This is a genomic window from Massilia litorea, assembly GCF_015101885.1.
Lineage (GTDB): Bacteria > Pseudomonadota > Gammaproteobacteria > Burkholderiales > Burkholderiaceae_D > Telluria > Telluria litorea.
Genome location: NZ_CP062941.1, coordinates 3921079 through 4034727 on the forward strand (window position 1 = coordinate 3921079; position 113649 = coordinate 4034727).

The following is a 113649-nucleotide window of genomic DNA, read 5'->3' on the forward strand; positions in this document are numbered from 1 at the left end:
CTTTTCAGCAGGTCGCTGTTGGCGAAGATGACCTGCTCGCCGCCCAGGCCGCGCAGGCGCGTCGTCTTCAGGCCGATGTGCTCGACCGAGCCGAGCACGTCGCCGACGATGATGAAGTCGCCGATCTCGAAGGGCTTGTCGAGCATGATCGAGAGCGAGGCGAACAGGTCGCCAAGGATGTTCTGTACCGCCAGCGCCACCGCGATGCCGCCGACACCCAGGCTGGCCACCAGGGCCGTGATGTTGAAGCCGAAGTTATCGAGCACCATCAGGAAGGCGATCACCCACAGCGCCAGGCGTGCCATGAAGCAGACGATCGTGCGCGAGGCCTTGCGCGGCGCGTCGCTCACATACGCGTGGTCGCGCCAGGCCCGCAGCAGGGTGTCGCCCCAGATCGCCAGCTGCAGGATCAGGGCCGCGATCGCGATCCGCGACACCACCAGGCGCTGCCTGTCGGCCAGCTCGAGGACGAGGCTGGCAAGGTAGGCCGCGAGCGTCAGCATGATCAGGAGATAGGTCTTGCGCAGCATCCTGGCGACCAGGTCGTCGGCCAGGGTTTCCGTGCGCTGCGACCGCGCCTGCATCTTGTGCAGTGCGAAGCGGCGCAGGCAGTGCATCGCCAGCGTTGCGCCCAGCAGGACCGCGAACGCGATCGCCCAGCTTTCCAGCGTATTGTTCAGGTAGGTAAAATCCATTGCGACTCCGTGATGGCTTCATTCCTTGCTGCGCTGCGGCAGCGAGACCGCCTAGTGTGCGGCCCACTCGGCCGAAGGCGCGCACAATTGACAATTGGATGCCTGAGGCATACATTGCATTCTTCACAATTATTCACACAATCTCACGCGCACAGCGTCGGCCCACCTGCCTTTGACCTTCTGCCCCCGACCCTCTCCCGATCAATGAGCGCTGCCGTCCAACCCCGCATCCTTCTCGTGGACGACCAGCCAGCCAACCTTGCGGTGCTCGAAGCGCTGCTGGCCGGCCTCGACGCCACCCTGGTGTCCGTCGGGTCAGGGGAAGCCGCGCTGCGCGCGCTGCTGGAGGAGGAGTTCGCGCTCGTGCTGCTCGACGTCCAGATGCCGGCCATGGACGGCCTCCAGACCGCCGAGCTGATGCGCCGCGATCCGCGTTCGCAATCGGTGCCGATCATCTTCATCACGGCCGCCGACCCGGACGGCTTTCCCGATGAACGCGCGTATGCGCTGGGGGACGTCGACCATCTCGCGAAACCAATCAAGGCCCACGTGCTGCGCGCCCGCGTGAACCGCTGCCTGGCACTGCAGCGCCAGGCCGCCGAGCTGGCGCGCCTGCGCAGCGAGGCGCCGGCGCGCGCTTCCGAAGCGGCCGGCGGCCACGCCAGCCGCCTGCGCCTGATCGTCGACAACCTGCACGACTACGCCTTCATCGGTACCGACACCGAACGCCGCATCACCGAGTGGGAGGCCGGAGCGCAGGCCGTCACCGGCTGGAGCGCGGCCGAGGCGATTGGCCAGAGCGCGGACATGCTCTTCCTTCCCGAAGACCGCGCCGCCGGCCAGCCCGACGAAGAAGCGGCGCGCGCCCGCGCGACGGGACGCTCGGAAGACCGGCGCTGGCACCTGCGCCGCGACGGCCGCCGCTTCTTCGCCGACGGCATGATGATCGCCCTGCGCGAAAAGGGGCAGCTGCGCGGCTACGCCAAGATCATGCGCGACGCCACCGCCGAACACGAGGCGGCCGAGCAGCTGGCCGCGAGCGAACGGGCGCTGGGCGAAAGCACCGAGCGCTTTGCACGCCTGCTCGAATCCTCCGGCGAGGGCATCGTCGGGCTCGACGCCGGCGGACGCTGCACCTTCCTGAACGCCGCCGGCGCGGCCTGCCTTGGCTACACCCCCGAGGAACTGGCCGGCCAGGCGGTCGGCAAGCTGCTGCCGGCCCGCGGCGCCGCGCAGTCCGACGGTGACCTGGAAGAGGGCGCGCTGCTCGACGCCTTGAGAAACGGCAGCGTGCTGCGCCTGGACGACACCCACCTGCTGCGCAAGGACGGCTCCATCCTGCCGGTCGCCTGCTCGGTCCATCCGCTGACCACCGGCGCGGGTCCCGGCGGGGCGGTGCTGACCTTCACCGACATCAGCGCGCGCCAGACGGCCGGGCGCGAACGCGAACGCCTGATGGCGCAGCTGCGCGCGGCGGGCGAGCGCATGCGCGACATCTTCTACCAGGCGCCGGCCTTCATGGCCGTCATGCGCGGGCCCGACATGGTGTTCGAGATGGCCAACCAGCGCTTCTCGAACCTGGTGGGGCGGCGTGCGCTGCTCGGCAAGCCTTTCCACGCGGCCCTGCCGGAGCTGGTCGGCCAGGGCCTGTACGAGCTACTGAAAACCGTCTATCGCAGCGGCGAAGCGCACGAGGGCAGCAACGTGCGCCTGCAGCTGCAGACCGAAAGCGGGGAACTCGACACCTATTACGTCGACTTCATCTACATGGCACTGCGCGAGCCGGACGGCAGCGTGTCGGGGGTGCTGATCCACGGGATCGACGTCACCGAACGCACCCGCGCCAACCTGCTGGCGGTCGGCCAGCGCGGCGCCCTCGAACTGGCGGTCTCCGACGCGCCGCTGGACGACGTGCTCGACCTGCTGGCGCGCACCGCCGAGGAATACGCCGGCGGCGCGGCCCTGGCCGGGGTCCAGCTGGCCGATGCGGGCGGCGGCTTGCGCCACGCGGCCGCGCCCGGCCTGCCGGACGACTTGCGCGCCGCCCTCGACAAGCTCGGCATGTCGCCCCTGGGCGGCGCCGGCGGCACCGCGGCCTGGCGCGCCGAGCCGGTCGACTGTCCCGACATCGCCACCGATCCGCTCTGGGAGCGCTGCCGCGGCCCGGCGCTGGCGGCCGGCCTCGCCGCCTGCCGCGCCTTGCCGATCCTGTCGCCGGCGGGCAGCGTACTTGGCGCCTTTACCTGGTACTACCGCGCCGGCGCGGCGCGCACGGCGCGCGACGAAGCGGCGCTGGCACTGCTGGCCAACAGCGCCTCGCTGGTGATCGGCCAGCGCGCCGAAGCGGCGGCGCGCCAGCTCGCCGAGGAACGTTCGCACGCGATCCTGGAAAGCATGACCGACGGCTTCCTGGCCCTCGACAGTTCCTGGCGCATCGGCTACGCGAATGCGGCCGCCGAACGGATCACGGGCCTGGACCGTTCACAGCTGTTCGGCGACGTGTTCTGGGACCTGTTCCCCGACTGGCAAGGCAGCCGCCATGAGCAGGCCTGCCGCCGCTGCGCCGGCGAGCGTGCCGCCACCCGCACCGAGGCCTATCTCGCCGCCTGGGGCGGCTGGTACGAGATCAACTGCTTCCCGACGCCGGACGGCGGCATCGCCCTCTACCTGCGCGACGAAAGCGAGCGGCGCCTGGCCGAGGAGGGCGTGCGCCGCCTGGCGGCCGTGGCCGAACAGTCTTCGGACTTCATCGGCATCTTCGCGCCAAACGGCAGCGGCCTTTACCTCAATCCCGCCGGGCGTGCCATGGCCGGGCTGGGCCTGGATGCCGACATCGGCGGCACGCGCCTGCTCGACCTGTTCTCGAAGGATTGCCGCGCCTTTGTCCGTACCGACGTGCTGCCGGCCCTGCGCGGCGGCGAGCAGAAATGGGAGGGCGAGCTGAAGTTCGCCGCACGCGGGACGGGCGACGCGGTGCCGGTCTATTTCAAGGGCTTCGCGGTGCACGGCGCCGACGGCGCCCACCTCGGCCTGGCGACGATCACGCGCGACATCACGGAACAGAAGCGCGCCGAGGACGAGCTGCGCCGCATCGCGGCCGACCTGTCCGAGGCCGACCACCGCAAGAGCGAATTCCTGGCCACGCTGGCGCATGAGCTGCGCAATCCGCTGGCGCCGATCCGCACCGGCCTCGACCTGCTGCGGATGGCGCCGGCGAATGCCGCCACCGCGGCCGCCACCGCCGTGCGCGTGCACGAGATGATGGACCGCCAGCTCGGCCAGCTGATCCACCTGGTCGACGACCTGCTCGACATCGCCCGCATCACGCGCGGACGCATCGAGCTGAAAAAGGAGCCGATCGACCTGCGCACGGCGGTGTCGATGGCGGTGGAGAGCAGCACCGCTTTGATCCACGCCGGCAATCACGAGTTGCAGGTGACCCTGCCCGAGGAAGCGCTGCCGCTCGACGCCGACCTGACGCGCCTGGTGCAGGTGCTGTCGAACCTGCTCAACAACGCGGCCAAGTACACGCCGGGAGGCGGCCGCATTTCGCTGGCGGCCTGGCGCGAGGGCGCGCAGGCGGTGGTGGCCGTCACCGACAGCGGCATCGGCATCGCGCCCGACGCCATCGGCTCGGTGTTCGAGATGTTTACCCAGGTGCGCAGCAGCCTCGATCGCGCCCAGGGCGGGCTCGGGATCGGGCTGTCGCTGGTGCGCCGCCTGGTCGAGCTGCATGGGGGCCGGGTACACGCCTTCAGCGAAGGGCGCGGGCGCGGCAGCACCTTCACCGTGCGGCTGCCGCTGCGGCGCGGCGCGGGCGAAGCGCGGGACGCCGTCCCCGGCCCGGCGGCCCAGGCGCCGGCGCGCCGCCTGCGCGTGCTGGTGGTCGACGACAACCAGGATGCGGCCGAAAGCCTGGTCGCGCTGATCGAAGCCCTCGGCCACGAAACGCGCATGGCGCATGACGGGCCGGCCGGGCTGGCGGCGGCGCGCGAATTCAAGCCCGACCTGGCCTTCCTCGATATCGGCCTGCCGGGCATGAACGGGCATGAAGTGGCGCGCGCTATCCGTGCGAGCAATGGTGCCGGCGGCGCGCTGCGCGACATGATGCTGGTCGCGCTGACCGGCTGGGGCGCGGCCAGCGACATGACGCTCTCGCACCAGGCCGGCTTCGACCAGCACCTGACCAAGCCGGTCAGCCGCGAGGCGCTGGAGCAGGCGCTCGCCACCGCAACCGACGGGCGAAACTTGAGCAGCACATGAGACGCACATGAGCAAGCACACCGTCTCCTGCGGCACCCTGGTGCTCAACGCGCGCGGCCAGCTGCTGCTCTGCCATGTGACCCATACCGCCGCCTGGGACATCCCGAAGGGCATGCGCGATCCGGGCGAGACCTCGCTCGAGGCGGCGATGCGCGAACTGCAGGAGGAAGCCGGCGCCGTCTTCGACGCCGGGCGCTTCCTCGACCTCGGCGAATTCGACTACCGGCGCGACAAGCGCCTGCACCTGTTCCGGGTCGACGCCGGCGACGAGCTGGGCGACCTGGCGCAGCTCTCCTGCACCAGCTTTTATCCGCACCAGAAGACCGGCAAGCCGACGCCGGAGACGGATGGCTTCATGTGGGCCGACCGCAGCGAGATCAGCCGCCTGTGCTGGCCGAGGATGGGCGCGCTGTTGCTGACCCTGGATTGGTAGCGTCGGCGCCTTGCCATGCGCCCCGGGTATTCGGGCGCCCGTGCGCGCCGCCGATGCTCTTTCGCAGTAACATGAACCCGCCCGGAAAACAGGAGGATCTTCATGCGCACCCAACTCACCGCCGCCCAGGACTACGACGTCGCCGCCATCATGGGCGGGATCTACGGCGACGGCATCATCGCCTGCAAGGGCGCCTTCGAGCGCGCCTGGGTCGAACGGCTCGGGCGCGATATCGCCATGCTGTTCGAGGAAGCCCAGCGCCAGCCCGGCGGCGCGCTCGCACGCGGCCCGAACCGCTATTACGTCGAGGTCCATCCCGAGCGTTTGTCGGGTTTCGCGGACATCATCAGCCATCCCTGGGTGGTGGCGGTCTGCCGCGCCATCCTCGGCCCCGAGTACCGGGTTGTCGAAGCGGGCTTCGACGTGCCCGGTCCCGGCGCGCTGCACCAGCCCTGGCACCGCGATTTCAAGTCTCCCGACGCGACCCTGATCGGGCGCCGCATCAACTCGCTCGCCTTTAACATCACGACGGTCGACGTCACCGAGGACATGGGACCCTTCGAAATCGCGCCCGGTACCCAGTGGGACGACCTGGCCGGCGGCGACCCGATGTTCCCTGCGAAGGAGCTGTGGCCGCGCTACGAGGCACGCGCCCAGCGCAAGCTGCCGAAGATGGGGGATATTTCGGCGCGTTCGGCGCTGACCATCCACCGCGGCACGGCCAACCAGTCGGACCGTTCGCGTCCGGTGTTCGTGCTCGGCGTCGACGCGCCCGACGCGCGCAACGCCGACAAGCACGACCTGCAGCTGACCCACGCCTATTACGAGAGCCTGGCGCCCGAGCTGCGCCGCCACATTACCTGCCGCGTGGTCGAGCGCCTGGAACCGATCGTGCAGGCGCATACGATCGAAGGCCTGCGCATGGGCGTCAAGGTGTAGGCGGCAAGGGCAGAAAGCATCGCGGGCGCCATCGGCGCCCGCTGTTTTTACGATCGGAGGAGGGGGATCAGGGCGTGCCCTTGTTCTCGTCCTCGGCTTCGGTCTGGACGGTGTCGGGCATCGACTCCTCGACGTTCGCCAGGTGGCCGACGCGGCGCGCGTCGTCGCCCTGGATGTCGAGGCTGACCTCTTCGGCCACCTCGAAGCGGCCGTCCTCGGCGCCTTCTTCGCCGGGCAGCAGGTTTTCCGAGCGATTGTGCTCGCCGGTGCCGGGCTGCGGGGATTGCGGGGTTTGCGGCTGGCCGCGCGGATCGGTGGTTGCCGAATTGTTCGCCATGCTGTTCTCCTTATCGGAATGTTCACATGGCTTCATTATGTCAGCGCGTCCTGCGCACGGGCGCACGCTATTTGCGGTCGCGCTCGCGCGGCAGGTTCTTCTCCAGGATCGCCCACAGGATCAGGCCATAGGCCAGCAGGCGGATCAGGTAGTGCAGCGGCGAATCCTCGCCCCCGGCGTCGTGCAATGCCGAGTACAGGCGGTGCAGCCCTTCGATGAAGAAGGAGAGCGCGAAGTACAGGAAAAACCGGTCGCGCGAATCGCGCCAGAAGCGCAGGAAGAAGAGCGCGATCAGGAGCGAACCCATGCAGACGGCGCCGGCAATCACATCGTTCATGGCTTATTCCTTCTCGTAGATCAGGCCGTACAGCAGCAGCAGCGTGGCGACCAGCGCGCTGATGAGGCGCGCGGGCAGGAAGTCGATGCTCGGGAACACGATCTTGTCGAGCAGGAGGAAGAGGTTATTCAGCGTCATCACCGCGAAGCAGGCGCCGCTCCAGAACAGCAGGCGGTAGCGCGTGCGGCGATAGCTGCCGAACAGCAGCCAGGTGCAGGCAAGCGAGGTCAGGATACACAGGATGTAGATCGTTACCGCCACTTACGAGTCCTTTCGCAGTTTGAAGGCGTCGGCGAATTGCTGGGCCTTGCGGTCGAGTGAAGAATGGATGAGCAGGGTGACTTCGACAAGGTGGCGCGCATACAGGTCGGCGAGCGCATCGATGCGTTCGCGCAGCATACTGGAAGAAGGGTGGTATTGATAGCAGCCCTCGTCGGGCGCCGGGCAGGGCGCGATCATGCCGGCCCGGCACAAGTCCTCGAGCAGGGCCTGCGCGGTGCGCTCGCGCACGTAGAGGCGCTGCGCCAGGGTGTCGCCATGCCATTGCTGCGTCGGATTCGCGCGCAGCAGCAGCAGGGCTTCGAGGAAGGGAACGGACGGTATGCTGGTGAGCACGAACCGCCGCAGCTCCTCCGGGAACGGGACCTTTTCCATCGGCGGTGGTTGTTTCCGGTATGGAATGTTATCGAAAGAGCCGCAATTCTAGAGCATTCTGCTCGACAATGCAGCCGCGCTTTTCTATCGTGCGCCGGTATTGACGCCCCGGCGCAAAGGCGGGTCCGAGGCGGGGCAGGGCGGTAGCGCCGCCCGGCGCAATCTGTGTCGGCTACAATGCGCTTTTGTCACACACTTTCGATTCATTCATGTTCCAGAAATTTATTGCCGGCGCCGGCCTGGTGGGGTCGCTGCTGGCCCCCGCGCTGGCCCTGGCATCGGACTGTCCCGACCATTACGCCGGGGGCCGCGCGCCCGAGATCCGCAACCCCAAGCTCGCCGTGGCGACGCGCGAACTGTGCTACGGCGTGTTCGGCGTGATGCATTCGGGGGTCACGCGCACGCCCTTGTGGTCGGCCGAACACTTGCGCGCCGAAAACGTGGAATCGGCCCAGGGCCTGAAACGCGACAACGCCTTCCATCCCGAGGAGCGGCTGCCGCGCGGCCAGCGGGCCGAACTCATGGATTACGCGCGCAGCGGCTACGACCGCGGCCACATGACCCCGAACGGCGACATGCCGGACCGCGACACCCAGCGCGAGAGCTTCACGCTGGCCAACATGGTGCCGCAGGACGGCGACCACAACCGCCATATCTGGGCCCCGATCGAGGGCGCGGTGCGCAAGATGGCGAAGAAGGAAGGGCAGCTGTACGTGATCACCGGCCCCGCCTTCCTCGGCACCAACCTGAAGAAGGTCGGCAACGTGCTGGTGCCGACCCATCTGTACAAGGTGGTCTACAGCCCGCGCCAGCAACGCGCCGCGGCCTACTTTACGGAGAACCGCGCGGGCGCCGACATCCAGGTCATTCCCGTGGCGGAACTCGAACGCATCGTCGGCATCGAATTCCTGCCTTCGCTCACGACCCAGCAAAAGGAACGCATGCTGGCCCTGCCGAAGATCCGCCTGAAAAAGAAGAGCGGTTTCTTCTCCTGACACTGATTCCTCATTTGACGCATTTGAATACCGGAGCCATCCATGACCGCGAAAAAGAAGACCTTTGTGCCGTATGCGAACGAAGCCGATGTCCTGCAGATCGATAACCTGATGATCGAGAACCGGCTTGACCGGATCACGATCTCGGGCGACGTCGACCTGACGGCCGACCAGCAGGGCCTGGCGCACGCGCGCCGCCTGCACGAGATCCTGGGAGCCGTGCTCGCCACACTCGAGGGCCAGACCCTGCCGGAACACCTGCCGCCGCCCGACGTCAAGAACGTCGCCAACCCGTTCAACTAGTCTCCGCAGCAAGCCCTTCCACGGCCTCGTTCGAGGCCGTTCTTACCCTTTCCTTTTCCGGGTTTTCAAGACCCGCCGATCTGGCGTTTCGCCTTTATTTACGCCCTTTCTGCCTATTTGTTCGTTTTTATTTGCTTAACATTTACAGGAGTCAATGGTGCGCGGTGTCCCGGCAGTTTGGGGTACGCTGAATCTGTCTCGCACCAACAACCACACGGAGTCGAATCAATGGCAGGGAACCCCGCAGAACCGTTAGCGCAAGACTCCTTGCGGGTCCCCGTTATCGCGGAAGAGCTTGCCATCGGCACCCGTACGGTGGACACGGGACGCGGTGTCCGCATTCACAAGACCGTGGTCGAACAGCCGGTCACCATCGACGAGCGCCTCGCGCGCGACGAGGTGGAGATCCGGCACGTCCCGGTCGATCGCATCGTCGCCCCGGACGAGGCGCCCGCCAACCGCTACGAGGGCGACACCCTGATCGTGCCCATCCTCGAGGAAGTACTGGTTGTCGAGCGCCGCGTGCGCATCAAGGAAGAGCTTCACATCACCCGGATCCGTCGCGAGGAACACCACCAGGAAGAAGTCGTCCTGAAGGCCGAACAGGTCAGTGTCGAACGTTTCGACGAATCCGGCACCCCGCCACTGAAGTAATCAATACTATCTGGAGGACTCATCATGCAACATACTCTGATCGCCGTTTTCGACAATCACAACGACGCCATGAGCGCCAAGAACGAATTGCTGTCGTCGGGCTTTTCGAGCAGCGACGTGCGCCTGTCGCATGGGGACGAAACGCTGCCCGGGGGGCGATGTCCGCCACCGGCGGATCCGCTCCCGATTCGACCATGAGCACCGCCGACCGGGTCGACGATGAGCCAGGCATCGGCACCAGCATCAAGAACTTCTTCAGCGATATCTTCGGCACCGACGACAGCGTGCACAGCACCAAGTACTCGACCGCCGTCGAGCGCGGCAACCATGTGCTGCGGGTCAATGCGGACAGCGAGCCTGAAGTCGAGCGCGCCGCCGACATCGTCGAGCGCTTCGGCCCGATCGACATCGACGAGCAGTCGGAAAAGTGGGGCATGACCGAAGGTTCGGGCGCGATGATGGGCAGCGCCGGCAGCATGAGCGGCGGCCAGTCGATGTCGCTGCAGTCCGATAACGACCGCCTGCCGCTGAACCAGCAGTCGCTGAACGACCCGAACCCGATGGGCACCACCTATCAGGAGCCGCTCGGTTCGCGCGACGAACTGAGCACGGGCAGCTATGGCTCGGGCTCGGGCAACCTGCAGAACCAGTCGCTGGCCGGCTCCTCGCTGGAAGGCTCGGCCGCATCGGCCGGCAGCCTGCAGGGCTCCCAGACGGGCTCCTCGCTGACGGGTTCGATGCAACGCGACACCGCCATGGCGCGCGACACGAATACGGCCGCCATCCCCGTCGTGCAGGAGCAGCTGAAGATCGGCAAACGTGAAGTCTCGCGCGGCGGCGTGCGCGTCTACTCGCGCGTCGTCGAGACCCCGGTCAACGAAAACGTCCAGCTGCGCGAAGAGCACGTGAACGTCGAGCGCCGCCCGGTCAACGAGCCGATCAGCGGCGCGGACGCCACCGCCTTCAAGGAGCAGTCGATCGAGATGCGCGAGACGGCCGAGGAAGCCGTGGTCGAGAAGTCGGCACGCGTGGTCGAGGAAGTGACGATCAACAAGGAAGTGACGCAGCGCGAACAGCAGATCCGCGACACGGTGCGCCACACCGAGGTCGAGGTCGAGCAGCTCGGGGCCGGCTCGGCACGTTCGAGCATGATGAGCGACGACGACTACTACCGTAACCACTTCACCAGCAACTACGGCACCACCGGCGGTTCGTACGAAGACTACGCGCCGGCCTACAGCTACGGCTCCGAAATGGCGCGCAACCAAAAGTACAGCGGCCGCCAGTGGAACGAAGTCGAGAACGACCTGCGCACCGACTGGTCCACCCGCGCCGGCAACAAGGCCGGTTCGACCTGGGAAAAGATGAAGGATGCGGTGAAATCGGGCTGGGACCGCATGACGACCGACGACGACGACAGCTACTACCGTAACCACTACAACGCGACCTACAGCAGCACCGCGGGTGCGAGCGGTTACGACAGCTACAAGCCGGCCTACAGCTATGGCAGCGAAATGCGCCAGAGCCAGATGTACCGCAACCGTCCATGGGACGAAGTCGAACCGGACCTGCGCAGCGGCTGGGAAGCACGCAACACCGGCAATACCGGCTCGACCTGGGAAAACATGAAGGCCGCCGTTCGCCACGGCTGGGACAAAATGACCAAATGAGAATGACGAAGTAAGCAGTCAGCGTGAATGATGCAAGGGGCGCCCGCGGGCGCCCCTTTTTTCGTTCTTACTCGGCGAAGGCTTGCGCCGCCGGCGTGATCCTGACGTTCTCCGGCCTGATGCCCAGCTTCATCGCACCGATCAGCTTATCCTCCTCGAGCACGGCCTGCGGCTTGGCCGCATCGTAGGTAATGGTCGAGAAGGCGTCGCTCACCAGCGCGTCCTTCAGGCCGGCAGCATCCTTCGTGATGAAGACGACCGAGAGATCGCGCGCCGACAGATGCTTTTTGATGGCCGCGTTCACGTCGGCCACGCTCAGCTTCGCCAGTCCCTCGCGCATCATCCGGGTAAATTCCGGCGTGCCGTACCACTGGGCGTCGAGCGCATAGCCGAGGCGCTGGTCCTGGGTCGCGGTCATGACGAAGACGTTCTTCATCAGGTAGTCGCGCGTGGTCTCGAAGTCTTCCCTGGTCAGGCCCTGGTCGACCAGTTTCCCCAGTTCCGAAAGGGCCAGGCGCAGCGCGAAGTGGGCGTTTTGCGGCGCCACCGGACGGATCCAGACTTCGAACAGCTGCGCCTTGCGGCCCAGGTTCGGATTCGGGAAGAACTGGAACATCCCGCGCGGGAAGGCTTCGATATAGGCGTAGTCCCCGTAGTTCATGCCGCGCAGCTCGCGGATCTGCTGGTACAGGTGCGAGCTCGAGGCGCGGTGTTCGCCGAGCCAGGTCTTGGCCAGCCACAGGGCCGGGAAGTCGGGGTGCGAACGCGTCACGGCCAGGGGCAGGCCGAAGGAAATCGCGGTGGCGCGGGTGTTCTTTTCGATGATCTCGACTTCCAGGCCGTGCGGCTTGCGGCCCTGGGGCAGGCTTGTGGCCGCCAGTCCGGCGCCGGCCGGCAGACGTGCCAGCGCGGTGTTCAGGGAGGCGGTCATGCCCTCGCTGACGTCGCCCGAAATGCCGACGCGTACTGCGCCCTGGGTATACGCCTGCCGGTAAAACGCCTTGACGTCGTCGAGCGTGATCGACTCGATTCCCTTCAGGGTGCCAAGCACCGGATGGGCATATGGCGTGCCGGCATAGACGTTCGCCTGCAGGCGCTCCTTGCCGAATTCTTCCTCGTTGTTGTCCTTCAGGTCGAGGAGCAGGGCGTTCTTTTGCGCGTCCTTCAGGCGGCGGAAGTCTTCTTCGCGAAAGCCCGGTTCCAGCAGCAGCGGCAGGGCGATGGCGAGGTAGTCGTTCCAGTTGTCCTTGTGGATCGAGCCGCTGAAGGTCGTCATCTCCTTGTCGACCTGTTCGGAGAAGCTGCCGGCCAGCGGGAACAACGCTTTCGTGACTTCGTCGATCTTGCGCTCGCGCGAGCCGCCTGACGCGACCATGGCGGCGGTGAGCGTGGCCAGGCCTTCCTTGCCCTGCGGGTCGTGGGCGGAACCGGCGGCGAACAGCAGCTTGAAGCGTACCTGCGGCAGCGCCGATTTCTGTACCAGGACCTCGAACTTCGCCTCGCCCGCGGCGGGCGCCAGCGCGGCCAGCTTCGGCAAGGCCTCGATCCCGCCTGGCAAGGCGTCGTGCGCCAGGGTGGTGACGACCATGCTGTCGTCGACCAGGTATTTGCGCGCCGCGGCCTGCAGGTCGGCCGGGGTCAGGCTGTCGACCACGCGGTAGTAGCGGTTCAGGGTGCCGTAGGAGCGGTTGAAGTGGACGTAGGAGGCCAGGGTGGAGGCGATCTGCTCGGTGTTGTCGAGGGTGCGCACCAGGCCGTATTTCTGCGCCGATTTCGCGTCGGCCAGTTCCTTGGCGCTTACCTGCGTCTCGCGCAGGCGCGCCACGGTGTCCAGGATCGCGTCGCGCACATACAGCGCGTCGGCGGGCTTCTTGACGCGCGCGCCGATCGTGGCCAGGGTCGGGTCGACCCGGTTCGGCGTGAAATCGAACAGTTGGTCGACCTTCTGCTCGTCCTGCACCAGGCGCTTGTACAGCGGCGAGGTGCGTCCGAACGACAGCGAGAGCAGCATGGCCAGCGCCGCATTGTCTTTCGTCGTGTCGGAGAAGGCGGGGGCGCGGAAGGCGACGGTGACCAGCGGCAGGGTCGGCGTCGGCCACGGCACGTGGCGGTACTGGGCGCCGCGCGCGGGCGGTTCGGCCGGGACCGGCGCCGTGTAACTGCCTTTCTTCCAGCCAGACCAGTATTTCTCGACCATGGCGATCGCCTTGTCGGGGTCGACGTCGCCGGCGACGATGATGGTCGTCTTTTCGGGCCGGTACCAGCGGTCGAAGAAGACCTTCGAATACGCGTACTGGTTCGGCATGTCCTCGATGTCCTTCAGGAAGCCCATCGTGGTGTGTTTATAGGTGTGCGTGTTGAAGGCGGCGTCGCGCTGGACTTCGAACAGCTTCTGCATCGGGTTGGCGCTGTTCTTGTTGTACTCGCCCAGCACCGCACGCGACTCGGTCTTGAACGCCTCGATCGGGTAGTCGAGGTGCTGGAAGCGGTCGGCCTCGACCTTCAGGACCGTTTCCAGGTCTTCCTTGGCGAAGGTCGTGTAGTAATTCGTGAGGTCGTCGCTCGTGTACGCGTTCTGGCGGGCGCCGGCGCGGGTGATGATTTCCTGGTATTTCGCGGGCGGGTAGGCCTTGGTGCCGCGGAACATCATGTGTTCGAAGAAGTGCGCGAAGCCCGATTTGCCGGGCTCGACTTCGTTGCGCGAACCGGTCTGGACCGGAATCGTCACCGACACCAGGTTCGGCAGGCCGGTCGGCACGACGATGATCTTCAGCCCGTTGGCGAGGGTTTTCTCGGTCGCCTTGAAGGGCAGGACGTCGCCCGTGGTTTTGGCGGGCGCGGCCGCAGCGGCCAGCGCCGGGCTCGAAGCGAGCGCGGACAGCGCGATCGCCGTCGAAATGAGTTTGGACACACTGTCTCCTTGGAAAAAAATCTAGCGCGAAGCATAAGATATTCCCCAGGGAATGAACAGCGAGATCAGATATGCATGCGAAGGCGCGGACTCAACCGCCCTCGGCCGACGGCAGGCTGATGCGGTTGCGCCCGAGGTGCTTGGCGCGGTACAGGGCGGCATCGGCGATCGCCACCAGCTCGCTCGCGCAATTGTCCGGTCCGGCGATCGCGGTGGCCGCGCCGATCGACACCGTTACCTTGCGCAGGGGCGCGAGGCCGCTCGGCAGCTGAAGCTGTTCGACGCGGCGGCGGATGCGTTCGGCGACGATGGCCGCGCCCTTGAGCGCCTGGTTCGGCAGGATCACGGCGAACTCCTCGCCGCCGTAGCGCGCCACCAGGTCGTTGGCGCGCATTTCGCTGGCGACGGCGGTGGCGATGCGCTTCAGGCATTCGTCGCCGCCGAGGTGGCCGTTGGCGTCGTTATAGGCTTTGAAATTGTCGACGTCGACCATCAGCAGCGAAATCGGCTGGCTCTGGCGCAGGGCGCGCGCCCATTCGGCGGCGAGGGTGTCGTCGAAGCAGCGGCGGTTGGCCAGGCCGGTCAGGCCGTCGCGCGTGGCCAGCTTTTCCAGTGCGAGCAGGGCCATCTTTTCGTCGGTCAGGTCGCGCAGGGTTTCGACGACGGCTTTCAGGCGGCCGTTGTCGTCGAAGATCGGGCTTGCGTCGGCCGCCAGGTAGCGGCGCTTGCCGGCGCGCGGCATGTCGCACCAGGTTTCGACCGACAGCGGCGCGCTGTTGCACGACTGGCTCCCCGGCTGCGTGCCCGCCTGCGGCTTGCCGTGGCGCGGGTAGATGTGGCGGATCTCGTCGAGCCGGTTCTGGATCACCAGGTCGGCCAGGGTAGGGCGCGGCTCGTCGTAGAAACTGCGCCAGTGGTTGTCGGTGCCGACGATCTCGCTGGCGGGCACGCCGGTCAGGCGTTCGCAGGCCCGGTTCCAGATCAGGACCTGGGCCTTGCTGTCGAGTACGAATGCAGGCACTGCCAGCATCTCCATCAACTGGTAGGCGAAGGCCAGGTCGGCGGCCGGGGCGATCGACTCCGTGATCTTGGCCGGCAGGCCGGCATGCCCGTTTGCGGGAGGCATTCCGTCGATGGGCGGGCTGGTGGTGAGCGGGCTGGTCACGCACTGCATTGCTGTACTGGTCATCAGTCGGCCTTTTTCCGTTAAGCAATTATTGATTGCTGACAAGGACCGATTCTGCGACTGCGGCTCCGGGACGCTATTGATGTGGAGCAACCTGCTCCGGATTGACAATTCAACTGAGGGCGAAACCCCGGGTCGAGGGCAGGGTCAGCGCCAGCATTGTTCCGCCGCCGGGTGCGGCGGCGATACGCAGGGCGCCGCCCGAGGCTTCGACCCGTTCGCGCATGCCCGCCAGGCCGCAGGCGCAGCGCCGGCCGCCATGTGGGGCGGCGCGGGCAATGCCGTCACCGTTGTCGTCGATACGCAACGTTACCCCCGTGTCGCCGCGCTGCAAACGTACGTGCACCTCCGTGGCGCTGGCCTGGTCGGCAAGCTCGGCCAGTGCTTCCTGCAAGACCCGGTAGAGCAGGGCGTCCGCGTCGAAGGCCGCGCATTCAGGTTCCATCAGGGTGCCGGGAGCGATCTCGAGCTGGTGGGCGATGCCGTTCAGGCGCGTGAATTCGTTCAGCTGGCGCTCGAGCGCGGCGCGCAAGCCCTCGTTCAGTGCCAGCGGGCGCAGCCCATGGACCAACTCGCGCAGGGAGTGCAGGGCCAGGTCGAGGGTGCCGATCATGGCGCCGGTGCGCGCATGCACCGAGGCCTGGACCCCGAGTGAGGCCGCCTGCAGCAGCGACAGTTCGACCCGCAGGGTCAGCAGGGTCTGGCCGAGTTCGTCGCCGATCTCGCGTGCGATCCGGCCGCGCTCGCTGTCGCGGGCGCTGTCCTGCTGGCGCACCAGCTTCGACAGGACGGTCTGGGTGTCGGCCAGGTTGGTCTCGGCGGCGCGGCGGGCGTCCTGTTCGCGCGCCAGGCGCGTGGCCAGTTCGCGGGCGCGGTCGTCGGCGTCGATCGCACGGCGCAGCAACAGGCAGACCGCGGCGCCGGCACCGAGCAGCCAGACGACCGTCGTCAGGGTCGACAGGCTCGGCGTCGCCACGGGCAGCGTGGCGCCGAAGGCGCAGGCCGCGCCGACGAGGGCGATCGTGATGACGGGGACGCTACCGGCTGTTTTCATGACGCTCCTTCCGACGGGTTATCAGAAATTTCCTCTAGTCAAGTTACCGCTAGTCGTCAAGCGTTGTTTTGTCTGGAGTCAATACCCAAGCCGGATGGCAATTTTGGCAAGCGGCCCTGCAATGAAGCCGAAGCCCGGGCAGGACACTCGGCAAGCGCGCTTTCGGCGCGGTATAATGGAAGGTTGACGAGAGGCTTAACGTGACTTACAGCATTAAAGAGATTTTCTACACCTTGCAGGGAGAAGGGGCGCACGCCGGCCGGCCGGCAGTGTTCTGCCGCTTCTCCGGCTGCAACCTGTGGACCGGGCGCGAAGCCGATCGCGCAACCGCCGTCTGCACCTTCTGCGATACCGATTTCGTCGGCACCGACGGCGAACGCGGCGGCAAGTTCCGCGATGCCGAAGCCCTCGCCGCCGAGATCGACAGCCTGTGGCCCGCGAGCCACGCGCCGAGCAAGTACGTCGTCTTCACCGGCGGCGAGCCGCTGCTGCAGCTCGATGAAGCGCTGATCGCGGCCATGCATGCGCACGGCTTCACGATCGCCATCGAAACCAACGGCACCCTGCCGGTGCCGCCCGGCGTCGACTGGATCTGCGTGAGCCCGAAGATGGGTTCGAAGCTGGTCGTCGAGAAGGGCAACGAGATCAAGGTCGTGATCCCGCAGGCGAACCAGGACCTGGCCGCCTACGAGCATCTCGACTTCGACAATTTCTTCGTGCAGCCGATGGACGGCCTGCTGGCCGCGCAAAATACGCGCCTGGCGATCGAGACCTGCCGCCGCAATCCGAAGTGGAAGCTCAGCCTTCAGACCCATAAACTGCTGCAAATCCCGTAAGAAAAGAACCACCCAGATGCTCACTATTACCCGCAAGCTCGAATTCGATGCCGGACACCGGATTCCCGACCACAAAAGCCAGTGCCGCAACCTGCACGGCCACCGCTATACCCTCGAAATCACCCTGGTGGGCGAGGTGATCCAGGCCGAGGGCAACTCGGACAACGGCATGATCATGGACTTCTCCGACATCAAGGCCCTGGCCAAGGAGCACCTGGTCGACGTCTGGGACCACGCCTTCATCGTCTACGAAAAGGACGACAAGGTGCGCGACTTCCTGGCCAGCCTGCCCGGCCACAAGACGGTCGTGATCGACCGCATCCCGACCGTGGAAAACCTGGCGCAAGTGGCCTTCGGCATCCTGAAGGCGGCCTATACCGACCGCTTCGGCACCGGCCTGCACCTGCATAAACTGGTGCTGCACGAAACGCCGAACTGCTGGGCCGAGATCACCGATGCCTGACAGCGCCGAGCTCGCTGCGACCCTGCCGGCCGGCGCCGTGCATGATGCGGTGCGTGATGCCGCGCTGGATGCCAAATTCATGCGCATCGCCCTGGCGCAGGCCGAGCTGGCGCGCCTCGAGGGCGAGGTGCCGGTCGGCGCCGTCGTCGTCAAGGATGGCGAAGTGGTGGCGGTCGGCTACAACCAGCCGATCGGGCGCCACGACCCGACCGCGCACGCCGAGGTCGTGGCCCTGCGCGCGGCGGCCGAGAAGCTCGGCAACTACCGGCTGCCCGGCTGCGAGCTCTACGTCACCCTGGAACCCTGCGCCATGTGTTCGGGCGCGATGATGCATGCGCGGCTGGCGCGCGTCGTGTATGCGGCAAGCGACCCGAAGACCGGGGTTTGCGGTTCGGTGCTGGACCTGTTCGCGCACGCGGTGCTGAATCACCACACCGAAGTCGCCGGGGGCGTGCTGGCCGGGGAGGCGAGCGCCATGCTCAAAGGCTTCTTTGCCGAACGGCGAGCGGCTGCGCGTCGAACCTGAGGGCTTGACCTGCTGACCTGCGTCCGCGAGGGCGCGCACGCACAGCCACGGGCGCCGCGGCTGCAGTGAAAATGCTATGCTGGTTTCATCCGGCCGCCGTGCGGCGCAACAGACACCAGCTTCCACTTCACCGGCTCCCTTTCACTACCATGCCGACGCTGACCGCCAACGGAATCCGCATCGCCTTCGACACCGCCGGGGACGCCAAGTCCGCGCCGGTGCTGCTGGTGCAGGGCCTCGGCATGCAGCTGACGAGCTGGCCCGAGGAATTCGTCGACGGCCTGGTCGAGCTGGGCTTCTACGTCATCCGTTTCGATCACCGCGACAGCGGGCTGTCGACCAAGTTCGACCGTGCCGGCAAGCCGAACCGTGCCTGGAGCTGGCTGAGGTCGCACCTGAAGCTCCCCGCCAAACCCGCTTACCACCTCGAGGACATGGCCGACGACGCCCTTGGCGTGCTGTCGGCGCTGGGCGTGGCGCGCGCCCACCTGGTGGGCGTGGCCATGGGCGGCATGGTGGCGCAGATCCTCGCCGCGCGCCACCCGCAGCGTGTGCTCAGCCTCGCCTCGATCATGTCGAGCAGCGGCAAGCGCGGCCTGCCGGGCCCGACGCCGGCCGTGCGCCAGGCCCTGTTGCGCCGCCCGGCCAACCCGAACGACGTCGATTCCATCATCGAAGCGGCGATCAGCCTGCAGCAGGCGATCGGCAGCCCGGCCTATCCGACCCCGGAAAAGCAGCTGCGCCGGCGCGCCGCGCGGGCCTTGCGGCGCTGCTATTGTCCGGCCGGCGCGGCGCGCCAGATGGAGGCGGTCGGCGCCGCGCCCGAACGCAGCGAACTGCTGCGTGCCATCCTGGCGCCGACCCTGGTCATCCACGGCGCCGCCGACCCGCTTGTGCCGCTGGCCTGCGGCGAGGACACGGCCGCCCAGATACCGGGGGCGCGCCTCGAAGTCATCCAGGGCATGGGGCATGACCTGCCGGCCCAGCTCAACGAACGGATGCTTGCCTTGATCGACGCCAACGCGCGCGGTAAGATGACACCGGACTCAACACCCCGGCTCTTCGTCAAACAGTGATCACCTCTAACATCGGCGTCGCCATCGTGGCGCCTTCCGGCTGCGTGCCGGACCCGGCCGCGGTCGACCGCGGCATCGCCTACCTGCAGGCGCGCGGCTGCCGCGTGCACAATTACTACGACCATGGCGCCATCCACCAGCGCTTCGGCGGCACCGACGAGGCACGCCTGGCGGCCCTGTATGCGGCGGCCGGGAATCCGGAGGTCGATATCGTGATGACGGTGCGCGGCGGCTACGGCCTGACCCGGCTCATGCCCGCCATCGATTTCGAGCGCCTCGCGGCCAGCGGCAAGCTCTTCGTCGGCTACTCGGACATGACGGCGCTGCACATGGGCCTGTACGCAAAGACGGGCGCACTCAGCTACGCGGGCCCGTTTGCCGTCAGCGATTTCGGCATGCCCGAGCCGGACCCGTTCACACAGGAGCAGTTCTGGTCCTGCCTGGCCGGTCCCACGCACGCGATCCTCGAGACCGCCGCCGGCAACCCGCGCGTGGAGGCCTGCGGCACCATCTGGGGCGGTAACCTGGCGATGCTGGCCTCGCTGATCGGCACCGAATGGTTCCCGCGCATCGACGGCGGCATCCTGTTCGTGGAAGACATCGCCGAGCACCCGTACCGGGTCGAGCGCATGCTGCTGCAATTGCAGCAGGCCGGCGTGCTGGCGCGCCAGCAGGCGCTGGTGCTGGGCGATTTTTCCGGTTACCGGCTGGGCCCGATGGACAACGGTTACGACTTCGAGGCCATGCTGGCTTATATGCGCAAGACGCTGCCGATTCCGGTCATCAACGGCCTGAGCTTCGGCCATGGCCTGCGCCGGGTGACGATTCCGTTCGGCGCCCAGGCGACCCTGGTGTCGGACGAGGCCGGCTTCCGGCTGACGATGAGCAACTACCCGACGCTGCCTCAAGCCCGGTCCTGCGCCTGAGCCGCTGCGGGAGAGCGACCGCGCCTGCGAAGCCTGCGGCAACCCGGCCCGCGCCCGGGGTGGTAAAATAACCGGTTAATCGAACACGCTTCTAAAGGTTTCCACCAGTGCTCTCCACAGCTAACATCACAATGCAATTCGGCGCCAAGCCGCTCTTCGAGAACATCTCCGTCAAGTTCGGCGATGGCAACCGTTACGGCCTGATCGGCGCCAACGGCTGCGGCAAGTCGACCTTCATGAAGATCCTCGGCGGCGACCTCGAACCGTCGGCGGGCAACGTCAGCCTCGACACGGGCGAGCGTCTCGGTAAGTTGCGCCAGGACCAGTTCGCGTACGAGGACGTGCGCGTGCTCGACGTCGTCATGATGGGCCACACCGAGCTGTGGGACGCCATCGCCCAGCGCGACGCCATCTACGCCAATCCGGAAGCGACCGACGACGACTACATGCGCGCGGCCGAACTGGAAGGCAAGGTCGCCGAATACGACGGCTACTCGGCCGAAGCCCGTGCCGGCGAACTGCTGCTGGGCCTGGAAATCGCCAGCGAGCTGCACCAGGGCCCGATGAGCGCCGTGGCGCCGGGCTGGAAGCTGCGCGTGCTGCTGGCCCAGGCCCTGTTCTCGAATCCGGACATCCTGCTGCTCGACGAGCCGACCAACAACCTGGACATCAACACGATCCGCTGGCTGGAAGACGTGCTGAACCAGCGTAACTCGACGATGATCATCATTTCCCACGATCGTCACTTCCTGAACCAGGTCTGCACCCACATCGCCGACATGGACTACGGCACCCTGAAGGTGTATCCGGGTTCGTACGACGACTACATGCTGGCCTCGACCCAGGCGCGCAACCAGCAGCTGGCGAACAATGCCAAGGCCAAGGAAAAGGTCGCGGAACTGCAGGAATTCGTGCGCCGTTTCTCGGCCAACAAGTCCAAGGCGCGCCAGGCCACCTCGCGCGCCAAGATGATCGACAAGATCAAGATCGAAGACTTCAAGCCGTCCTCGCGCGCCTATCCGTTCGTGCGCTTCGAAGGCGAGAAGAAGCTGCACCGCCTGGCCGTCGAGACCGAGGGCCTGACCAAGGCCTACGACCGCACCCTGTTCAGGAATTTCTCGATCATGATCGAGGCGGGCGAGCGGGTTGCCATCATCGGCGCCAACGGTGCCGGTAAAACCACGCTGCTGCGCTGCATCGGCGGCGAAGACATCACCGGCCTGTCCGCCGACCACGGCCGCACCAAGTGGGCCGAGAACGCCAACGTCGGCTACATGCCGCAGGATCCGACCGAGGAATTCGCGACCGACGCGCTGCTGACCGACTGGATGGGCCGCTGGACGAAAGAGGGCGACGACGACCTCGCCGTGCGCTCGATCCTGGGCCGCCTGCTGTTCGGCGGGGACGAAGTCAAGAAATCGGTACGTGTGCTGTCCGGCGGCGAGAAGGGCCGCATGATGTACGGCAAGCTGATGCTGGGCCGTCACAACGTCCTGCTGCTGGACGAGCCGACCAACCACATGGACATGGAATCGATCGAGTCGCTGAACATCGCCCTCGACAAATACGAAGGCACCCTGATCTTCGTCTCGCACGACCGCGAATTCGTCTCCTCGCTCGCCACGCGCGTGCTGGAAGTGAAGGAAAACGAAGTCGTCGACTTCCGCGGCACCTACGAAGAGTACCTGACCAGCCAGGGCATCGACTAAGGTACGTGGCGGCTTGTCATGCGGGCATCTGGCCCGCATGACCCCACGCGTTCAACCGGCGCTGGCTTGGCATGCGCCGGTATCACTGCCGGACAAGAGAGCATATAACGCATGAACATCCTGCCCATCCAGACCTACGAATACGACCACCCGCAAGGCGGCAACGCCTGCACCGCGCAAGCCTGGGCACGCACCCCCGCACCCCTCGCCAGCGAAGAAAAAGCTGAACTGAAAGAGCGCATCCGCCGCCTCCTGAAGGAAAAGGAAGCCGTCCTCGTCGCCCACTACTACGTCGATCCCGACCTGCAGGACCTGGCCGAGGAAACCGGCGGCTGCGTCTCGGATTCGCTCGAGATGGCCCGCTTCGGCCGCGACCATCCGGCGAAGACCCTGGTCGTCGCCGGCGTGCGCTTCATGGGCGAGACCGCGAAAATCCTGAGCCCCGAAAAGACGATCCTGATGCCCGACCTGGAAGCGACCTGTTCGCTCGACCTGGGCTGCCCGGCCGACGAATTCGCCGCTTTCTGCGACCAGCATCCGGACCGCACGGTCGTGGTCTACGCGAATACCAGCGCCGCCGTGAAAGCGCGTGCCGACTGGATGGTGACGTCCTCGATCGGCCTGGACATCGTCAAGCACCTGCACGAGCAGGGCAAGAAGATCCTGTGGGCGCCCGACCGCCACCTCGGTTCCTATATCCAGAAGCAGACCGGCGCCGACATGCTGCTGTGGCAGGGTTCCTGCATCGTGCACGACGAGTTCAAGGGCATCGAACTCGACCTGCTGAAGGCCGAATACCCGGATGCGAAAGTGCTGGTGCACCCCGAGTCGCCCGCCAACGTCGTGGCCCAGGCCGACGTGGTCGGCTCGACCACCCAGCTGATCAACGCCGCGGTGACGCTGCCGGCGACCCAGTTCATCGTCGCCACCGACAACGGCATCCTGCACAAGATGCGCGCCGCCGCGCCGGGCAAGCACTTCATCGAAGCGCCGACCGCCGGCAACAGCGCGACGTGTAAAAGCTGCGCCCATTGCCCGTGGATGGCTATGAACGGCCTGAAGAACCTGGCCGAGGTGCTTGAATCGGGCGCAAATGAAGTCTTTGTCGACCCGGCGATCGGCAAGGAGGCCGTTCGCGCGATCGACCGTATGCTGGACTTCGCCGCCGCCAGGAAAGCGCAGGCGCTGCCGAGCGGAGCGCTGGAACAGAACGCCCAACTCTTCTCGAATGTAGGCCCCGCATGACGACGCTGAAGAACCCCCACGATGCCTTCGACGACAAGCTGCAGGCCTCGTTCGAACAGAACATCCTGGCCGCGCTGCTGGAAGACATCGGGACCGGCGACCTGACCGGCATGCTGGTGCCCGAAGAACCGCGCGCCCAGGCACGGGTTCTGGTGCGCGAAGCGGCCGTTCTCTGCGGCGCACCCTGGTTCGAAGGCGTGATGCTGGCCGTCGACCAGGACATCGAGATCGACTGGAAGTATGCCGAGGGCGACCTGATGGCGAAGGACAGCATCGTCTGCACGATAACCGGCTCGCCCCGTTCGCTGCTGACCGCCGAGCGCGCGGCCCTGAACTTCATGCAGCTGCTGTCGGGCGTGGCGAGCGCCACCCGCAAGTACGTCGACGTGATCGCGGGGACGAATGCCGCCATCCTCGACACCCGCAAGACCTTGCCCGGCCTGCGCCAGGCGCAGAAATACGCGGTGCGCGTCGGCGGCGGCAAGAACCAGCGCATGGCTTTATACGACGGCATCCTGATCAAGGAAAACCACATCGCCGCGGCCGGCGGCGTCACCGCTGCCCTGAACAATGCCGCGGCATTGAACGCCGGCCGGGGTTCCAACGTTCCGGTGCAGATCGAGGTCGAGACCATCGCCCAGCTCGAGGAAGCGCTGGCCGCGGGTGCGAAGTCCGTCCTGCTGGATAACTTCGACCTCGGCATGATGCGCGAAGCGGTGCAGGTGAATGCGGGCCGCGCGCTGCTGGAGGCCTCGGGCGGCATCAACATGGAGACCGTGCGCGCGATCGCGGAGACGGGCGTGGACCGGATTTCGATCGGCAGCCTGACCAAGGATGTGCGGGCGACGGATTATTCTCTGCGGATCGTCGGCTGAGCGGACCACGACAAGCGCACGAAAAAGGGCGGGCTCTTTAAAAGGAGCCCGCCCTTTTTTACACCCCGCTCTCGCTCGCCCTCGCCAGGGCTTCCGCCCGCGGGCTGCGCAATCCGATCGGCTCTCCCACCTGGGCCGCGATGGCATCGACGGCGGCGACGATCTGCTCCGGATGCGCATAATGCACCATGTGCCCCACGCCCGGCTGCAGGTGCAGCTCGCTCGAATGCCCCTCGTCCTGCAGCGCCTCGTGCAGCCGCTCGGACTGGACCGCCGGCTTGACGATCTTGTCCTGGGTGCCCGTGATGATCTGCACCGGCACGCGCAACTGATCGACCCGTTTCGACAGCGACATCGCCGCCGGCACCATCAGCGCCGCCTCCGCTCCGCTGGCGCGCAGCTGCTTCGGCCGCAGCGCCATCCAGGGCGACAGCTGGCGGAAGCGTTCCGGCACCTTCATCGGCGAGAACACGCGCTTGCTGAGCAGCGGCCACAGCATGCGCGAGATCAGGGGCGACACCGTATAGCGCATCAGGTCGCCGATGATCGGAATCGCCGGCTGCGCGACCACCGGCACGTCCAGGCGCAGGGTAGGGTAGAAGTAGCCCGACAGCAGCACCAGGCCGCGCACGAAGTCGGGCACCTGCAGGCCCATGGCGAGCGCGACCATCGTTCCCCAGGAATGGCCGAGCACGATCGCCGAATCGACCCCGATCTCCTGCAGCGCGTGATGCAGCAGGCGCGCCTGGGCATCCGGGGTCCAGACCGTGCTGCGCGGCCGGTCGCTGTAGCCGTAGCCGGGACGGTCGAAGGCGATCACCCGGTAGCGCGCGCTCAATTGCTCCATCAGGCCGCTGTACTCGAAGTCGTTGGCGAAGACGCCGTTCCCGTGCAGCAGCACCAGGGCCGGCCCGCTGCCGCGCTCGAGATAGTGCAGGCGCACGCCGTCGACTTCGACGAACTTGCCGCGCGGCGGGTTCTCGCGTTCGGCCTGGGCGGTCTTGCTGCGCACGACCAGGAAGGCGGCTGCCAGGCCGAGGCCGGCGACGATGGCGCCGGTGGACAGGCCCGAACCGGATGGGCGGGAGATGATGCTGCGGAATGAACTCGTCACTGTGTTTCCCCTTGTGCAAAATGTTGGAGTGGAGTGTCTCCTCCGGTCTGGTTCAACAGGTGTGCGACGCCTGGAAGCAGGTGCTCGGCCTGCTTCTCGATCTTGAGCGTCAGCAGCGGGTCGGCCCGGGTGTAGCCGAGATTCACCGCCGCGATCGGTTTGCCGGCCGCGTGGGCCAGGCGGCAAAAGCGAAAGCCGGAAAACACCACGAGCGAGGACCCGACCACGAGCAGTGCGTCGGCTGCGTCCATCATCGCAACCGCGGCGGCGGTACGGGCGGCAGGGACGTTGTCGCCGAAGAAGACGACGTCCGGCATGAGCGTGCCGCCGCAATGCGGACAGGCGGGCAGGCGAAAGTCAGCCAGCGCCTCCGGTTCCAGCTGTGCATCGCCGTCCGGCAGGGGCGTGGCGACGATGTTCGCGAAGTGCGGGTTGGCGGCCACCAGCTGCTCCTGGACGGAGGCGCGCGAGCTGCGCTCCCCGCAGTCCAGGCAGACGGTGAGGTGGATGTTTCCGTGGAGTTCAATCACGGCGCGGCTGCCGGCCTGGGTATGCAGGCCGTCGACATTCTGGGTCAGCAGCGCGCGCAGGTGGCCGCCCTGTTCGAGAGCGGCCAGCGCCCGGTGACCGGCGTTCGGACGGGCGCCGGCCAGCACCGGCCAGCCGACCATGCTGCGCGCCCAGTAACGCCGCTGCGCGGCCTGCGAGCGGCGGAACTCTGGGCCCTGGGTCGGCAGGTTGCCGCGCCTGACGCCCTCGCGGTCGCGGTAGCCCGGAATGCCGGAGGCGGTCGACATGCCCGCGCCGGTCAGGACCAGCGTGTTCGGATGGCGCGCCAGGAAGTCCGCCAGTTGCGTGGCGTGCTCGTGCTCATGCTCGTCGAATCCTTCTGCCATCGTAATGCTTTCTCCCGTTCTGCTGGGATCGTAGCACCCTTGCAGGTTCAGCCGACACACGATTCCGGGTGTTCATCACAGCGCGATTGCGGGCAGGCGGGCGCCGGCCTACGCTGGCCGCTCCGACATCCTGAAAGGAAAACCCATGCGATACCTGATTCTGGCCATATTGAGCGCGTTTGCGATGATCGTCACCTCAGCAGATGCGGCCGATGCGGCCGTGGCGCCCGCCCACGTCGGGCGCCACACGGCCACGGTGGAAGACGAGCGCGAGATCCGGCAGGTGGTGGCCGAGTTCCAGTCCGCGCTGAAGACGAAGAACACCTACCAGCTGGCCTCGCTGATGCTCCACAGCGACATCGAATTCGCGTCGCCGACGCCGCCCGAGGTACTCCGGAAGCTCCAGGAATCGGTCGATCCGAACGCCGTGCCCGTGCGCGCCGGCGGCTTGCGCGATTTCGCGCGCTTCATCCGCGACAGCAAAGTGCCGGTCGAAGAGCGCTTCTACAACCTGAAAATCACCCAGGACAAGCACATCGCCTGGGTGATGTTCGATTACGAGTTCGTGGAAGACGGCAAGGTCGGGAATTACGGGATCGAGACCTGGCAGATGACGAAGAATATCGAGGGCAAATGGAAGATCGCCAGCGTCTGGTGGAGCACCAACCTGATGCAGTGAGCGCCGCTTACCTTGCCGAGACGGCGATGCCGCCGACGATCAACCCGAAGGCCAGCGCGTGGTACAGGTGCGGCGCCTCGCCCAGAAAAGCGGACGAGAGCAGCGCCGTGAAGAGCGGGGTCAGGTTGATGAAGAAGGAGCCGAGCGTCGGCCCCGCCTTTTGCAGGCCTGCGCCCCAGCAGCGCATCGCCAGGATCGCCGGCCCGATCGCGACGTACAGCAGGGCGGCCGCGAGCGGCCAGCTCCAGGCGATCACGACATCCTTGACAGCCCATTCGGCAGCCGACAGGGCCGCCGACCACAGCACGCCATAGCCGACCTGGGCCAGCAGGAAAGCGGCCCAGTCGGCGCGCAGGCCGGGCACATCGCGCTGCTGCATCAGCATCCAGCTGTAGAAGGACCAGGCGATCGTCGCCAGGATCATGTACAGGTCGCCGGGCACCAGGCGCAGGGCCGCCAGCTGGCCGATGTCGCCGCGGCACAGCACCACCAGCACGCCTGCGATCGAGAGCAGCGCGCCGGCGACCTGCTTCGGCTTCACCGGCGCCTTGTAGAAGAGCTTCCCGACCAGCAGCATCCAGACCGGCATGCCGGAGGCCACCAGGGTCACGTTGATCGGGGTCGAGCTTTGCAGGGCCAGGTATTGCAGCGAGTTGTAGAGGCCGATGCCGAGCAGGCCGAGCATGCTGTAGCGGCGCCAGTTGGACAGCACGCCGCTGCCGGGAGCGAACATCGCGCGCCCGAGCGGCAGCAGCACTACCAGGGCGATGCTCCAGCGCAGCAGGTTGAGCGTCATCGGGGGCACGGCGTCGCGCACCATGCGGCCGACAATGGCGTTGCCGGCCCAAAGCAGGGGCGGCACCGTCAGCAGCAGCGCCGTGGGGAGGGTCAGTTTGCGGTTCAAGGCGGAACGTGAGCTTAGCGCCGCTCGGGCGTCAGGACGCTCGGCAGCGCCTTCGGCAGCGTGTCCGGATAGTCGCGCGAATAATGCAGGCCACGGCTTTCGTGGCGCGAGAGCGCGCTGTTGACGATCAGCGAGGCCACGTCGACCAGGTTGCGCAGCTCCAGCAGGTCGTGCGTGATGCGGAAATTGCGGTAGTACTCGTCGATCTCTTCCTTCAGCAGCTTGATCCGGTGCTGGGCGCGTTCGAGGCGCTTGGTGGTGCGCACGATGCCGACGTAATTCCACATGAAGCGGCGCAGCTCGTCCCAGTTATGGGCGATGACGACTTCCTCGTCGGCGTTGGTGACGCGGCTTTCGTCCCAGGGCGGCAGCACCGGATTCTCGGCCCGCGGCGCGGCTGCGATCTGGCTGGCGCAGGCGCGGCCGACGACCACGCATTCGAGCAGCGAATTGCTGGCCAGGCGGTTCGCGCCGTGCAGGCCGGTGCAGGCCGTTTCGCCGACCGCGTACAGGCCGGGGATGTCGGTGCGCCCGGCCAGGTCGGTGACCACGCCGCCGCAGGTGAAGTGCACCGCCGGCACGACCGGGATCGGTTCTTTGGTGATGTCGATGCCCAGTTCCAGACAGCGCGCGTAGATGGTCGGGAAGTGCTCCTTCAGGAACTCCGGGCTCTGGTGGCTGATGTCGAGGTGGACGTAATCGAGGCCGCGCTTCTTCATCTCGAAGTCGATGGCGCGCGCCACCACGTCGCGCGGGGCCAGTTCGCCGCGTTCGTCGTGGGCCGGCATGAAGCGCGTGCCGGCCGCGACGCCGGCTTCCGGCGGCAGTTTCAACAGGCCGCCTTCGCCGCGGATCGCTTCCGTGATCAGGAAGGATTTGGCATACGGGTGGTACAGGCAGGTCGGGTGGAACTGGATGAATTCCATGTTCGACACGCGGCAGCCGGCGCGCCAGGCCATCGCGATGCCGTCGCCGGTGGCGGTGTCGGGATTGGTCGTGTACAGGTAGACCTTGCCGGCGCCGCCGGTGGCCAGCACCGTGTGCTCGGCCTCGAAGGTCAGGACCTTGCCGCTCTGTTCGTCCTGCACGTAGAGGCCGTGGCAGCGCGGCTGGCCGACCAGGTGGGGTGTGCCGCCGTGTACAGCCTTGCCGCTCAGTTTGTCCGAGGTGATGACGTCGATCGCGCAGTGCTGCTCGAACAGCGAAATGTTCGGATGGGCGCGCACTTTCTGTTCCAGCGTGACCTGTACCGCGTGGCCGGTGGCGTCGGCGGCGTGGATGATGCGGCGCTGGCTGTGGCCGCCCTCGCGGGTCAGGTGGAAGCCCAGCTCCGCCGTCGCGTCGCGCGTAAACGGCACGCCTTGCTCGATCAGCCATTCGATCGCTTCGCGGCCGTGCTCGACGATGTAGCGGGTGGCCCCTTCGTCGCACAGCCCGGCGCCGGCCACCAGGGTGTCGGCGATATGCTGGTCGTGGCTGTCGCCGGAATCGAGGACGGCGGCGATGCCGCCCTGGGCCCAGTTGCTGGCGCCGTCGAGCAGCGCCCGTTTCGAGATGATGGCAACCTTGCGCGTTTGCGCGAGGTGCAGGGCCACCGACAGGCCGGCCAAACCGCTGCCGACAATTGCGACGTCAAATTTCATGGCACGTTTAATGTTTGTACAAGAGCATTACTATAGTCGATTTGCCGTGGATGCGTTCCCCCCGTGCCCGGGGAGGCCACCAGCCTACCAGGAACCCAGCCAGCTGGCGCAGGCAAAGGCGACGGCATCGCGCCAGGCGCTGCGCCGGCTGTCGGCGCCGGCATGCGCGATCTCGACCCGGCGGCTGCGCGGGTACTGGCCCACGAGCGCGCGGGTGGCGTCGCTGCCGGGAGCCTGGGCGCCGCCGCAGACCAGCAGTACGCGCCCGCCGAAGCCGGCCAGGGCCTGGGCGAGCGCCGGCGCCAGCTTCTGCCCGGGCGCTTCGCCTCCGGGCCCGCGCCCGACGGCGCGGCTGGCTGCCTGGCGAAAGGCAGCGGCACGCCGGAACAGGCGGTCGGCGGCCGAGCGCGGCCCGTAGCGCAGGACCGGCGTGTTTTCCGGCGCGCGACCGGTGCCGCCGCCCCGCTGCGGCAGCAAGGGGTCGAGCACAGGGTCGAGCAAGGCCAGGCCGGCGATGCGCGTGTCGCCGGCGGCATACAGCGCGGCGGCAGCAGCCGCGTCGCCCGGCGCCAGGATCACGCATTCCTTCATTTCGGGGACATGGAAGAAGAATTCTTTCATGGCTGCGCCGACGTCCTCGACGCCCTGGCCGATCGCCTGCCCCTCGCTGTCGCCGGCGCCGGCGCGGTCGAAACGCATCACGGCCACGCCGCGCGCCGCCAGCAGGCGCGAGAGCAGGGTGAACTGGCGATGGCTGCCGGCGCGGTACTGGCTGCTGTCGGCCAGGATTAGCATGCCGCGCACCAGCGGCCGTTCGGGGACGTCGACGATGCCGATCAGGGCATTGCCGGCGCAGTGAAAGCGCAGCGCACGCTGTTCGAGTTTCATGCCGGATCTCCTGTAAACACGTCGCAGGTCGCCGCGCGCAGGGACGGGCAATCGAGTTCGCCCGCGCCGCTCCAGAGCGGCGAACCCTCGAGCGGATGGAAATGCAGGGTCGCGCCGGCCGCGCGCCAGCGTTCGCCGAGGCGGGCGGCACTGGCCGCCAGTTTCGAGGGCGCCGGACCGCCGTAGGCGAACCAGTGCACGGGGCAGGGCGGCAGCACCACGTGGGCGGCGTCGCAGGCATCGATGGCTTTGACCAGCGGCACCGCCACTTCGAAGCCGCCGACCTCGATCGCGCCGTGCACGGCGAGCTGCGCGCGCAACGCCGCCGTGCTGCGCGGCGCTCCGGGGGCGGGATCCTGGAGTTGCTCGGACAGGCGCAGGAACTGGTTGATGCAGGCGCGCCCGCTCATGTAGGGCTGCCACAGCAGCACCCGGCATGCCGCCAGGCGCACCGCCGCGTCGAGCGCCAGCAGGCCGCCCAAGCGCAGGCCCCACAGGGTCAGCGGTCCGTTGCCGCGGTCGGCAAGCCAGGCGGCGGCCTGGGCCAGGTCGGCGTGCCAGATCTGCCAGCGCCCCGCATTGAACTCGCCGCAGCTGTCGCCGCAACCGAACAGGTCGATTTGCAGCACCGCGTAGCCGAGTGCGGCAAAGGCGCGCGACTGCAGGGCCGCCATCCGCCGCGTTCGGCTGAGCTCGCCGGCGAAGGGATGGACGTAGAGGATCGAGCCGCGCGGCGCCACGTGGGGATTCGGCGCGTGGTACAGGGAAAAGCGCGTGCCAGGCTCGGCATCGAAGAAAAAGGGCTCCACGCGCGGCGTGGTCAGCAGCGGAGCATTCATGGCCTGTCATCTCCTGCACTCTGGGGCCGGGCGCGCGCAGGGCGTGTCGAGGCCGGTTTAAGGACGTAACGATCATGCATTTATGTCAATTAGACACGCGTGCCGCCGGCCGACCTTGCGCGCACACAGCTGAGGCCAAGCAATTTCCATTGACGAGAATCAATGACCTGTTTGCAGTTTTTCTCAATCATGCATTTTTACGTTGAGCTTGATTGGAGGAAAAAATGGCCCAGCTGGCACATGAACTGGTGGAAGCGGCAGCCGTCTGGACGCCGCACGCCACCGCCTTGCGCCACGGCGCCGAGCGCATCAGCTACGCCGGCCTGGCCGGTGCGATTGCCGCCTTTGCCGGCGCCCTGGGAGCGGCCGGGATCGGCGCCGGCGAACGGGTCGCCGTCTGCCTGCCGGCCTCCACGCCCGCGGTCGCCGCGCTGCTGGGCGCGTCGAGCGCCGGCTGCGCCTTCGTGCCGGTCGACCCGACGCTGGCGCCTGCACAGGTGGCGGCCCTGCTGCGCGATTGCGGCGCGCGCCTGCTGGTCGTCGATCCGACCGGACTGCACGTGCTGGGCGATGCCCTGAAAGCGTGCTCCTCGCTGCGCAGCATCGTCGTCCACGGCGCCAGCATGCCGCGCTCGGCCCCGGTTCCGGTGCTTTCCTGGGACCGCTTCCTGGCCTCCGCCACGCCCTCCAGCTCGCCCGCACCGGCCAGCGCGACGCTGGCGGCCCTGATCTACAACACAACTGAGAACGCAACTGCGGACACAGCGCCGGACAAGGCGTCCCGGATTGCCACGCCGGCGCCGCCGCGCGGCGTCGCGTTCTCGCACCGCAACCTGGTCGCCGGCGCCGAGTCGACCGCGCGCTGCCTCGGGATCAAGCCCGGCGACCGCCTGCTGGCGGCCTTGCCCTTCCATGGCGACTACGGGCTGAACGCCTTGCTGGCCGCGCTCGCCGCCGGCGCTACCGTGGTGCTCGATACGCCGGGCGCCGCGCCGCGCGGTATCCAGCCCGCTGCGTTGCCCGATCCGGCAGCCCTGGCGCGCCTGCTCGAGGGCGGCGAGATCACCGGGCTGGTCGCGCTGCCCGCCACCTGGAATGCCCTGTCCGGACAGACGCTCGGCCGCGCCGCCGACTGCCTGCGCTATGCCGCCTGCGCCGGCGGCGGCCTGGACCCCGACGCGTTGACGACGCTGCGGGCCGGCCTGCCGCGCACCCGCATCCACCTGCTGTACGACATCGGCGAGGCCTGCCGCTCGACCAGCCTGATGCCGGCCCAGCTCGACGAGCGCCCGGGCTCGATCGGGCGCGCCGTCCCGTATTCCGACTGGCTCGTGGTGCGCGCCGACGGCCGCGAGTGCGCGCCCGGCGAGACCGGCGAACTGGTGCGCCGCGGCGCGCTCGTACCATTAGGTTACTGGAACGACCCGTCGGCCAACCGCGAGCAGTTCCGCTTCCTGCCGCCGGCCGCAGGCATGGCGCAACGCGAAACCCGGCGCGAGAGCGGCTACTGGCCGGGCGTCAGCGCGCGCCGCGATCTCGACGGCTACCTGTACCTTGCCGAATCCTTTGCCGATCCACGCCAGAACACCATCACCAGCGGCGGCTACCGCATCAGCGGGCGCGAAGTCGAAAAAATCGTCGTCGGCACCGGGCTTGTGCTCGAGGCGGCGGCGGTCGGGGTCGCCCATCCGGTGCTGGGGCAGGTCATCGCCGTGCTGGCCACGCCGCGGCCCGGCGCGCGGCTCGATTCCTCGATCCTGTTCGGCGCCTGCCGCGCGCGGCTGCCGCTGCACATGCTGCCGGCCATGGTCGACGTCCGGCGCGCACCCCTGCCGCGCGCGCGCGATGGACAGATCGACCGCGCGCTGCTGGCGGGCGAACTGGCGCCGCTGTTCGCGGACGTGGCGTCATGAGCGGGCTGTGCGGGTGGGTGTCGCTCGAACCCCCGGGCCTGCCGATCGAGGACATGGCCGCGCCCTTTACTTCGCATCTTGCCAGTTCGCGGCCACTGCGCAGCGCCGGCCACAGCCTGGGCGCCGTCGCGCTCGCGGCCCGTCACGACGAGGCCAGCCTGTACCACCAGGACGGACTGCTGATCGTGCACTGGGGCGAACGGGTCGAGGTGCTGGCGCAGCTGTGGCGCACGCATGGGGCGAGGGCCTGCGCGGCGCTGTCCGGCCACTTCGCCTTCGCGCTCCTCGACGAGCGCCGCGGCGAAGCCTTGGTAGCCGTGGACCGCTGCGCCACGCGCCCGCTGTTCTACCAGATGGCGGGACGCAGCCTGCTGTTTGCCAGCAGCGGCGAAGCGCTGGCGCGCCACCCCGGCGCGGGCCGCACGGTCGACCCGCAGGCCCTGTTCGACTACCTGTACCTGCACGCGGTACACGGGCCGCGCACGATGTTTGCCGGCCAGCGCCGCCTGGCCCCGGGCGAATGCCTGCACCTGCACGGTGGCCGCGTCGAGCGCATCCGCTACTGGCGCATGCGCTATACCGAACACGCAGTCGAGCCGGCGCCGCAAACGGAACTGCTCGATGCGCTCACCTGCGCCCTGGACTGCGCCTCGGACGCGGGCGCCGCGCTGATGCTCGGCGGCGGCTGTGCCGGCACCCTGCTGGCAACGCTGCTGCAGCGCGGCGCCGGACAGCCGGTACACAGCTACGCCGTCGGCTTCGGCGTCGGCGGCGAGCGGCAACTGGCGGGCGCCCGCATGGCCGCGCGCAGGATCGGCAGCCGCCACCGCGAACGATTGCTGGCCCCGGACGACGTGGCCGACGCCGTGGCCGCGCTGGCCAGGCAGGGCGATGCACCCTGCGGCGAGCCGGGCGCGGTCGCCATGCTGTACGCGGCGCAGATGGCGCGCGAGGATGGCCACGGGCGCCTGCATGGCGGCTTCGGCGCGGCCCAGCTGTTCGGCTGCGGCCGCCACGCCGCGCTGGCGCGCACCAGCCGCTACGAACGCCTGCCGGGCGCACTGCGCCAGCTGGCCATCGAGCCGCTGCTGTTCGGCCTCGGTGCGCAGCTGCCGGGCGCCTTCGAACGGGTACGCGCGCGCATCGAGCAGGCGCTGCAGCCGCCGCTGGTGCGGCTGCGCCGGCGCAATGCCTTGCTCGCCCTGGGCGCGGCGAACGTGTTCGAACCGGCCTTCCTCGAACTGGTGGACCCGGACGCGCCCGCCGCGAGGCAGGAAGAAACCTGGTGGCTGGCCCAGGCCCGCAGCGCGGCCAACCGCGCGGTCGACCTCGAACTGCAGGGCGAGCTGCCGTGCCGTATCCTGCCCGCTTTCTCGGCCGCCTGCGCGGCAGCGGGGATGCAGCCGGTCCTGCCTTACCTCGACGACGCCGTGGTCGCCATGGCGGCCCGCCTGGCGCCGCACCACAAGAGCGGCAAGGGCGCGCGCCGCCTGTTTGTGCGCGCACTGGGCGAGATCGGCGCCGGCCTGCCGGCCGCGCAGCGCGCACCGGTGCTGCCCTTCGGCCGCTGGCTGCAGGGCGACGCCCGCCTGCGCGCGCTTGCCTATGACAGCCTGTCCGGCCTGGCCCGGCGCCGCATCCTGCACCGCGAATTCGTCGACCTGCTGCTCGCACGGCGCCTGCCGGAAGACCCGGCGACGCACGGCGAGACGGTGTGGCGCCTCATGATGCTGGAACAGTGGCTGGCGCGCGGCCGGCGCGACGGCTTCGGCCTGGAGACGGATCGCAGCGCGGCTGCGCTCGTGCAGGCCTGAACGCGGGCGGCTTCACCAGGCGCCGCCCCCGGGCAGACATTGCGCCGTCCCTGACTCAGCTTGCCGCCAGCGCGTCGTACACGGCCAGGTAGCTGCGCGCCATCGCCGGCAGGCTGTGGTGGGCAATCACCTGGGCCCTGGCCCGCGCGCCATGGCGCGCGCCCATCTCGGGGATGCGGCAATAGTCCGCGATCGCTGCCGCCATCACGTCCGGCGACATCGGCGGCACCAGGATGCCGGTCAGGCCGGGCTGGACCAGTTCCTTGTGCACGCCGACCGAGGTGGCAACGACCGGCAGCCCGGTCGCCATCGCCTCCAGCAGCACGTTGCCGCTGCCTTCGGCCAGCGCCGGCAATACCATCAGGTCCATCGCCCGCATCAGCTGGGCGGTGTCGGGCCGCTCGCCCGGCAGCCAGGCGCGGTGGCCCGCCCCGGCGCGGTCGAGCATCGCCTGGCATTCGGCGCGCATCGGCCCGTCGCCGACGATCATCAGGCGCAGCCGCCCGTGCGAGGCATGCGGCGACGAGATCAGGCGCAGGAAGGCTTCGACCAGGGTCGTGTCGTTCTTGGCGTCGTCCATGCGGCCGACGCTGCCGATGACGAAGGCATCGTCGTGCATGAAGCCGTCCGGCCCGACCGCCGCGTGCGGCCCCAGGCGCGGGTGGAACTCCAGGCTGTCGACGCCGTTCGAGATATGCGACACCCGCGAGGGTTCGGCTCCGACCTGTTCGATCAGCCAGCGCTCCTGCTCGGCACTGGCGGCGATGTAATGGCCGACCAGGGGGCGCAGCGCCCGGCGCAGCAGGCTGGGCGCGCGCGCGCGGCCGGGTTCGGCCGGAGCATGTCCGGATTCGCGTCCGAATTCGCGTCCATATTCCCCATGCACCCGCAGGCGCACGCCGGCCAGCGCCGCCGCGAGCTGGCCCTCGAGGCCGCCGAAGTTACGCGTATGCACCAGATCGGGCCGCAGCGCGCGCAGGGCGCGCACCATGCGCAGAAAATGGCCGAGGTCGGCGCCCTCGCGCTTGTGCAGGTCGATGACCTCCACCCCGTGCTCGCGCAGGTCGGCATGGAACATGCCGTGGTCGCGCATGCAGAGCACCGCGTGGCGGTAGCGTTCGCCGGGCATGTGGGCGATCAGGTCGAGCAGGCCGTTGCCGGCTCCGCCGCAGTCGAGCCGGTTGACGACGTGGGCGACGAGGCGCGGCGGCGCAAAGGCCGGGCTCATCGCGGCGACGGGACGGTTACCCATGGCTGACGGCGCCGGCCTGGCGGCGTGCGGGAAGGTGGACGGCGCTCATGGACGTAATGCGGAGCGTCGAAGGTCGGCGCAGGACTCGGTGGGCGGCAACTGGCATGGCCGGGCTGGCCGGGAACGGCGGGGGAGGGACATGGGACGGTCTCCGGAGAAAGCCAGCCGGCGCGCAGCGGCAGGTTTTTCGATTATATGGCCGCGCGCGGCGCGCACCGCGTAACCCTTTTTACCGTTGATACCCGTCAAAGCGCCCATGTGCTGAACCGAAACCCCCGCATGGGGCCGGCAATTCCGTCTGGTGCTTGTGGCAAGTTTCTCATCAGCTTGATCCATATCCAGACAGCAAAGAAGCTGCGGAAATGTGGGGAACCAGCTTACTGATGACCTTGTCTGAATGGCAGTCGTGACGTTTTCGCCAATGCCGGCGGGACGCTTTTTCAGGAGACCAGCATGTTGGTAGAAGAATTGCCCATCGCATCGTTCCAGGCGCCGCCGGCGCAGGGACACGCCGCCGGGCGCGCGGCGCAGGGCGGCCAGGACGCGCCGCGCCCGCAGCCCGAGCCCCAGCTGTTCAACGTCCGCGTCGCCCTGTCCGCAGGCCGCCACGCCGACAGCGGCGACCTGGTGCGCCGCATGTACGCCTGGCGCGGCTATGCCTTCGAAGCGGGCGAGCGCAGCGCCGCCGACAAGGTGACTCTGTATGCGGAAACCGGGGGCGAGCTGGTCGGCACGATGAGCCTGTGGCTGGACAAGGGCAATGCGCTGCCGGCCGACGAGAATTTCCGCGACCGGCTCGACATCCTGCGGCGCCAGGGGAGGCGGCTGTGCGAACCGTCGCGCCTGGCGATCGATGCCGGCATGTCCAAGCGCGTGTTCGCCGCCCTGATCCACATCTCCTGGCTGTATGCGCGCGAGCTGCATGGCTTTACCGACTACGTGATCGAGGTCAATCCACGCCACGTGGCCTTCTACCGGCGCATGCTCGGCTTCGCCGATTTCGGCGGTGAGCGGCCGTGCAGCCGGGTCGGCGCACCGGCGGTGCTGCTGCGCCTGCCGCTCGACCAGATGGGCGCGAGCATCCGCAAATGGGGCGGCAGCGTCCAGCAGCAGGCCGGCGAACGCTCCTTCTATCCGTATTTCTTCCCGGCCTGCGACGAGCCCGCAATCAGTGCCCGGCTCGCCGCGCTGTGCCATGGAGGAGAATGGGCATGAGCCAACTCAAGGATTTGCCGCAGAGCGCCCATCCGGAAGCCGCCCTGGCCGCCATGGCGGCCGCGGTCGGCGCCGCCCATGTCCTGGTCGACGAGGACACGCGCGAACGCTATGCGCGCAGCACGGCGGCGCGGCCGGTGCGTCCGCTGGCCCTGGTGCGTCCGGGCGATGCGGGCGAGGTGGCGCAACTGGTCAGGATCGCCGCCGGCGCCCGCATCGCCGTCTACCCGATCAGCACCGGCAAGAACTGGGGCTATGGCGACGCCTGCGCGGTCGGCGCCGGCCAGGTGATCCTCGACCTGTCGCGCATGAACCGCATCATCCACGTCGACCCGGAACTCGCGTATACGGTGATCGAGCCCGGCGTGACCCAGCGCCAGCTGTCGGACTACCTGCGCCAGCGCGGCTACCGGCTTTGGGCCGACTGCACCGGCGCCGGGCCCGACACCAGCTACATCGGCAATATCATGGAGCGCGGCTTCGGCCACTCTCCCTACGGCAACCGGTTGCAGCACGTGGCCGGGATGCAGGTGGTCCTGCCCGGCGGCGAGTTGCTCGAGACCGGTTTCGGGCATTACGCGCAGTCGCGCACCACCCACCTGTTCCCGTATGGCGTCGGGCCTTTCCTGGACGGCCTGTTCACCCAGTCGAACATGGGCATCGTGACCCGGCTCGGCATCTGGCTGATGCCGCAGGCCGAATGCGTGAACCACTTCCTGTGCAGCGTGCCTGCGCACGCCGATATCGGGCCGGTGGTCGACGCCCTGCGTCCCTTGCGGCTGGACGGGACGCTGCGCAGCATCCTGCACATCGGCAACGACATGCGGGTGTTGTCCGGAGCCGGCGTGTTCCCGCGCGCCCGGGTGAGCGAGGGCGCGCGCCTGCCGCAGGCGCTGCGCAGCGCCATGCGCGAGCAGGGCGGCATCGGGGCCTGGAGCGTGTCCGGCGCACTCTACGGCACCCGGGCCCAGGTGGCGGCGGCCCGCGCGGCCCTGCGCCGGGCCTTGCGCGGCACCGCGGCGCGCCCCGTTTTCATCAGCGAACGCAGCCTGCGTGCCGGCGCCCTGGCCGCGCGCCTGCTCGGGAATACGAATGCGGGGCGGCGCCTGCGCGGCAAGGTGGCGCTGGGCGAATCGCTGTTCGCGATGAACCGCGGCGTGCCCGACGGACGTTTCCTGACCGGTGCCTACTGGCGCCGCCGCGACGGCTTGCCGGCGAGCTTTCCTGCGCAGGCCGATCCGGCGCGCGACGGTTGCGGCCTGCTGTGGGTCTCGCCGGTGCTGCCGCTGCGCGGCGAGGACATGCTGGCGGTCCACGCGCTTGCCGAGGTCAGCTTCGAGCGCTACGGCTTCGACCTGTTCGCCACCTTCAGCATGATCAACGAACGCACGCTGGGCGGCGTCCTGACGATCGCCTACGACAAGCAGGACCCGGACGAGACCGCGCGCGCCCGTGCCTGTCATGACGAGGTCTTCGGGAGCATGTTCGAGGCCGGCTATATCCCCTACCGCGTCGGCAACCATGCGATGGCGAGGCTCGACCCGGCGCGCGACACCTACTGGCGCACGGTGGGCGCGATCAAGGCGGCGCTCGACCCGGCGGGCATCCTGGCCCCGGGACGCTACCAGCCGGACGTGGCGAGGGAGCTCGGGTAGAGACAGGGGCCTGAGCAGATGGGGAGCCGTGCGCGCGACTGCGTACGGCGCCGCACGGAGCGTTGCACGCGCACGGCCTAGGATGTCGGTTCACTCAATCATCAAGGAAACACCATGTCCATGACGAATGCTTCCGCACAGGCGGCTGCACTGGCGGACAAGATCCGCTCGATGCGCTTCGCGATGTTCACCACTGTGGACGAACAAGGCCACCTGATCAGCCACCCGATGACCAACCAGGAGACGGACGAGCAGGGCGGCCTGTGGTTCTATACCTCGATCCATGCGCCGCTGTGGCAGAACATCGCGCTCCAGCCCGAAGTCAATGTCAGCTTCGCGCAGCCGGAGGACAGCCTGTATGTCTCGATCAGCGGCACGGCCGAGCGCGTAGTCGACCGCGAACGCATCCGCGCGCTGTGGAACCCGATGGTGCAGGCCTGGTTCCCGCACGGCCCCGAGGACGAACATGTGGTGCTGGTGCGCGTGGCGCCGCACGCCGCCGAATACTGGGATTCGAACGACAGCAAGATGGTGCGCCTGTTCCAGATGGCCAAGGCGGCCGTCACGGGCAGCACGCCGGACGTCGATCCGGGAGAACACGGGACGATCAGGCTGCAATCCTGATTCCGCAAGCGCCGCTGCCGGGCAGGAGGACGCCCGGCGGCGGGATATTCAGGGCGCCGGAGGCAGATCGTCCGCCGACTGGTTCGCACCCGTCTCCGGGCTGCCCAGGCCGGTGCCCGTGCCGCCTGCCTGCTGCGAGCGGGTATCGAGCGCGCCGCGCGAGCCGCTTTGGACGGCGCTGCCGTCGGCCTCGGGCTTCGTTTCCGGTGCCGCCGGCGAATCTTGCGCTTTCGAGCCCGGCGGCGCGTCGATCTCGCCCGTGCTCTGCGTCAGTTGCGCGCCGCCGCTGCCGCCGGTTTCCTGCATGGTTTCGTGGCTGGGGGTGGCGCCGGCCTGGCCGCTGGTGGTGCCGCCCACGCCCAGGGTGGTCGACGCCACGTCCTGCGTGCCGGTCGTACCGCTTGTTCCGCTGGTTCCACTAGATGCTTGCGTAGCCATATTGGTCTCCCGATCTTCGATATTCCCATTATGCGCGCCTGCACTTGCCCTGCCATCGGTGCGTGCAGCGTGATGCTGTAGGAGAGTGACTCATCGAAGCGCAAAGCCATGTGCAGCACGCGGCCATGCACCCCACATGGCGGGCAGCAGCGGGCGTGACCGAATCGAACCCGAGGGCGATCTCCTCGTGTATTGTTGCGGTTGGGAATGATCGCTTTCCGTATGCCGAGGAGACCGCAGATGACAGCAGTGCCCCCCTTGAATGCCGGCGCAGCGCCGGAGACCGTCCTCGAAGCCCTCGTCATCGGTGCCGGCTTCGGCGGCATCTGCATGGGGGCGGCGCTGCGCCGTGCCGGGGTCGAGGACTTCCTGATCCTGGAGAAGGGGAGCGATGTCGGCGGTGTCTGGCGCGACAACACCTATCCCGGCGCCGCCTGCGACGTTCCCTCGCACCTGTACTCGTTTTCCTTCGCCCCCAATCCGAACTGGTCGCACACCTATGCCCGGCAAGCCGAGATCCACGCCTACCTGCGCGACTGCGTGCGCCGCTTTGCGCTGGCGCGCCATATCCGCCACGGGGCCGAGGTTGCCGGGGCGCGCTTCGACGAGGCACGCGCGCTCTGGGTAGTCGAGCTGGCGGGCGGGGAATGCCTGCTGGCGCGGCTGCTGGTGAGCGCCACCGGCCTGCTGAGCCGTCCGCTGCTGCCGCGCCTGCCCGGCATCGGCAGTTTCCGCGGCCAGGCGTTTCACTCGGCGCACTGGAACCATGCCTGTTCGCTTGCCGGCAAGCGCGTCGCCGTGATCGGCACCGGCGCCTCGGCGACCCAGTTCGTTCCCGCGATCGCCGCCGAGGTCGCGCAGCTGAGCGTGTTCCAGCGTTCGCCGTCCTGGCTCAAGGCGCGCAGGGACCGCCCCTATGCGGCCTGGCAAAAGGCACTGTTCCGGCGTTTCCCATTGATGATGCGCGTGCACCGCGCCCTGATCTATGCGAAATACGAAGCCAGGGCGCTGGCCTTTACCCGACTCAAGAGCCTGATGTGGCTGGCGGTCGGCATGCCGTTTGGGCGCATGCTGGCGCGCAACATCGCCGATCCGGCCTTGCGCGCCAGCCTGACCCCGGATTATCCGATCGGCTGCAAGCGCATCCTGATCACCGACGATTACCTGCAGGTGTACGCCCGGCCCACGGTCCGCCTCGTGACCGACCCGATTCGCCGCATCACGCCCACTGGAATCGAGACGGGCGACGGCGAGCACCGCGAGTTCGACGTCCTCATCTATGGAACCGGCTTCGCCGCCACCGACTTCCTCGCCCCGATCTCGGTCCGCGGCCGTGGCGGACGCGCGCTGAACGATGCCTGGCGCGACGGGGCCGAGGCCTATCTCGGCCTGACGGTGCCGGGCTTCCCGAATTTCTTCATGCTGTATGGACCGAACACCAACCTCGGTCATAATTCGATCATCTACATGCTGGAGAGCCAGGTGCGGCACGTCATGCGTTGTCGCGCAGCGATGCGCGCTGCCGATGCGGCGTCGGTCGAAGTCGAGGCCGCGCCGCACCGGCGCTTCAATGCACGCCTGCAGCGGCGCCTCGCCGGCACCGTCTGGCAGGGCTGCAGCAGCTGGTACCTCGACCGCCATGGCCGCAACAGCGCGAACTGGCCGGGTTTTACGTTCAGCTACCGTTTCCTGACCCGTCACGCCAGCCTGCTTGCCTATCGTTTCAGTTCAGCGCTGGCCGGCCAAGCCGTCGCCATCGCCGCGCCGCGCCCGATCCTCGAGCGGATGAGCGCCGCATTCCAGCGCGCCTTTCTGCGCACCTGCTTCAAGCCCCTGATCGGGCCGCCATTCAGTGCGCGCGCCCAGCGCCGCGTGGTCGGCCTGCTGGCGCCGCTGATGCCCGGCGTCGGCGGCGTCGGCTACCGCCAGATGCAGGTGGGCCGGCTGCCGGTCGAACTGGTCACGCCCCGACAAATAGAACAGTCGGAAGAGGGTGCGCTGCTGTTCCTGCATGGCGGCGCCTTCTGCCTGGGCAGCCCGCGCACCCATCGCAGCATCACCTCGCGCCTGGCGCTGGACGCCGGCATGCCGGTCTGGGTGCCGGATTACCGCCTCGCGCCGGAACACCCGTACCCGGCCGCACTGGACGATGCGCTCGCCTGTTACGAGGCGATGCGCGCGTCCGGCATCCCGGCGCAGCGCATCGTGCTGGCCGGCGACTCGGCCGGCGCATCGCTGGCGCTGGCCCTGGCGCTGCGCCTGCGCGAACGGGGCGAGCCGATGCCGGCCGCGCTGGCGCTGGTTTCACCGGTGACCCGGATGCCTCCCCCGGGGCCGGAGGGCTATCCGCATGCCGCCATCGACCCGATGGTGCGGGCCGACTGGGCGCGGCAGGGGATCGCCTGGTACGCCTGTCCGCCCGCGGTCGACGCCCACCATCCGCTGCGCTGCGATTTGAACGGCCTGCCGCCGATGCTGGTGCAGGCCGGCGACGAGGAAATCCTGCTTCCCGACGCCGAGCAGCTGGTCGCCCACGCACGCGCCTGCGGGGTCGACTGCCGCTTCGAGCTCCATCGTGGGCGCTGGCACGTATATCACCTGCAGGCGTTTTACCTGCGCTCGGCGGCCAACGCGATCGGCGCGCTGGCGGAGTTCGCGCGCGAGCGGATCCGCGCCGGAACCGAAGCGGCGACGGGCGCGGGCGCCACGCCCTGACCCAGCTGCGGGAACAGGTCCAGCCATGCCCTACGCCGCCGCAGCCGTGCTGGTCCTGGTGATCCACCTGGCCTTCGTCCTGTTCGTCGTGTTCGGGGCCTGCCTGGTGCTGCGCCGGCCGCGCCTGGCCTGGCTGCACCTGCCGGCGGCCGGCTGGGGCGTGTTCGTCGAGCTGAGCGGACGCGGCTGTCCTTTGACGGGGCTGGAAAACCTGCTGCGCCTGCGCGCCGGCCTGGCCGGCTATGCGGACGGCTTCGTCGAGCACTATATTGTTTCGCTGCTGTATCCGGAGGCGCTGACGCGGGCGACACAATGCGTGCTGGCCGGCGTCGTGCTGGCCATTAATCTCGTACTCTATGCCCGCCTGTGGCGGCGGCGCCGGCCCGCCACACTTCCCACGCACACGCAAGCGATTCCTGCGCCCCGCCCGAAAAAGCCGAAATGACGCGGCGCGGTACGGCCAGCGCTTGCTCAACCGGGGTTGCCGGAGCAATAATGCGGATGTGCTGGCTTATTGTTATTGCTTTTTCCGGCCGTCCGCGATTCGGACGGCTGTGGATGGGGTGGGTCGATCGGCGCCTGGCGGTATCGCAGGCGCTTTTTTATGGTAGCGCCGTATTTACCTGACTCATGTAAACGATAAACCGGCGAAAAACAGCTGGCTGCAGGAAAGCGGAAAAGCCGACCGGAATGATCCGGCATCTTTTCGGAGGAGACATAATGCATAACAGGAGAACACGTAGTGAGTCTTTTTAGAACCAAGAATCTCGATACCATGGTCGCGGACGCCCGCACGCCTGGCGGGCTGAAGAAGGTCCTCGGGCCGATGGACCTGATCCTCATGGGTATCGGGGCGATCGTCGGCACGGGTATCTTCGTGCTGACGGGTACCGGCGCGGTCACGGCCGGCCCGGCGCTGACCCTTTCCTTCGTCATCGCGGCGATTGCCTGCGGCTTTGCCGCCCTGTGCTATGCCGAATTCGCCTCGAGCGTGCCGGTGGCCGGCTCGATCTACACTTATTCCTATGTCACCCTCGGCGAAATCGTCGCCTGGATGATCGGCTGGGACCTGCTGCTCGAATACGGCCTGGCCACCTCGACGGTTGCGGTCGGCTGGTCCGGCTATTTCCAGTCGCTGCTCGAGGGCTTCGGCTTCATGCTGCCGGAAGCCTTCCGTGCAGCCCCGGGCGCCAAGCCCGGGGTCGATACCCTGTTCAACCTGCCGGCCTTCCTGATCATGATGGTGCTGACCTGGATGCTGTCGCTCGGCGTGCGCGAATCGGCCCGGGTAAACAACGTCATGGTGCTGATCAAGACCGGCGTCGTCCTGCTGTTCATCTTTGTCGGCGCCAGCTATGTGAAGCCGGGCAACTGGCAGCCCTTCATGCCCTTCGGCGCCGGTAGCGTGATGAGCGCCGCGGCACTGGTGTTCTTCGCCTTTATCGGCTTCGACGCCGTGACCTCGGCTGCCGAGGAAGTCAAGAATCCGGCCAAGGACCTGCCGATCGGCATCATCGGTTCGCTGGGCATCTGCACCGTCCTGTACGTGATCGTCTCGGCCATCATGACCGGCATCGTCCCGTTCATGCAGTTCAAGGGCGTCGACCATCCGGTCTCGCTGGCCCTGAAATACGCCGGACAGGACTGGGTCGCAGGCTTCGTCGACCTCGCCGCGATCCTCGGCATGAGCACCGTGATGCTGGTGATGGCTTATGGCCAGACCCGCATCCTGTACGCCATGTCGCGCGATGGCCTGCTGCCGGCCAAGCTGTCGACGGTGCACCCGAAATACGGCACCCCGTATTTCGCGACCTGGATGGTCGGCATCATCTTCGGCCTGATCGCCGCCGTCGTGCCGCTCGACGTGCTGGCCGAACTGGTCAACATCGGTACCCTGGCCGCCTTCTCGCTGGTGTCGCTGGCCGTGATCATCCTGCGCAAGAAGCGTCCCGACCTGCACCGCGCCTTCCGTTGCCCGGGCGTGCCGGTGGTCCCGGCCCTGGCCATCATCTTCTGCGTGGCGCTGATGTCCTTCCTCAGCTGGCACACCTGGGTGGCCTTCGTCATCTGGCTGGTGATCGGCCTGGTGGTCTACTTCGGCTACGCGCGCTCGCGCTCCAAGCTGAACGGCAAGTAAAACCTGTCCGCCCGGCTGCGGCCGGGCGTGTACGGCCCAAAAAAACCTGGCTCCGGCCAGGTTTTTTTATGTCCGCGCGGCTCAGGCGTTCGCGAACGCTTCCACGCTTGCCGCCCGCGCACCGAGCCCCGTCATGCGCGCGATCGCCCGTTCGCCGTCGCCCGGCGCCACGTCGACGGCGCGCATGGCCTCCGGCACGATCACGACCTCGAAGCCGTTCTCGCGGGCGTCGACCACGGTGTTCAGTACGCAGTAATCGGTTGCCAGCCCGCAGACCACGACCCGGCGCACGCCGCGCGCGCGCAGTTGCGCCGCCAGCGTCGTGCCGTTGAAGGCCGAGTAGGCATCGGCGTCTTCCGTGTCCGCCTTCGACACCACGACCGCGCCGTCCGGCAAAGCGAGCTCCCCGGAAAAGGCCGCGCCGGGCGTTCCCGCCACGCAATGCGGCGGCCAGGGACCGCCGCGTGCCGCGAACGAACAATGGTTCTCGGGATGCCAGTCGCGCGAGGCGTAGATCGGCAAGCCGCGGCTGTCGAACAGGCCCAGCAGCCGGTTGATCGGACCCAGAACTGCGTGTCCGTCCGGTACGCCTAGTTTGCCGCCAGGAAGGAAATCGACCTGCATGTCGATCACGAGGAGGGCGTCTTCTGGTGTCAGCTGGAGTGTGGGCATATCGGTTGTTTTCCATGGATTTGATATGGACAGGTTAGCACGCTCCGTGCGGCTGGGGACTGCCTGGTCCGCATGCTATACTGTATAAAAACACAGTATAAAATGGAAACTGAAGCGGAAACACCATGAGCAAGTTTGCCCCCATCGATCTCGCGCCACGCCTCCCAGGCCAGCCTGACGCAGCCAGCGGTCGGCTCGACGTCAAGATGTTCCGCGTCGCCGACGACCCCATCACCGAGGCGCAGACCGATGCCGAGATCGCCCGTGAATTCATCGGCAACGGGGAACTCAGCCCGAAATCGATCGCCAACAGCCAGAAGGAATTGTTCCGCTTCCTGACCTGGTGCCGCGAGGAAGCGAAGAAGACCCTGTCCCAGCTGAACGTCGCCGACCTCAACGCCTACAAGGAATTCCTGCGCAATCCTCCGCCCGACTGGATCTCGAAGACCAAATGGCCGCGCAGCGATCCGCGCTACCGTCCCTTCACCGGGCCCTTGTCCGACCCCAGCCGGCGCCAGGCGATGATCGCGGTGAAAGGCCTGCTTGCGTTCGCGGAACAGACCGGTTACCTGCGGCGCAACCCGGCCGCCCTGGTGCGCAATGTGCGCACCCCAAGCGCCAGCCGCATCACGCGCTACCTGACGCCCGAGGCCATTGCGCTGGCCGTCGACACGGTCTCGCGCCGGGTGCCGGATTCCGCCGCGGCGCTGCGCCGGCGCGAGCGCGACCGTTTCCTGCTGATCGCGTTTGCCCATACCGGGGCGCGCCTGAACGAAATCGTCGGCGCCGGCATGGGGGCGATCTATTCGGAAGACGGCCGCTGGTGGCTGGACGTGCTCGGCAAGGGCAACAAGCCGCGCCGCCTGCCGGTGCCGGACGACATGCTCGACGCCTTCCAACGCTACCGCGCAGCCTTCGGCCTGCCGGCTCATTCCGCGCGGGCCGACCGCACGCCGCTCGTGCTGTCGAGCCGCAGCCGGACCGTGGCCCGGCTCACCGACGAGGCGGCGTCCGAAGCGATCAAGGGAATCTTCGCCGAGGCCGCCCTGGCCGCCGAGCGCGCCGGGGACGGCGACAGCGCCTCCAGCCTGCGGCATGCCTCCGCGCACTGGCTGCGCCACAGCATGCTGACCAACCATGCCAACAACGGCGTACAATTGAAGACACTGCAGGACACGGCAGGGCACGCGAACATCTCGACCACGGCGGGTTACCTGCACAAGACCGACCAGCAGCGGCACGACGAGATTATCGCTTCGGCGGCGCACAAGGGCGGGAAGAAGCCCAGGTAGGCAAGGGCTGGGAAAAGACCTTACTCTGCGGCAGGTGCGGACCCAATGCGGCCGATCGCTGTCTAACCGGATTCCCATTTGCAACCGGAGATGAGCCATGAACTCGGATATTGCCCAAGCCTCGGGGCTGGCCGCCCCTGCATCCCCACATGGCGCCATGGCGGACGCCGCGCACGACCAGGAAGTGCCGGAGGTTGACCTGCTCAGCCCGCTCACCCTGCGCAGCCTGACCCTCCGTAACCGCATCGCGATGGCCCCAATGTGCCAGTATTCGGCCGAGGAAGGCATCGCCAACGACTGGCACCTCGTGCACCTGGGCAGCCGTGCGGTCGGCGGCACCGGGCTCGTGATCGTCGAGGCCACCGGGGTCACCCGGGACGGGCGCATCACCCCCGGCGACCTGGGTATCTGGGCCGACGAGCACATCGAGCCGCTGGCACGCATCGCCCGTTTCGTCGACAGCCAGGGGGCGGTCGCCGGGATCCAGCTCGCGCACGCCGGACGCAAGGCCAGCACAGCCGCGCCCTGGGCGGGCGGCGCCGCCCTGAAGACGGCCGGCGAGGGCGGCTGGCCGGTCGTGGCGCCCAGTGCCATCCCTTTTCATCCAGGCGATCCGACGCCGGTCGCGCTCGACGAACAGGGCATCGAGGGCGTCGTCGGCGCGTTCGAGGCGGCCGCGCGGCGCGCCCTCGCGGCCGGCTTCAAGGTGCTGGAAATCCACGCCGCGCACGGCTACCTGCTGCACCAGTTCCTGTCGCCCCACAGTAACGGGCGCACTGACGCGTATGGCGGCAGCCTGGACAACCGGATGCGCTTCGCCCTGCGCGTGACCGAGCGGGTCCGGGCCGTGGTTCCCGCCGACCTGCCGCTGTTCGTCCGCATTTCCGCCACCGACTGGGCGGCCGGCGGCTGGGATATCGACCAGTCGGTGGAACTGTCGCGCCGCCTGAAGGACCTGGGCGTGGACCTGGTCGACGTCTCGACCGGCGGCAACCTGCCGACTGCGCGGATTCCCGTGGCCAAGCGCTACCAGGTTCCCTGCAGCCGCCGGATCCGCGACGACGCCGGGCTCCCGACGGGGACGGTGGGACTGATCACGGATGCGAAGGAGGCCGACGAAATCATTACCGGCGGCGACGCCGACCTGGTACTGGTCGGTCGCGAACTGCTGCGCGAGCCCTACTGGGCCCTGAAAGCCCAGCATGCGTTCGAGGAAGAACCGGCCTGGCCGGTGCAGTACGGCTATGCGGTGAAGCGCCGCGCGAAGTGAGGGCGCCGCAGACGGGCAAGATGGTTCACCTCGTTCGCTGCCGCTTGCGCGCCGCGGCCGACGCCCATTTTGCCCTGCACGCGTGGCCCTTGTGCCGCTTCCCGCTGCTCGCGGTCCTGTCGACCCGCCGTCTGGGACATCGTCGCCGGCGATGCCGGCCACAGCGCGCTCGGCTCGCGCTCTCCCGGGACCGAAGGCGCGGACGGCCATTTCGCGGCACTCCTGTCGCAGCGGACGCCGGGCCGGGCGGTCAACGCGCTCTGGTTCGATCCCGAGCGGCGCCAGGCCGTCGAATGGAAAGAAGGGCGCGCGGCCGGGCGGGCGCCGGAAGGCCCCGCGGCGCTCGCGCGACGGCTCGGCTCCGGCGTTGCGGCGCAAGCTTTACGGGCGAGGTCAGGGGCGTCGGCGGCAGTGGCGGAGGGCGCCGACGGTTTCGAGGTGCTGGTGCTGAGGGGAGGGCGCGAGCTGGGGTCGCTGCGCCTGCCGCCGCTCGCGGGCAGTGAACACGGGCTGGCGGCCATCAAGGGGGAGACGACGCCGGCGGCGATCGTGCGGGTACTGGGGATTCCGGCCGGGGCGCTGTCCCTTAGCGATGAACCCACACGCTGATGGGGACGGCGAAGCGCGCGGGATGGGCGCGGGAGCCTGGTCCTTCATGTTCAGCGACCCGTTCGCGTCTCGATCACCTTCATTGCGTCGTGCGTCATCAAGCGAGGCGGGCGGATCGGTGGATTCGGCGATCGAGCGCGAACGCGCATGCTTCTGCGTCTAACTCGACATTATTTACTGTAATGTCGAGTTCAGTTTTGGCCGGTAGGGAGCCTGCTACAGGGAAGCGCCCTGTTCATGCTTTCTGCCTCTGCAACGGCACGGTTCAATGATGAGTATGACGGAAAAGTGTTGTGCAGGTGGCCGGCGCGATTTCGCGATCTTCCAGGGCTGCGATGTCGATCGCCCAGGGCCCGGACCGGCGGCATCTGGAACCTGCGATGATGGCCATCCCGGCCTGGAGACGTACCACGATCACGCCATGAACAGGGACTTTGGATAGCGGTCAAGGTACGGCGGCCCGGCGAGGACGCGCTTTACGACCCGGTGTTGAATTTCCTTCCGGGCGCCTTCGCCGGGCCGATCCCGAACTCCCGGCACTGCCAGGATGCTGAGAAACCATCGACAGCCAGCCGTGGCGAGATCGCCGACGTCCGCGACCGCTACAGCGACCGGGTATTCGGCGACTGCCGCGATTGGCCGACGCGGGCGTGCCTCCTTGTCCGTGCCGTGGCTGCGGCGCTGGTCGTCGGCACGGGCTGAGGCGACCCACGATACGAGTGCATCGGTTCGCCGCGTCGGCCGCTTCGCTGTTCGAACAGGCGGAGCGGACGCAGCGCTCGAAGGCTTGGCGCGGACACGGGACGGTGCGGCGCTTCCAGGCACGGCAGGCGGCAGCCTGGAAGGCTGCGCAGTTTGCGCGGATCGGCAGCGTAGGCGATCACGTGCGAACGAGGTCGACGAAGGGACGGGCGGACACCTGAGGGCGCCGGCCGACATCCTTTCAACCGCTACCGTCCAGGCTTGACCTTGCTGGTGGGGCACTGCCTTGGCGGAGATCCGGTGTCGATACGGATAGCGCATTTGACATAATATAGATTATGCGAAGTGCTGGATTGTTCGTCGGACTGGTAAGGTTTCGTTCCGCCAGCCCCGGGAATCCCTGGTATCCGATGCGGGCCACGCTGCAAACTTTCCGCTGCCAGGTGCCCGGCATTTCCATCGCACGGACTCTTCTCAGCCGGCCGCGTGCGTCTCGAACACCGCCAGCTGCGCCGCGAACGCCCGCCCGAACGCCGGCCGCGCCTCGCCGCGCGCGACATAGGCCGCCAGGTTCGGATACTCCTCCATCAAGCCCGACGTTCCCAGCCGGCGCAGCACGGTCACCATCATCAGATCGCCCGCACTGAATTCAGCGTCGAGCCAGTCGTCCTGGCCTAGGTGCGTCGACAGCTCGGCCAGGCGCTTGCGGATCCGCTCTTCGACCGCGGCCAGGCGCTGCTTGCCCCAGCTTTCCTTGCCGTCCACGAAAATGGTCACCTGGCGGTCGACGATCGGCGGCTCGACCGTGTTCAGGGCCGCGAACATCCAGGTGATCGCCCGCGCCCGCGCATGGGGATCGGGCGGCAGCAGCCCCGGATGCTGCTCTGCGATGTGGAAAACGATGGCCCCGGACTCGAACAGCACGAGCTCGCCTTCTTCATAGGTCGGGATCTGTCCGAACGGATTGCGTGCCCGGTGCGCGGCTTCCTTCATCGCCTGGAATGAAACGAGCCGTACTTCGTAAGCCTGCCCGACTTCCTCGAGCGCCCAGCGCACGCCCATGTCGCGCGCAAGCCCCCTGCCGCGGTCCGGCGAGGTTTCGAATGCAGTAATGGTCGGGATCAAAGGAAGCCTCCAGACGGGTATTGGACGACGAGTTGACGCTGCGCGGCAATGAGCGTATCACAGGCTCGGCCGTCGGCGCCGCCCCGTCACGCGTGCCCGGCCGCACCATACATGCTCTCGAAATCCTCGATCGGCATCGGCGCGCCCAGTAGGTAGCCCTGCAGCGCATAGCAGCCGCTGCGGGCGAGGAAGTCGCGCTGTTCCTCGTGCTCCACGCCTTCGGCGACGATCTCGAGCTTGAGCTGGCGCGCCAGGGCGATGATTGCCTTGACGATCGGTCCCGCGTCCGGGTCGACGTGCACGTCGTGCACAAAGGAGCGGTCGATCTTGAGGGCCGCCAGCGGGAAGCGCTTCAGGTAGGCCAGCGAGGAATAGCCGGTGCCGAAATCGTCGAGCGAAAAGCACAGGCCCTGCCCGCACAGCTGGTGCATCTTGTCGGCGAGGTCCTGCTTGTCGTCGGCAAAGATGCTTTCCGTCAGTTCCAGGCACAGCTTGCGGCTCGGCGCGCCGGAGCGGGCGAGGATGGCTGCGACTTCCGCGGGAAAATCGGGGCCGCGCAGTTGCTGCACGCTGACGTTCACCGCCAGTTTCAACTTGCCGAGCGCCCTGTCGCCGCGCCAGCGCGCCAGCGCACGGCAGCTTTCCTCGAGTACGTAGTGGCCCAAGGGCAGGATCAGGCCGGACGACTCCGCCAGGCCGATGAAGTCGCCGGGACTCACGAGGGCGCCGTTCTCGCGGCGCCAGCGCACCAGTACTTCGGCGCCCACCAGGCGTCCGCGGATGCTGAATTGCGGCTGGCAGAACAGGACGAACTGGTGGCGCGCCAGGCCGTCGCGCAGGCCGGTCTCGAGCGCCGACTGGCGGTCGGCGGCCGCCTGCATGCCGGGGTCGAAGAAGCGGGCGATGTGGCGGCCGTCGGACTTGGCGCGGTACATGGCCAGATCGGCCTGCTTGAGCAGCGTGTCGACCTCGGTTTTCAGTCCCTCGAACAGGGCGACGCCGATGCTGGTCGTGCTGACGAACATGCGGCCGGACAGATGGTAGGGCTGGTCGAGAAGCGCGAGGATCTTGTCGACGACGTGGTTGGCCTCGGCAATGGCATCCTCGAGTACATCGCCGAGGTCTTCGAACACGATAACGAACTCGTCGCCGCCGAGGCGCGCCAGCTGGTCGCTCTGGCGCAAGGCCATCTTGAGCCGCTGGGCCACCTGGCGCAGCAGCAGGTCGCCGACGTCGTGCCCCATGGTGTCGTTGAGCAGCTTGAAGTTGTCCAGGTCGAGGAACAGCACGGCGCCGATCTGGCCGGAGCGTTCGCTGCGCGCCAGCACCTTGTCGAGTTCCTCGGACAGGAAGCGGCGGTTCGGCAGCCCGGTCAGGTGATCGTAATAGGCCAGCTCGTGGATGCGCTGCTCCGCGCGCTTGCGTTCGGTGAGGTCGGTGTTCGTACCCGAAATGCGCAGGGCGCGCCCGTCGGCGTCGCGCAGCACGAAGCCGCGCGAGAGGATCGGCACGTCGTGTCCGTCGCGGTGGCGCATCCGGAATTCGACGCTGTAGCTATCTGTCCGTTCGGCCAGGATCTTGTGCAGGAAGGCGAGGACGCGCGGCGCGTCGTGCGGGTGCAGCATCCTTTGCCAGGTCATCTCGTCGCTCGGCAATTCGCCCGGCCGGTAGCCGAGCATGCTCCACCAGCGATCGGAGTAGTACACCTCGTTATTCGTGAAGTCGTAGTCCCAGGGGGCGTCGGTCGAGCCTTCCAGGATCAGGCGCAGCCGCTCCTCGGATTTCTGGGCGCGCCGCTCGGCCTGCTTGAGCTTGGTGCAATCGTTGAAGCACACTACCACGCGCTCGATGCGCCCTTCCCCGTCCAGCTCCGGATAGGCAGTGCAGATCAGCCAGCGCAGCGGTCCCGGCGGCGTCGCCGGCACGCCGACTACCATCTCCTCCACACGTTCGCCAGTCGACAATACCTGGTTGACCGGGTATTCCGCTTCCGGCATGACCGTGTAGTCGGAACGGACGAGGGACCATACCGTCTCGGTCGACTCGGTGCCGACCAGCTGCGCTTCGCTCTGTCCGAGCAGCACGCGGGCGCGCCGGTTCGCGGACAGGATGCGGCCATCCGGACCGTGCACCACGACGCCTGCCGGCAGGTGGTCGAGCAGTTCGTCGAGCTGGCGCCGGAGAGCGGCTGGGTCGGGGGTGGACATGGGATTACGCTGCCTTGCGTGTCAATCCCGATTCTGCCACCTTCCGCCTGTGTGCGGCGATTTGCTGCGCGCGCCGCCTGGTTCCCGGAACGCGTTTGAGCGGAATCAAATGACAGGGAGATGATCGCGCGAGACTGGTTACTAGACGAATCCGTTGAGCCATTCGAGGAGCCACCATGTTCAAGCGCATTTTGCTGCCGACGGACGGATCCGAGCTCTCTTCGCGCGCCGTATTGGCCGGCGTGAGTTTTGCGAAGGAAGTCGGTGCGGAGCTGGTCGGCATGACCGCCCTCCCGGACTTCAAGGCCTTCACGGCGGACGCCGAGATGCTCGAGAGTACCGAGGACGAATACCTCGCCGTCAGCGAGGCGCGCGCCAACAAGCGCCTGGCGCCGCTCGTGGATGCGGCGCGCGCAGCGGGTGTCGCCTGTACTGCGATGCTGGTGCGCTCCGACGATCCGCACGAAGCCATCCTGCGCACCGCGCGCGACCGTGGGTGCGACCTCATCATCATGGCTTCGCACGGCAGGCATGGACTGAGCGGGGTGTTGCTGGGAAGCGAGACGCAGAAAGTGCTGGTGCACAGCTCGATTCCGGTGCTGGTCTACCGTTGAGCGGCAAACGCTGCCGCAGTCAAGGAACGGGGCACGCGGCATGGCGGCGTCGCCGCCTGCTTGCACGCCCTGCCCCATTGTGCTGTCCGCGCCTTCCCGCGCTGGCTCGGACCATGCTGTGTACCACGTCGATCCACCGGTCGGTTCCCTGCCAACAATCGTATGCCTGGTCAAACCCTCCTTCCTGCTGGCTGGTTTTGAGTTGGGCCGGCGTGTTCGGAGTCCGAAACGCAAATTTCTTTTGTTTTTCGCGTGCGCGCCGTCGGTTAGTTACGTTTATGGTAGTCTGGAAGCTCTCGATTTCGTGCAGGCCACCATGGACAAGCTGACGACGTGGGATGCCAATCCGGTCCAGGCATTCAAGGAATTCATCGCGACGAGCGCATTCGCAGAGACCGGCCGCCGCTTGCGCGCGGACGGCAGCATCCGGGTGCTCTCCCCGCAATCGGCGAAGATCTACCTCTTCATGTTCGGGAACCTGGCAGACTGGCTGCATCAGGAGGGGATCCGCTTCTCCGCCGTGAAGCAGACCGACCTGCTCCGCTTCATCGATCGTAGGGTCAAGGGCAAGCGCATCCTGAACAGCAAGATCGCCTACCGTTACCTGCGCTTGCTGGAACGCTGCTACGAGCACCTCGAACTGACGCCGAACCCGGCCCAGCAAGCGATCCTCGGCGTCGACCGCGCCCACATGGTGAAGGACGATGCCGGCCGCAGCCTGTCGAGCGAGCAACTGGAACGCTTCTTCGCCGCCCTGCCGGCGCAGGCGCCCCAGGGCCGGCCCAGCACCGCTTTCGCCGGCTGGAAACGCCGCCGCGATCGGGCCATGCAGGTCGTCATCGCGCTGGCGGGTCTGCGGGTGTCCGAGGCGATCGGCTTGCTCGTCGGCGAGCTGGGCAGGCAGGTGGCGCTCGACGGCTCGATCCTGCTGACGATCACGCCCGACGAAAAGCTCGACACCAGTCATGAACACACGGTCGCCCTCCCCCGCGCAGGCGCGGACGAGCTGCGGGCCTGGCTGAAGGAACGGGAGGAGATGGGGATTCCGGGCCAGTTGGTCTTTCCCGCCAACCTGACCGGCAACAAAATGACGCGCAAGACCGTGTATGTGCAGATGCGGGCGACCTTCGAGCGGGCCGGGCTGGATCTGGCGCGCTCGGGCGGACGCACCTTGCGCAATACCTTCGCCAAGCAGCAGCTCGACCAGGGCGCAAGCGCCGAGGAACTGAAGGACGTGCTCGGCCTGGCGCTCGAGCGTTCGGCAGCGGACTACCAGTTCACCCAGGTCAAACCCGATCCCGCGGCCTGATGGTCCGGCAGGCCATGCGGCCACCGCCTGGCGGCGGGTGCGCTCAGATCCAGTAGATGAAGGCGGCCACGGCCACGATCAGGACGACCTTGGTCACTTTATAGGCCGTCTTGTTCCAGGCCTTGTAGCGGCGCCGGTACTGGCCCATCACGTGCGAGATGCGGAACAGCTTGCTCACCAGGCCCGTCTGGTCGCCGGTCTCGTTGGGCGAGCTGGCGGCCGTCATCATCGTCCGGCCGAGCCAGCGGTTGATTGCCGACATCCAGCGGTAACGCATCGGACGCTCGACGTCGCAGAACAGGATGATGCGGTCGCTGTCGCTGCCGTTGATGGCCCAGTGGATATAGGTTTCGTCGAAGATCACGCCCTCGCCGTCGCGCCAGCTGTGGCGTTCGCCGTCGACTTCGATGAAGCAGCGATCGTCGTTCGGCGTGGCCAGGCCCAGGTGGTAGCGCATCGAGCCGGCGAAGGGGTCGCGGTGCGGGTTCAGCTTGGCGCCCGGCGGCAGCTCGGCGAACATCGCGGCTTTTACCGAGGGGATCGATTGCAGCAACGCATGGGTTTGCGGGCACAGGCGGGCGGCTGACGGGTGGCTGGCGTCGTACCACTTCAGGTAGAAGCGCTTCCAGCCGGTCTTGAAGAAGGAATTGAAGCCGGCATCGTCGTTCTGCTCGGCCGCCTTGATCTTTTTGAGGGTCAGCAGGTGTTCCGCTTCGGCGCGGATGACCTGCCAGTTGGCCTGCAGCGGCGCCAGTTCAGGGAAATCGCGCACCGGAATGTAAGGCGTGCTCGGCACTTTGGAAAACAAGTGCATGAATACATTGATCGGCGCCATGAACGACGAGTGGTCGAACAATTGCCGTCCGAACGGCAGGCGCACCTTGCCGCGGAAGTGAATGTGGAAAACCGCGAGGAAATAAAAAGCTACCACCGCCCACTTCATCTTGCCCCCATGCCGGCCCAGGCGGCCGGTGTCAATTTAAACAGGGCGCAAGAATAGCATATCCACCGGGCGCCCGTCGGGGACCCGGTGAAAACGACATCGCTTGTAGCGTGCATGCCGAAGCTTGCACCGTGAGCGCGCTCGCTGCGGCAAAGACCGCGCGGGCGCCGTCCCTTACTGCTTAGTGGACATGGGTCATCGCATAGCCTTTTTCGGATAGCTGGCCACTCAGGTTATCGATCTCGTAGTCGGGCAGGTGATCGGCATTGTCGTCGATCTCGAAGGCGCGTGCCTCCACTTCCCAATCCGTATTGGTGGCTTCTTCGGGGATGTTGCGAGTTTCCGGCACGGCCAAGTAGGAGAACTTGCCGTCGCTTTCGGCTCTGCGGTAAATGTCCAGGCGCATAATCGTTTCCTTACAATGAAAGCGCGCTTTCGGATGAAAGCGTACGGCTCCACAGTAGGCGATCGGCAAGCGTGCGTCTGTTAATTGCCCCACACTCTGCCGGGCCGGGCCAGGTCGCGCGGGCAATTACCGTCCCGGCGAGAGGCCGAGCACGCGCGCCGGCAGCATCAGGACCGCGCGCAGCAGGCTGAAGACGGCGTCCACGCCGATGCCCAGCAAGCGCAGAGGCAGCAGAAGCAGCCAGACGATCGGATACAGGATCAGGGCCAGCAGGGCGAGCGGCCAGCAAAAGAACAGAAGTAGCAGCCACAGCAGGAAACCGAACATTGCATGCTCCAGTAGAAGGTGAGCATCGAGTGTAGGGCGTGGCGTACAGACATGCCGGCCGAATGCGACGAACGGCGGCCTGGCGCGGCCGGCCTGCAGATAGCGGCGACGAACCAGCCCCGGGGCGAGGCTGGCTCCCCGGGGATTATGCGAACTCGACGGTACGCATGGCGCGCGCCGGGACTTCGTTCGGCGCGTCGACGGCCAGCGCGGCGCGGATCGAGGCCTGCAGGCTGGGGATGGATCCGCCCGCGCGGTACTGGAACGCCACCTCGACCACGTCGCCCGCCACCACGTCGAGGGCCCTGGCCAGCGGCAGCGTCATGTAGTGGTTCAGCCAGTCGATGGTGCTGCCCTGTTCCTCGACGATCGAGAGCACGTTCTTGGTCACGAAACGCAGCGCGTTCAGCGAACCGTCCTGCTCCACCGTGAAGCTGCCGCTCCAGGCGATCAGGCTGTCGACGGGTTCGGCGAAATCGAGGACGCTGTACACGGCCGGCCGGGCCAGCTCGATCGTGCCCGGATAAGCCACGCCCGTGTCCTGGAACTGGACGATCGGCGCGTAATAGCCGTGGAAGCCGTAGTCCTGCTGCAGCGGCTGCACCGCCATCACGACGGCTTCCGGCATGAAGATGGGCAGCGGACCGCCGAAACGGGCAAGATAGCGCTGCTTGAAGGCTTCGATCACGGCCACCTGCTTTTCGCGCAGCATGGCGACGTGGATCATTTCGCAGATCACGACATCGACCGGCTCCGGCGGCAGGTAGTCGAAGGCGTCGGCATGGATCACCTCGACCTTGTGGCCGTTCGGGTTCATCGCCAGGAAACGGCGCGCTTCCTTCACCAGGTCCGGGTTGAACTCGACGCAATACACCTTGTCGGCCTGCTGGGCCGCGAAATACGAGAGCACGCCGGTCCCGCCGCCGAGCTCGAGCACCTTCATGCCCGGCCGGACCGCGTGCGCGATCGCGCCCTGGAAGGCATTCATGCGGTTCTGGTCCATCAGCATGTTGTGGTGATAGTGGACCGGGATGAATTGCCCGAGGTAGCAGCTTTCGATTTCGCGTTCGTTCAGCATGGAAGATCCTTGTTGTGCGCCGTTCATTTCCACGTCGCAATATTCGTTTCGGTAACGAGATTATGCGACGCGGCGCACAGGATCGATGCTGTAAAGAAAGACGGGATTACCCGCCAGTTCGGCCTACACCCAGCGCTCAGCGCCCGCCCCGTTGCAGGGCTGCGGCCACGCGCGGCTTGCCGGCTCGCTCGGCGATCTGGACGGCGTTCAGGCCTTCGACATTCGTACGATTGCGGTCGGCGCCGTGCGCGATCAGGACCAGGGCGGTGCCGTCATGCCCTTCGCGCGCCGCCATCATCATCGGCGTGTAGCCGCCGCTCGCCTTGGGCGAGACCGCGTCGACTTTCGCGCCGCGCGCGAGCAGCAGGCGGACGATCTCGTCGTCGCCGCTGGCGGCCGCATAGTGCAGTGCCGTCCAGCCCGGCTGGTTGACCTTCGCGCCTTTGGCCAGCAAGGCCTCCACCGCCGCACGGTTGCGCTTGAAGGCCGCCATCATCAGCGCCGTGTTGCCGTTGGCGGCCTGCGCTTCCAGGTTGGTGCCCGGATGGGCGAGGAAGGCCTTGAAAACCTCCATCGCATCCTCGCGCAGCGCCTGCACCAGGCCCGGCTCGCCGCCGATCGGGTTCGGCTGGTTGGCGTTGACGACGCCCCCGATCATGGCATTGACCGTCTTCGCGTCGTCCAGCTGCACCGCGCGGAAGAAAGTGGTCAGCTGGGCCTCGGTCGGCGGCGCCGGCGCCGCGGCGGCGATCCCGCAGGCCAGGCCCAGGACGAGTACGGCACTGCGGAGGATGAGGCGGCGCTGTGCTCCCATTGTCAAACCTTTGCGTGCTGGAACAGGTTGAAGAAGTTCCCGGTGGTGCGGTCCGCGACTTCGCGCAGCGGCACCTCCTTCAGGGTGGCGATGTATTCCGCCACGTGCGCCACATAGCCGGGCTCGTTCATCTTGCCGCGGTAGGGCACCGGGGCGAGATAAGGCGAGTCGGTCTCGATCAGGATCCGCTCGAGCGGCACCGCGCGCGCCACCGCCTGCAGGTCTTTCGCGCTTTTGAACGTGACGATGCCGGAAAACGAGATATAGAAACCCATCTCGATCGCGGCCTGCGCCACCTCGAGCGACTCGGTAAAGCAGTGCATCACGCCGGCCACGCCGCCATCCCTGGTGCCGGCGCCCTCTTCCCGCATGATGCGGATGGTGTCTTCGCTGGCGGAGCGGGTATGGATGATCAGCGGCTTGCGGGTCTCGCGCGAGGCACGGATATGGGTGCGGAAGCGCTCGCGCTGCCATTCGAGGTCGCCCTCGAGGCGATAGTAATCCAGGCCGGTTTCGCCGATGGCGATGATCTTCGGATGCTGTGCCAGTTCGACCAGCTGCTCGACCGTTGGTTCCGGCGTGTCCTCGTAGTCCGGATGGACGCCGACCGAGGCATAAATGTGCGGATATTGCTCGGCCAGGGCGAGCACCGAGGGGAAGTCCGGCAGGTCGACCGAGACGCACAGGGCGTGGGTGACGCGGTTCTCGGCCATCTTGGCCAGGACTTCGGGCATCCGGGCGGCGAGCTCGGGGAAATTGATGTGGCAGTGGGAATCGATGTACATCCGCGTATTGTACGGGGAGCCGCGAGGTCGCGTCACGCGGTGTGCGCCGATCCAAAAGCCGTGGACTCGGGAGTCCACCCTACGGTTCGTGGCTGATCGACGATGTAGGGTGGAGTCCCGACTCCACGCGTTTCCAGCGGCGGATCAATCCGCGACGCGCTTCCCCAGGATGATCAAGTCGCGCTCGATCCCGTCCAGATTCGCCACCCGCGGAAAATTCGCCCAGGTCTCGAAGCCGAACTTGCGAAACAGCGCCAGGCTCGGCACGTTGTGCCCGAAAATGAAGCCGAGCAGGGTATGCACCTTGATCTTCGGCGCAAAGGCGATCGCCTGCTCCAGGCAGTAGCGCCCGAGGCCGCGTCCGCGCCATTCCTCATCGATATAGATCGACAGCTCGGCCGTGCCCGAGTAGGCCGGACGGCCGTAGAAATTCGAGTAGGACATCCAGCCGATCACGGTCGGCTCGTCCGACACATCGTTCGCATCGTGGATCACCCACAGCGGACGCCGCTCGGGCGTGTGCTCGTTGAACCAGGCTTCGCGCGAGGCGACGCTCACGGGTTCGGTGTCGGCGGTGACTTCGCGCGAGGCGATGGTGGAGTTATAAATATCGACGATGACGGGCAGGTCGTCGCGGCGGGCAAGACGGTGGACGTAGGACGGCATAAAAACGAAAAATAGATTACAGGGTATGGGTGGCGCGCGACGAGCGGAGCGCCGCGCCCAGGATTTCTTCGATGCGGGCCTTGGCGCGCTGGCCGGTTTCGTCGGCAGGGAAATGCACGCCGATGCCCTGCGCCTTGCTGTTGTTGGCGCCGGCAGGGGTGATCCAGGCGACCTTGCCCGCGATCGGGTATTTATTCGGGTCGTCCATCAGCGACAGGATCAGATAGACCTCGTCGCCGATTTTATACGGCTTGTTGGTCGGCACGAACATGCCGCCGTTCTTTAAAAACGGCATGTAGGCCGCGTACAGGGCCGCCTTTTCCTTGATCGCCAGCGACAGGACCGACGGCCGCGGCACGAGCGCTGCGTTCGGGTCGGTGGTATTGCCAGTCATTTCGGTCCTCTCAAGCCGGATTGCAGCACGCTGTATAGTCCAGCAACATGTCCTCGACAAAGAGCTTGGCCGACAGCGGGTGGTCGGCCACGGCGCGGCGTTCGTTCGCGGACTTGATTGCACGTAACAGATTCGCAGTGTGCACGTTGCCGGCCAAGGCTGCAAGTTCCTTCTGGTAGCGCGGATAGTAGCGCACCGTTCCCGCCAACTTGCTCGCCAGCAGGTCGTAGAGCCAGCGCTGCTGCCAGGAGACGAGCGAAGCCAGCGGCGTCTTGCTGAGTTTATCGGCCTGGCGCAGCGCCGACTCGACGTTCGGACGGGCAAGGAAACCGAGCAGGGTGTCGAGCTCCTCGCGGCTGCCGCCATTCGCCTTGTCGAGCGCAGCCAGCGGCGCGCCGCCCTCCTCGCGCAGCCAGCTGTCGGCGTCCGGCACGCCCTGCTCTTTCAGCCAGGTCAGCGCGGCAGCGTGGTCCGGCATCGGCAGCGCGAACTTGCGGCAGCGCGACAGGATGGTCGGCAGCAGGCGGTCCAGTCCGTTCGAAGCGAGTAGGAACACGGTGCCCGGCGGCGGTTCTTCCAGGGTTTTCAGCAGGGCATTCGAGGCCGGCATGTTCAGCGCCTCGGCCGGATACAGCACCACCACCCGCAGACCCTGGCGATGGGTCGAGATGTTCATGAAATCGGCCAGGTTCCGGATCTGCTCGATCTTGATCTCTTTCGAGGGCGCCTTGGTCGACTTCGATTTCTTGTCGCCCTCGCCGCCTTCAACCCCGTCGCCCTCGGCTGCCGGTTCGTCTTCCAGCGCTTCGGGGCGCACGCGGCGGTAGTCGGGATGGTTGTGCTGGAGGAACCAGCCGCAGGAGGCGCAGCTGCCGCAGGCCTGGCCGTCGGGCTGCACGTTCTCGCACAGCAGCGACTGGGCAAAGGCTTCGATGAAGCCGGCCTTGCCGATGCCGGCCGGGCCGTGGAACAGGATCGCGTGCGGCAGGCGCTCGCGCATGGCCTGGAGCTGGGTCCAGGCGGATTGTTGCCAAGGGTAGATCATCACAGCAAACTCATCACAGCAATACCTCCAGCGCCTCGCTGATCCGGGCCTGCGTCTCGGCGATGCTGCGCGTCGAATCGATCACGACGAAGCGCGCCGGGAACTGTTCGGCGCGGCGCAGGTATTCGGCGCGGCAGCGGGCAAAGAATGCTTCCTGCTCGCGCTCGAACTTGTCCAGGGTACGGGTTGCATCGAGCCGTTCGCGCGCCACTTCCAGGGGCACGTCGAACAGCAGGGTCATGTCCGGTTGCAGGTGCGGGTGCACCCAGGCTTCCAGCGCTTCCATTTTAGTACGGTCCAGGCCGCGCCCGCCGCTCTGGTAGGCGAAGCTGGCATCCGTAAAACGGTCCGACAGCACCCAGGAGCCGGCATCCAGGGCAGGTTCGATGACCTGCGCCATGTGTTCGCGGCGGCTGGCGAACATCAGCAGGGCCTCGGTTTCCAGGTGCATTTTTTCGTGCAGCAGCAGGTCGCGCAGCTTCTCTCCCAGCGGCGTGCCGCCCGGTTCGCGCGAGGTGACGACGGTCTTGCCGCGCGACTCGAGGAAATCGGTAATGAAGCCGATATGCGTCGACTTGCCGGCGCCATCGATCCCCTCGACGCTCAAAAATTTACCGCGGCCACTCATGGCTTGCTCGCACCGCGCTGGTACTGGTTTACAGCGCGGTTGTGCTCGTTCAGGTTGTCCGAGAAATGACTGGTGCCGTCGTTGCGCGAGACAAAATACAGGGCATCGGTCTTGGCCGGCGCCAGCGCGGCGCTGAGCGACTGCACGCCCGGCAGCGAAATCGGCGTCGGCGGCAGGCCGTAGCGGGTATAGGTGTTGTACGGGGTGTCGGTCAGCAGATCCTTCTTGGCGATCTTGCCTTCGTAGCGCGCCCCCATGCCGTAGATCACGCTGGGATCGGTCTGCAGCATCATGCCGGTACGCAGGCGATTGACGAAGACGCCGGCGATCATCGAGCGCTCGCTCTTCTGGCCGGTTTCCTTTTCAACGATCGAGGCCATGATCAGGGCTTCGTACGGCGTTTTATAGGGCAGGTTGTCGGCGCGCTTTTCCCAGGCGGCGTTCAGGCGGGTGAGCAGCATCTGGTGCGCCTGCTTATAGATCTGCAAGTCGCTCGCGCCCTTCGCGAAGAGATAAGTGTCCGGGAAGAACAGGCCTTCCGGCTGCTTGTATTCGGTCGACACCTTGGCCATCAGCTCCGCGTCGCTCAGCTTTGCCGTTTCGTGGCGCAGGGTCTTGGTGGCGGCGATGGCGTCGCGCATCTGGCGGAAGGTCCAGCCTTCGATGATGGTGACCGCTTCCTGGGCGAATTCGCCACGCACGAGCTGGTTCAGCAGGCGCCGCGGCGAGGTATTCGGTTTCAGCTCGTAGCTGCCGGCCTTGATGCGGCCGCTGTCGCCGGTGACGCGCGCCAGGATCTGGAACAGCGTCGGATTGACGGGCACGCCGGCCGCCACCATCTGCTGGGCAGCCGCGCCGACGCCGCTACCCGGGGTGATGGTGAATTCGATGGGCGGCTCGGCCGTGGTAAGGGCCTGCTTCGACCACCAGCTGAAGCCGCCGACGGCCACGATGGAAACGATGACTGCGGTGACGATGGTTTTTTTTATGAATGCCATTTGATTTGGGGTTTACGCCGTCTCCGGCGCGAAATGCTCGACAACTCTATAATGAGGCCGTAATGATAAAGCCTAAACCGCAAAACATATTGCATTTATGAGCAACTGGACAGAATATCTGGCGTCCCATGGCGCCCGCTTCCATATGGATGAAGCCACCCAGGTCGAAGATTTCGGCCGCGTATTGACGGCGTCCGACCTCGCGGCCGGTTTCGTCGCCCCCGTTACCGATCTCGGCCTGATCGCCGTCGACGGCGAGGATGCCGCGCGCTTCCTGCACAGCCAGCTGACGAACGATGTCGAGCACCTGGGCACGAACGAAGCCCGGCTGGCCGGCTTCTGCACGCCGAAAGGCCGCCTGCAGGCGACCTTCCTGATGTGGCGGGATGGCGAAGGCACCGTCTGGCTGCAACTGCCGCGCGCCATCCAGGCGCCGCTGCAGAAGCGGCTGTCGATGTTCGTGATGCGCTCGAAAGCGAAACTGCGCGACGCCACCGAAGAAGAAGCCGTCGCGGCCGTGATCGGCGTCGGCGGTGCGAAGGGCGAAGCGGCCCTGCGCGCGCAGGGCTTCGAACTGCCGGGTGCGCCGAATGCGGTGGTCCAGGGCGAGCGCGGCACCGTGATCCGTCTCGCCGATGCGTTCGGCGCGCCGCGCTTCCTGTGGATCGCCTCCGCCCAGGCTGCCGAGGCCGCGCTGCCGGCACTTGCCGCGCAACTGGCGCTGGGCGGCAACGCCGCCTGGCAGCTCGCCGCGATCCACGCCGGCGTGCCGCAAGTGACGGCCGCGACCCAGGAACAGTTCGTGCCGCAGATGATCAACCTGGAATTGCTGGGCGGCGTGAATTTCAAGAAAGGCTGCTATCCGGGCCAGGAAATCGTCGCCCGCAGCCAGTATCTCGGCAAACTCAAGCGCCGGACCGCCCTCGCCAGCGTCGACAACGCCGCGGCCCGCGCCGGTGACGAGGTGTTTTCCAGCGCCGACCCGGAGCAGCCCTGCGGCATGGTGGTGAACGCCGCGCCGAACGGCGCAGGCGGCGCCGACCTGCTGGTCGAGATGAAACTGGCAGCGCTGGCGGAAGAAGTGCACCTGGGCTCGGCCGCGGGCGCGCCACTGCGCTTCCTGCCCATGCCCTACCCGCTGGACGCACTCGAGCTCTAGCATGATCGACCTTTACGTGTATTACAAGGTGCGCGACGAAGACGCCGACCGCCTCGCGCCCCTGGTCTGCGCCCTGCAGGCCCGGGTGATCCAGCCCGGCCATGCCAGGTTGCTGCGCCGTCCCGAAAGCCGCGACGGCATGCAGACCTGGATGGAAGTCTATCCCGACGTGCCCGAGAGCTTCGCCGCCGAGCTGGAAGCGGCCGTTGCCGGCGCCGGCTTCGAGGGCCTGATCGAAGGCCCGCGCCGCGTCGAAGTGTTTACGGAGTTTCCACCATGTGCCTGATCGTTTTTGCCTGGCGCGTCATTCCCGGCGTACCCGTGGTGGCCTGCGCCAACCGCGACGAGTTCTACGACCGTCCCACCGCGCCCGCCGCGCCCTGGCCGGAACACCCGAACCTGATCGCGGGACGCGACCTCGAGCACGGCGGCAGCTGGATGGGCATCACCCGCGAAGGCGCCAACGGCCCGAAATTCGCCGCGCTGACGAATATCCGCGCGCCCGGTGAAGGCCGCGCCAACGCCCCTTCGCGCGGCGAGCTGGTGGCTGACTTTTTAAAGAGTTCGCTTTCCGCTGCGGAATACCTGGAGCTGGTCCAGGCGCGCGGCGACGTCTATAACGGCTTCAACCTGGTGCTGGGCGACCGCACGGCCCTGTACTGGTACTCGAACCGCGCCGGCGACGATCCGCGCAACGGCCAGCCGCTCGAGCCGGGGCGCATCTACGGCATTTCCAACGGTTTGCTCGACGCTCCGTGGCCGAAGGTCACGCGGACAAAAGCCCAGTTCGCCAGCCTGCTGTGCCAGGGTGCGCCGGAAGATGCCTATTTCGAGATGCTGGCCGATACCACGCGCGCGCCGGACATGCGGCTGCCGGAGACCGGCGTGCCGCTCGACCTGGAACGCGTGCTGTCGGCGGTCTGCATCGAGACGCCCGGGTATGGAACCCGGACCTCGACGGTGGTGAAGTTGTACGAGAACGCGCCGGCGGAGTTGCACGAGCGGATCGTGCAGCCGTAGGGTGGGCTCTGCCCACGCGGTGATACGCGAGGGCTCCGATTTCGTGCCGGATGATCTCGCGGCAATCTATCACCGCGTGGGCGGAGCCCGGTGAACCCGTCATCGAGGCCATTGGCCTCGATGACCCCGTACGGTACACCGCCGCTACCAACTCGCGTTAAAGCTTCGAGCGCAGCATTTCGCGCACGTGCGGCGTCGCCGCATACGGATCCGGCGGATTTTTACCCTGCACGATCGCTTCCATCCGTTCCTGCACGCCGCCCAGGGCCTGCGGATGCGAATAGATATAGAACTGCCCATCGCGGATCGCATCGAAGGTGATGCGCGAGACGTCGCTTGCCGACACCTTGCCCGACTCGACCGCCTTGCTCGTGAGCGCCTGCGCAGCCATCTGGCTGGCGGTGGCGCGCATCTCGGGCTTTAACTCCTCAGGCCGGTTGCGGTGCGACTGGTGGATCCCGGTCGGCACGAAATATGGGCACAGCACCGAGGCGCCGATCGGGGCGTCGACCAGCTGCAGGTCGTGGTACAGGGTTTCCGACAAGGACACCACCGCGTGCTTGGAGACGTTGTAGACCCCCATCGCCGGCGCGTTCAGCAAGCCCGCCATCGAGGCCGTGTTGACGATGTGGCCTTCGTAGTCCGGGTCGCGCCGCGCGCACTCGAGCATGGCGTGCGTGAAGACCCGCACGCCGTGGATCACGCCCCACAGGTTCACCCCCAGCACCCATTCCCAGTCGGCTTCGGTGTTTTCCCAGATCAGGCCGCCCGAGCCGACGCCGGCATTGTTGAACACCAGGTGGATGCCGTGGAAGCGGGCAATTGCCGCGTCCGCCAATTCCTGCACGTGGGCGCCCTTGCTGACGTCGCAGACCATGGACAGGACTTCCACACCCTGGCCCAGCAATTCGTCGGTGGTGCGCTCGAGCGCGTCCGCCTGGACGTCGGCCAGCACCAGCTTCATGCCCAGCCCGGCCGCGGTGAGGGCGAATTCACGGCCCAGGCCGCTGCCGGCGCCCGTGATGACGGCTACCTTGCCGCTGAAATTTTTCATGCTCCCCCCTAGACTGCGGACACGCCGCCGTCGACCGCCAGGATCTGGCCCGTGATGTGCTTGCTCGCGTCGGAGGCGAACAGGATCAACGCGCCCTTCAGGTCTTCGTCGTCGCCCAGGCGGCCGAGCGGCGAACCCTTGGCCAGCCTGTCGACGCCGATCGACTCCAGCACGCCCTTGGTCATTTTAGACGGGAAAAAGCCCGGTGCAATCGAGTTGACGGTGATGCCGTGGCGGCCCCATTCGCCGGCCAGGGTGCGGGTGAAATTCACCACGGCGCCCTTCGAGGTGTTGTAGGCGATCGTCTGCATCGTGCCCGGACCGTTGCCGGCCAGGCCGGCGATGGACGAGATGTTGATGATCTTGCCGTAGTGGCGAGGGATCATCGACAGCTTGCCGACCGCCTGCGAGACGAGAAAAATGCTGCGCACGTTCAGGTTCATGACCTTGTCCCAGGCTTCCAGCGGGTGGTCCTCGGCCGGGGCGCCCCAGCTGGCGCCGGCGTTATTGACCAGGATGTCGATCTGGCCGAGGCGGCGCAGTGCTTCCTCGACGAAAGGCTGGACGTTCGCCTCCTTCGACAGGTCGACCGCGATGGCGGAGGCTTCGATGCCGCGCGCGGCAAGATGCGCCACCGCTTCGTCGAGTTCTTCCTGCTTGCGGGCCGAAATCACGACCCGCGCGCCCTGCTCGCCTAAGGCCTCGGCCATCTGCAGGCCGAGCCCGCGCGAGCCGCCGGTCACCAGCGCCGTCTTGCCTTGCAAAGAAAAAAGTTCCTGGGGTGTGCGCATGCTGTCTCCGTTCTATTTTTGGTTGGGATATTACACTTCGTAATCCATGCACTGCCGTCCCTCGCGGATGGCCCCGATGAAGGGGACCAGCGCCTTGTGGGTCGGGTGCACGGCATAGGCATCGAGCGCGGCCTTGTTCTCGAATTCCGAGTACAGGACCACGTCGCAGGTTGCTTCCAGGCCCGGCTGGGCGAGGGTGACCTCGAATGTCAGGATGCCGGGGACGATATTCGCGCATTCGTCGAGCCGGCGTTTCATTTCACGGGCATTGGTGAGGCGGTCGGCACCTTCGGCCTCCTCCTTCAGCTTCCACATGACGATGTGTTTGATCATTTCTTTCCTCGCTTTTTACAACACTTCGAACAGGCCGGCCGCGCCCTGGCCGCCGCCGATGCACATGGTCACCACGACATACCTGACGCCGCGGCGCTTGCCCTCGATCAGCGCGTGACCGACCAGGCGTGCGCCGGAGACGCCGTACGGGTGGCCGACCGCGATCGCGCCGCCGTTCACGTTCAGGCGGTCCATTGGAATGCCGAGCTTGTCGGCGCAGTACAGCACCTGCACGGCAAAGGCTTCGTTCAGTTCCCAGAGGCCGATGTCGGCTACCGTCAGGCCGGCCTTCTGCAGCAGTTTCGGCACCGCGAACACGGGGCCGATGCCCATCTCGTCCGGCTCGCAGCCGGCGACCGCAAAGCCGCGGAACACGCCCAGCGGCTGCAAGCCTTTCTCTTGCGCCATCCGGGCACTCATCAGGATCGAGACTGACGCGCCGTCCGAGAACTGGCTGGCGTTACCCGCCGTGATCACGCCGCCCGGCAGCGCGGTGCGGATCTTCGACACGCCTTCGATGGTCGTGTCGGCGCGGATGCCTTCGTCGGCCGCGATCGTCACTTCGCGCGTGAGCAGGCGGCCCGAGGCCTTGTCGGCGACGCCCATGACGGTCGTCATCGGCACGATCTCGGCGTCGAAGCGGCCGGCGGCCTGGGCGGCGGCAGCGCGCTGCTGGCTCTGCACGCCATAGGCATCCTGGCGTTCCTTCGGAATGCCGTAGCGCTTGGCGACGGTCTCGGCCGTCTGCAGCATGGGCCAGTAGATTTCCGGCTTGTGCGCGCGCAGCCACGGGTCCTGCAGCATGTGGGTATTCATTTCCTGCTGCACGCAGGAGATCGACTCGACGCCGCCGGCGGCGAAGATCTCGCCTTCGCCGGCGATGATGCGCTGGGCCGCCAGCGCGATCGTCTGCAGGCCCGAGGAGCAGAAGCGGTTGACCGTCATGCCCGGCACCGTGGTCGGGCAGCCGGCGCGCAGCGCGATCTGGCGCGCGATGTTGGCGCCGGTCGCACCTTCCGGATTGGCGCAGCCCATGACCACGTCCTCGACCTCGCCCGCCTGAATACCGGCGCGTTCGATGGCCGCGGCCAGCACGTGGCCGCCGAGGGTGGCTCCGTGGGTCATGTTGAAGGCGCCCTTCCACGACTTGGCCAGGCCCGTGCGGGCGGTCGATACGATCACTGCGTCTTGCATGCTGGTCTCCCTCATTGTTGGTGTTTGGACCAAATGAGAATAGCACAATTAAGTACGACCGTTCGCAAATCTTATGACCGGCCTCAAGCAGTTTTCGCGATCTTTCGGGAGGCGCCTGCTGTCCAACTAAAAAGAGATGAGTTGGGTCCGCCGCCCGCAAGCGACCTCGTCAATAAACTGTAAGTTTCGGGTAAGTTTGGAGCAAGCATGACGTAAGTTTAACGGTCCACACTCCGAGCCAGCTGACGCACACTCGGCTACATCCGACGCATTAAATTATTATACGGAGACAAAAAATGGCTATCACACCCGGCATGACCGCGGGCGGCAAGGCTGCACCAGCCGCCCAGGGGATGACCAAGGAAGAGCGCAAGGTCATCTTCGCTTCTTCCCTCGGCACCGTTTTCGAATGGTACGACTTCTACCTCTACGGCTCGCTTGCCGCCATCATCGGCAAACAGTTCTTCCTTGGCGATCCCACCACCTCGTTCATCTTCGCCCTGCTCACCTTCGCAGCCGGCTTCATCGTCCGTCCGTTCGGCGCCCTCGTGTTCGGCCGCCTGGGCGACATGATCGGCCGCAAATACACCTTCCTCGTCACCATCCTGATCATGGGCGGCTCGACCTTCATCGTCGGCCTGCTGCCGGGCTATGCGACGATCGGCATCGCGGCGCCGATCATCCTCGTCTCGCTGCGCATCCTGCAGGGCCTGGCCCTGGGCGGCGAATACGGCGGCGCGGCCACCTATGTCGCCGAGCACGCACCCGAAGGCAAGCGCGGCGCCTTCACCGCCTGGATCCAGACCACCGCGACCATGGGCCTGTTCCTGTCGCTGCTGGTCATCCTCGCCACCCGCACCGCTGTCGGCGAAACCGAGTTCGCGGCCTGGGGCTGGCGCATTCCTTTCCTGGTCTCGGTCGCGCTGCTGGGCGTTTCCGTCTGGATCCGCCTGTCGATGAACGAATCGCCGGCCTTCGCCAAGATGAAGGCGGAAGGCAAGACCTCGAAGGCCCCGCTGTCGGAAGCCTTCCTGAACTGGAAGAACGCCAAGATCGTCATCCTGGCCCTGGTCGGCCTGACGATGGGCCAGGCCGTGGTCTGGTACACCGGCCAGTTCTACGCCCTGTTCTTCCTGACCCAGACCCTGAAGATCGACGGCCCGACCGCGAATATCCTGACCGCCATCGCGCTGCTGCTGGCCACGCCGTTCTTCATCTTCTTCGGCTCGCTGTCGGACAAGATCGGCCGCAAGTGGATCATCCTCGGCGGCTGCGTCATCGCTGCGGCGACCTACTTCCCGATCTTCAAGGCCATCACCCACTACGGCAACCCTGCCCTCGAACAGGCGATCGCCACCGCGCCGGTCACCGTCGTCGCCGACCCGGCCACCTGCCACTTCCAGGTCGACCCGACCGGCACCAAGAAATTCCCGTCCTCCTGCGACATCGCCACCCGCATGCTGACCAATGCGTCGGTGAACTACACCACCGTCCCCGCCCCGGCCGGCTCGGTCGCGCAGGTCAAGGTCGGCGACAAGGTGCTGCAGTCGTTCAACGCGACCATGACGCCGGATAACATCGACTTCGACAAGGACAGCAAGGCCCGCGAAGCCGCGCTGAAGAAAGAAGTGGCCGGCACCCTGAAGGCCGCCGGTTATCCCGAGAAGGCCGACCCGGCACGCGTCAACAAGCCGATGGTCGTGCTGCTGCTGTTCATCCTGGTGCTCTACGTGACCATGGTCTACGGCCCGATCGCGGCCATGCTGGTCGAGATGTTCCCGACCCGCATCCGCTACAGCTCGATGTCCCTGCCTTACCACATCGGTAACGGCTGGTTCGGCGGCCTGCTGCCGACCATCTCGTTCGCCCTGGTGGCCGCCAACGGCAATATCTACTATGGCCTCTGGTACCCGATCATCATCGCCCTCATCACCGTCGTGATCGGTGCGATCTTCGTTCGCGAAACCAAGGACAACAACATCTACGCCGCCGACTGAGCGCAAGCACGGCCGGAAACTGAAAATGCCGCTGGAGACAGCGGCATTTTTTTTGATCCTAGGCGCGTTCGCTCACCAGGTAGGTACAGCGCCGCGCGCCCTCGAGCTGGTGCTCGATGCGCACGACGGCCGTCCCGGCACCGAGGACGCGGCGGAATACCTCGAGTTCCGAGCGGCAGAACTCCCCGCAGGCCCGGGCCGCAGTGCCGATGGGACAGTGGTTCTCGTGCAGGAGAACGCTGCCGTCGACCCGCGGCTCGGTCTCGGCCATATAGCCGTCGAGGGTACGGGCCGCGGCCAGCGCCGCCACCCGCTGGTCGAGGGTCGCGGCGCCGGCCATCCGTTCGCGGTAGGCCAGCTCGCCCGCATGCGCGCGTACGGCAATCAGCTTTTCCAGGCCGCTTTCGCCGAACAGCGTGCGCACGTCCTGGATCAGGTCCAGCGTCAGTTCCGCATGGCGGTCGGGGAAGCGCGCATGGCCGCTGTCGGACAGCAGCCAGCGCCGCACCGGCCGCCCGACCTTGCCGGGGCTGTCCTGGAAGCGCACCAGCCCGTCCTCCACCGCCGCTTCCAGCTGGCGCCGCACGCCCATCGCCGTCAAGCCCATCAGTCCAGCCAGCGACTGGGCCGTTTGCGGACCACGCGTCTTGAGCAGCATCAGGATCTGGTCATAGGTGTTCATCGCAGCTCCCTTGTTGTGTCGGCGCGGATGCCGACCGCGCGCGCACTCCAGCTGCGCATCGCCAGTGCGGCGGCGACGGCCATGGCCCCGCCGACCACCAGCACGATGCGGGTATCGACCAGCGCCAGCAGCCCGCCCGCCAGCGCCATCACGATATTGGCCAGGCAAAAGGTCGTCGACAGCAGGCCCATGACCGCACCCTGGCCGTGGCTGGCGAATTGGTCGGCGGCCCAGCCCTGCACGGTCGCGTTGTAATAGGCATGCGGCAAGCCGAACAGCACGATCGCCGCCAGCCCGACGCCGAGGTTGCCGAAGCCGACCGCCAGGATGGCGAGCGCGGCCAACCCGGCCTGGAGGCTGGCGCGGCGGCGCGGGTCCGCCGTGCTGGCGCGGCCGGCGAACAGCGCGGCAAACGTCATCAGCGCGCACATGCCCATGTTGACGAAGGCGATCTGGCGCACGTCGTAGCCGCCGACGTCGACCAGCCACAGCGGAAAGAATTCGTAGAAGGCGGCCACGCCGCAGGCATAGGCGAAGTGCACCGAAAAGAGCGTGCGCAGCGGCGGCTGGCGCAGCAGGGTGAAGGCATGGCGTTCGCGCGCCACCGACCACCAGCGCTGCCCCAGCGTCGGGCCTGCCGCTTCGCGCTCCAGCGCCATCGCAACGAGGGCGGCGCCCAGCAGCAAGGCGCCGGCGGCAATCGAAAACGGCAGCGTGATCGAGAAGCCGACCGTCAAACCGGCGAGCAGCGGGCCGAACAGCCAGCCGAGATGGAAAGCGCCGTTCAGCCAGGACAGCGCATGGTTGCGCAGCCCGCCCGTCAGCCTTTCCGCCAGCATGGCACGCATGATCGCCCCGTTCCCCTCGAGCAGGCCGGTGGCGAAGCGAGCCAGCAGGAACAGCGGGAAGGATTCGGTGACGAGGGCCGCGGCCGTGAGCGCATGGCCGACGGCGCCGCCGATGGCCGTCGTCAGCAGGATACGGCGGCGCCCGAAGCGGTCCGAGACCGCGCCCAGCACCGCGCTGCCGATCAGGAGACCGAGCGGATTGACCATCAGGGCGATCCCCAGCAGCAGTTTCGGCGGCAGGCCGAGGAAGGAAGTCAGCGCGCTCCCGGTGTCGTTGCCGAACAGCGGCGCCAGGATCGGGTAAGGCAGGGAGGCGCCCGTCGTCGACAGCAGCCCCAGCAGGCAGGCGCTCGCGATCAGCAGGGCGTTCTTCGTAGGCACATGAGAGCTCATGCGCCCATTCTGATCCCGGCTCGACAATAAGTAAACGAAAACGTTTATTTATTCACCAACGAGGCCGCCACCTGCGTCGAACATGGCTGCGACTGCGACGAATGTTCCCGAAACGAAAAGGCGCTGTTCGCGTCAAGTGTGGAAAATGTCGAGCTCCACTCGTCCTGCGGACCGCGGCCGTTCAAAGCGATCCCACACTTAACGAGAACAGCGCCAACGAAAAACGCCGCTGGAATCCAGCGGCGTTTCGGGTCGACGAGCAGCCGGCAGGCTTAGTCGTTAAAGCCCTTGCCCTCACCCGCCAGGCGTTCCAGCAGCGGCGCCGGCGTCCAGGCGTCGCCGTGGCGGCCGCGCGCGAATTTGCGCATGGTCTCGAGCACGTTCGGCAAGCCGACCGTGTCCGCGTACAACATCGGGCCGCCGCGGTAGAGCGGGAAGCCGTAGCCGGTCAGGTAGACCATGTCGATGTCCGACGCCCGCAGGGCAATACCCTCTTCCAGGATCTTCGCGCCTTCGTTGACCAGCGCGAACACCAGGCGCTGGACGATCTCTTCGTCCGATACCTGGCGCCGTTCGCCGCCGGCCGCCTGCACCTGCGCCATGATCAGTTCGTTGACGACTGGCGAAGGATAGGCCGTGCGATCACCCGCCTTGTAGTCGTACCAGCCGGCGCCGGTCTTCTGGCCGAAGCGGCCCTGTTCGCACAGCAGGTCCGGCACCTTCGAGTATTCCAGGTCCGGCTGCTCGATGTAGCGGCGCTTGCGGATATACCAGCCGATGTCGTTGCCGGCCAGGTCGCTCATGCGGAAGGGCCCCATGGCGAAGCCGAAGCGTTCGATCGCCTTGTCGACCTGTTCCGGCAGCACGCCTTCCTCCAGCAGGAAGAAGGCCTGGCGCAGGTATTGTTCCAGCATGCGGTTGCCGATGAAGCCGTCGCACACGCCCGAGACCACGCCCGTCTTTTTGATTTTCTTCGACAGCGCCAGCGCGGTGGCCAGCACGTCCTTGCCAGTGTCCTTGCCGCGCACGATTTCCAGCAGCTTCATCACGTTCGCCGGGCTGAAGAAGTGCAGGCCGATCACGTCCTGCGGGCGACTGGTAAAGGCCGCGATCTTGTCGAGGTCCAGGGTCGAGGTGTTCGAGGCCAGGATCGCACCCGGCTTCATGGTCGCGTCCAGCTGGCGGAACACGGTTTCCTTGACGTTCAGGTCCTCGAACACGGCTTCGATCACGATGTCGGCCTGGGCAATGTCCTCATACGACAGGCTGCCCGTGATCAGGCCGATGCGCTGCCCGGCCTTTTCCGGCGTCAGCTTGCCCTTCTTGACGGTGTTCTCGTAGTTCTTGCGGATGGTGGCGAGACCCTTGTCGAGCGCTTCCTGCTTCGTTTCCAGGATCGTCACCGGAATGCCGGCGTTGGCGAAGTTCATGGCGATGCCGCCGCCCATGGTGCCGGCGCCGATCACGGCCGCCTTCGCGATGGAGCGGGTCGGGGTGTCGGCGGGCACGTCCGGCACCTTGCTCGCCGCGCGCTCGGCGAAGAAGGCGTGGCGCAGGGCTTTCGATTCCGTGGTCTGGGCCAGCGCCAGGAAACGGTCGCGCTCGTACTTCAGGCCATCCTCGAATTTCATGGTCACGCTCGCCGCCACGCATTCGACGCATTCGAGCGGGGCCGGGAAGGCGCCGGCCATGGCTTTGACGGTATTGCGCGAAAATTGCAGGAAGGCTTCGTGGTTCGGATAGTCCACCTTCAGGTTGCGCACCTTCGGCAGCGGACGGGTGTCGGCGATGCCGTTGGCAAATTCGACGGCGGAGGCAACCAGGTCGGCGCCTTCGGCAAACACCTTGTCGAACAGTTTGGTCTCGGCCAGCTTCTCCGACAGCACCGGGTTGCCGGAGACGATCATGTTCAGGCCCTGCTCGAGGCCGACCACGCGCGGCAGGCGCTGGGTGCCGCCGGCGCCCGGCACCAGGCCGATCTTCACTTCCGGCAGGCCGATCTGGGCGCCGGGGCTGGCGACGCGGTAGTGGCAGCCGAGCGAGAGCTCGAGGCCGCCGCCCATGCAGACGCCGTGGATGGCCGCAATGACGGGTTTGCTCAGGTTTTCGGCGGTAGCGATCAGGGTGTGCAGGGTCGGCTCGGTCAGCGCTTTCGGGGAATTGAACTCGCGGATGTCCGCGCCACCCGAGAAGACCTTGCCGGCGCCCGTGATCACGACGGCCTTGATCGCCGCGTCGCTTTCCGCGCGGCGCAGCGCCTCGACGGCCGCGCTACGCGTCGCCATGCCGAGGCCGTTGACTGGGGGATTGTTCAGGGTAATGACGGCAACGCTGCCATGCACGACGTAATCTGCACTCATGTCTCTTCCTTTTGTAATAGATGAACCCGTTGGTTGAACCGGCACTTTTAACTATAACGCAAAAAAGTACGGTCGTCTTATTTCTTCGGGCCCGATCGCGCTCTTTTTTACGCGCTTTTTTTGCTGTGTCAGAATGCGACCCGCAAGCCGCCTGCGCAGACCTGCCGCCGGCGGCCGACTTCGGAGAACACGATGGAAAAACTGATCGCGCAACTGCTGCGCCTGTACCTGGTCCCCGGCCAGCTCGCCCCGGAACTCCTGCGGCAACACCTGCTGGGACAAGTCACGCTCCCGCTGTCCCTGCCTGCCGGCGGCGAGACGCGCGCCCTCATCCTCGATTTCGACAAGGCGAAGGGCGACGCGGACGGGGACCACTGGACGCGCCTGTGCGCAGTCGCCCAGGCCCTGCAGGCGGATTACGGTTTCCCGGCGCCGGGCGTGAGCATTTCCGCCGATGCCGGTTTTCGCCTGTGGCTGTCATTCGAGGTCCCGGTGCCGGCGGCCGAGGCCCAGCGCTTCCTGGAGCAGCTGCGCGACACCGCCTTTCCCGAACTGGCCGTCGCGCCCGATGCCGTCGACCGTCCGGTCGCCCTGCCGCCCTGCCTGGACCCGGCGTCCGGCCGCTGGTCCGCCTTCATCCACCCCGGCATGGGCGCCTCCTTCGCCGACGAGCCGGGACTGGAGATGGCGCCGCCGCCGCTGGCCCAGGCCGCTTTCCTGGAACAGCTCGAGACCATCGGCGCCGACCAGTTCAACGCTGCCCTCTGGTCCCTGCAGCCGGCGCCCGTTGGCGCGCCGCTTGCGCCGAGCGAGCCGGCCGCGCAGGCTGCAAGCGCCCCAGGCGAACTCCTGCTGCGCGACGCTACCCTCGAAGACATCGTGCGCCACCTGCATGCGCGCAATATCGAGCCGACCTTCCGCCACCTGATTCCCGCTCACAGTCCTCGCTGAGCCAGTCCGGGAGCGGCGTTCGGGCCACAGGTCCGGACGCCGTGCGGCGCGCCCCTCCCTGCGGGTGTATCCTTGTCGCATGGAGCGCCTCCATGGGCTCGCCACTACAAGGAGCACCACATGGCGGAGGCGAAACGGCATGTTTGTCTCGGGTTCACGGAAGAGCTTTATCCGGAGGGGACCCATATCTGCTACCTGTACAACAGCGACGAGGAGCGCAGGCGCATCCTGCCCCAGTTTGCGCGCCAGGCCCTGCTCCAGAACGAAGCCTTCGGCTACCTGGCCGACGTGCCCACGCGCGCAGACCTGCCGGAGGCCATGGCGCGGCTCGACCTGGCCGGGGCGCTGACGGGCTCGCCATCCCAGGTCGAACTGGCGACCTCGATGGAAGGCTATTATCCCGGCGGCAGCTTCGACCCCGAGGGGATGCTGGCCCGTTTGCGCAATAAATACGTCGCCTCGCTGGCCGCCGGCCTGGCCGGGGCGCGTGTCGCCGGCGAAATGGACTGGGCGCTGCGCGGGGTGCCCGGCACCGACCGCATCATCGAATGCGAGTCGCGCATCAACGAGCTGGTCAAGGAAGCACCGATCACCGTGATGTGCCAGTACGACCTGCGCAAATTCGACGGCGCCATGATGTTCGACGTCATGAATGTGCATCCGGTCATGATCGTCGGCGGCCATATCCTGCGCAATCCCTTCTACAGCCAGATCTGAGCCGATGGATACGAGCCGATGAAAGCGCAGCTGAAGGCAGGCGCCAACGGACCCAGCGCCGAGGGGCTGGGGCGCCTGCTGGTCATCCAGCAGGCTGTCGAGGCCATTCCCGACGAGCTGCGCATGGCCGACTTCGTACGCCGCGCCCTCGCGGGCCTGCCCGGTATCGCCGATGTCTTCCTGCATATCGAGGGCGTCACCTTCCCGGAGCCCGAGCTGGCGGCGCTGATCCAGCGCTGCCGCACCGAGATACCGGAAGACCCCACCCAGAACACGCAGCGCCAGCTCGAAGCCGGCATTCAGTGTTTCCCGATGGATTCGCCGGGCCAGCACCTGGGCTGCCTGGTCATCTATGTCGCGGACGAGCCCGCGCTGCGTCCCTATCTCCCGTTTCTGAGCAATATCTCGAGCGCCATCCACCGCATCATCGTGGGGCGCCGCGACCAGGCCCGCCTGGCCCAGCTGAACGAGGAATTGCGGGCCGCGCGCGACCACCTCGAAATGCGCGTGGCCGAGCGCACCCGTGAACTCGAATACCGCGCCACCCACGACCCGGTCACCGGGCTGGCCAACCGCGCGCTGCTGATCGACCGCCTGCGCAACGCCATCTCGAACGCCGCGCGCGACGGCAACATGGTGGCGGTCGTCTACCTCGACCTCGACAGCTTTTCCTTCATGAATACCGGATTCGGAAACGACTGCGGCGACGCCTTCCTGTGCGAGACGGCGCGCCGCCTGTGCCGCCTGGTGCGCGAGAGCGATACTGTGGCGCGCATCGGCTCTGACGAATTCGTGATCCTGCTCGCCGGACTAGAGAACGTCGAACGCAGCAGCGTGCGCCTGTCCGCCATGCTGGCCGCGGTGCGCGAACCGATGCCGCTGGCCGGCAAGGACGTGGTGGTCACGGCCAGCATCGGCGCCTGCGTCTACCCGCTCGACGGCGCCGATGCCGAACTCCTGCTGCGGCGCGCCAACACGGCGATGCACCGGGCCAAGGCCTCCGGCAAGGACAATATCCAGTTCTACGCCAGTACCCGCGACGCCGCGGTGGCCGAACGCATGGAGCTGGAAACGGAACTGCGGCGGGCGATCCCGGCCGGCGAGCTGGTCGTGTACTACCAGCCCAAGCTCGACGTCGAGACCAATACCTTCATTGGCGCGGAAGCCCTGGTGCGCTGGCAGCACCCGAAACGCGGCCTGCTGCAGCCGGGTCAGTTCGTCCCGATCGCGGAGGACTCCTCATTGATCGTCGCGCTGGGCGAATACGTGCTGCGCCAGGCCTGCCTGCAGGCGCGCCTGTGGCAGGAGGCTGGCCTCGGCGGCAGGACGGTCGCGGTGAATGTCGCGGCGCGCCAGCTGCGCGACGGGCGGCTGGTCGAGGCGGTCAAGGAAGTGCTGCGCGACACCGGCCTGGCGCCTGCCTGCCTCGAGCTGGAGATCACCGAAAGCTCGATCATGCACGACCTCGACCATGCGACGGCGCTGCTGCACGAACTGAAGGGACTGGGCGTGTCGATTTCGATCGACGATTTCGGTACCGGCTATTCCAGCCTGAGCGCGCTGCGCAATTTCCCCGCCGACAAGCTCAAAATCGACCGCTCCTTCGTGCACGAGATCGAAACCGTGCCCAGCGCGGCGGCGGTGGCGCTGGCCGTGATTTCCTTTGCGCGCACGCTCGGCATGCGCGTCAACGCCGAGGGCGTGGAAACCCTCGGCCAGGCCCAGTGCCTGAGGAAACACCACTGCGACGAGATCCAGGGTTTCCTGCTGGCCCGTCCGGTGCCGTCGGACGAGGTGCAGGCGCTGTTCAGGCAGCCGGGGCTGGCAAGCTGGGACGCTTCGTAGGGTGGGCGGGTCCCCCGCCCACCCTACGGTCCCAGGTCAGGCCGTCGGCAGCTTGTGTTCCCGGTACTGCTCGCGCAGCCGGTTCTTCTGGATCTTGCCGGTGGCGCCGGTCGGCAGGGCTTCGGTGAAGACGACATCGTCCGGCAGCCACCATTTCGCGATCTTGCCCTCGAAGAAGGCCAGCAATTCCTCGCGGGTCACGTCCATGCCCGGGCGCTTGACGACCACCAGCATCGGCCGCTCGTCCCATTTCGGGTGGGCCACGCCGATGCAGGCCGCCTGCAGCACGGCCGGGTGCGCCATCGCGATGTTTTCCAGGTCGATGCTGCCGATCCATTCGCCGCCGGACTTGATCACGTCCTTGCTGCGGTCGGTGATCTGCATGTAGCCGTCGCCGTCGATGGTCGCCACGTCGCCGGTCGGGAACCAGCCGTCGACCAGCACCTCGCCGCCCTCGTCCTTGAAATAGCGCTCGATGATCCACGGCCCTTTCACGTACAGGTGGCCATAGGTCTCTCCATCCCAGGGCAACTCTTTCCCCTCGTCGTCCACGATCTTCATGTCGACGCCGAAGATCGCATGGCCCTGCTTCTGCAGGATCTTGCGCTGCTCTTCCTTCGGCAGGCTCAGGTGTTTCACCTGCAGGCCGCCGGTGGTACCCAGCGGCGACATCTCGGTCATGCCCCAGCCGTGGATGACGTGGACATCGAGCTTGTCGATCAGGGTGTCCATCATGGCCGGCGGGCAGGCCGAGCCGCCGATGACGGTCCTGCGGAAGGTCGAGAATTGCAGCTTGTTCTGGATCGCATGGTTGATCAGGCCCAGCCAGACCGTCGGCACGCCCGCCGAGAAGGTGACTCCCTCGGCTTCGAACAGCTCGTACAGCGACTTGCCGTCCAGCGCCGCGCCCGGGAACACCATCTTGGCGCCCGACAGCGGCACCGAATACGGCAGGCCCCAGGCGTTCACGTGGAACATCGGCACCACCGGCACCACCGAGTCCATCGACGAGACGTTGAGCGCGCCCGGCATGCTCGAGGCGTAGGCGTGCAGCAGGGTCGAGCGGTGCGAATACAGCGCGCCCTTCGGATTGCCCGTCGTGCCGGAGGTATAGCAGAGCGAGGCCGCGGAGTTCTCGTCGAACAGGGGCCAGGTGTAGTCGTCGCTGGACGATGCGATCAGGTCCTCGTAGCACAGCAGGCTGGCGATCTTCGTTTCCTGGGGCATGTGCGCGCGGTCGCTCATCAGGACAAAAGCCTTGACCGTCTTGCAGTGCGGCGCGACCGCTTCGATCAGCGGCAGGAAGCTCAGGTCGAAGAACAGGTACTGGTCTTCGGCGTGGTTGACGATGTAGGCGATCTGCTCCGGATGCAGGCGCGGATTGACCGTATGCAGCACGGCGCCCGACCCCGAGACGGCGTAATACAGCTCCATGTGGCGGTAGCCGTTCCAGGCAAGAGTGGCGACCCGGTCGCCGATCTGCACGCCGAGTCCCTCGAGTGCCTTCGCCATGCGGCGCGCACGCTCCTCGCATTCGCGGTAGGTGTAGCGGTGCATGTCGCCCTCGACGCGGCGCGACACGATTTCGTTGTTGCCGTAATGGCGAGCGGCGAATTCGATGATGCTGGAAATGAGCAGGGGCTGGCTCATCATCTGGCCCATGAGCGGGCTCTTCGGATAGGACATGTGCAGGGTCTCCTGTGGTCGGAATACTAACTCTCGGTCGAGTGTGAGTCGGGCCGGCTCACCCCGTCAAGACGTTTCGATGCTGCGCCGCAGCACGACCGTGCTTTTCCGTTACGGGATGTAAGCGATCTTGCAAGCGAGGCGTGCGCCGATAGAATCGGCCCGGTACGGTAGAATCGCGCCATCGCCCCACCATTTGTACTGGAGTTGCCATTACGCCCGATGACCTGCAATTGACGAACGGCTTCGCCGCGCTGCCGCCGGCGATGTATACCCGCCTGATGCCGACGCCCCTGCCCGCGCCGTATTTTGTTGCGGCCAGCGGCCCTGCCGCGGCCCTGGTCGGGCTCGACGTCGAAGCGCTGGCGCAGGAAGCCTTCGTGGCCGCCTTCACCGGCAACACGCTGCTGCCCGGCTCCGAGCCGCTCGCGGCCGTCTATTCGGGCCACCAGTTCGGCGTCTGGGCCGGCCAGCTCGGCGACGGGCGCGCCATCCTGCTTGGCGAGCTCGACGGCCCGGAAGGCCGCATGGAACTGCAGCTGAAAGGTGCCGGCAAGACCCCGTATTCGCGCATGGGCGACGGGCGCGCCGTGCTGCGTTCCTCGATCCGCGAATTCCTCTGCTCCGAAGCGATGGCCGCGCTCGGCATCCCGACCACGCGCGCCCTGGTCGTGACCGGCTCGAACCAGCGCGTGATGCGCGAGAACATCGAGACCGCCGCGGTCGTCACCCGCATGGCGCCTTCTTTTGTCCGCTTCGGCTCCTTCGAGCACTGGCATTACCGCGACAAGCCGGAGGAACTGAAAACTTTGGCCGACTACGTGATCGACGGTTTCTATCCGGACCTGCGCGGCGCGGCGAACCCGTACAAGGAGCTGCTGGCCGAAGTCACGCGCCGTACGGCGCGCATGATCGCGCATTGGCAGTCGGTCGGCTTCATGCATGGCGTGATGAACACCGACAATATGTCGATCCTCGGCCTGACGCTCGACTACGGCCCCTTCGGCTTCATGGAAGCCTTCGACGTCAACCACATCTGCAACCATACCGACCAGGGCGGGCGCTATTCGTATGCGAACCAGGTGGCGATCGGCCACTGGAACTGCTATGCGCTGGGGAACGCCCTGCTGCCCCTGATCGGCACCGTGGACGAGGCCCAGGAAGCGCTCGACGTCTACATGCCGGCCTTCGAGGCGAAGCTGGACGAATTGCTGCATGCGAAACTGGGACTGACCACCGTGCTTGACGGCGACCGCGCCCTGTTCGACAGCCTGTTTACCATCATGCAGGCCAGCCATGTCGACTTCACGCTGCTGTTCCGGCAGCTCGGCGACTTGCAGGCCGATGCGCCGAAGGACCAGCCCGAACTGCACGACGCCCCGCTGCGCGACCTCTTCATCGACCGTGCGGCCTTCGACGAGTGGGCCCTGCGCTACCGCGAACGCCTGCGCGCCGAATCCAGCGTCGACGCCGAGCGCCGCGCCGCGATGAACCGCGTCAACCCGAAGTACGTCCTGCGAAACTATCTGGCCCAGCAGGCGATCGAACAAGCACAGAATGGCGATTATGCCGGCGTGCGCGATCTGCTCGCCGTGCTCGAGCACCCCTTCGACGAGCAGCCTGGCAAGGAACACTTCGCCGCGCTGCCGCCGGACTGGGCGGCCCACCTCGAGGTAAGCTGCTCGTCCTGATTTGAAGCATTGATTTACGAACGAAAGAATGTCATGACCGATAAAGTAACGAAGACCGACGCCGAGTGGCGTGCCCAGCTCGACCCGATGGAGTACCAGGTGACGCGCCACGCGGCCACCGAACGCGCCTTCACCGGCAAGTATTGGGATCACCATGAGCACGGCATCTACTACTGCGTGTGCTGCAATACGCCGCTGTTCGAATCCGATGCCAAGTTCGAGTCCGGCTGCGGCTGGCCCAGCTATTTCAAGGCACTCGATCCCGCCAACGTGATCGAAAAGACCGACCGCACCCACGGCATGGTGCGTACCGAAATCATCTGCGCCGTGTGCGACGCCCACCTCGGCCACGTCTTCCCGGACGGCCCGCCGCCGACCGGTCTTCGCTATTGCATCAATTCGGCCGCTTTGCGGTTTGAAGAAATCTGAGTATCCGAATCACATGAAATTCCTGTTCGATTTTTTCCCGCTGGTCCTGTTCTTTGCCGTCTACAAGATCGGCAACGGCAATGAAGCGGCCGCGCTGGCCATCGCCGACCAATACCTGGGCGGCATGGTTTCCGGCGGCAAGATCCTGGCAGGGCAGGCGCCGACCATGCTCGCCACCGTCGTCGCCATCATCGCCACCGTGCTGCAGGTAGGCTACCTGCTGGCGCGCCGGCGCAAGGTGGACGGCATGCTGTGGGTGTCGCTGTTCGTGATCGTCGTCTTCGGCGGCGCGACCATCTACCTGCACGACGAAACCTTTATCAAGTGGAAGCCGACCATCCTGTACTGGGTATTCGCCGCCGCCCTCCTGATCAGCCAGGTCTTCTTCGGCAAGAACCTGATGCGCAAGGCCATGGAAGAAGCGCTGCCGCTGCCGGACGCGCTCTGGCCGCGCGTCGGCTACAGCTGGGTCATCTTCCTGTTCTTCCTCGGCGCATTGAACTTGTTGATGGCCTTCGTGGTCTTTCGTAACAACACGGCGGCCTGGGTCAATTTCAAGGTCTTCGGCATGACCGCCATTTTCTTCCTGTTCACCGTCGCCCAGTCGATGCTGCTCATGAAGCACATCCCGCAGGAGGAAGCATGAGTCTGGACAACAAGGTCGACCACCGTGTCGAACGCATTCGCGAAGCACTGGAAGCGGCGCTCAAGCCCAGCCTGCTCGAGGTCGGCGACGACTCGCACCTGCATGCCGGCCATGCCGGCGCAGCCTCGGGCGGCGGCCATTACAGCGTGAAAATCGTCTCGGAACGCTTCGATGGACTGAGACTCGTCATGCGCCATCGACTGGTGTATGATGCCGTGGCCGAAATGATGCGGGCCGAGATCCACGCGCTCGCCATCACGGCCCTGGCGCCCTCTGAATCGGACTGAGGCCGGTTCAGGATCGCTTAAGTATTTAGACGCACAATCACGATTGAACTGCTCTGCAAAAAGAACTAAACCAATCTCGTCCAAGCAACTCCCTCCACAGGATATTCAATAATGACCGCTAAGCCAGCACGCCTGCTGTTCGCCTTGATCGCTGCCGCCACCCTCGCAGCACCCGCCTTCGCCCAGAACCTCGCCGTCGTGAACGGCAAGGCCATTCCGACCTCGCGCGTCGACGCGATCGTCAAGCAGGTCGTCGCCCAGGGCCAGGGCCAGGATTCGCCGCAGCTGCGCGAAGCGATCAAGAAAGACCTGATCGCACGCGAAGTGCTGATGCAGGAAGCGATCAAGCAAGGCTACGACAAGAAGCCGGACGTCAAGCAGGCCCTCGACAGCGCCCGCCAGGCCATCGTCGTGAACCAGCTGGCGCGCGACTACATTGCCAAGAACCCCGTCACCGATGCCGAGATCAAGGCCGAGTACGACCGCTTCGCCAAGACCCAGTCCGGCGAGAAGGAATACCACCTGCGCCACATCCTGACCACGACCGAAGACGAAGCGAAAGCCGTCATCGCCAAGCTCAAGGGCGGCGCCAAGTTCGAAGACCTGGCCAAGCAGAGCAAGGACACCGGTTCGGCTGCCAATGGCGGCGACCTCGACTGGGCTGCCCCTTCGGCCTTCCCGCCCGAGTTCGCAGCCGGCTTCACCAAGCTGAACAAAGGCCAGGTCACCGAGACCCCGGTCAAGACGGGCGCCGGCTTCCACGTCATCAAGGTCGACGACGTGCGCGCGGTGAAAGTGCCTGCCATGGACGAGATCAAATCGCAGATCGCGGAAAGCCTCACCCAGACCAAACTGGCGGCTTACCAAGAGGAAATGGTCAAGAAGGCAAAGGTGCAGTAATATGTTTGCCACCGGCGCCGTCGCAGGCGCCGGCCTGTCGTCGCCAGCGGGCGACTTTTCGAGTTTTTATAGGATCTGAACAATGATTTTGAAGCCAACCCGCCTGTTGCTCGCCATGTCCTTTATCGTGGCAGCACCTGCCTTCGCCCAGAACGTTGCGACCGTGAACGGCAAGCCGATCCCGGCAGCGCGGGTCGACCAGATGGTCAAGCAGGTCGTCGCGCAAGGGCGTGCCACCGATTCGCCGCAGCTGCGCGAAATGATCAAGAAGGACCTGATCGGCCGTGAAGTGCTGATCCAGGAAGCCGACAAGCAGAACGTGGGCGCCCGTCCGGAAGTCAAGGCCGCCATCGACAACGCCCGCCAGAGCATCATCATCAACGCGATGCTGGCCGACTACGTCAAGAAGAACCCGGTCAAGGATGCCGACATCAAGGCCGAGTACGACAAGGCGAAAGCCGGCGCACCGGACAAGGAATACCACGCTCGCCACATCCTGGTCGAGAAGGAAGAAGACGCGAAAGCGATCATCGCCAAGCTCAAGGGCGGCGCCAAGTTCGAAGAGCTGGCCAAGCAGAGCAAGGATCCTGGCTCGGCTGCCAACGGCGGCGATCTCGGCTGGACCGACCCGGGCCGTTTCGTGCCTGAGTTCTCGAAGGCGATGACCTCGCTGCAAAAAGGCGCCATCACCGACACCCCGGTGAAGACCCAGTACGGCTACCACGTGATCAAGCTGGAAGAAGTCCGGCCACTGGCGATCCCGCCGCTGGACCAGGTCAAGCAGCAAGTCGCGGAACAACTGCAGCAGCGCAAGCTGGCGGAATACCGCGAGTCGCTGTTGAAGAAGGCCAAGATCCAGTAATCCGGATCGGCTGAATAGAAAAAGGCGCTTCCACGGAAGCGCCTTTTTTATTGCTGCCGGCCTGTTGCCCTTCGTACGGTGGGCACGCCGTGCCCACGCGGCGATACGCATCGGCACCGTTTTCGTGCCCGCCGATCTTGCAGCCGCGTATCACCGCGTGCGCGTGGTGCTGGCATTTAGCCATCCCCACTGCCCACCCTACGAAAACGCCTCCCGAAGGAGGCGTTCTCATTCACGCTGGGCCTTGAATCAACCCACCCACTTGCGCGCATTGCGGAACATCCGCATCCACGGCGCGTCGTCGCCCCAGCCTGGGGGCGCCCACGAATGGACGGCCGTGCGGAACACGCGCTCGGCGTGCGGCATCATCGCCGTGAAGCGTCCGTCCGGCGTCGTCACCGCCGTCAGGCCGCCCGGCGAGCCGTTCGGGTTGAACGGATACTGCTCGGTCGCCTGGCCGCGGTTGTCGACATAGCGCAGCGACTGCGCTACCTGCCCGATATCCCCGGTCAGCGAGAAGTCGGCAAAGCCTTCGCCGTGGGCGATCGCGATCGGCGCCTGGGTGCCCGCCATGCCGGCGAAGAAGATCGACGGCGAGTCGAGCACTTCGACCATGCCGAAGCGCGCCTCGAACTGTTCCGACTTGTTGCGGGTGAACTTCGGCCAGGCGTGGGCGCCCGGGATGATCGATTTCAGGTTGGAGAGCATCTGGCAGCCGTTGCAGACGCCGAGGCCGAAGGTATCCTGGCGCGCGAAGAAGGTGGCGAACTGGTCGGCCAGCTGGGTGTTGAACAGGATGGTCTTGGCCCAGCCCTCGCCCGCGCCCAGCACGTCGCCGTAGGAAAAGCCGCCCACCGCGATCACGCCGTGGAAGTCGGCGAGCCTGGCGCGGCCGGCGATCAGGTCGCTCATGTGGACGTCCACCGCCGTAAAGCCGGCCTGGTGCATCGCCCAGGCGGTCTCGATGTGCGAATTGACGCCCTGCTCGCGCAGGATGGCCACGCGCGGACGCACGCCCCTTGCAATGAAGGGCGCGGCGATGTTCTCGCTCGGGTCGAAGGTCAGCTTCGGCGTGATCCCCGGGTCCGACTCGTCCAGCAGGCGCTCGTATTCCTGGTCGGCGCAATCGGGATTGTCGCGCAGGCGCGCGATGCGCCAGCTGGTCTCCGACCACAGGCGGTGCAGGCTGCTGCGCTTCTGGTTGTAGATGACCTTCGCGTCGCGCGTAAACTCGATCGCGCCACGGTCGTTGACCTTGCCGATGATGTGGCTGCAGGCGCCGAGGTTCAGCTCGCGCAGCGCGTTCATGACCGCGCTCTTGTCGTCCATGCGCACCTGCACCACGGCACCGAGCTCTTCCGAGAACAGCGCGCGCAGCGTCATTTCGTTGCGGCGCTCGCCGACCTGGCCGGTCCAGTTCTTGGCGTCGCCCCAGTCCGAGGCATGTTCGCCTTCCATGGTGAGGATGTCGAGATTGACCGACACGCCGGCGCGGCCGGCAAAGGCCATCTCGACCAGGGTGGCGAACAGGCCGCCGTCCGAACGGTCGTGGTAGGCGAGCAGCTTGCCTTCCTTGTTCAGGCGCTGGATCGCGGCGAAGAAGTTTTTCAGGTCGTCCGCCGAATCGACGTCCGGCACCGAGTCGCCCAGCTGCTGGGTCACCTGGGCCAGGCTGGATGCGCCCATGCGGTTCTTGCCGCGGCCGAGGTCGATCAGCACCAGGGCCGTCTCGCCAAGGTCGGTGCGCAGCTGCGGCGTCAGCGAGGAACGCACATCCGGTACCGGCGCGAACGCGGAAACAATCAGCGAGACCGGGGAGATGACCGACTTCGCTTCACCCTCGTCGTTCCAGGTGGTACGCATCGACAGCGAATCCTTGCCGACCGGGATGCTGATGCCCAGCGCCGGGCACAGTTCCATGCCCACCGCCTTCACCGTGTCGAACAGGGCCGCGTCCTGGCCCGGCTGGCCGCAGGCGGCCATCCAGTTGGCGGACAATTTGATGTCTTCGATCGAGGCGATCGGGGCGCAAGCGATGTTCGTGATCGCCTCGCCCACGGCCATGCGGCCCGAGGCGGCGGCGTCGATCACGGCCAGCGGCGTGCGCTCGCCCATCGCCATCGCTTCGCCCGCGAAGCCTTCGTGGCTCATCGCGGTGACGGCGCAGTCGGCCACCGGCACCTGCCATGGGCCGACCATCTGGTCGCGCACGGTCATGGCGCCGACGCTGCGGTCGCCGATGGTGATCAGGAAGGATTTGTCGGCCACGGTCGGCAGCAGCAGCACGCGGCGCGCGGCTTCCTCGAGCTCGATGCCGGTCAGGTCGATGGCCGGCAGCGCGCGCTTCACATGCTCGACCTCGCGGGTCATCTTCGGCGGCTTGCCGAGCAGGACGTCCATCGGCATGTCGACCGGCTTGTTACCGGCCAGCGGGTCGACGACCTGCAGCTGGCGCTCCTCGGTGGCCACACCGATGACGGCGAAGGGCGAACGCTCGCGCTCGCACAGCGAGGCGAACAGGTCCAGGTTGTCAGGCAAAATGGCAAGAACATAGCGTTCCTGCGATTCGTTCGACCAGATTTCCTTGGGCGCCATGCCCGATTCTTCCAGCTGAATCTTGCGCAGGTCGAAAATCGCGCCGCGCTTGGCGTCGTTCACGATTTCCGGGAAGGCATTCGACAGGCCGCCCGCGCCGACGTCGTGGATCGAGATGATCGGGTTGTCCTTGCCCAGCTGCCAGCAGCCGTTGATCACTTCCTGGGCCCGGCGTTCCATTTCCGGATTGCCGCGTTGGACCGAGTCGAAGTCCAGGTCCGCCGTATTCGTGCCGGTCGCCATCGACGAGGCGGCCGAGCCGCCCATGCCGATGCGCATGCCCGGACCGCCGAGCTGGATCAACAGGCTGCCCGGCGGGATGTCGTTTTTAAAAGTGTGCTGGTCGGAGATGTTGCCGATGCCGCCGGCGATCATGATCGGCTTGTGGTAGCCGTAGACGCCGCCTGCCGCCTGGGCGTTCTGCTCGTAGGTGCGGAAATAGCCGCCCAGGACAGGACGGCCGAATTCGTTGCTGAAGGCGGCGCCGCCGAGCGGGCCGTCGATCATGATCTGCAATGGCGACGCGATGCGCTCAGGTTTGCCGTAGACAGGCGCCTCGCCCTTCTCGCCTGGCTGGGTGACGTCGGCAGCGTTTTCCCATGGACGCTGGGCATCGGGCAGCAGCAGGTTCGACACGGTGAAACCGGTCAGGCCGGCCTTTGGCTTGGCGCCGCGCCCGGTTGCTCCTTCGTCGCGGATTTCGCCGCCGGCGCCGGTCGAGGCGCCCGGGAAAGGAGAAATCGCGGTCGGGTGGTTGTGGGTCTCGACCTTCATCAGCGTGTGGGTCAGCTCGGTCAGCGGCGCGTATTCCCCGTTCGGGCGCGGGAAGAAGCGCGTGACGACGGCGCCTTCCATGATCGACGAGTTGTCGCTGTAGGCGACCACGGTGCCCTTCGGCTGCAGCTGGTGCGTGTTCTTGATCATGCCGAACAGCGACTTGTCCTGCTTCACCCCGTCGATGATCCAGTCGGCGTTGAAGATCTTGTGGCGGCAGTGCTCGCTGTTAGCCTGGGCGAACATCATCAGTTCGACGTCGGTCGGATTCCGTTTGGCCCTGGTGAAGGCCTCGTACAGGTAGTCGATCTCGTCGATCGACATGGCAAGGCCCAGTTCCGTGTTGGCGCGTAGCAGCGCCTCGCGGCCCTGCCCCAGCACATCGATGGCTTCGAGCGGCTTGCCTTCGAGCTCCTGGAACAGCCGGGATGCTTCGTCGGCGCTGCGCAGGACGGTTTCCGTCATGCGGTCGTGCAGCAAGGCGGCGACCTGCGCCAGTTCCTCGTCGGCCAGCTTCTTCGGTGCGCCGATGCTGCTGCCGAGGATGCCGCTCTTGAGCACCAGCGTGTAGGCCACGCCGCGCTCGATGCGGTGCACGTGGCGCATGCCGCAGTTGTGGGCGATATCGGTCGCCTTCGAGGCCCAGGGCGAAATCGTGCCCAGGCGCGGGATGACGAAGAATTCGACGGTACTGCCTTCGTACAGCGTTTCCGGCACCGGCTCGCCATAGGTCAGCATGGCGGTCAGCTGCTGTGTATCGTCGATGGAAAGCGGCGCGGCGCTGTCGATGAAGTGGACAAATCGGGCCTGGACGGCGGCAATCGCGGGCGCGGCTGCTTGCAGTTGGGTCAGGAGGCGTTGGCTACGAAAGACAGACAGGGCATTGGAACCCGGCAGAATCAACATGGCTGGAAGTCGGTTGATGCAGCGTGGCTGCGGGTGGAAGATAGCCCGCTATTATACAGGGTTGATAATATTGCCCCCGCATAGGGGCGCTTTCGGTTGCCCGGCGGGATGGTTGTCGGTATTGTAGCGATTGATATTGACGACATAGGCGGCGTCCAGCGGCCGATGAAAGAGACGATGCAAGAGAACAGCCAACTGTCGGTACTGGTAATCGATCCCAACCCGGGCATGCGCAGCAACCTGCAGAACATGCTCAATGGCGCGGGCATCAACAAGATCGAATATGCCGTCAACTCGGGCACGGCGATTCGTCAGCTGACGCGGCGCGCCTACGACATCGTCCTCTGCGAATACGACCTGGGCAGCGGCGACGGCCAGGACGGCCAGCAGCTGCTCGAAGACCTGCGCCACCACCGCCTGATCAGCCCCTGGGCGATCTTCATCATGCTGACCTCGGAAGCCGTGTACGGCAAGGTGATCGGCGCGGCCGAGCTGGCGCCGACCGATTATGTGCTCAAACCCTTTACCGCCGAGACGCTGGGGGCCCGCGTCGCCCGCGCCCTCGAGCGGCGCGCCGTCTTCCTGCCGACTTATCAACTTGTGGCGCAGGGCAATGTACGGGAAGCGATCCGCTCCGCCGCGGCCGCCGGGATCGCCCATCCGCGCCACGCCCTCGAGTTCGCCCGCCTGCGCGCCGACCTGCACGTGAGCATCAAAGAACACGGCGAGGCCGAGGAGATCTACCGCAAGGTGCTCGACTACAAGCCGCTCGGCTGGGCCGGTCTCGGCCTGGCCCGGGCGCAGTTCGCGCAGGGCCGGGTCGAGGATGCGCGCGAAACGCTGCAGGTGCTGGTGGCCGCCAATCCGCGGCTGATGGCCGGCTACGACCTGCTGGCACGCTGCCACGAAGCGCTCGGGAACCAGGCCCAGGCGCAAAAGATCCTGGAGGAAGCGGTGGCGATCTCGCCGCACATGGTACGCCGCCTGCGCAAGCTCGGCGAAGTGGCGCTCGAGGCCGGGGACACGGCGGCTGCGGAAAAATCCTTCAAGCAGGTGGTGAGCAAGGCGCGCTATTCCGAGTTTCGCGATCCCGAAGACCATGTGCGGCTGGTCAAGGCTCTGGTGAAACGCGGCGACCTGGCGGGCGCGAGCGGCGTGGTGCGTGACCTCGAGCGCTCGATGAAGGCAAGTCCCGAGCTCGACGCCTGCGTCGCCGTGTCGAACGCGGCCCTGCACGACGCGGCCGGCAACCGGACGGCAGCCGTGGCCGATCTGCAAGGCGCGGTGTCGGCGGTACGCGCCGGCAGCGGCCTGTCCACCAGCCTGAAGCTGGGCCTGGTGCGGGCCTGCCTCGACCATCGCCTGGACCAGGGTGCGCAGGACGTCATGATGGCCGTGGTGAACGACGCCGACAGCGGCATCACCAGCGAGCATGCGCTGACCCTGTTCGCGCAAGCCGGCCGGCGCGACCTGGCCGATGGCGTCCAGCAGCAGCTCAAGGCCCAGGCCCAGATCCTGCTCGGCGTCGCCGACGAGAAGCGCAACATGGGTGACGTGCGCGGCGCCGTCCAGACCCTGCTCGAAGCCCTGCACATGGCGCCGTCGAACCTGCAGGTCACGATTGCCGTGGCCGGCGGCGTGCTCAGGCAAATCAACGAGCTCGGATGGGATCATCCGCTGGGCGAGCTGTGTTACGCCCAGCTCGAAAAGATCCGGGCCATCGACGCCCAGCATCCGAGACTGGGCCCGCTCGAGACCGAGTACCAGGCAATGCGCCGCAAGTACGGTATCTCGTAGGGACACTGGGGCTCACGCCTCTCCGTACCCTCCCCCGCCCGGCGTCTCGATCACGAACAGGTCCCCGGCCGCCATCTCGACCTTGCCGATATGGCCGACCTGCTCGACCCGCCCATCGGCACGCACGACCGTGTTGACGCCGCGCGCGCCCGGCTCGCCGCCCGCCATCCCGAAGGGCGCGTAGATCCGGTTGTTCGACAGGATCGCGGCCGTCATCGGTTCCAGGAAGCGCACCTGGCGCACGCCGCCCTTGCCGCCATGCCAGCGCCCGGCGCCGCCGGAACCGGGCCGGATCGCATAGCTCTCCAGCCGCACCGGGAAGCGGAACTCGAGGATCTCCGGATCGGTCAGGCGCGAATTGGTCATGTTGGTCTGCACGACGTCGGTGCCGTCGAAGCCCTCGCCCGCGCCGCTACCGCCCGAAATGGTCTCGTAGTATTGGTAGCGGGCGTTCCCGAACGTAAAATTGTTCATCGTGCCCTGCGAGGCCGCCATCACGCCCAGTGCCCCATATAAGGCGTTGGTGATGCAGGTCGAGGTCTCGACGTTGCCGGAAACGACAGAGGCCGGGTAATGCGGGTTGAGCATCGAGCCGGGCGGGATGATCACCTCGAGCGGCTTCAGGCAGCCGCCGTTGAGCGGGATCTCGTCCTCGACCAGGGTACGGAACACGTACAGCACCGCGGCCATGCAGACGGCGGACGGCGCGTTGAAATTGTTATCGAGCTGGCTTGACGTGCCGGTGAAGTCGATGCGGGCGCTGCGTGCGGCGCGGTCGACCGTGATCGCCACCGCGATGCGCGCGCCGTTGTCCAGTTCCACGGTGAAGGCGCCGTCCTTCAGGGCCGTGATCACGCGCCGCACGGCTTCCTCGGCATTGTCCTGCACGTGGCCCATGTAGGCGCGCACGACATCCAGGCCGAAGTGCGCCACCATCCGCAGCAGCTCCTCGACGCCCTTCTGGTTGGCTGCGACCTGGGCGCGCAGGTCGGCCATGTTCTGGTCCGGATTGCGGGCCGGGTAGCGCGCGCCGTTCAACAGCGCACGCGCTTCGGCCTCGCGCAGGATGCCGTCGGCGCCGTCGACCAGCTTGAAGTTGTCGATCAGGACGCCCTCCTCCTCGATGTGGCGCGAGTCCGGCGGCATCGAGCCCGGCGTGGTGCCGCCGATGTCGGCGTGGTGGCCGCGCGACCCGACGTAGAACAGTATGTCGATGCCCGCTTCGTCGAACACGGGCGAGATCACCGTCACGTCCGGCAAGTGGGTGCCGCCGTTGTAGGGGTCGTTCAGCACATACACGTCGCCGGCCCGCATGCGGCCCGCATTCTCGCGCATCACGGTCTTGATGCTCTCGCCCATCGAGCCCAGGTGCACGGGCATGTGCGGCGCGTTCGCTACCAGGTTGCCGGCGGCATCAAAAATGGCGCAGCTGAAGTCGAGCCGCTCCTTGATGTTCACCGAATGGGCCGTGTTCTGCAGGCGCAGGCCCATCTGCTCGGCGATCGACATGAACAGGTTGTTGAAGATCTCGAGCATGACCGGATCGGCCGTGGTGCCGATCGCGCGCCGCTCGGGCAGCGCCTGCACGCGGCGCAGCACAAGGTGATTGTAGGGCGTGACCTCGGCCTGCCAGCCCGCTTCGACGACCGTCGTCGCATTGTCCTCGGCGACGATGGCCGGGCCGTCGATGCGGTCGCCGGGCCGCAGGTCCGCGCGCCGGTAGATCGCGGTCGCGCGCCATTCGCCGGCGCCGAACATGGGCACCGTGTCGAAGGGGTGCAGGCCGCCGTCGCGCGGCATGACCGGGGCGATCGTCTCCGGTGGCGCTTCCGAGCGTCCCAACGCTTCCACCGACACCGCTTCCACGATCAATGCGCGCGAGGGCATCAGGAAGGAGAAGCGGCGTTTATAGGCGGCTTCGAACTGGGCCTGCATCGCCTCCGGCGCAGCGAAGTCCACCACCAGCGCCGAATCCGTGCCCTCGTAGCGCAGGTGCACGCGCTTGACGATGTCGATGCGCGCGTCGACCACGCCCTGGGCGCGCAGGTCGCCGCTCGCGGCCTCGGCCAGGGTGTCGAGGCGTGCGGCCAGCGCTTCGCTGTCGGCCGCACCCAGGCGCTCCTCGACCGCCTGCTCGCGCATCGCGCTCTGGTCGGCCCGGCCCATGCCGTAGGCCGACAGCACGCCGGCCAGGCCGTGGACGAAGACCGTCTTCATGCCGAGCGCGTCGGCCACCAGGCAGGCATGCTGGCCGCCGGCGCCGCCGAAGCTGGTCAGCGCATATTCCGTGACGTCGTGGCCGCGCTGCACCGAGATCTGCTTGATGGCGTTGGCCATGTTCCCGACCGCGATCTGGATGAAGCCTTCGGCGACCTGTTCGGGCGTACGCTCGTCGCCTGTGGCTGCGGCGATCTCGCGCGCCATTTCCTCGAACCCGGCGCGCACGACGCCGGCGTCGAGCGCTTCGTTCCCGCCCGGTCCGAACAGGTGCGGAAACTGCCCCGGCTGGATTTTACCCAGCATCAGGTTGGCGTCGGTGACCGTCAGCGGCCCGCCGCGGCGGTAGCTGGCCGGGCCCGGATTGGCGCCGGCGCTGTCGGGGCCGACGCGGTAGCGGCTGCCGTCGAAATGCAGGATCGAGCCGCCGCCGGCCGCCACCGTGTGGATGCTCATCATCGGCGCGCGCATCCGCACGCCGGCGACCTGGGTCTCGAACACCCTTTCGAATTCGCCCGCATAGTGCGAGACATCGGTCGAGGTGCCGCCCATGTCGAAGCCGATGACGCGCTCGAAGCCGGCCAGCCGGCTCGCACGCACCATGCCGACGATGCCGCCCGCGGGGCCGGACAGAATGCTGTCCTTGCCCTGGAAGGCGCGCGCATCGGTCAGTCCCCCGTTCGACTGCATGAACTGCAGGTGCACGCCCGGCAGTTCGGCCGCGACCTGGTCGACATAGCGGCGCAGGATCGGCGACAGGTAGGCGTCGACCACGGTGGTGTCGCCGCGCGCGACCAGCTTCATCATCGGACTGACTTCGTGCGACACCGATATCTGGGTAAAGCCGATCTCGCGCGCGATGCGGGCGACTTCGGCTTCGTGCCGCGCATGGCGGTAACCGTGCATGAAGACGATCGCCAGCGCGCGGGTGCCGCTGTCGAACACCGCCTGCAGCCCGGCGCGCGCTTTCGCCGCGTCGAGCTCGCGCACGGTCTCGCCGTGCGCGCCGATGCGCTCGTCGACCTCGACCACCTGGCCGTACAGCAGCGCGGGCAGCACGATGTGGCGTTCGAACAGCCTGGGACGGTTCTGGTAGGCGATGCGCAGCGCGTCCCGGAAGCCGCGCGTGATCGCCAGCGCCGTGGGTGCGCCCTTGCGCTCGAGCAGCGCGTTGGTCGCGACCGTCGTACCCATCTTGACGGCCCCGATGCGTTCAGTCGGCAGCGGCTGGCCGGGCGCCACGTTCAACAGATGGCGGATGCCCGCCACGGCGGCGTCGCGGTACTGCTCCGGGTTCTCGGAGAGCAGCTTGTGCGTCGTGAGGCTGCCGTCGGGGCGGCGCGCCACGATATCGGTAAAGGTGCCGCCGCGGTCGATCCAGAACTGCCAATCCATTCCTTACTCCATGCGCTGTCAGGTATGCTCCTATTGTATTCGCCCCTCGCGCCAAAATTGGCGAAAATGCACTGTTGGTACCACTTTGGAGTCCGGATGGACAATCGTCTTTACAGCGTGGCGCAGATTCGCGCCACGGAAGCCGCCGCGGCGGAAAGCCTTGAACCGGGCGCATTGATGCGCCGCGCCGGGCGTGCCGGCGCGGATGCCGCCCTCGAGCTGCTCGGCGGCGCACGGGAACGGCCGGTGCTGGTGCTGGCCGGCCCCGGCAACAATGGCGGCGACGCCCTCGAGCTGGCGGCCAACCTGGGCGAAGCCGGGGTCGACGTCGTCGTGCTGCACCTGGCCGGCAGCGGCAAGGTGTCCACGGAGGCGGCCCAGGCCCTGGCGCGCGCCCGCGCCAGCCGCGCCAACTTCGCCGACGTCGCACCCGACGTGCGCGACTGGGCACTGGTGGTCGACGGCCTGTTCGGCATCGGCCTGCAACGACCGCTCGAGGGCCGCTACCGCGACCTGGTGAGCGCCATCGACGGCGTGCGCTGCCCGGTGCTGGCGCTCGACGTGCCGAGCGGCCTGGACGCGGACAGCGGCGCGGTTGTCGGTCCGAACGGCGTCGCCGTCCACGCCACCCATACGATCACCTTCATCGGCGACAAGCCGGGCCTGCACACGGCCGAGGGCCGCGACCATGCGGGACAGGTGCAGGTGGCCGGCCTCGAGCTCGATGAAGCCCTGTTCGAGCCGGCGCAAGCCTGCATCGGCTCGCCCGCGCTGTTCGCAGCCAGCCTCGCGCCGCGGCGCCAGAATTCGCACAAGGGACAGTTCGGCGACCTGGCCGTGGTCGGCGGCGCCCGCGGGATGACCGGGGCCGCGGTGCTGGCCGCGCGCGGCGCGCTGTACGCCGGCGCCGGACGCGTGTTCGCGGTGACGATCGACCCGGCGCCGGCCTTCGACCCGGTGCATCCCGAACTGATGTTCCGCCTTGCCCACGACTTCGACTTCGCCGGCCGCGTGCTGGTGCTCGGCCCCGGCATGGGCGACGCGATGGAGGCGATGCGCGCGCTCGGCCACGGCATCGACAGCGCGGCGCCCATCGTGCTCGACGCCGACGCCCTCAACCTGGTCGCGGCCAGCACCGAACTGCAGGCGCGCCTGACACGGCGCCAGTCGGCTACCCTGGTCACGCCGCATCCGCTGGAAGCGGCGCGCCTGCTGGGCAGCTCGGCGGCCGAGGTGCAGGCAGACCGGCTGGGGGCGGCGCGCAGGCTGGCCAAGCGCCTGCAGGCGGTCGTGGTGCTCAAGGGGGCCGGCAGCGTGATCGCGCGGCCGGATGGCGAGATCGTGATCAACCCGACCGGTAATCCGGGCCTGGCGACGGGCGGCAGCGGCGACGTGCTGGCGGGCGTATGCGGCGCACTGCTGGCGCAGGGCTGGCCGGCCTGGGAGGCGGCGATCGGGGCCGTGTGGATGCACGGGGCGGCGGCGGACCGGCTGGTCGATGAAGGTATCGGGCCGGTCGGAATGACGGCCGGGGAATTGCCGGCGGCGGTGCGGGCGGTGTTGAATGGCTTGATCCGGGAGCGCGGCCAGACACGCGCCCGTTGACGCGTGGGGCGAGCGGGGAATTCGGACAGCATGCTGTCCGCCCGCGGAGCGCCCTGCCCGTGAGGCAGGGCACGAGTGCCCACCCTACGTTACGCAGCGGCCGAGGGGTGCAATCGAGACGGCGGTGCACCGTAGGGTGGGCACCTCTGCCCACGCGTCAACGCACGGATGCAAGTCGAAACGTGCTTCGATGCCTACTGACTAAACCAGCTTCCCCGCCGCAATCGTAATCGTCCGCCCACACCGTGCCGCCATCGCGGAATCGTGCGTGACGAGCACCAGGGTCGACCCGCGTTCGCGATTGAGTTCGAACATCAGCTGGATGATGGCCTCCCCGGTCGCCGCATCCAGGCTGCCGGTGGGCTCGTCCGCGAACAGCAGCGGCGGCTCGGTCACGAAGGCGCGCGCCAGGGCCACGCGCTGCTGCTCGCCGCCGGACAGGTATTTCGGATAATGGCGCAGCCGGCTGGACAGGCCGACGCGGCCCAGCATCGCTTCCGCTTTTGCCCGCGCCTGGCCGTCGCCGCGCAATTCGAGCGGCAGCATCACGTTTTCGAGCGCGTTCAAATGCGCCAGCAGCTGGAAGGACTGGAACACGAAACCGAGCCTGGCCTTGCGAAACGCGGCGCGTCCATCCTCGTCGAGCGCGAAGATATCGGTGCCGCCCAGCAGCACGCGGCCGCCGCTCGGGGTGTCGAGACCGGCCAGCAGCCCGAGCAGGGTCGACTTGCCGGAACCCGAGGCGCCGACGATCGCGAGCGTCTCGGCCGGTTGCACGGTAAAATCGATGCTGTGCAGGATGGTGAGTTCGCCGCTGGCGTCCGCCACCCGCTTGGACAGGCCTTCCACCTGGATTGCAGCCGCCCCGTCTGTCGCGGCGGAGTCCGTATATTTGAAAGCCTCGGGATGATCGCGCATGCTCTCTTTTCTCAATAAATTCACTGTCGCGGCAGCCCTCGTGGCTGCTTCGGCGAGCGCTTATTCTGCACCAAAAACCGTACTCGTGGTGGGCGACAGCCTGTCGGCCGAATATGGCCTCACACGCGGCGCCGGCTGGGTCGCCCTGCTCGAACAGAAGCTGAAAAGCGAAAAGATCGACGCCAACATCGTGAACGCCAGCATCAGCGGCGAGACCACCAGCGGCGGGCGAGCGCGGCTGCCCGCCCTGCTCAATGCGCACAAGCCCCAGATCGTCGTCATCGAACTCGGCGCCAACGATGGCCTGCGCGGATTGCCGGTCGACGCCGCCTCGACCAACCTGCGCGAAATGATCACGATGGCGCAGAAGCATCGCGCCAAGGTCATGTTGATCGGCATGCGCATGCCGCCGAACTATGGCCGTGCGTACACGGAGCGCTTCTTCGGCATGTTCAGCACGCTCTCGAAGGAATACAAGGCGCCGCTGGTGCCCTTCATGCTGGAAGGCGTGGCCGACAAGCCGGCGCTGTTCCAGGCCGACCGCCTGCACCCGAGCGCGCAGGCACATCCAATTATCCTGAATAACATCTGGCCGACTTTCTCGACACTGATCACCAAATAATGAAATATCCCGCCGTACTGAGCTTTGCCGACATCCTTCCCGAACTCGACCGCTTCGACACCATCATCGACGCCCGCAGCGAGGGCGAGTTCGCGCTCGACCACTTGCCCGGCGCCATCAACTGCCCGGTCCTGAACGACGAGGAGCGGGTGCGGGTCGGCACGCTCTACAAGCAGGTCGGCGCCTTCGAGGCCAAGAAGGTCGGCGCGGCCCTGGTCGCGCGCAACATCGCGCGCCATCTGGACGAGCGCTTCGGCGACAAGCCGAAGGACTGGAAGCCCCTCGTCTACTGCTGGCGCGGCGGCAACCGCAGCGGCTCGCTGGCCCACATCCTGGCCAAGATCGGCTGGCCGGCGATCCAGCTCGACGGCGGCTACAAGGCCTACCGCGCCGCCGTGAGCGCCGCCCTGGCCGCGCCGCCGGACCTGGAATGGCGGGTCATCTGCGGCACCACCGGCAGCGGCAAGAGCCGCCTGCTGGAGACCCTGGACGGGATCGGCGCCCAGGTGCTCGACCTCGAGCGGCTGGCGGCCCACCGCGGCTCGGTGCTCGGCCACCTGCCCGACGAGCCGCAGCCGACCCAGAAGATGTTCGAGACCCGGATCTGGAACAAGCTGCGTCATTTCGACCCGAGCCGTCCCGTGTTCGTCGAATCCGAGAGCAAGAAGGTCGGCAACCTGCGCGTGCCGGACGCCGTCATGGAGCGCATGCGCGCGGCGCCCTGCGTGGCCCTGACGCTGTCGCGCCCGAACCGGGTGCGCCTGCTGATGGAAGACTACGAACACTTCGCGCGCGACCCGCAAGCCCTGAACGGCCAGCTCGACCACCTGGTCCAGCTGCACGGCCGCGCCCGGATCGACGAATGGCACGCCCTGGCCAACAGCGGCGCGATGCCGGAGCTGGTCGACCAGCTGCTGGTCGAACACTACGACCCGGCCTACCTGCGTTCGATCGACCGCAATTTCGTCCAGTACGGGCAGGCGCGGGTGCTGGAGTTGAGTGATATCGGGCCGCAGGACTTCATGAAGGCGGCGCAGTCGCTGCACGCGGCCTGACCGACGCCGCGTAGGGTGGGCGCTCCGTACCCACCTGCGGCGAGACGTAAAAAAACCCGGACACGCGAGCGTCCGGGTTTTTTGTATGTGACTCAGGCCCGCAGGCCTGCGCTTACTGCGCCTTGGCCGCCTCTTCGCCTTTGGCGACATTGATCTTCACCTTGGACTTCGCCTTGATCGCTTCCACGAAGTTGTACAGTTCCGCCTGGCCGACCAGGCCGCCGATCTGCTGTGCTTCCTGGGCGCGGCGGGCGGCGTCCGGCTGGGCCGGCTGCGAGACCTTGCCGATTCGGTAGACGCCATAGCCCTGGCCCGGCAGCTCGACACCGACATAGGCCGGCAACTTGGTCACGTCGGCCTTGAACACGGCCAGCGCACCGGCGGTGTTGATCGCCGGCTGCCTGGTGCGCGACAGGACCTTCGCTTCGCCGAAACCGGTGGCGTCGCCGGACGCCTTGGCGGCGGCCAGTTTCGCTTCGCCGGCCTGGCGTGCCAGGCGCAGCGCTTCTTCCTGGGTCACGCGCTGGCGGATCTGCGGCTCGACCTGCGCCATCGGCAGTTTCGAAGCCGGGTGGAACTCGACCACGCGGCCGGCGATCAGGACCGCAGGCGCGACTTCGACGGCTTCCGTGTTGCGCTTGTTCTTGATGGCGTCCGTCGAGAACAGGGCCGTCAGGAATTTCTCGTTGTTGAACGGCGCGGCGCCCAGTTGCGGATTCGGCTTGCGGTTCAGGTTCTCGGCGGTCTGGATCTTCAGGCCCAGCTTGTCGGCCGTCGGCTTCAGGCTGTCGGACTGCTCGTAGACGCTGTTGTTGAATTGCTCGGCCAGCTCCGAATACTTCTTCGACAGCTTCGACTTCTTCACTTCGGCAGCAATCTCGTCCTTCGCATCGGCGAGCGACTTCTGCGTCTGCGGCTTGATCGAGGTGAGCTTGATGATGTGGTAGCCGAATTCCGACGGCACGATGCCGCTGATCTCGCCTTCCTTCAGGCCGTAGATCGCGTCTTCCATCGACTTGCCGAAGGTGCCGCGTTCGATCGGGCCCAGGTCGCCGCCGCGGCTTGCCGACTCGGCATCCTGCGACTGGCTCTTCGCGATCGCCGCGAAGTCGGCCGGGTTCTTGCGCACCTCGGCCAGCACGGCTTCGGCTTTCGCCTTGGCTGCGGCTTCCTCGGCCGGCTTGGCGCCCTGCGCCTTCGTGATCAGGATGTGGCTGGCGGTACGCTGTTCCGGCGTGGTGAAGCGCTTCTTGTTGGTTTCGTAGAACTGGGCGATTTCGGCGTCGCTGACAGTGACCTGGCTTTCCACGGCACCGGCGTCGAGCACGATGTACTCGGCCTTCACGCTTTCCGGAATCTGGAACAGGCTGGCGTTCTTGTCGTAGAAGGCCTTGACCATGTCGTCGGTGACCTTGACCTGCGCCAGGTACTGGGCCGCCGGGAAAATCAGTTCCTGGACTTCGCGTTCCTGGTCGTTGATGTCCGAGACGCGGCTCGCCACCGAACGCGGCACGAATGCGGTGGCCTGGACCGAGCCTGCCAGCTGCTGGATCGCCATGTCGCGGCGCATGCGCGCCTCGAAGACTGGCGCCGTCATGCCCTGCGCGGCCAGCGCGGCGCGATAGGCGTCCATGTCAAAGCTGCCGTCCGGCTTCTTGAAGGCGCCCATCTCGGCAATGGCCTTGGCGATACTGGTGTCGCCGACGGTCAGGTTGCTGCGCGCGATTTCGGCGTTGACGGCACGTTCGGCAACCAGGTTTTCGAGCACTTCGCGCTTGGCTTCGGGCGTGTCGAACAGTTTCTGGTCGAATTGTGGACCCATCTGCTGGCGCGCCTGGTCGATCTGCTTGCGCTGCGCATCGTCCCACTCCTGCTGGGTGATCTTGCGGCCATCGACGGTCGCGACGCCCGCACCGCTGTCACCACGGTTCTGGTAGCTCTCCACGCCGACGAGCACGAACGAGGGAATGATCAGCAACAGCAGGACGAACTGCAATATGCGCTTGTTATTACGTACAAAATCAAACATGGTCCACCAATCGCTGTAGAAATGGCTTCAAAGCACAAGTTAAAAAAAAAGGCGAACTCGCGTTCGCCTCTTCTCATTGAAACGCTCTTTCCGAGCATTTCGAATACTGCTGAAATCTGGCGGAGCGGACGGGGCTCGAACCCGCGACCCCCGGCGTGACAGGCCGGTATTCTAACCAACTGAACTACCGCTCCAAATTCGTTGTATGCCGTGGCGGAGCGGACGGGGCTCGAACCCGCGACCCCCGGCGTGACAGGCCGGTATTCTAACCAACTGAACTACCGCTCCACGAACATACTGGGTACTGCATCACCCTCAAGAAAGAAAGCCGAGAGGCTCATGCCCTCTACTCCTCAAAGGATGTTTTCTTTGCGTGTCACCGCAAAGAAGGCATTAGTTTACAGCATCTTTTAACGCTTTACCAGCCTTAAATTTCGGAACCTTTGCAGCCTTAATCTTGATCGGTTCCTTGGTGCGCGGATCGCGGCCAGTACGGGCCGCGCGTTCGCCGACGGTGAAGGTGCCGAAGCCGACCAGGGTCACGCTGTCGTTCTTCTTCAGGGTGTTCGTCACCGCTTCGATCATCGCATCCAGGGCACGGGTGGCCGAGGCCTTGGTAATGTCCGCGGATTTCGCGATTTCTTCGATCAGTTCAGTCTTGTTCACTCGTATCCTCTAGGTCGTTCTGACGCGGCGGCGCTGCGCCTTCCTGCAAAAAGTGCAAGCGCGTATTAAACAAGGGGGAATTGCTTCTGTCAAGCAACATTCACCGGTGAATGCTTGGGTGTGGCGAATTGTTGGCATTGGCATGGACGTGGGATGCTACCTTGGTGTCCGTGATAAACGGTTCGACCAGGCCGCGTTCGATAACGCGTGGGCATGCCCACCCTACGGTACGCAACAGTCTCGGCAGACGCATGACGTAGGGTGGGCATGCCCACGCGTAACGTAACCGATGCGGCGCCGCGCGGCGTTTTCATGGACGACGCGCGCGCAAAAAAGGCGCCCCGCGGGGCGCCTTTCATTCGATCAAACCGCGATCAGTGCTTGACGACGTCGCCCTGCCCGTCCGTTGCCGTCGCCGCTGGCGTGACCGGCACGGCCTGCACCTCGACGATGGCTTCCGGCTGGCGTTCCAGTGCGATTTCCAGCACCTTCTCGATCCAGCGAACAGGCACGATCTCGAGCTTGTTCTTGACGTTGTCCGGAATCTCGGCCAGGTCCTTCACGTTCTGCTCGGGGATCAGCACCGTCTTGATGCCGCCGCGATGCGCCGCCAGCAGCTTCTCCTTCAGGCCGCCGATCGGCAGCACTTCGCCGCGCAGCGTGATCTCGCCCGTCATCGCCACGTCGGCACGCACCGGAATCCCGGTGAAGGCCGACACCAGCGCCGTCGTCATGCCGATACCGGCGGACGGACCGTCCTTCGGCGTCGCACCTTCCGGCACGTGGATGTGGATGTCGCTCTTTTCGAACGCTTCCGCCTTGATGCCGAAACGCTGGGCACGGCTACGAACCACCGTGCGCGCCGCTTCGATCGATTCCTTCATCACGTCGCCCAGGGTACCGGTACGGATGATGCCGCCTTTACCAGGCACGTTCACGGCTTCGATCGTCAGCAGGTCGCCGCCGACTTCGGTCCAGGCCAGGCCGACCACCTGGCCAACCTGGTTTTCCTTCTCGGCCACGCCGAAATCGTAGCGGCGCACGCCCAGGAACTTGTCCAGGTTCTTGCCGTTGACGATGACCGCCTTCTCGCTCTTTTTCAGGAGCAGCATCTTGACGACCTTGCGGCAGATCTTCGAGATTTCGCGCTCGAGCGAACGAACGCCGGCTTCGCGGGTGTAGTAGCGGATGATGTCGCGGATTGCCGACTCTTCCACCTTGATTTCGCCGTCCTGCAGGCCATTCGCCTTGACCTGCTTCGGCAGCAGGTAACGCTGCGCGATGCTGGTCTTCTCGTCTTCGGTGTAACCCGACAGGCGGATGACTTCCATCCGGTCCAGCAGGGCCGGCGGGATGTTGAAGGAGTTCGAGGTCGCCACGAACATCACGTCCGACAGGTCGAAGTCGACTTCCAGGTAGTGGTCCGAGAAAGTGTGGTTCTGTTCCGGATCCAGCACCTCCAGCAGGGCCGACGACGGGTCGCCGCGGAAGTCCGCACCCATCTTGTCGATCTCGTCGAGCAGGAAGAGCGGGTTACGGACGCCGACTTTCGCCAGCGACTGCAGCACCTTGCCCGGCATCGAGCCGATATAGGTACGGCGATGGCCGCGGATCTCGGCTTCGTCGCGCACGCCGCCCAGGGCCATGCGCACGAACTTGCGGTTCGTGGCACGGGCGATCGACTGTCCGAGCGAGGTCTTGCCGACGCCTGGAGGGCCCACGAAGCACAGGATCGGGGCTTTCAGCTTGTCGACGCGCTGTTGCACTGCAAGATATTCCAGGATGCGTTCTTTAATCTTGTCGAGGCCATAGTGCTCGGCTTCCAGCACTTTCTCGGCGTTCGACAGGTCGTTGGTGACCTTCGACTTCTTCTTCCACGGCAGCGACACCAGGGTGTCGATGTAGTTGCGCACGACGGTGGCTTCGGCCGACATCGGCGACATCAGCTTGAGCTTCTTGATCTCGGCGGTGGCCTTGTCGAGGGCCTCCTTCGGCATCTTGGCGGCGATGACTTTCTTCTCGAGCTCGTCGATGTCGGCGCCGTCTTCGCCTTCGCCCAGTTCCTTCTGGATGGCCTTGACCTGTTCGTTCAGGTAGTACTCGCGCTGCGACTTCTCCATCTGGCGCTTGACGCGGCCACGGATGCGCTTCTCGACCTGCAGGATGTCCAGTTCGCCTTCCAGCTGGCCGAGCAGGTGCTCGAGGCGCTTGGCGACGTTGAAGATCTCCAGGATCACCTGCTTCTGCTCGAGCTTGAGCGGCAGGTGCGCGGCGACGGTGTCGGCCAGGCGGCCGGCGTCGTCGATGCCTGCCAGGGATGCGAGGATCTCGGGCGGGATTTTCTTGTTCAGTTTTACGTACTGATCGAACTGCTGGACGATGGCACGGCGCATCGCCTCGACTTCGGAATCGTCGCCGATTTCCGAACGCAGCGGGGTCAGCTCGGCGACGAAATGGGTCGGCGCATCGCTGATGTGATCGATCCGGGCACGCTGGGAGCCTTCGACCAGCACCTTCACGGTACCGTCGGGCAGTTTCAACATTTGCAGGATGTTCGCGACGCAGCCGATCTCGTAGATGTCCGCGGCGGAAGGTTCGTCCTTGGCAGCAGCCTTCTGGGCGGCGAGCATGATGCTCTTGCCCTGTTCCATCGCGGCTTCAAGCGCCTTGATCGACTTCGGGCGGCCAACGAACAGGGGTATCACCATATGGGGAAATACGACCACGTCGCGCAACGGCAGCAGGGGCAGCGTCGTTTGCTCGGTTAATTTCGAAGTTGTCATGGTATACCTTATAAAAAGCGTGTAACGGATGTTGGGCGCACACGGTGAAAACTCAAGACCGTCCCAAAATAATTTCTATGAATAAAAAAACATATTCGCGAAATGCAATCTGGACGTTCCAATAAAATCCCGATTTGAAATGAAAAAGCCACTACGTGACGGTCGGTCACGAGTGGCTTTTCGATTGAAGCCGGATGCTTTTATTGAGGTAAATTGTACCGCCAAGCTCCCAGCGCACAAGTGGTTTTGTGGTTTCCGCGCGGATATTTTTTAATTTTCTCCGGACGCCTTTGCAGTTTCGCTATAAATCAGCAGCGGCTTGGCACCGTTCGTGATCGTATTTTCATCAACCACGACTTTCACCACGTTTTGCTGATTCGGCAATTCGTACATGACGTCGAGCAGTGCGTGTTCCAGGATCGAACGCAGGCCGCGGGCACCGGTCTTGCGTGCCAATGCTTTTTTCGCAATTGCGTGCAATGCCGCCGGACGGATTTCCAGTTCGGCGCCTTCCATTTCCAGCAATTTCGAATACTGCTTGATGAGCGCATTCTTCGGCTCGATCAGGATCTGGATCAGCGCTTCTTCCGTCAATTCGTTCAGCGTAGCTACGACAGGCAGACGGCCGACAAGTTCCGGAATCAGGCCGAACTTGATCAGATCCTCCGGCTCGGCTTCCATCATGATTTCGCTGTTCGAACGCTGGGTGGCGCTCTTGACGCTGGCTGCGAAACCGATCCCGCCCTTTTCCGAACGGTTCTGCACGATCTTGGCCAGGCCGTCGAAGGCGCCGCCGCAGATGAACATGATGTTGGTCGTGTCGATCTGGACGAAGTCCTGGTTCGGATGCTTGCGCCCGCCCTGCGGCGGTACCGAGGCCATCGTGCCCTCGATCAGTTTCAGCAAGGCTTGCTGGACGCCCTCGCCCGACACATCACGCGTGATCGAAGGATTGTCCGATTTACGCGAAATCTTGTCGATCTCGTCGATGTAGACGATGCCGCGCTGGGCCTTTTCGACTTCGTAGTTACAGCTCTGCAGCAGCTTCTGGATGATGTTCTCGACGTCTTCGCCCACATAGCCCGCTTCGGTCAGCGTGGTCGCGTCGGCGATGACGAAAGGCACATTCAGCATGCGTGCCAGGGTCTGCGCCAGCAGGGTCTTGCCGGAGCCGGTCGGACCGACGAGCAGGATGTTGCTCTTGGCCAGCTCGACGTCATCCTTCTTGCCCAGGTGCTTGAGGCGCTTGTAGTGGTTGTACACAGCGACGGACAGGATGCGCTTCGCTGTCTGCTGGCCGATCACATATTGATCGAGCAGTTCGGCGATTTCGTGCGGCGTCGGCAAATCGGACTTGGCGCCCGCCACCGATTCCACATTCGATGTCTCGTCGCGGATGATGTCGTTGCACAGGTCGATGCACTCGTCGCAGATAAAGACGGATGGTCCCGCGATGAGCTTTTTGACCTCGTGCTGGCTCTTGCCGCAGAACGAGCAGTACAGGAGCTTTTCGCCGCTGGAGGATTTTTTGTCAGACATGGGGGGCAGGTCTCAAGTGAAGTACTGGAAATATAACGCGCTTGCGGTGCACGCGACAATGCATGCGCACACCGCCATGCTACCCGAAATAAAAAACAAACGCCCGAACGTGTTGGCGCCCGGGCGTTTTTTAAGCAACACCTTGTGTCGGCTCAAGCGCGATTCAGGTGCGCTCAGTTCACGTTCGGTTGGTGAGCACCTTGTCGATCAGGCCATAATCCACCGACTCTTCCGCCGACATGAAGCGGTCGCGGTCGGTGTCCTTGTGGATCTGCTCGACGCTCTGGCCGGTGTTCTCGGCCATGATGCGTGCCAGGCGCTCGCGCAGGTAGAGTATTTCCTTGGCCTGGATTTCGATGTCCGAAGCCATGCCCTGCGATCCGCCGGACGGCTGGTGGATCATGACGCGCGAGTTCGGCAGCGAGAAGCGCTTGCCCTTGGCGCCGGCGGCCAGCAGGAAGGCGCCCATCGAGGCAGCCAGGCCGGTGCACAGCGTCGAAACGTCGGGCTTGATGAAGTTCATCGTGTCGAAGATCGCCAGACCGGCCGAAACCGATCCGCCAGGCGAGTTAATGTAGAGCGAGATGTCCTTGTCGGGATTCTCGCTCTCCAGGAACAGCATCTGGGCGACGATCAGATTGGCCATCTGATCGTTGACAGGACCGACCAGGAAAATCACGCGCTCCTTGAGCAGACGCGAGTAAATGTCGTACGCGCGTTCGCCGCGGCCGCTTTGCTCAACTACCATCGGCACGAGGCCGAGTGCTTGGGTGTCCAATGCCGGATTACGGTTCATACCTGTCTCGTTCCTTGTAAGTAGGGCAAACTCGAAGACTAAGCCTGCGCTCAGCCTTGTGGGTTGCTGCCCATCAATTCATCGAAAGCGACGGCCTTGGTGCTGACCTTCGCCTTGCCAAGCACATAGTTAACGACGTTTTCTTCCAAAACAAGGCTTTCCACTTCACCAAGGCGGCGACGATCGCTGTAGTAGTACTTGAGGACTTCTTTCGGGTCTTCGTAGCTCTGTGCGAAATCTTCGATCTGGGCCTTCACCTGCTCTTGCGTTGCCTGCAGGCTGTTGTCAGCGACCAGTTGCGACAGGATCAGGCCCAGGCGCACGCGGCGCTCGGCCTTTTCGGCGAACAGTTCGGTCGGGAACGGCATGCTCTTGACGTCCATGCCGCGCTGGGCCATGTCCTGGCGGGTCTGCTCGGCCAGGCGCTCGGAGTCCTGCTGGATCATCACGGTCGGCACGTCCATCTCGGTCACTTTGACCAGGGCGTCCATCACGGCTTCCTTGTTGCGGGCCTTGACGCGGGCGTTGACTTCACGCTCGAGGTTGGTCTTGATGTCGGCGCGCATCTTTTCGATCGAACCGTCTTCGATGCCCAGCGACTTGGCAAACTCTTCATCGACTTGCGGCAGGTGCGCCCACTCCAGCTTCTTCAGCGTGATGGTGAACTCGGCGGTCTTGCCGGCCACGTCGGCACCGTGGTAGTCCGCAGGGAAAGCCAGCGGGAAGGTCTTGCTTTCGCCGACTTTCAGGCCGACGGTGGCGGCTTCGAATTCCGGCAGCATGCGGCCTTCGCCGAGCACGAAGGCGTAGTCTTCAGCCTTGCCGCCTGGGAATTCCACGCCGTCGATCACGCCGACGAAGTCGACGGTCACGCGGTCGCCATTGGCTGCGACCGGCTCGCCGCCGTCGCCGTGCTCGCCTGCCTCACCCTTGGTGTGGTAGTGCACGCGCTGCTTGCGCAGGATGTCGATGGTCTTGTCGATCTCGGCGTCCGAGACCTCGGCCTTGACGGTCTCGACTTCAATCGCGGACAGGTCGCCGATGACGACTTCCGGGAACACTTCGAAGGTCGCGTCGAAAGCCAGCATGCCTTCCGGTGCGTCTTCCTTCGGCTCGATCTTCGGGAAACCGGCAACGCGCAGCTGGTTCTCGTTGGCGGCTTCGTTGAAAGCGCGGCCGACGCGGTCGTTCAGCACGTCCGATTCGATCTGGTAGCCATACTGGGCTGCGACCATTTTCAGAGGCACTTTGCCAGGACGGAAACCAGGAGCCTTGGCGGTCTTGGCCTGCTTCTTGAGGCGTTTTTCAACTTCCGAACGGACATCGCTCAGCGGAAAAGTGATCGTCAGGCGACGCTCGAGTTTATCCAGGGTTTCGACTGCAGTTGCCATCGTAAAAATCGTCCAAAAAAATAATTATTCGTGGTGCGAGGAGGGGGACTCGAACCCCCACACCATTGCTGGCGTCAGGACCTAAACCTGGTGCGTCTACCAATTTCGCCATCCTCGCGCAGGATTGCATACTGCCACATAAACAAAGGGCGCCCGACAGTAAATCCGGCCGCCCTTGCACTCCATTGTCTATGGGCTACAACTTCAACCCGGTATTTTACTGGATTTTCTGACACCATAGGAGTGAATTTTCATGGAGTGCGGGGCGTATCGGCGCCCTTTATAATGTAGCGCTCACTTACTGCGGATGACTTGCCGGTCATTTGAACTGCATGGCCGTCGATCATTACGAAAACTTCCCCGTCGCCTCCATCCTGCTGCCGCGCCGCCTGGTGCCGGCCGTCGAAGCCATCTATGCCTTCGCGCGCGGGGCGGACGACGTCGCCGACGAGGGCGACGCCCTGCCCGCCGAGCGACTCACGGGCTTGGCGGAATACGAAGCCGCACTCGACGAGATCGCCGCCGGACGCATGCCCGCACACCCCATGTTCGCCCGGCTGGCCACGGTCGTCGCCGAATACGCGCTGCCGCTACAGCCCCTGCGCGACCTGCTGTCCGCCTTCCGCCAGGACGTGGTCACCACGCGTTACCCGGATTACGCGCTTCTCCTCGACTATTGCCGGCGCTCTGCCGATCCGGTCGGACGCCTGATGCTGGCCCTGTATGGCGTCGGCGGCGAGCAGAACCTGGTCCAGGCCGACGCCATCTGCACCGCCCTGCAGCTGATCAACTTCTGGCAGGACGTCGGCATCGATATCGGCAAGGGCCGGATCTACCTGCCGCTGGAAGACCTGCAGCGCTTCGGCGTAGGCGAAGCCGATATCGCGGCGCAGGCGGATACCCCGGCCTGGCGCAGGCTGATGGCCTTCGAAGTCGCGCGGGCCCGTTCCTTGATGCTGTCGGGCGCCCCGCTGGCGACCCGGCTGCCGGGCCGCATCGGCTGGGAGCTGCGCCTCGTGATCCAGGGCGGGCTGCGCATCCTCGAATGCATCGAGGCCGCCGGCTACGACGTCTTCCGCCGCCGGCCGCAGCTGGGCAAGAAGGATTACGTGATCATGGGCTGGCGCGCCCTGCGAATGTCAGCATAATTGCCTTCGATCGGACCCAGCCGCACCCGGCATCGGCTAAGATAACGGATTCGCATCACCCAACCTTGCCTTTTTTACATGTCTCCTGACGAATACTGCCAGCAAAAGACTGTCCAGAGCGGTTCCAGCTTCTATTACAGCTTCCTGTTCCTCGCCCCCGAGCGCCGCCGTGCGATCACGGCCCTGTACGCGTTCTGCCGCGAGGTGGACGATACCGTCGACGAAGCGACCGACGCTTCGCTGGCCCGCATCAAGCTGGCCTGGTGGCGCACCGAGGTGTCGACCATGTACAAGGGCACGCCGACCCACCCGGTCACGCAGGCCCTGAAGCCGCACCTCGCGGTCTACCACCTGGAAGAGCAGCACCTGCAGGCGATCATCGACGGCATGGAGATGGACCTCGACCAGAGCCGCTATCTCGACTACCCGGGCCTGCGCAAGTATTGCTGGCATGTGGCCGGCGTGGTCGGCATCCTCTCGGCCAGCATCTTCGGCTATACCAATCCGCAGACCCTGCAGTACGCCGAGAAGCTCGGGCTGGCCTTCCAGCTGACGAACATCATCCGCGACGTCGGCGACGATGCGCGCCGCGGCCGCATCTACCTGCCCGTCAACGAGCTGCAGCAGTTCGGCGTCACGGCGGCCGACCTGCTGGGCGCCCGCCACAGCGACAAGTTCGAGGCGCTGATGAAGTTCCAGACCGAGCGCGCCCAGGCGATGTACGACGAGGCGCTGGCGCTCCTGCCGAAGGAAGACCGGCGCGCCCAGCGTCCCGGCCTGATGATGGCGGCGATCTACCGCACCCTGCTGGATGAGATCGCGCGCGACAACTTCCACGTCCTGAACCAGCGCATCTCGCTCACGCCGCTGCGCAAGCTCTGGCTGGCGTGGAAGACCTATGTCCGCAACTGATGGGAAGGCTGCCGGCGCGGTCGCCGTCGTCGGCGGCGGCTGGGCCGGTTGCGCCGCGGCGGTCGAACTGGCGCGGCGCGGCCGGCACGTCACCCTGTTCGAAGCGGCGCGCACCCTTGGCGGACGCGCGCGCGCCATCGAGCTCGATGGCCGCCTGCTGGACAATGGCCAGCATATCCTGCTCGGCGCCTACAAGGACACCCTGACACTGTTGAAGCGGGTCGGCGTCGACCCGGCCAGGGCATTTTTACGCCTGCCCCTCCAGATGCGCTATCCCGCAGGCAGCGGCGGCATGGATTTCGTCGCCCCTCGCCTGCCCGCGCCCTGGCACATGATCGTCGCCCTGGTACGCGCCGGCGGCCTGGCGCGCGAGGACAAGCTGGCGCTGGCGCGCTTTTCCACCGCCGCGCGCTGGATGGGCTGGCGCCTCGACCAGGACGTGAGCGTCAGCGTACTACTGGAACGTTTCGGCCAGACCGCCCGCCTGAACCGCCTGATGTGGCATCCACTCTGCCTGGCGGCCCTGAACACGGCGCCGGAACGGGCATCAAGCAACGTCTTCCTTGCCGTGCTGCGCGACAGCCTGGGCGCGAAGCGGGCGGCCTCCGACATGCTGGTCCCGCGCCTGGAATTGAGCGCCCTGTTTCCGCAGGCCGCCGCGCGTTACCTCGAAGCGAAGGGCGGCACCGTGCACCTCGGCGCCAAGGTCGACACGCTGGAGCACAGCGCCGGCGGCTGGCAGCTGCAGGCCAGCGGCCAGGCGCTCGGCGGTGACTGGAGCGGACGTTTCGACGCCGTCGTGCTGGCCACGCCCGCTGCGCAGTCGGGCGCCCTGCTCGCTTCCTTTCCGGAGACGGCCGGCCTGGCCGCCCAGCTGGGCGCCTTCGAATACGAGCCGATCGCCACCTGCTACCTGCAATACGACCGCGGGCTACGCCTGCCGCTGCCCGTCTGCGCCCTGCTCGACGATCCGGAACACGAACGCTTCGGCCAGTTCGTGTTCGACCGGGGCCAGCTCGACACCGACCAGGGCGGCCTGCTGGCAGTGGTCATTAGTGCCGCCGGCGCGGCCGCCGAGTACAGGCAGGACAGCCTGGCCCGCGCCGTCGCGGCGCAACTGGACGCGGCCTTCCCGGCGCTGGGCCTGGGAAGCCCGCAGTGGTCGCGCGTGATCACCGAAAAACGCGCCACCTTCGCCTGCACCCCGGAGCTGGCGCGTCCGGCGAACGCCACGCCGCTGCCGAACCTGGTGCTGGCCGGCGACTATACGGCCGGCGACTACCCTGCCACGCTCGAGTCGGCGGTGCGCAGTGGCCAGGCGGCGGCGTCGGCCATCCTGCGTGGACGCGCCTCAAGCCGCAAAAACGGCAGCCTGTCGCAGGGCGATGGCAAACATCAGGCCGGGTCCGTACAGTAGCAGCATCGGATAACCGGATCACGGACATCGCCATGACACCCCAACTCGGATTGCGCACCCTGCTCCTGCTGGCACTGGTTGCCGCCAGCACGCTGGCCCTGGTCGCGCCCGAACTCTTCGGCGCGCACGCCAACGCCACGGGCCCGGCCCTGCTGTCGATGCTCGCCGTCGGCCACGCCTGATCCATGGGCAAGCTCGAATACCTCGAGGCGCTGAAACGCGCCATGCTCGGCCTGCCGCCCGAACTGCAGGCCAGGACCCTGGCCTGGTACGAGCAGCGCTTCGTCGACGGCATTGCCGCCGGCCGGCCGGAAGCCGACATCGCACGCGAACTGGACGACCCGAAGAAGGTGGCGCTCACCCTGCGCACCAGCACCCACATGGATGCCTTCAAGGAGCAGAAGAACCCGGCGAACCTGGTACGCCTGATGGTGTCGGTGCTGGGCCTGCTGATCTTCAACCTGTTCATGGTCATCCCGGCGGCCGTGTTCGGCTCGCTGCTGGCGGCGCTGTACGCGGGCGCGTTTGCCTTCTATGTGAGCGGCATCGCCATCACCGCGAGCGGCCTGGCCGGCGCCAACGAACTGGTGCTCGACGGACCGCTGCGCCACGTCGTCGACGGCGCCATCGACGACCGCGACCGCACGCGCACCCGGATCACGATCGGCGACACCGGCATCGAAGTCAGCCAGGACAAGGATAACCGCGCCGATGCAGGTGCCGACGCAGGTGCCGACACCGGCGACGATGCCGGCGCCAGCAAAGGCGCGCGCGCCGTGCGCCGCGCCGAACGGGTGGCCGGCAGCGGCATCCGCATCTCGACCGAGATGGACGAAGAGTCGCGCGCGACCCAGACGGTGCTCGGCCTGGCCATGGTGCTGGGCGGGATCGTGCTGTTCCTGGTCTCGATCGTCGTCACCCGTTATGCGGCGCTGGGCGTGAAGCGCTACCTGCAAATGAACATGTCCCTGCTCCGGGGCAGCTGAGGAGAAACGATGCGTTCATTGTTACGGGTAGGCCTCGGCCTGTTGATCCTTGCCTTCGTCCTGATCGGCCTGTCCTATGGCGTGCTGCGCGCCCAGGGCGGCACCGCGCGCCTGGATGCGCGCATCGTCGGCGACGAGACGCGCAAGATCACGCGCGAGGCGCGGGCGGTCGAACTGAGCGGGCCGATCGACCTGACCCTGCGCTACGGCGCGGAGCCGGCGCTGGTCGTGCGCGGCGAACAGCGCCTGCTGGCCAATGTCGAGACCGGCCAGGACGGGCGCGTGCTGCACATCGGCACCCGCGGCATCGTGCTGCGCCACCGCCAGCCGATCGAAGTCGAATTGACCCTCCCTGCGCTCGACCGGGTCGGCGTCGACGGCAGCGGCGAGACCCGCATCAACGGCTTTTCGGGCGAGCGCATCGAGCTCGAACTGAACGGCTCGGGCAGCGTCGACTTCAACGGCCGCTACCGCCAGGCGAAGGCCACCCTGCACGGCACCGGCGAGCTCACCGTCGATGCCGGCAATGGCGACAGCGTCGAGGCCGAGCTGAGCGGCGGCGGCACCATCACCCTGGCCGGCGCCGCGCGCAGCTTCCAGGCCGTATCGAACGGCTCCGGCACCCTCGACGCCCAGCGCCTGCGGGCGGACGAGGTGAAGGTGCGCCAGACCGGGTCGGGCAACACCAGCGTCACCGCGCACGCCACGGTGGCGGCGGCCGTCAGCGGCAGCGGGGATGTGGATGTGTACGGGAATCCGCCGCAGCGCAGTATCAGCCGCACGGGTTCAGGCGACGTCCATTTCGATCATTGATGGAGCCGGCGATCCGTATGATCGTAGGGTGGGCACCCCGTGCCCACGCGTGAAGCATGCGTCACGTCAGGTGATGCAGCACCCCTTGCGCCGCCGCCCGCCCGCTGGCAAAGCAGGCAGTCAGCAAATACCCGCCCGTCGGCGCCTCCCAGTCGAGCATTTCTCCGGCCACGAACACGCCCGGTACCGCACGCAGCATGCCGTTGTCATCGAGCGCCTCGAAACGCACCCCGCCCGCACTGCTGATCGCCTCGTCGATCGGCCGCGGACGCTTTAATACCAGCGGCAGCGCCTTGATCGCCGCCGCCAGCTTTTCCTCATCCAGATAATCCGCCTGTGCCAGGCATTCGCGCAGCAGGCCAGCCTTCACACCCTTGATCCCCAGCCGGCTCTGCAAATGGCTCGACATCGAGCGCGCGCCCCGTGGCCGGGTGACCTCGGCATGGACCCGCTGCGCATCGTGGTCGGGCGCGAGGTCGAGCCAGACCATCGTTTCGCCGCGCGCCGCGATCTGGTCGCGCAGGATGCTCGACAAGGCATACACCAGGCTGCCTTCGATGCCGCTACTCGTCACCACGAACTGCCCCTGGCGCCGCGCACGCTTGCCTGCGCGGGCTTCATACTCGATAGCCACGGTGGTCAAGGGCGCGCCCGCATGCCTGTCGCTGAAGTGGGGCGACCAGTCGACGTCGAAGCCGCAATTGGCCGGCACCAGCGGCGCCACCTCGACGCGGCGCGCTTCC

Annotated in this window: 102 protein-coding genes and 3 tRNA genes (2 of these 105 cut by a window edge); 54 read left to right on the forward strand and 51 right to left on the reverse strand. The window is 66.4% G+C overall.

The genetic code is table 11. The features are described 5' to 3' along the window. Window positions 1–695, reverse strand: partial view of a mechanosensitive ion channel family protein gene (locus LPB04_RS17665; RefSeq protein WP_193685813.1) — the 5' portion only. It extends 385 nt beyond the left edge of the window; the window shows 695 of its 1080 coding nt (coding positions 1–695); it begins with the start codon at window positions 693–695; the stop codon falls past the left edge of the window. 237 nt (window positions 696–932) lie between these two features. Here LPB04_RS17665 and LPB04_RS17670 point away from each other — a divergent pair, with 237 nt between their 5' ends. The 3 genes from LPB04_RS17670 (at window position 933) to LPB04_RS17680 (ending at window position 6330) form a co-directional block, all read left to right on the forward strand. Continuing rightward, window positions 933–4958, forward strand: a complete 4026-nt coding sequence (locus LPB04_RS17670; RefSeq protein WP_193685814.1) for a PAS domain S-box protein — start codon at window positions 933–935, stop codon at window positions 4956–4958. Window positions 4959–4965: 7 nt separating this feature from the next. Then, window positions 4966–5391: an NUDIX hydrolase gene (locus tag LPB04_RS17675; protein WP_193685815.1), complete on the forward strand. Its 426-nt coding sequence runs from the start codon at window positions 4966–4968 to the stop codon at window positions 5389–5391. Between the two features lie 102 nt (window positions 5392–5493). Next, complete coding sequence (locus LPB04_RS17680; RefSeq protein WP_193685816.1) at window positions 5494–6330, forward strand: phytanoyl-CoA dioxygenase family protein; 837 nt, start codon at window positions 5494–5496, stop codon at window positions 6328–6330. Window positions 6331–6397: 67 nt separating this feature from the next. Here LPB04_RS17680 and LPB04_RS17685 read toward each other — a convergent pair whose 3' ends face one another. The 4 genes from LPB04_RS17685 to LPB04_RS17700 form a co-directional block, all read right to left on the reverse strand. Continuing rightward, window positions 6398–6667, reverse strand: a complete 270-nt coding sequence (locus tag LPB04_RS17685; RefSeq protein WP_193685817.1) for a hypothetical protein — start codon at window positions 6665–6667, stop codon at window positions 6398–6400. A 67-nt stretch (window positions 6668–6734) separates the two neighbouring features. Beyond that, a complete protein-coding gene (locus tag LPB04_RS17690) occupies window positions 6735–7004 on the reverse strand; it encodes a DUF5985 family protein (protein WP_193685818.1) in 270 nt (89 codons plus the stop codon). Window positions 7005–7007: 3 nt separating this feature from the next. Continuing rightward, on the reverse strand, window positions 7008–7265 hold the full coding sequence (locus LPB04_RS17695) for a DUF5985 family protein (RefSeq protein ID WP_193685819.1): 258 nt from the start codon (window positions 7263–7265) through the stop codon (window positions 7008–7010). Continuing rightward, window positions 7266–7658 (reverse strand): hypothetical protein, encoded by a 393-nt coding sequence (locus tag LPB04_RS17700; RefSeq protein WP_193685820.1) that lies wholly within the window; start codon window positions 7656–7658, stop codon window positions 7266–7268. 209 nt (window positions 7659–7867) lie between these two features. Between LPB04_RS17700 and LPB04_RS17705 the strand changes: the two genes are divergently transcribed. The 5 genes from LPB04_RS17705 (at window position 7868) to LPB04_RS17725 (ending at window position 11280) form a co-directional block, all read left to right on the forward strand. Beyond that, window positions 7868–8653: a DNA/RNA non-specific endonuclease gene (locus LPB04_RS17705; RefSeq protein WP_193685821.1), complete on the forward strand. Its 786-nt coding sequence runs from the start codon at window positions 7868–7870 to the stop codon at window positions 8651–8653. Window positions 8654–8695: 42 nt separating this feature from the next. Beyond that, window positions 8696–8956, forward strand: a complete 261-nt coding sequence (locus tag LPB04_RS17710; protein ID WP_193685822.1) for a hypothetical protein — start codon at window positions 8696–8698, stop codon at window positions 8954–8956. A 267-nt stretch (window positions 8957–9223) separates the two neighbouring features. After that, window positions 9224–9610, forward strand: a complete 387-nt coding sequence (locus tag LPB04_RS17715; RefSeq protein WP_227496457.1) for a YsnF/AvaK domain-containing protein — start codon at window positions 9224–9226, stop codon at window positions 9608–9610. 24 nt (window positions 9611–9634) lie between these two features. After that, window positions 9635–9808 carry a hypothetical protein gene (locus LPB04_RS17720; RefSeq protein ID WP_193685824.1) on the forward strand — a complete coding sequence of 58 codons (174 nt, stop codon included), beginning with the start codon at window positions 9635–9637 and terminating at the stop codon, window positions 9806–9808. Further along, window positions 9805–11280: a YsnF/AvaK domain-containing protein gene (locus LPB04_RS17725; protein ID WP_227496458.1), complete on the forward strand. Its 1476-nt coding sequence runs from the start codon at window positions 9805–9807 to the stop codon at window positions 11278–11280. The genes LPB04_RS17720 and LPB04_RS17725 overlap by 4 nt, the downstream gene beginning before the upstream one ends. A 67-nt stretch (window positions 11281–11347) precedes the next feature. Here the strand turns inward: LPB04_RS17725 and LPB04_RS17730 are convergent, their stop codons facing one another. The 3 genes from LPB04_RS17730 to LPB04_RS17740 form a co-directional block, all read right to left on the reverse strand. Then, a complete protein-coding gene (locus LPB04_RS17730; protein ID WP_227496459.1) occupies window positions 11348–14191 on the reverse strand; it encodes a M16 family metallopeptidase in 2844 nt (947 codons plus the stop codon). A 91-nt stretch (window positions 14192–14282) separates the two neighbouring features. Beyond that, window positions 14283–15227: a sensor domain-containing diguanylate cyclase gene (locus tag LPB04_RS17735; protein WP_193689063.1), complete on the reverse strand. Its 945-nt coding sequence runs from the start codon at window positions 15225–15227 to the stop codon at window positions 14283–14285. 262 nt (window positions 15228–15489) lie between these two features. Beyond that, complete coding sequence (locus LPB04_RS17740; protein WP_193685825.1) at window positions 15490–16431, reverse strand: sensor histidine kinase; 942 nt, start codon at window positions 16429–16431, stop codon at window positions 15490–15492. 200 nt (window positions 16432–16631) lie between these two features. Here LPB04_RS17740 and queE point away from each other — a divergent pair, with 200 nt between their 5' ends. The 8 genes from queE to nadC all read left to right on the forward strand — a co-directional run bounded on the left by queE (window position 16632) and on the right by nadC (window position 24087). Further along, the gene (gene queE / locus LPB04_RS17745; protein WP_193685826.1) at window positions 16632–17267 is read left to right on the forward strand and encodes a 7-carboxy-7-deazaguanine synthase; all 636 of its coding nucleotides are present in this window, start codon (window positions 16632–16634) and stop codon (window positions 17265–17267) included. 16 nt (window positions 17268–17283) lie between these two features. Beyond that, window positions 17284–17730, forward strand: coding sequence for a 6-carboxytetrahydropterin synthase QueD (queD, locus tag LPB04_RS17750; protein WP_193685827.1), 447 nt, complete (start codon window positions 17284–17286; stop codon window positions 17728–17730). Then, entirely contained in the window at window positions 17723–18256 is a 534-nt protein-coding gene (tadA, locus tag LPB04_RS17755) for a tRNA adenosine(34) deaminase TadA (RefSeq protein WP_193685828.1), read from the forward strand. The genes queD and tadA overlap by 8 nt, the downstream gene beginning before the upstream one ends. A gap of 149 nt (window positions 18257–18405) precedes the next feature. Then, window positions 18406–19332: an alpha/beta fold hydrolase gene (locus tag LPB04_RS17760; protein ID WP_193685829.1), complete on the forward strand. Its 927-nt coding sequence runs from the start codon at window positions 18406–18408 to the stop codon at window positions 19330–19332. Then, complete coding sequence (gene ldcA, locus LPB04_RS17765) at window positions 19329–20258, forward strand: muramoyltetrapeptide carboxypeptidase (RefSeq protein ID WP_193685830.1); 930 nt, start codon at window positions 19329–19331, stop codon at window positions 20256–20258. Before LPB04_RS17760 ends, ldcA begins: the two co-directional genes overlap by 4 nt. Window positions 20259–20365: 107 nt before the next feature. Then, entirely contained in the window at window positions 20366–21967 is a 1602-nt protein-coding gene (locus tag LPB04_RS17770) for an ABC-F family ATPase (RefSeq protein ID WP_193685831.1), read from the forward strand. Between the two features lie 111 nt (window positions 21968–22078). Next, the gene (nadA, locus tag LPB04_RS17775) at window positions 22079–23212 is read left to right on the forward strand and encodes a quinolinate synthase NadA (RefSeq protein ID WP_193685832.1); all 1134 of its coding nucleotides are present in this window, start codon (window positions 22079–22081) and stop codon (window positions 23210–23212) included. Then, window positions 23209–24087, forward strand: coding sequence for a carboxylating nicotinate-nucleotide diphosphorylase (nadC, locus tag LPB04_RS17780; RefSeq protein ID WP_193685833.1), 879 nt, complete (start codon window positions 23209–23211; stop codon window positions 24085–24087). Before nadA ends, nadC begins: the two co-directional genes overlap by 4 nt. A gap of 58 nt (window positions 24088–24145) precedes the next feature. Here the strand turns inward: nadC and LPB04_RS17785 are convergent, their stop codons facing one another. After that, window positions 24146–25201 carry an alpha/beta fold hydrolase gene (locus tag LPB04_RS17785; protein ID WP_227496460.1) on the reverse strand — a complete coding sequence of 352 codons (1056 nt, stop codon included), beginning with the start codon at window positions 25199–25201 and terminating at the stop codon, window positions 24146–24148. Then, window positions 25198–26097 carry an NAD-dependent protein deacetylase gene (locus LPB04_RS17790; protein WP_193685834.1) on the reverse strand — a complete coding sequence of 300 codons (900 nt, stop codon included), beginning with the start codon at window positions 26095–26097 and terminating at the stop codon, window positions 25198–25200. The genes LPB04_RS17785 and LPB04_RS17790 overlap by 4 nt, the downstream gene beginning before the upstream one ends. Window positions 26098–26242: 145 nt before the next feature. Here LPB04_RS17790 and LPB04_RS17795 point away from each other — a divergent pair, with 145 nt between their 5' ends. Then, on the forward strand, window positions 26243–26776 hold the full coding sequence (locus LPB04_RS17795; protein WP_193685835.1) for a Cif family virulence factor: 534 nt from the start codon (window positions 26243–26245) through the stop codon (window positions 26774–26776). Window positions 26777–26783: 7 nt separating this feature from the next. On the opposite strand, the gene LPB04_RS17800 is transcribed toward LPB04_RS17795, so the two are convergent. From LPB04_RS17800 to LPB04_RS17815, 4 genes are all read right to left on the reverse strand, one after another. Then, window positions 26784–27680: a DMT family transporter gene (locus LPB04_RS17800; RefSeq protein WP_193685836.1), complete on the reverse strand. Its 897-nt coding sequence runs from the start codon at window positions 27678–27680 to the stop codon at window positions 26784–26786. A gap of 14 nt (window positions 27681–27694) precedes the next feature. Further along, entirely contained in the window at window positions 27695–29323 is a 1629-nt protein-coding gene (gene nadB, locus LPB04_RS17805; RefSeq protein ID WP_193685837.1) for an L-aspartate oxidase, read from the reverse strand. Between the two features lie 84 nt (window positions 29324–29407). Beyond that, entirely contained in the window at window positions 29408–30211 is an 804-nt protein-coding gene (locus tag LPB04_RS17810) for an alpha/beta hydrolase family protein (protein ID WP_193685838.1), read from the reverse strand. Then, complete coding sequence (locus LPB04_RS17815; RefSeq protein WP_193685839.1) at window positions 30208–31050, reverse strand: hydrolase 2, exosortase A system-associated; 843 nt, start codon at window positions 31048–31050, stop codon at window positions 30208–30210. The genes LPB04_RS17810 and LPB04_RS17815 overlap by 4 nt, the downstream gene beginning before the upstream one ends. 224 nt (window positions 31051–31274) lie before the next feature. Between LPB04_RS17815 and LPB04_RS17820 the strand changes: the two genes are divergently transcribed. Together LPB04_RS17820 and LPB04_RS17825 are read left to right on the forward strand one after the other, a co-directional pair. Then, on the forward strand, window positions 31275–32963 hold the full coding sequence (locus LPB04_RS17820) for an AMP-binding protein (protein ID WP_193685840.1): 1689 nt from the start codon (window positions 31275–31277) through the stop codon (window positions 32961–32963). Continuing rightward, entirely contained in the window at window positions 32960–34777 is a 1818-nt protein-coding gene (locus tag LPB04_RS17825) for an asparagine synthase-related protein (RefSeq protein WP_193685841.1), read from the forward strand. The genes LPB04_RS17820 and LPB04_RS17825 overlap by 4 nt, the downstream gene beginning before the upstream one ends. Window positions 34778–34832: 55 nt before the next feature. On the opposite strand, the gene LPB04_RS17830 is transcribed toward LPB04_RS17825, so the two are convergent. Continuing rightward, complete coding sequence (locus LPB04_RS17830) at window positions 34833–36029, reverse strand: glycosyltransferase (protein WP_227496461.1); 1197 nt, start codon at window positions 36027–36029, stop codon at window positions 34833–34835. Between the two features lie 453 nt (window positions 36030–36482). Here LPB04_RS17830 and LPB04_RS17835 point away from each other — a divergent pair, with 453 nt between their 5' ends. The 3 genes from LPB04_RS17835 (at window position 36483) to LPB04_RS17845 (ending at window position 39523) form a co-directional block, all read left to right on the forward strand. After that, a complete protein-coding gene (locus LPB04_RS17835) occupies window positions 36483–37244 on the forward strand; it encodes an N-acyl amino acid synthase FeeM domain-containing protein (protein ID WP_193685842.1) in 762 nt (253 codons plus the stop codon). Then, a complete protein-coding gene (locus tag LPB04_RS17840; protein WP_227496462.1) occupies window positions 37241–38899 on the forward strand; it encodes an FAD-binding oxidoreductase in 1659 nt (552 codons plus the stop codon). The genes LPB04_RS17835 and LPB04_RS17840 overlap by 4 nt, the downstream gene beginning before the upstream one ends. 114 nt (window positions 38900–39013) lie before the next feature. Then, window positions 39014–39523 carry a pyridoxamine 5'-phosphate oxidase family protein gene (locus tag LPB04_RS17845; RefSeq protein WP_227496463.1) on the forward strand — a complete coding sequence of 170 codons (510 nt, stop codon included), beginning with the start codon at window positions 39014–39016 and terminating at the stop codon, window positions 39521–39523. A gap of 48 nt (window positions 39524–39571) precedes the next feature. Here LPB04_RS17845 and LPB04_RS17850 read toward each other — a convergent pair whose 3' ends face one another. Beyond that, on the reverse strand, window positions 39572–39961 hold the full coding sequence (locus LPB04_RS17850) for a hypothetical protein (RefSeq protein ID WP_193685844.1): 390 nt from the start codon (window positions 39959–39961) through the stop codon (window positions 39572–39574). A gap of 240 nt (window positions 39962–40201) precedes the next feature. Here LPB04_RS17850 and LPB04_RS17855 point away from each other — a divergent pair, with 240 nt between their 5' ends. The 3 genes from LPB04_RS17855 to LPB04_RS17865 all read left to right on the forward strand — a co-directional run bounded on the left by LPB04_RS17855 (window position 40202) and on the right by LPB04_RS17865 (window position 44813). Continuing rightward, window positions 40202–42676 carry a flavin-containing monooxygenase gene (locus LPB04_RS17855; protein WP_193685845.1) on the forward strand — a complete coding sequence of 825 codons (2475 nt, stop codon included), beginning with the start codon at window positions 40202–40204 and terminating at the stop codon, window positions 42674–42676. 25 nt (window positions 42677–42701) lie between these two features. Continuing rightward, window positions 42702–43121 carry a DUF2784 domain-containing protein gene (locus tag LPB04_RS17860; RefSeq protein WP_193685846.1) on the forward strand — a complete coding sequence of 140 codons (420 nt, stop codon included), beginning with the start codon at window positions 42702–42704 and terminating at the stop codon, window positions 43119–43121. A 297-nt stretch (window positions 43122–43418) separates the two neighbouring features. Continuing rightward, window positions 43419–44813: an amino acid permease gene (locus tag LPB04_RS17865; RefSeq protein ID WP_307727235.1), complete on the forward strand. Its 1395-nt coding sequence runs from the start codon at window positions 43419–43421 to the stop codon at window positions 44811–44813. Between the two features lie 81 nt (window positions 44814–44894). On the opposite strand, the gene LPB04_RS17870 is transcribed toward LPB04_RS17865, so the two are convergent. Then, window positions 44895–45485 (reverse strand): isochorismatase family protein, encoded by a 591-nt coding sequence (locus tag LPB04_RS17870; protein WP_193685847.1) that lies wholly within the window; start codon window positions 45483–45485, stop codon window positions 44895–44897. Window positions 45486–45610: 125 nt separating this feature from the next. Here LPB04_RS17870 and LPB04_RS17875 point away from each other — a divergent pair, with 125 nt between their 5' ends. The 4 genes from LPB04_RS17875 (at window position 45611) to LPB04_RS17890 (ending at window position 49358) form a co-directional block, all read left to right on the forward strand. Continuing rightward, entirely contained in the window at window positions 45611–46777 is a 1167-nt protein-coding gene (locus tag LPB04_RS17875; RefSeq protein WP_193685848.1) for a tyrosine-type recombinase/integrase, read from the forward strand. A 157-nt stretch (window positions 46778–46934) separates the two neighbouring features. Continuing rightward, window positions 46935–48047 (forward strand): NADH:flavin oxidoreductase/NADH oxidase, encoded by a 1113-nt coding sequence (locus tag LPB04_RS17880; protein ID WP_227496767.1) that lies wholly within the window; start codon window positions 46935–46937, stop codon window positions 48045–48047. Window positions 48048–48116: 69 nt separating this feature from the next. Continuing rightward, window positions 48117–48656, forward strand: coding sequence for a hypothetical protein (locus LPB04_RS17885; protein ID WP_193685850.1), 540 nt, complete (start codon window positions 48117–48119; stop codon window positions 48654–48656). Between the two features lie 489 nt (window positions 48657–49145). Next, window positions 49146–49358 carry a hypothetical protein gene (locus tag LPB04_RS17890; protein ID WP_193685851.1) on the forward strand — a complete coding sequence of 71 codons (213 nt, stop codon included), beginning with the start codon at window positions 49146–49148 and terminating at the stop codon, window positions 49356–49358. A gap of 474 nt (window positions 49359–49832) precedes the next feature. Here the strand turns inward: LPB04_RS17890 and LPB04_RS17895 are convergent, their stop codons facing one another. Both LPB04_RS17895 and LPB04_RS17900 read right to left on the reverse strand, forming a co-directional pair. Beyond that, on the reverse strand, window positions 49833–50483 hold the full coding sequence (locus tag LPB04_RS17895) for a glutathione S-transferase family protein (protein ID WP_193685852.1): 651 nt from the start codon (window positions 50481–50483) through the stop codon (window positions 49833–49835). A gap of 86 nt (window positions 50484–50569) precedes the next feature. Beyond that, the gene (locus LPB04_RS17900; RefSeq protein WP_193685853.1) at window positions 50570–52690 is read right to left on the reverse strand and encodes a sensor domain-containing protein; all 2121 of its coding nucleotides are present in this window, start codon (window positions 52688–52690) and stop codon (window positions 50570–50572) included. 176 nt (window positions 52691–52866) lie between these two features. On the opposite strand from LPB04_RS17900, the gene LPB04_RS17905 reads away from it, so the two are divergent. Together LPB04_RS17905 and LPB04_RS17910 are read left to right on the forward strand one after the other, a co-directional pair. Continuing rightward, a complete protein-coding gene (locus LPB04_RS17905) occupies window positions 52867–53304 on the forward strand; it encodes a universal stress protein (RefSeq protein WP_193685854.1) in 438 nt (145 codons plus the stop codon). Between the two features lie 316 nt (window positions 53305–53620). Next, complete coding sequence (locus LPB04_RS17910) at window positions 53621–54613, forward strand: tyrosine-type recombinase/integrase (RefSeq protein ID WP_193685855.1); 993 nt, start codon at window positions 53621–53623, stop codon at window positions 54611–54613. A 43-nt stretch (window positions 54614–54656) separates the two neighbouring features. On the opposite strand, the gene lpxO is transcribed toward LPB04_RS17910, so the two are convergent. The 11 genes from lpxO to mltG all read right to left on the reverse strand — a co-directional run bounded on the left by lpxO (window position 54657) and on the right by mltG (window position 62697). Next, the gene (lpxO, locus tag LPB04_RS17915; protein ID WP_193685856.1) at window positions 54657–55556 is read right to left on the reverse strand and encodes a lipid A hydroxylase LpxO; all 900 of its coding nucleotides are present in this window, start codon (window positions 55554–55556) and stop codon (window positions 54657–54659) included. Between the two features lie 181 nt (window positions 55557–55737). Beyond that, on the reverse strand, window positions 55738–55962 hold the full coding sequence (locus LPB04_RS17920) for a DUF6139 family protein (protein ID WP_193685857.1): 225 nt from the start codon (window positions 55960–55962) through the stop codon (window positions 55738–55740). A gap of 126 nt (window positions 55963–56088) precedes the next feature. Next, window positions 56089–56289 carry a hypothetical protein gene (locus tag LPB04_RS17925; RefSeq protein WP_193685858.1) on the reverse strand — a complete coding sequence of 67 codons (201 nt, stop codon included), beginning with the start codon at window positions 56287–56289 and terminating at the stop codon, window positions 56089–56091. A gap of 145 nt (window positions 56290–56434) precedes the next feature. After that, window positions 56435–57367 (reverse strand): methyltransferase domain-containing protein, encoded by a 933-nt coding sequence (locus LPB04_RS17930; protein ID WP_193685859.1) that lies wholly within the window; start codon window positions 57365–57367, stop codon window positions 56435–56437. A gap of 136 nt (window positions 57368–57503) precedes the next feature. Next, window positions 57504–58181: an ankyrin repeat domain-containing protein gene (locus LPB04_RS17935; protein ID WP_193685860.1), complete on the reverse strand. Its 678-nt coding sequence runs from the start codon at window positions 58179–58181 to the stop codon at window positions 57504–57506. 2 nt (window positions 58182–58183) lie between these two features. Next, window positions 58184–58966 (reverse strand): TatD family hydrolase, encoded by a 783-nt coding sequence (locus LPB04_RS17940; RefSeq protein ID WP_193685861.1) that lies wholly within the window; start codon window positions 58964–58966, stop codon window positions 58184–58186. A gap of 144 nt (window positions 58967–59110) precedes the next feature. Further along, window positions 59111–59632 (reverse strand): GNAT family N-acetyltransferase, encoded by a 522-nt coding sequence (locus LPB04_RS17945; protein ID WP_193685862.1) that lies wholly within the window; start codon window positions 59630–59632, stop codon window positions 59111–59113. 16 nt (window positions 59633–59648) lie between these two features. Further along, the gene (locus LPB04_RS17950; RefSeq protein ID WP_193685863.1) at window positions 59649–60026 is read right to left on the reverse strand and encodes a PilZ domain-containing protein; all 378 of its coding nucleotides are present in this window, start codon (window positions 60024–60026) and stop codon (window positions 59649–59651) included. Window positions 60027–60036: 10 nt separating this feature from the next. Next, a complete protein-coding gene (locus tag LPB04_RS17955) occupies window positions 60037–61071 on the reverse strand; it encodes a DNA polymerase III subunit delta' (protein ID WP_193685864.1) in 1035 nt (344 codons plus the stop codon). Window positions 61072–61084: 13 nt separating this feature from the next. After that, window positions 61085–61699: a dTMP kinase gene (tmk, locus tag LPB04_RS17960; RefSeq protein ID WP_193685865.1), complete on the reverse strand. Its 615-nt coding sequence runs from the start codon at window positions 61697–61699 to the stop codon at window positions 61085–61087. Continuing rightward, complete coding sequence (gene mltG, locus LPB04_RS17965; protein WP_193685866.1) at window positions 61696–62697, reverse strand: endolytic transglycosylase MltG; 1002 nt, start codon at window positions 62695–62697, stop codon at window positions 61696–61698. Before mltG ends, tmk begins: the two co-directional genes overlap by 4 nt. Before the next feature lie 97 nt (window positions 62698–62794). On the opposite strand from mltG, the gene ygfZ reads away from it, so the two are divergent. The 3 genes from ygfZ to LPB04_RS17980 are packed head-to-tail and all read left to right on the forward strand — an operon-like array spanning window position 62795 to window position 64876. Further along, window positions 62795–63856, forward strand: a complete 1062-nt coding sequence (gene ygfZ / locus LPB04_RS17970) for a CAF17-like 4Fe-4S cluster assembly/insertion protein YgfZ (RefSeq protein ID WP_193685867.1) — start codon at window positions 62795–62797, stop codon at window positions 63854–63856. A 1-nt stretch (window position 63857) separates the two neighbouring features. Then, on the forward strand, window positions 63858–64142 hold the full coding sequence (locus tag LPB04_RS17975) for a DUF4936 family protein (RefSeq protein WP_193685868.1): 285 nt from the start codon (window positions 63858–63860) through the stop codon (window positions 64140–64142). Then, window positions 64133–64876 carry an NRDE family protein gene (locus tag LPB04_RS17980; protein ID WP_193685869.1) on the forward strand — a complete coding sequence of 248 codons (744 nt, stop codon included), beginning with the start codon at window positions 64133–64135 and terminating at the stop codon, window positions 64874–64876. Before LPB04_RS17975 ends, LPB04_RS17980 begins: the two co-directional genes overlap by 10 nt. 157 nt (window positions 64877–65033) lie before the next feature. Here LPB04_RS17980 and LPB04_RS17985 read toward each other — a convergent pair whose 3' ends face one another. Genes LPB04_RS17985 through LPB04_RS18000 form a run of 4 tightly spaced genes read right to left on the reverse strand, consistent with a single transcriptional unit; the run spans window position 65034 to window position 68248 of the window. Continuing rightward, a complete protein-coding gene (locus tag LPB04_RS17985) occupies window positions 65034–65930 on the reverse strand; it encodes an SDR family oxidoreductase (protein WP_193685870.1) in 897 nt (298 codons plus the stop codon). 8 nt (window positions 65931–65938) lie between these two features. Then, window positions 65939–66721 carry an SDR family oxidoreductase gene (locus LPB04_RS17990; RefSeq protein WP_193685871.1) on the reverse strand — a complete coding sequence of 261 codons (783 nt, stop codon included), beginning with the start codon at window positions 66719–66721 and terminating at the stop codon, window positions 65939–65941. A 30-nt stretch (window positions 66722–66751) separates the two neighbouring features. Continuing rightward, a complete protein-coding gene (locus LPB04_RS17995) occupies window positions 66752–67054 on the reverse strand; it encodes a Dabb family protein (protein ID WP_193685872.1) in 303 nt (100 codons plus the stop codon). A 15-nt stretch (window positions 67055–67069) separates the two neighbouring features. Next, entirely contained in the window at window positions 67070–68248 is a 1179-nt protein-coding gene (locus LPB04_RS18000; RefSeq protein ID WP_193685873.1) for an acetyl-CoA C-acyltransferase, read from the reverse strand. A 296-nt stretch (window positions 68249–68544) separates the two neighbouring features. Between LPB04_RS18000 and LPB04_RS18005 the strand changes: the two genes are divergently transcribed. Beyond that, entirely contained in the window at window positions 68545–70245 is a 1701-nt protein-coding gene (locus LPB04_RS18005; RefSeq protein ID WP_227496464.1) for an MFS transporter, read from the forward strand. Window positions 70246–70303: 58 nt separating this feature from the next. Here LPB04_RS18005 and LPB04_RS18010 read toward each other — a convergent pair whose 3' ends face one another. From LPB04_RS18010 to LPB04_RS18020, 3 genes are all read right to left on the reverse strand, one after another. Further along, a complete protein-coding gene (locus tag LPB04_RS18010; protein WP_193685874.1) occupies window positions 70304–70927 on the reverse strand; it encodes a helix-turn-helix transcriptional regulator in 624 nt (207 codons plus the stop codon). Continuing rightward, on the reverse strand, window positions 70924–72156 hold the full coding sequence (locus LPB04_RS18015) for an MFS transporter (RefSeq protein WP_227496465.1): 1233 nt from the start codon (window positions 72154–72156) through the stop codon (window positions 70924–70926). Before LPB04_RS18015 ends, LPB04_RS18010 begins: the two co-directional genes overlap by 4 nt. Before the next feature lie 284 nt (window positions 72157–72440). Then, on the reverse strand, window positions 72441–74528 hold the full coding sequence (locus LPB04_RS18020; RefSeq protein ID WP_193685876.1) for a 3-hydroxyacyl-CoA dehydrogenase NAD-binding domain-containing protein: 2088 nt from the start codon (window positions 74526–74528) through the stop codon (window positions 72441–72443). 192 nt (window positions 74529–74720) lie between these two features. Here LPB04_RS18020 and LPB04_RS18025 point away from each other — a divergent pair, with 192 nt between their 5' ends. From LPB04_RS18025 to LPB04_RS18035, 3 genes are all read left to right on the forward strand, one after another. Beyond that, window positions 74721–75479: a hypothetical protein gene (locus LPB04_RS18025; RefSeq protein ID WP_193685877.1), complete on the forward strand. Its 759-nt coding sequence runs from the start codon at window positions 74721–74723 to the stop codon at window positions 75477–75479. 120 nt (window positions 75480–75599) lie between these two features. Continuing rightward, window positions 75600–76196: an MEDS domain-containing protein gene (locus tag LPB04_RS18030; protein WP_193685878.1), complete on the forward strand. Its 597-nt coding sequence runs from the start codon at window positions 75600–75602 to the stop codon at window positions 76194–76196. Window positions 76197–76214: 18 nt separating this feature from the next. Further along, entirely contained in the window at window positions 76215–78041 is a 1827-nt protein-coding gene (locus LPB04_RS18035) for a putative bifunctional diguanylate cyclase/phosphodiesterase (RefSeq protein ID WP_193685879.1), read from the forward strand. Window positions 78042–78077: 36 nt separating this feature from the next. Here the strand turns inward: LPB04_RS18035 and LPB04_RS18040 are convergent, their stop codons facing one another. Then, entirely contained in the window at window positions 78078–79727 is a 1650-nt protein-coding gene (locus LPB04_RS18040; protein ID WP_193685880.1) for a 3-(methylthio)propionyl-CoA ligase, read from the reverse strand. Window positions 79728–79993: 266 nt separating this feature from the next. On the opposite strand from LPB04_RS18040, the gene LPB04_RS18045 reads away from it, so the two are divergent. From LPB04_RS18045 to LPB04_RS18070, 6 genes are all read left to right on the forward strand, one after another. Then, window positions 79994–81418: a protein adenylyltransferase SelO gene (locus LPB04_RS18045; protein ID WP_193689069.1), complete on the forward strand. Its 1425-nt coding sequence runs from the start codon at window positions 79994–79996 to the stop codon at window positions 81416–81418. Window positions 81419–81451: 33 nt separating this feature from the next. Then, window positions 81452–81847 (forward strand): peptide-methionine (R)-S-oxide reductase MsrB, encoded by a 396-nt coding sequence (msrB, locus tag LPB04_RS18050; protein WP_193685881.1) that lies wholly within the window; start codon window positions 81452–81454, stop codon window positions 81845–81847. Window positions 81848–81860: 13 nt separating this feature from the next. Continuing rightward, complete coding sequence (locus tag LPB04_RS18055) at window positions 81861–82493, forward strand: septation protein A (RefSeq protein WP_193685882.1); 633 nt, start codon at window positions 81861–81863, stop codon at window positions 82491–82493. Beyond that, window positions 82490–82780 carry a BolA family protein gene (locus tag LPB04_RS18060; RefSeq protein ID WP_193685883.1) on the forward strand — a complete coding sequence of 97 codons (291 nt, stop codon included), beginning with the start codon at window positions 82490–82492 and terminating at the stop codon, window positions 82778–82780. The genes LPB04_RS18055 and LPB04_RS18060 overlap by 4 nt, the downstream gene beginning before the upstream one ends. 111 nt (window positions 82781–82891) lie before the next feature. After that, window positions 82892–83680 (forward strand): peptidylprolyl isomerase, encoded by a 789-nt coding sequence (locus LPB04_RS18065; RefSeq protein WP_193685884.1) that lies wholly within the window; start codon window positions 82892–82894, stop codon window positions 83678–83680. A gap of 82 nt (window positions 83681–83762) precedes the next feature. Then, window positions 83763–84542: a peptidylprolyl isomerase gene (locus LPB04_RS18070; protein ID WP_193685885.1), complete on the forward strand. Its 780-nt coding sequence runs from the start codon at window positions 83763–83765 to the stop codon at window positions 84540–84542. A 249-nt stretch (window positions 84543–84791) separates the two neighbouring features. Here the strand turns inward: LPB04_RS18070 and purL are convergent, their stop codons facing one another. Next, window positions 84792–88817 carry a phosphoribosylformylglycinamidine synthase gene (purL, locus tag LPB04_RS18075; protein WP_193685886.1) on the reverse strand — a complete coding sequence of 1342 codons (4026 nt, stop codon included), beginning with the start codon at window positions 88815–88817 and terminating at the stop codon, window positions 84792–84794. Between the two features lie 177 nt (window positions 88818–88994). Here purL and LPB04_RS18080 point away from each other — a divergent pair, with 177 nt between their 5' ends. Continuing rightward, complete coding sequence (locus LPB04_RS18080) at window positions 88995–90614, forward strand: tetratricopeptide repeat protein (RefSeq protein ID WP_193685887.1); 1620 nt, start codon at window positions 88995–88997, stop codon at window positions 90612–90614. A gap of 12 nt (window positions 90615–90626) precedes the next feature. Here the strand turns inward: LPB04_RS18080 and LPB04_RS18085 are convergent, their stop codons facing one another. After that, entirely contained in the window at window positions 90627–94226 is a 3600-nt protein-coding gene (locus LPB04_RS18085) for a hydantoinase B/oxoprolinase family protein (protein WP_193685888.1), read from the reverse strand. A 96-nt stretch (window positions 94227–94322) separates the two neighbouring features. Here LPB04_RS18085 and LPB04_RS18090 point away from each other — a divergent pair, with 96 nt between their 5' ends. Continuing rightward, on the forward strand, window positions 94323–95831 hold the full coding sequence (locus LPB04_RS18090; protein WP_193685889.1) for an NAD(P)H-hydrate dehydratase: 1509 nt from the start codon (window positions 94323–94325) through the stop codon (window positions 95829–95831). 201 nt (window positions 95832–96032) lie between these two features. On the opposite strand, the gene LPB04_RS18095 is transcribed toward LPB04_RS18090, so the two are convergent. Then, window positions 96033–96749, reverse strand: a complete 717-nt coding sequence (locus LPB04_RS18095; RefSeq protein ID WP_193685890.1) for an ABC transporter ATP-binding protein — start codon at window positions 96747–96749, stop codon at window positions 96033–96035. Between LPB04_RS18095 and LPB04_RS18100 the strand changes: the two genes are divergently transcribed. Further along, entirely contained in the window at window positions 96748–97371 is a 624-nt protein-coding gene (locus tag LPB04_RS18100) for an arylesterase (RefSeq protein ID WP_193685891.1), read from the forward strand. The genes LPB04_RS18095 and LPB04_RS18100 overlap by 2 nt on opposite strands. Next, complete coding sequence (gene mnmH, locus LPB04_RS18105; protein WP_193685892.1) at window positions 97371–98426, forward strand: tRNA 2-selenouridine(34) synthase MnmH; 1056 nt, start codon at window positions 97371–97373, stop codon at window positions 98424–98426. Before LPB04_RS18100 ends, mnmH begins: the two co-directional genes overlap by 1 nt. A 112-nt stretch (window positions 98427–98538) precedes the next feature. Here the strand turns inward: mnmH and LPB04_RS18110 are convergent, their stop codons facing one another. The 9 genes from LPB04_RS18110 to LPB04_RS18150 all read right to left on the reverse strand — a co-directional run bounded on the left by LPB04_RS18110 (window position 98539) and on the right by LPB04_RS18150 (window position 107748). Further along, window positions 98539–100455 carry a SurA N-terminal domain-containing protein gene (locus LPB04_RS18110; protein ID WP_193685893.1) on the reverse strand — a complete coding sequence of 639 codons (1917 nt, stop codon included), beginning with the start codon at window positions 100453–100455 and terminating at the stop codon, window positions 98539–98541. Window positions 100456–100572: 117 nt separating this feature from the next. Beyond that, window positions 100573–100649 (reverse strand) — tRNA-Asp (locus LPB04_RS18115). Window positions 100650–100666: 17 nt separating this feature from the next. Beyond that, a tRNA-Asp gene (locus tag LPB04_RS18120) sits at window positions 100667–100743 on the reverse strand. Window positions 100744–100848: 105 nt separating this feature from the next. Continuing rightward, window positions 100849–101121 (reverse strand): HU family DNA-binding protein, encoded by a 273-nt coding sequence (locus LPB04_RS18125; RefSeq protein WP_193685894.1) that lies wholly within the window; start codon window positions 101119–101121, stop codon window positions 100849–100851. 374 nt (window positions 101122–101495) lie between these two features. Then, the gene (gene lon, locus LPB04_RS18130) at window positions 101496–103904 is read right to left on the reverse strand and encodes an endopeptidase La (RefSeq protein WP_193685895.1); all 2409 of its coding nucleotides are present in this window, start codon (window positions 103902–103904) and stop codon (window positions 101496–101498) included. Between the two features lie 270 nt (window positions 103905–104174). Continuing rightward, on the reverse strand, window positions 104175–105443 hold the full coding sequence (gene clpX, locus LPB04_RS18135; protein WP_193685896.1) for an ATP-dependent Clp protease ATP-binding subunit ClpX: 1269 nt from the start codon (window positions 105441–105443) through the stop codon (window positions 104175–104177). A gap of 178 nt (window positions 105444–105621) precedes the next feature. Then, a complete protein-coding gene (clpP, locus tag LPB04_RS18140) occupies window positions 105622–106239 on the reverse strand; it encodes an ATP-dependent Clp endopeptidase proteolytic subunit ClpP (RefSeq protein WP_193685897.1) in 618 nt (205 codons plus the stop codon). Window positions 106240–106289: 50 nt separating this feature from the next. Then, window positions 106290–107630: a trigger factor gene (gene tig, locus LPB04_RS18145; RefSeq protein ID WP_193685898.1), complete on the reverse strand. Its 1341-nt coding sequence runs from the start codon at window positions 107628–107630 to the stop codon at window positions 106290–106292. Window positions 107631–107661: 31 nt separating this feature from the next. Further along, window positions 107662–107748, reverse strand: a tRNA-Leu gene (locus tag LPB04_RS18150). Window positions 107749–107962: 214 nt separating this feature from the next. Here LPB04_RS18150 and hpnC point away from each other — a divergent pair. The 6 genes from hpnC to LPB04_RS18180 all read left to right on the forward strand — a co-directional run bounded on the left by hpnC (window position 107963) and on the right by LPB04_RS18180 (window position 112906). Further along, window positions 107963–108778 carry a squalene synthase HpnC gene (gene hpnC / locus LPB04_RS18155; protein ID WP_193685899.1) on the forward strand — a complete coding sequence of 272 codons (816 nt, stop codon included), beginning with the start codon at window positions 107963–107965 and terminating at the stop codon, window positions 108776–108778. A 78-nt stretch (window positions 108779–108856) separates the two neighbouring features. Next, window positions 108857–109690, forward strand: coding sequence for a presqualene diphosphate synthase HpnD (hpnD, locus tag LPB04_RS18160; protein ID WP_193685900.1), 834 nt, complete (start codon window positions 108857–108859; stop codon window positions 109688–109690). Further along, the gene (hpnE, locus tag LPB04_RS18165; protein WP_193685901.1) at window positions 109677–111107 is read left to right on the forward strand and encodes a hydroxysqualene dehydroxylase HpnE; all 1431 of its coding nucleotides are present in this window, start codon (window positions 109677–109679) and stop codon (window positions 111105–111107) included. The genes hpnD and hpnE overlap by 14 nt, the downstream gene beginning before the upstream one ends. 32 nt (window positions 111108–111139) lie before the next feature. After that, window positions 111140–111289, forward strand: a complete 150-nt coding sequence (locus LPB04_RS18170) for a hypothetical protein (RefSeq protein WP_193685902.1) — start codon at window positions 111140–111142, stop codon at window positions 111287–111289. A gap of 3 nt (window positions 111290–111292) precedes the next feature. Next, window positions 111293–112093, forward strand: a complete 801-nt coding sequence (locus LPB04_RS18175) for a DUF1700 domain-containing protein (RefSeq protein ID WP_193685903.1) — start codon at window positions 111293–111295, stop codon at window positions 112091–112093. Window positions 112094–112102: 9 nt separating this feature from the next. Beyond that, window positions 112103–112906, forward strand: a complete 804-nt coding sequence (locus LPB04_RS18180; protein WP_193685904.1) for a GIN domain-containing protein — start codon at window positions 112103–112105, stop codon at window positions 112904–112906. A 61-nt stretch (window positions 112907–112967) separates the two neighbouring features. Here the strand turns inward: LPB04_RS18180 and LPB04_RS18185 are convergent, their stop codons facing one another. Further along, window positions 112968–113649 carry the 3' portion of a TIGR03862 family flavoprotein gene (locus LPB04_RS18185; RefSeq protein WP_193685905.1) on the reverse strand. 554 nt of this gene lie beyond the right edge of the window, so the window shows 682 of its 1236 coding nt (coding positions 555–1236); the start codon falls outside the window, past its right edge — the gene reads right to left on this strand; it ends in the stop codon at window positions 112968–112970.

Coding starts and splice junctions, on each gene's coding strand:
- hpnE (WP_193685901.1), top strand. CDS start 109,677: ATGTCCGCAACTGATGGGAAGGCTGCCGGCGCGGTCGCCGTCGTCGGC.
- hpnD (WP_193685900.1), top strand. CDS start 108,857: ATGTCTCCTGACGAATACTGCCAGCAAAAGACTGTCCAGAGCGGTTCC.
- LPB04_RS18055 (WP_193685882.1), top strand. CDS start 81,861: ATGAAATTCCTGTTCGATTTTTTCCCGCTGGTCCTGTTCTTTGCCGTC.
- clpX (WP_193685896.1), bottom strand. CDS start 105,443: ATGTCTGACAAAAAATCCTCCAGCGGCGAAAAGCTCCTGTACTGCTCG.
- LPB04_RS18025 (WP_193685877.1), top strand. CDS start 74,721: ATGGAAAAACTGATCGCGCAACTGCTGCGCCTGTACCTGGTCCCCGGC.
- LPB04_RS17790 (WP_193685834.1), bottom strand. CDS start 26,097: ATGGCAGAAGGATTCGACGAGCATGAGCACGAGCACGCCACGCAACTG.
- LPB04_RS17845 (WP_227496463.1), top strand. CDS start 39,014: ATGTCCATGACGAATGCTTCCGCACAGGCGGCTGCACTGGCGGACAAG.
- nadC (WP_193685833.1), top strand. CDS start 23,209: ATGACGACGCTGAAGAACCCCCACGATGCCTTCGACGACAAGCTGCAG.
- lpxO (WP_193685856.1), bottom strand. CDS start 55,556: ATGAAGTGGGCGGTGGTAGCTTTTTATTTCCTCGCGGTTTTCCACATT.
- lon (WP_193685895.1), bottom strand. CDS start 103,904: ATGACAACTTCGAAATTAACCGAGCAAACGACGCTGCCCCTGCTGCCG.
- LPB04_RS17990 (WP_193685871.1), bottom strand. CDS start 66,721: ATGCGCACACCCCAGGAACTTTTTTCTTTGCAAGGCAAGACGGCGCTG.
- LPB04_RS18070 (WP_193685885.1), top strand. CDS start 83,763: ATGATTTTGAAGCCAACCCGCCTGTTGCTCGCCATGTCCTTTATCGTG.
- LPB04_RS17740 (WP_193685825.1), bottom strand. CDS start 16,431: ATGAAAACAGCCGGTAGCGTCCCCGTCATCACGATCGCCCTCGTCGGC.
- hpnC (WP_193685899.1), top strand. CDS start 107,963: ATGGCCGTCGATCATTACGAAAACTTCCCCGTCGCCTCCATCCTGCTG.
- LPB04_RS17840 (WP_227496462.1), top strand. CDS start 37,241: ATGAGCCAACTCAAGGATTTGCCGCAGAGCGCCCATCCGGAAGCCGCC.
- LPB04_RS18060 (WP_193685883.1), top strand. CDS start 82,490: ATGAGTCTGGACAACAAGGTCGACCACCGTGTCGAACGCATTCGCGAA.
- LPB04_RS18010 (WP_193685874.1), bottom strand. CDS start 70,927: ATGAACACCTATGACCAGATCCTGATGCTGCTCAAGACGCGTGGTCCG.
- LPB04_RS17980 (WP_193685869.1), top strand. CDS start 64,133: ATGTGCCTGATCGTTTTTGCCTGGCGCGTCATTCCCGGCGTACCCGTG.
- LPB04_RS17795 (WP_193685835.1), top strand. CDS start 26,243: ATGCGATACCTGATTCTGGCCATATTGAGCGCGTTTGCGATGATCGTC.
- LPB04_RS17725 (WP_227496458.1), top strand. CDS start 9,805: ATGAGCACCGCCGACCGGGTCGACGATGAGCCAGGCATCGGCACCAGC.
- msrB (WP_193685881.1), top strand. CDS start 81,452: ATGACCGATAAAGTAACGAAGACCGACGCCGAGTGGCGTGCCCAGCTC.
- LPB04_RS18080 (WP_193685887.1), top strand. CDS start 88,995: ATGCAAGAGAACAGCCAACTGTCGGTACTGGTAATCGATCCCAACCCG.
- LPB04_RS18040 (WP_193685880.1), bottom strand. CDS start 79,727: ATGTCCTATCCGAAGAGCCCGCTCATGGGCCAGATGATGAGCCAGCCC.
- LPB04_RS17835 (WP_193685842.1), top strand. CDS start 36,483: ATGTTGGTAGAAGAATTGCCCATCGCATCGTTCCAGGCGCCGCCGGCG.
- LPB04_RS17920 (WP_193685857.1), bottom strand. CDS start 55,962: ATGCGCCTGGACATTTACCGCAGAGCCGAAAGCGACGGCAAGTTCTCC.
- LPB04_RS17820 (WP_193685840.1), top strand. CDS start 31,275: ATGGCCCAGCTGGCACATGAACTGGTGGAAGCGGCAGCCGTCTGGACG.
- LPB04_RS18175 (WP_193685903.1), top strand. CDS start 111,293: ATGGGCAAGCTCGAATACCTCGAGGCGCTGAAACGCGCCATGCTCGGC.
- LPB04_RS17760 (WP_193685829.1), top strand. CDS start 18,406: ATGCCGACGCTGACCGCCAACGGAATCCGCATCGCCTTCGACACCGCC.
- LPB04_RS17975 (WP_193685868.1), top strand. CDS start 63,858: ATGATCGACCTTTACGTGTATTACAAGGTGCGCGACGAAGACGCCGAC.
- LPB04_RS17875 (WP_193685848.1), top strand. CDS start 45,611: ATGAGCAAGTTTGCCCCCATCGATCTCGCGCCACGCCTCCCAGGCCAG.
- LPB04_RS17735 (WP_193689063.1), bottom strand. CDS start 15,227: ATGGAGATGCTGGCAGTGCCTGCATTCGTACTCGACAGCAAGGCCCAG.
- LPB04_RS18030 (WP_193685878.1), top strand. CDS start 75,600: ATGGCGGAGGCGAAACGGCATGTTTGTCTCGGGTTCACGGAAGAGCTT.
- purL (WP_193685886.1), bottom strand. CDS start 88,817: ATGTTGATTCTGCCGGGTTCCAATGCCCTGTCTGTCTTTCGTAGCCAA.
- LPB04_RS17815 (WP_193685839.1), bottom strand. CDS start 31,050: ATGAATGCTCCGCTGCTGACCACGCCGCGCGTGGAGCCCTTTTTCTTC.
- clpP (WP_193685897.1), bottom strand. CDS start 106,239: ATGAACCGTAATCCGGCATTGGACACCCAAGCACTCGGCCTCGTGCCG.
- LPB04_RS17940 (WP_193685861.1), bottom strand. CDS start 58,966: ATGTACATCGATTCCCACTGCCACATCAATTTCCCCGAGCTCGCCGCC.
- LPB04_RS17905 (WP_193685854.1), top strand. CDS start 52,867: ATGTTCAAGCGCATTTTGCTGCCGACGGACGGATCCGAGCTCTCTTCG.
- LPB04_RS18085 (WP_193685888.1), bottom strand. CDS start 94,226: ATGGATTGGCAGTTCTGGATCGACCGCGGCGGCACCTTTACCGATATC.
- LPB04_RS17825 (WP_193685841.1), top strand. CDS start 32,960: ATGAGCGGGCTGTGCGGGTGGGTGTCGCTCGAACCCCCGGGCCTGCCG.
- LPB04_RS17685 (WP_193685817.1), bottom strand. CDS start 6,667: ATGGCGAACAATTCGGCAACCACCGATCCGCGCGGCCAGCCGCAAACC.
- LPB04_RS17700 (WP_193685820.1), bottom strand. CDS start 7,658: ATGGAAAAGGTCCCGTTCCCGGAGGAGCTGCGGCGGTTCGTGCTCACC.
- nadA (WP_193685832.1), top strand. CDS start 22,079: ATGAACATCCTGCCCATCCAGACCTACGAATACGACCACCCGCAAGGC.
- LPB04_RS17850 (WP_193685844.1), bottom strand. CDS start 39,961: ATGGCTACGCAAGCATCTAGTGGAACCAGCGGAACAAGCGGTACGACC.
- tmk (WP_193685865.1), bottom strand. CDS start 61,699: ATGAGTGGCCGCGGTAAATTTTTGAGCGTCGAGGGGATCGATGGCGCC.
- LPB04_RS17710 (WP_193685822.1), top strand. CDS start 8,696: ATGACCGCGAAAAAGAAGACCTTTGTGCCGTATGCGAACGAAGCCGAT.
- LPB04_RS17910 (WP_193685855.1), top strand. CDS start 53,621: ATGGACAAGCTGACGACGTGGGATGCCAATCCGGTCCAGGCATTCAAG.
- LPB04_RS18000 (WP_193685873.1), bottom strand. CDS start 68,248: ATGCAAGACGCAGTGATCGTATCGACCGCCCGCACGGGCCTGGCCAAG.
- LPB04_RS17810 (WP_193685838.1), bottom strand. CDS start 30,211: ATGAAACTCGAACAGCGTGCGCTGCGCTTTCACTGCGCCGGCAATGCC.
- LPB04_RS17830 (WP_227496461.1), bottom strand. CDS start 36,029: ATGGGTAACCGTCCCGTCGCCGCGATGAGCCCGGCCTTTGCGCCGCCG.
- queD (WP_193685827.1), top strand. CDS start 17,284: ATGCTCACTATTACCCGCAAGCTCGAATTCGATGCCGGACACCGGATT.
- LPB04_RS17675 (WP_193685815.1), top strand. CDS start 4,966: ATGAGCAAGCACACCGTCTCCTGCGGCACCCTGGTGCTCAACGCGCGC.
- LPB04_RS18170 (WP_193685902.1), top strand. CDS start 111,140: ATGACACCCCAACTCGGATTGCGCACCCTGCTCCTGCTGGCACTGGTT.
- LPB04_RS17950 (WP_193685863.1), bottom strand. CDS start 60,026: ATGACTGGCAATACCACCGACCCGAACGCAGCGCTCGTGCCGCGGCCG.
- LPB04_RS18020 (WP_193685876.1), bottom strand. CDS start 74,528: ATGAGTGCAGATTACGTCGTGCATGGCAGCGTTGCCGTCATTACCCTG.
- LPB04_RS18035 (WP_193685879.1), top strand. CDS start 76,215: ATGAAAGCGCAGCTGAAGGCAGGCGCCAACGGACCCAGCGCCGAGGGG.
- LPB04_RS17935 (WP_193685860.1), bottom strand. CDS start 58,181: ATGGGAGCACAGCGCCGCCTCATCCTCCGCAGTGCCGTACTCGTCCTG.
- LPB04_RS17955 (WP_193685864.1), bottom strand. CDS start 61,071: ATGATCTACCCTTGGCAACAATCCGCCTGGACCCAGCTCCAGGCCATG.
- LPB04_RS17900 (WP_193685853.1), bottom strand. CDS start 52,690: ATGTCCACCCCCGACCCAGCCGCTCTCCGGCGCCAGCTCGACGAACTG.
- LPB04_RS18110 (WP_193685893.1), bottom strand. CDS start 100,455: ATGTTTGATTTTGTACGTAATAACAAGCGCATATTGCAGTTCGTCCTG.
- LPB04_RS17985 (WP_193685870.1), bottom strand. CDS start 65,930: ATGAAAAATTTCAGCGGCAAGGTAGCCGTCATCACGGGCGCCGGCAGC.
- ygfZ (WP_193685867.1), top strand. CDS start 62,795: ATGAGCAACTGGACAGAATATCTGGCGTCCCATGGCGCCCGCTTCCAT.
- LPB04_RS17995 (WP_193685872.1), bottom strand. CDS start 67,054: ATGATCAAACACATCGTCATGTGGAAGCTGAAGGAGGAGGCCGAAGGT.
- LPB04_RS17705 (WP_193685821.1), top strand. CDS start 7,868: ATGTTCCAGAAATTTATTGCCGGCGCCGGCCTGGTGGGGTCGCTGCTG.
- LPB04_RS17870 (WP_193685847.1), bottom strand. CDS start 45,485: ATGCCCACACTCCAGCTGACACCAGAAGACGCCCTCCTCGTGATCGAC.
- LPB04_RS17720 (WP_193685824.1), top strand. CDS start 9,635: ATGCAACATACTCTGATCGCCGTTTTCGACAATCACAACGACGCCATG.
- LPB04_RS17855 (WP_193685845.1), top strand. CDS start 40,202: ATGACAGCAGTGCCCCCCTTGAATGCCGGCGCAGCGCCGGAGACCGTC.
- mltG (WP_193685866.1), bottom strand. CDS start 62,697: ATGGCATTCATAAAAAAAACCATCGTCACCGCAGTCATCGTTTCCATC.
- LPB04_RS17930 (WP_193685859.1), bottom strand. CDS start 57,367: ATGCTGAACGAACGCGAAATCGAAAGCTGCTACCTCGGGCAATTCATC.
- tadA (WP_193685828.1), top strand. CDS start 17,723: ATGCCTGACAGCGCCGAGCTCGCTGCGACCCTGCCGGCCGGCGCCGTG.
- LPB04_RS17925 (WP_193685858.1), bottom strand. CDS start 56,289: ATGTTCGGTTTCCTGCTGTGGCTGCTACTTCTGTTCTTTTGCTGGCCG.
- LPB04_RS17860 (WP_193685846.1), top strand. CDS start 42,702: ATGCCCTACGCCGCCGCAGCCGTGCTGGTCCTGGTGATCCACCTGGCC.
- LPB04_RS17945 (WP_193685862.1), bottom strand. CDS start 59,632: ATGCCGTCCTACGTCCACCGTCTTGCCCGCCGCGACGACCTGCCCGTC.
- LPB04_RS18065 (WP_193685884.1), top strand. CDS start 82,892: ATGACCGCTAAGCCAGCACGCCTGCTGTTCGCCTTGATCGCTGCCGCC.
- mnmH (WP_193685892.1), top strand. CDS start 97,371: ATGAAATATCCCGCCGTACTGAGCTTTGCCGACATCCTTCCCGAACTC.
- LPB04_RS17880 (WP_227496767.1), top strand. CDS start 46,935: ATGGCGGACGCCGCGCACGACCAGGAAGTGCCGGAGGTTGACCTGCTC.
- LPB04_RS17680 (WP_193685816.1), top strand. CDS start 5,494: ATGCGCACCCAACTCACCGCCGCCCAGGACTACGACGTCGCCGCCATC.
- tig (WP_193685898.1), bottom strand. CDS start 107,630: ATGGCAACTGCAGTCGAAACCCTGGATAAACTCGAGCGTCGCCTGACG.
- LPB04_RS18095 (WP_193685890.1), bottom strand. CDS start 96,749: ATGCGCGATCATCCCGAGGCTTTCAAATATACGGACTCCGCCGCGACA.
- LPB04_RS18090 (WP_193685889.1), top strand. CDS start 94,323: ATGGACAATCGTCTTTACAGCGTGGCGCAGATTCGCGCCACGGAAGCC.
- LPB04_RS18100 (WP_193685891.1), top strand. CDS start 96,748: ATGCTCTCTTTTCTCAATAAATTCACTGTCGCGGCAGCCCTCGTGGCT.
- LPB04_RS18045 (WP_193689069.1), top strand. CDS start 79,994: ATGTATACCCGCCTGATGCCGACGCCCCTGCCCGCGCCGTATTTTGTT.
- LPB04_RS17690 (WP_193685818.1), bottom strand. CDS start 7,004: ATGAACGATGTGATTGCCGGCGCCGTCTGCATGGGTTCGCTCCTGATC.
- LPB04_RS18005 (WP_227496464.1), top strand. CDS start 68,545: ATGGCTATCACACCCGGCATGACCGCGGGCGGCAAGGCTGCACCAGCC.
- nadB (WP_193685837.1), bottom strand. CDS start 29,323: ATGAAATTTGACGTCGCAATTGTCGGCAGCGGTTTGGCCGGCCTGTCG.
- LPB04_RS18180 (WP_193685904.1), top strand. CDS start 112,103: ATGCGTTCATTGTTACGGGTAGGCCTCGGCCTGTTGATCCTTGCCTTC.